Raw genomic sequence first — 113,039 nt, 5'->3', positions numbered from 1 at the left:
ATTGTATTAAGGTGAGAATTAATTTCAATTTTTTAATTTTATCTATTATACTTAATATAATGATTAATAAGATTTCAATTTAATGCGAAGGGGATGCTGGGGGGAAGATGTTAAGAAGTTTACGTTTAAAAATTGCGGTAGTGTTTTCAGTACTTATTTCTATGATGTTCGTAATATTGGGTACAGCTGTGTATCAATTACAGAAAGAAAAGGAAGTGCGTTCCTTAGACGAGTATTCTCAAAATGCGATGGATCTTGTGACAGAGCAACTTACGACATTTGTTCAAAGAACGGATGAAGATATGGGGTATTACGCGAACAGTGAGATGATTCGTAATATGCTTCAAGGTGGGGTTACTCCAGAAGAGGAAGCGTTTTTAACGAAAGAGTTTGCAGAGTATAAAAAGAATCATCCTGGTATTTTAGATTTATATATTGGTACGAAAGATAAAAAAACATTAAGTGCCAATCTTGCTGAAGGTGGGCAAGTGCCAGAAGGATATGATCCAACGACAAGACCATGGTATAAAGATTCAGAGGCTGATGTAAAAAAGGTCCATTGGGGACAACCTTCTTATGAAATTGCAACAGGAAAGTTAAGTGTAGGTGTTTCTAAAGCAATTACAGCTCAAGATGGATCTGTATTAGGCGTTGTTGCGATGGATGTATCGCTTGGGACGATTCAGAAGTTGCTTCACAATATTCAATACAATAATGACGGAGAAATGTTTATTATAAATGATAAAAATATGGCTCTTGTTTATCCAGAAAAGATAGGAAAAGATGTTTCTAAAGAGCCACTTATAAAGAGCTTGAATAAAGAGGTAACAAAATATGCGGGCAGTACAATAAAAGGTGAAGATGTAGTAGTTTATAGTCAATCATTTGATACGATGAAATGGACGATAGGAATCTTTTATCCGAAAGAAACGATCGATGGGTTATTAAATAGTACGAGGAATACAGTTATTATAATGGCATGTATTAGTTTATTAGTTGGAATCGTAGCTTCCTACTTGTTCTCAAGAAGATTAGCAAGACCACTGCAACTATTAAAGAATCACGTGCAAAAAGTAGCAGAAGGCGATTTAACGCTGCGAATGAAAGTGACAAGTAAAGATGAAGTTGGAGAGTTGACTAAGCACTTTAATGATATGGTTGAACAAATGAATGAAATGGTAAGTAAAATTAAAAACAGCGTATCAACGGTGCAACAATCAACGAATAGTTTACATTATTTAACGAACGAAACAGTAGCGGCTAGTAGAGAAGTTTCAGGAGCGATGGATGATGTGAGCGGAGGAGCTTCTACTCTTGCGAATAGTGTGGATGAAGTTTCAGCTCAGCTCGAGAATATGGCGGAGTCAGTGGAACAAATGAATAGCTCCGTTGGTGAAATAAAAGGAGTGGCTGGCAAAGCGGAAGAGGCATCTAAGCAAGGATTAAATACAATGAGGAATTTAATCCGTACGAGGGGACAATCATCTTCGATTGTTGTTCATACAGAAGAAGCATCGGATAAGTTAGAACAAAGAGTTGGATCGATTCAAAATGTTGTTGAGCTTATAAAAGGTATTTCGGATCAAACAAATTTACTTGCTTTAAATGCTTCGATTGAAGCTGCCCGTGCAGGTGAGCAAGGTAAGGGATTTGCGGTTGTTGCTGAAGAGGTTCGGAAATTAGCGGAACAATCAAAAGAGGCAACAGGAGAAATTACAACGATGATTGGTGATGTGCAAGTAGAAGTAAAAAGAGTTGTAGAAGTTGTAAGTAAATTGAAAGACATTGCAGATGTGCAAAATAAAGTGACGACAGAGGCAGAAATGGAGTTCCGCACAATTATGTCAGTTGTAAATACGATTAGTACTTCAGTTGAAAAAATTGTAGAAGAGGTACATAACATAGGTTACGAGCAAGGAGAGATTACAGCGGTAATGCACACAATTGCTGGTACGAGTCAAGAAAGTGCAGCTGTTTCCGAAGAGGTACATGCTGCAACGGAATCACAGGTGAATCATTTAGAAAAGGTAGCTCACACGATGGAAAGTTTGACAGAACATATGAGAGATTTAGAAAGATTAGTCGAGCAGTTTAAAGTGGAAGAGTAACATATTAGTAAAATGATGAGGATTTCGGTAAAATAGACAATGGATATATAAGAAACGATTATAGGAGGAAGACTACTATGGCAATTGTTGATGTATCGATTATTCCAGTAGGAACAGGTAATCCAAGTGTTAGTGAATATGTAGCAGAAGTACAAAAGGTGCTAGAGAAAAATGCGGATCGCGTGAAGTATCAATTAACACCGATGAATACAATTATTGAAGGAGATCTTCCTGTCATTCTAGAAGTAATTCAACAAATGCATGAAGTGCCTTATACGAAAGGTGCACAGCGTGTTGCAACAACAATTCGTATTGATGATCGTCGTGATAAAGTAAGCACAATGGAGAAGAAATTAAACTCTGTTCGATCAAAATTATAAGAAAAAGCAGCGATCTTCGCTGCTTTTTTCATATAGGAGGTAAATGAAATGAGTGAAAAGTTTAACGAGCAGTTTGACGGGTTACTAGAGAAATACACTGAGCTGTTACTTGGAGAGAGTAGTGAAGAGCGAAAAGAACAGGTGCAGAAGTGGGCACTTTATTCTTACATAGCGAAGACGATGCCAGCTTTAGTGAAGCATTGGAATGAGACATATCCAGATGCGAAAGAAGAGATGGTTCAGTTAATTACGGATATTAAAAGGCTGAATGAAGAGAAGCGAAATGAGCAGTGAGAAAACTTGAGGTGAATGTTACCTCAAGTTTTCTTTATTAATATCCTTATATAATTTACATGGAATATTAAGGGTTTTATAGGCATGTCGAATATTTTCGGTATGCCTATTTTTGCCCTAGTAAACCCGTTTTTTCTAAATGTCGAAAAATATTCCCTTCATATTTACATGCGAGAATATAGGTTTTTAAATGTTTTTATAGTATTTTATAAATTATCTAAATAATTATTTGTATCCAATAATTTTAAACAATGATATAATTTTGAAGAGGGGTAAAAAACAGATAAATTACAGTCATAGGGGTGAATTACATGGAACAATTAATGCGAAATTCGTTTCTTTTCTTATCTAAAAATAAAGCGCTAACAAAACTGGCTAAAAAGTACGGTTTACGCTTTGGTGCAGGTCGCTTCGTCGCAGGGGAGACGATTGAATTAGCGACAGCTGCCATTCAGGCATTAAATAAGCAAGGACTTTGTGTAACAATCGATTATTTAGGTGAATTCGTTGATAATGAAGCGGAAGCAAATGAAATGGCTAACCAATCGATTGAAGCGATCCGTGCAATTGGAAGAGAAGGTCTTGATTCGCAGCTTTCTTTAAAGATGACTTCTATGGGATTAGATATCTCTGATGAAATCGTAATGAACAATATGCGCCGTATTTTAGAAGCGGCAAAAGAAAATGGTGTGTTCGTTACAATTGATATGGAAGACTATACACGCTGCGGGAAAACAATTGATATCTTTAAACAATTAAAATCTGAATACGATAATATTGGTACTGTTATTCAAGCTTACCTATATCGTACAGAAAAAGATATTGAAGATTTAAATGCTTATAATCCTAATTTACGTCTTGTAAAAGGTGCTTATAAAGAACCTGAAGAAGTGGCATTCCCAGACAAGAAAGATGTAGATGACAATTATAAAAAAATTATTAAAATGCACTTATTAAATGGGAATTATACTGCAATTGCTTCACATGACGAAGCGATTATTGAATATACAAAAAAACTTGCCGAAGAACACAACATTCCAAGGGATCAATTTGAATTCCAAATGTTATATGGTATTCGTAATGAGCGTCAACTTGAGCTAGTAAAAGAAGGTTACAAAATGCGTGTTTACGTACCTTATGGAAACGACTGGTATGGCTACTTCATGCGTCGTCTAGCAGAGCGTCCAGCAAACGTTGCGTTCGTATTAAAAGGTATGGTTAAAAAATAACCAAGGAGTAAATACTCCTTGGTTATTTTAATTGCTGAAATGCGTAATGTGCCATTTTCTTCGTATCAGGATACAGTTGCTTGCGGGTAGAAGATAATACAACATTAATGACGCGTTTACCGTCTTTTTCATCCACTGTTACGACTGTATATTTGCCAAGTGCTGATAGACCGCTTTTACTTCCAATCGCATATGGATCGTCATATAGTTCTTCTCGTCCATAGTTTGCGATGTTTGGAGAGCGTTCTGAAGTATGTAGAGTTGTACGTGTTGAATTCATATATTCTAAAACAACTGGATACTTTAATGCTTCTTTCGTAATAATAGCAATGTCATATGGTGATACTTTATTCCCAATTGCATCAGCACCACTTGCGTTCTTGAAAGTTGCATGCTTTGTACCAAGTTCCTTTGCTCTAGCATTCATCATTTTCACAAATTCATTTTTTGATCCTGCGATATGTTCTGCAATTGATTCAGCTATTGGATCTGCACTAATGATAAGCATAAGTTTTAATGCCTCATCACGCTTTAATTTTTCTCCAGCACGAAGTTTAATTTTCTTGCTTTGACTTTCTGTTTTAATTGCATTTTCTGTAACCGTAATTTCTTCATCTTCTTTTACATTCTCTAGTAAAAGAAGGGTTGTCATCATTTTGGCTATACTAGCCGGATAAGAACGTTCGTCTTCGCGTTTCCCATATAAAATTTCACCTGTGTTTGCATCGATTGTAACCCCATATTGCCCAGTAATGTTAGGTTGATCAGCTCTTACAGCTTGTTGCCTTTGTGCATAAGAGAAGAAAATCATCCCTGTAAATAGTGTAGCAATCATTACAATCATAACTATTGTTCGTTTCATCATCGTTCCCTCTTTTGTTTTCCATATGTACAAATAAATTGGGCAGAAAAAGCAGCCATTAATCATTATGCCACGTTCTCTGCCCAAAAATATAGCGTTATTTTTCGCCCATATTATGCTTCTTATATTGTTGGTTATTACCTTGGCGTCCTTTTTCAACACCGTGATTATGTGGACCTGCGTTTCCAGTTACACTAGCTGCACTAATTCCAGCCTTTGAAGGGTTCTTCTTAAGTTTTGCCATATATATTCCTCCAGTTTCGTCAGATTATAAAAAGGAAAAGTGCATTTAAACAAAGAAAATACACATGTATAGCATAGCCAAATGAAAGAAAAATATTTATTTCAGAAAATTTTATCAATAAATATATTGCGAAAATTTAAACAGTATCATATATTTATTAGTAGAGGCTCACTCATTGATTGCGACTTATGTCGAAAAATTGAATGAGCATTCATTCAAGAATAGGGGGAGAATTGGATGTTCCAAATTAAAAAGGCTGCTGTTCTAGGTTCAGGCGTAATGGGTTCGGGAATTGCGGCACACTTAGCTAATATTGGTATTCCGACATTATTGCTTGATATTGTACCACCTGCGCTTACGAAAGAAGAGGAAGCGAAGGGACTTACATTAGAACATAAAAGTGTGAGAAATCGTTTTAGTAATACGGCTGTACAGAAACTATTGAAGCAAAAACCAGCTCCTCTGACAGTGAAAGGAAATCTAGCACTGATTGAAGCAGGTAACTTAGAAGATGATCTTGAGCTTCTTGCTGATGTAGATTGGATTATTGAAGTAGTAGTTGAAAACTTAGATATTAAAAAGAAATTATTTGAAAAAGTAGACGCTGTTCGTAAACCAGGTTCTATTGTAAGCTCGAATACGTCAGGTATTTCAGTTGAAAAAATGGCAGAAGGTCGTTCAGACGACTTCCAGAAACACTTCTTAGGCACACACTTTTTTAACCCACCACGATATTTAAAACTTCTAGAGGTAATACCGACGAAAGAAACAGATCCACAAGTATTAAGCTTCATGAAACTATTTGGCGAAGACGTTCTTGGAAAAGGCGTTGTTATCGCAAAAGACACACCAAACTTTATTGGAAACCGCATCGGTACGTACGGTTTATTAGTAACTCTTCAAGAGATGATAAAACGCGGCTACAGCATTGGGGAAGTTGATTCTGTAACAGGTCCATTAATTGGTCGTCCGAAGAGTGCAACATTCCGTACATTAGATGTTGTCGGTTTAGATACATTCGTACACGTTGCAAATAACGTATATGAAAACGTACAAGAAGAAGAGCGTGATGTATTTAAAGTACCAGCTTTCATGCATGACATGCTTGATAAAAAATGGCTTGGAAGCAAAACAGGTCAAGGCTTCTTCTTAAAACAAGGAAAAGAAATTTTAGAACTAAATCCTGAAACGATGGAATATGAAGCGCGTAAAAAATTAAAAGCTGCATCCGTAGAGTTAAGTAAACAAGAAAAAGGATTAGCGAATAAATTGAAAGCGCTTGTATACGCAAAAGACCGTGCAGGAGAGTTATTATGGAACATCATTACACCAACTCTTTTATACTCTGCAAAACTTCATAAAGAAATTGCTGACGATATCGTTGCAATTGACCAAGCGATGAAGTGGGGCTTCGGCTGGGAGCAAGGACCGTTTGAAGTTTGGGATGCAATCGGCGTTGAAAAATCTGTTCAAAAGATGGAAGAAAACGGCGTAGTCGTTCCTACTTGGGTGAAAGAAATGTTAGAGAAAGGTTTCACTACTTTCTATAAACATGATAACGGCGATAGCTACTATTACGATAATGGCGAATATAAGCTAATCGAGCGTAATAAAAAAGCAATTTCTCTTAAGCAATTAAAAGCGAAAAATGGTGTATTAAAGAAAAATAGCGGAGCGAGCTTAATTGATTTAGGCGACGGCATCCTTTGCTTAGAGTTCCATTCGAAGAGCAATGCAATCGGTATGGATATTACGCAAATGATTAACTACGCTGTTGATGAAGTAGAAAAGAATTATAAAGGTCTTGTTATCGGTAACCAATCGAAGAACTTCTGCGTTGGTGCGAACCTAGCAATGATCTTAATGGAAGCACAAGACGACAATTACTTTGAAATTGAGTTGGTTGTGAAAAACTTCCAAGATGCAATGACGAAAATTAAGTACTCTTCTAAGCCAGTTGTAGCAGCACCATACGGTATGACGCTTGGCGGAGGTACAGAAGTTTGCTTACCAGCAGCTAGCATTCAAGCTTCTAGTGAAACGTATATGGGCTTAGTAGAAGTTGGTGTTGGCTTAATCCCTGGCGGAGGCGGTAATAAAGAGCTATACATTAAACACTTAAATAAAATGCCAAACGGTGTAGAGTTTGATCTGCAAAAAGTTGCGAATAAAGTGTTCGAATCTGTAGCGATGGCGAAAGTTTCTACATCAGCACAAGAAGCTGTATCGAACAACTTCTTAGGCGATAAAGACGGTATTAGTGTGAATGGTGATCACTTACTATATGATGCGAAACAGAAAGCACTTGCTTTATATGAAGCGGGCTATAAAGCACCGATTCGTAAAAAGATACCAGTTGTTGGTGAAACAGGATATGCAACTCTTGTACTTGGTGCAGAAGCAATGCATTTATCAGGTTACATTTCTGAACATGATCTTCACATTGCGAAGAAACTTGCATATGTCATTGCGGGCGGAAAAGTGCCGTACGGAACAGAAGTTGATGAGCAGTATTTATTAGATGTAGAACGTGAAGCATTTATTAGCTTAGTAAGTGAGATGAAATCACAAGCAAGAATGCAGCACATGCTTGTAAAAGGAAAGCCATTACGTAACTAATAACGAGGGGAGATATCGTTCATGAGAGAAGCTGTCATTGTTGCGGGAGCAAGAACACCAATTGGAAAAGCAAAGAGGGGTTCATTAAAAACAGTTCGTCCTGACGATCTAGGGGCGTTAGTAGTAAAGGAAACGTTAAAGCGTGCAAATTATGAAGGACCAATCGATGATTTAATTTTCGGTTGTGCGATGCCAGAAGCAGAACAAGGTTTAAATATGGCTCGTAATATCGGCGGACTAGCAGGACTTTCTTACGATGTTCCAGCTATTACAATTAACCGTTACTGTTCTTCTGGTTTACAAAGTATCGCTTACGGAGCAGAGCGCATTATGCTTGGTCACTCTGAAGCTGTATTATCAGGCGGAGCGGAATCAATGAGTTTAGTTCCAATGATGGGACACGTTGTTCGTCCGAATAGTCGCCTTGTAGAAGCGGCTCCGGAATATTATATGGGTATGGGACATACAGCAGAGCAAGTTGCTGTGAAATATGGAATTTCTCGTGAAGAGCAAGATGCATTTGCAGTAAGAAGTCATCAACGTGCTGCCAAAGCATTAGCGGCAGGAAACTTTGCTGATGAAACAGTATCTGTAGATGTGACGTTACGCTCGGTTGGCTCAAACAATAAACTGCAAGAAGAAACAATCATTTTCGCACAAGATGAAGGTGTAAGAGCAGAGACGACGCTAGACATTTTAGGTAAATTACGTCCAGCATTTAACGTTCGCGGTTCTGTAACAGCTGGTAACTCTTCACAAATGAGTGACGGTGCAGCATCTGTACTATTAATGGATCGTGAAAAAGCAGTGAGCGATGGCATGAAGCCACTTGCGAAATTCCGTTCATTTGCAGTAGCTGGCGTACCACCAGAAGTAATGGGAATCGGCCCAATCGCTGCAATTCCAAAAGCGTTAAAACTAGCTGGCTTAGAGCTATCTGATATTGGCTTATTCGAACTAAATGAAGCATTCGCTTCTCAATCGATTCAAGTTATTCGTGAACTTGGTTTAGATGAAGAAAAAGTAAACGTAAACGGTGGTGCAATCGCACTTGGACATCCACTTGGCTGTACAGGAGCAAAACTAACACTATCTCTTATTCACGAAATGAAACGCCGCAACGAACAATTCGGTATCGTAACAATGTGTATTGGCGGCGGAATGGGAGCAGCGGGAGTGTTTGAATTACTATAAAAAAAGTGGAAGCGGCTTGTTCAGAATGTGAGGGGGATGGAGCTTCAGACGTAGAGGCGCTCTTTGCCTCGTAGGAAGAAGCGAAGCCACCGAACATTCTAGCCGCTGGAACTGGATTATAAAAAAAGTGCAAGCAGTTCGCTCAGAACGAGACGACGCTAAAGCAAAGAATGGAAGCAACAAAGGTTTATAAAAAATAAACGGGAGAGCCAGCTTCTTTCAAAAAGAGAGAAGCTGCTCATGAAAATATGAAGGAGGAAATTTTCATGGAAAAAACAGTAGGAAATGCGGTTAAAGGCGGTAGCTTTTTAGTTGATGAGATTACGATTGATCAAGTGTTTACGCCAGAAGATTTTTCATCTGAGCATAAAATGATTGCAAAAACGACAGAGGACTTTATCGTAAATGAAGTTCTTCCAGAGCTTGAATATTTAGAGCAACATGAATTTGATCGTTCAGTTCGTCTTTTAAAAGAAGCTGGGGAGCTTGGTTTATTAGGCGCTGACGTACCAGAAGAGTACGGCGGAATTGGTCTTGATAAAGTAAGCTCAGCGTTAATCGCAGAGAAATTCTCTCGCGCTGGCGGCTTTGCAATCACTCACGGTGCTCACGTAGGTATCGGATCTTTACCAATCGTATTATTCGGTAACGAAGAGCAAAAGAAAAAGTATTTACCATTACTTGCAACTGGTGAAAAATTAGCTGCATACGCATTAACTGAGCCAGGTTCAGGATCTGACGCATTAGGCGCAAAAACAACTGCACGTTTAAATGCAGAAGGTACACATTATGTATTAAACGGTGAAAAACAGTGGATTACAAACTCTGCATTCGCTGACGTATTCGTTGTATATGCAAAAATTGATGGAGAGCATTTCTCAGCATTTATCGTAGAGAAAGAATACGCTGGTGTATCTACAAGCCCTGAAGAGAAGAAAATGGGTATTAAATGTTCTTCAACTCGTACGTTAATTTTAGAAGATGCGTTAGTACCGAAAGAAAACCTACTTGGTGAAATCGGTAAAGGTCATATTATCGCATTCAACATTTTAAATATCGGTCGTTATAAATTAGGTGTTGGTACAGTTGGATCTGCAAAACGTGCAGTAGAAATTTCAGCACAATATGCAAACCAACGTCAACAGTTCAAGCAACCAATCGCTCGCTTCCCATTAATTCAAGAGAAACTTGCGAATATGGCAGCAAAAACATATGCAGCTGAAAGTTCTGTATATCGTACAGTAGGTTTATTCGAAAGCCGCATGAGCACATTATCTGAAGAAGAAGTAAAAGACGGTAAAGCGGTAGCAGCTTCTATCGCTGAATATGCAATCGAGTGCTCTTTAAACAAAGTATTCGGTTCTGAAGTATTAGACTATACAGTAGATGAAGGTGTTCAAATTCACGGTGGTTACGGATTCATGGCAGAATACGAGATTGAAAGAATGTACCGCGATTCTCGTATTAACCGTATTTTCGAAGGAACGAACGAAATTAACCGCCTAATCGTACCAGGTACGTTCTTACGTAAAGCGATGAAAGGTGAATTACCACTTCTTCAAAAAGCACAAAAATTACAAGAAGAGTTAATGATGATGATGCCAGAAGAAGTAGGCGATGAGCCATTAGCACTTCAAAAATATTTAGTAACTAACGCGAAGAAAATCGGCTTAATGGTAGCTGGATTAGCTGCTCAAAAATACGGTAAAGCATTAGATAAAGAGCAAGAAATTCTTGTGAATATCGCTGACATCGTAAGCAATCTATACGCAATGGAATCAGCTGTTCTTCGTACAGAAAAAGCAATCAAAACAACTGGTCTTGAAAAGAATAAACAAAAAGTGTTATACACTGAAGTATTCTGCCAAGAAGCATTTAACGAGATCGAAGCAGATGCGAAAGAAACACTTATCGCAGTTGAAAACGGCGACATGCTGCGCATGATGTTATCATCATTACGTAAATTAACTCGCCACACACCACTTAACGTAATTCCGAAGAAACGTGAAATCGCTGCGAAAATTTTAGAAGATGAGCGTTACACAGTTTAATATCTTTAAAGAACAGTAGTCGTTTATACGGCTACTGTTCTTTTTTTGAAAAAAAGAAATTTTTAGTGACATAAAACTAATAGCATTAGTATAATAAAACTAATGATATTAGTTTTTTGTGAAAAGGGAGATGGGACTATGAGGATGATACATGAAAAAACGTTATATCAATTGTCATTTTTGCCAAGAGCGTTTCCTGTAAATTGTTACTTTGTAGAGGAAGAAGATGGTTTAACTTTAATTGACGCGGCTTTGCCATATAGCGCAAAAGGTATTTTACAGGCGGCTGAGAAAATAGGAAAACCAATTACGAATATTGTATTAACACATGCGCATGATGATCACATCGGTGCATTAGACGCATTAAAGGAAGTACTTCCTCATGTTCCAGTCTACATTTCTAAGCGGGACGCAAAGCTGTTAGAAGGAGATAAGACGTTACAAAAGGATGAACCAAATACGCCAATAAAAGGCGGTGTACCTAAAAAGATAAAAACGGTACCTGATGTTTTATTGGAAGATGGCGACCGAGTTGGATCGCTTCTTGCGATTATGACACCGGGACATACGCCGGGCTCCATGTCGTTTCTTGATGTACGAAATAAAGCTCTTATTGTTGGGGATGCATTTCAAACAAGAGGAGGTATGGCTGTTTCGGGACAAATGAAATTTTGGTTTCCGTTTCCAGCGATGGCAACGTGGAGCAAAGAAATATCATTACAAAGTGCACAGAAGCTAAGCGAATATGAACCTTCCTTGCTTGCGGCAGGGCACGGAAAAATGATAAAGGATCCAGGGGCTGTCATAGAGCTTGCTATTCAGGAAGCGAAGCGGAATATAGAAAGTAAGAAAGAGGGTTAATTTATGTCACCTAGAATCGGACTTACATTACAGAAAATTGTAGAAACAGCTGCAGAAATTGCAGATACAAATGGAATACAAGAAGTAACGTTAGCTTCATTAGCGCAAAGATTAGGGATACGTTCGCCCTCACTATATAATCATGTAAAAGGGTTACAAGATGTACGGAAAAATCTTGGTATTTACGGAATACAACAGCTGCATAACAAACTGGAAGAAGCAGCCGAGGATAAACAGATGGATGAAGCAATTCATTCATTAGGAGAAGCATATGTAGCATTTGTCCGAAAACATCCTGGACTATATGAAGCAACTTTTTTACGAGATGAAGAAGTAAGAAAAGCAGGTGACGGAATTGTAAAGCTTTGTCTTCGAGTTTTACAACAGTATGGCTTAGAAGGAGAGAATGCACTTCATGCGACACGCGGATTCAGAAGTATTTGTCATGGATTTGCTTCGATTGAACAGCAAGGCGGATTTGGTTTGCCGTTAGATCTGGATATAAGTTTACATGTATTATTGGAAACGTTTATTAAAGGATTACGTGAATAAGAAACGAGGCAAACAAAAACCTTAGAAGTGATTCTAAGATTTTTTAGTGCATATAATTCGAAAAGAGCGGTAGGCTTTTTCTCATTACATGATATTATTTAGCAGGTTTGAAAAATGTGTATATAGCTACGGAAAGGCAAACGAAAATAAAAGCAATAGGATCTTGATATGGACTAGGCTCAGAGCCCTTCTGGATTTCTGTAAGGAAGTCATGTGTTTTCATGTTCATTGCTCCTTTAACTAATAAGTTTTATATGATGCGAGGGTTATGGTGGATATATAAGAAATTTTTGGAATTTCATCTAATAATTATTCTATAGTAATCTAATTCCAAAAACTATATAATACAAAGCTTTCATGATATGTAAAATTGCATATTATTCTTTTTGAAAAATTTGTTATATTATCTATATATTTGTATTAAAGGGTTTTTGTTAAGGTAATGAAAACAAATGGAGGAATAGTATGAGAAAAACAGTATTAGACGCGTATAATGCAGAAAGAGAAGTAGATAACATAACATATAAAAATCTAGTTGTAACGATTGCAAGCATTCTAGGGTTCTCACTCTTAGGGGGATTATTCCTTGCTTTAGCCCTTGGGATTTTTGGAGAAGAGGTATTACGTGCTAATTTAGAGGGATATTATTTACTTCTATTTGATGCAGCTGTTGTTACTATTGTTTTATTTGCGTATAAACCAGTGCTTCATTTTATTAAGAACATATGGGATGTATCTATTTTAAAAAATGGGAAAACCTACTTGTATTTATTAATAGGTTTTATCATCATTGCATTAACTCAGTATGTAATGTTAGAGTTGTTTAGCTTTGAAAGTGCAGAGCAGCAACGAGATCAATTAGGGAGCTTAGGACTTCAAAATAGTCTACAAAGTATTATATATGTGTTAAGTGTTGCTATAATTACACCAATTAAAGAAGAAATTTTATATAGAGGTATTTTGTATCGATTTTTTGAAAAGAAATATAGTTTTCTAGTTGGTATCATTATTTCTTCCTTTATCTTTGGGATTCTTCATGGTGGTTTTCCAGTTACGGCAATGATTATGGGGATTGTATTTGCTATGTTATATAAGAAAACACAATCTATTTTACCTAGCATCATTTTACATATTGTATGGAACCTACTTGTGAGTATAAGTATGATTGTTTCTTTATAAAATTGAATGAATATTTAGCATAAAAGATGAATGGCCTAGCTATTCATCTTTTATTTTGTTTATATGTGCGAAAAGTTGATGAATACAATCCAAAAAGAACCAAATACTAATGATGAATGAACAAAGAAAGGCGGGTATGTTATATGCAAAACTTAACAGAGCTTGAAGTAGAAAACTTACGTCATTTAATTGGTGGACACGCAACAATTATTAACAAGTTGGAGCAGTATGCACAGACGTGTACAGATCCACAACTGAAACAAATGCTACAAAAAGATGCGCAAGATGCACGAAATACGAAACAGCAATTAATGACTTTCCTAGGATAGGAGGAAGAGAAAGATGAATGAAAAAGATATGGTAAATGATTATTTAGCAGGATTGAATGCAAGTTTAACAAGCTATGCAAATTATATTGCTCAGTCTGATAATGAACAGTTACATCAAACGTTAATTCAAATTCGTAATCAAGACGAGGCGCGCCAACGTAATATGTATGAGTACGCAAAGCAAAAGAGTTATTACAAACCGGCAGCACCTGCTAATCCAATGATTGTACAGCAATTAAAAAGTCAATTAAGTGCGGAACAATAGTGAAAAGAAAACGAGCGAATTTATTCGCTCGTTTTCTTTTTGTATATGTCAATAAATACATAATAAATATTTTTCCAGTTGTAACAAATATGACGAAAATGGAATATAACAATTCACAAAAAGGACAAAAACTTTGTTCAATATTTCACAAAGTATCCATGGTTTCTATCGTGAGAACCTCTATAATTAGGAGTGTAAAGAGCAAAAGAAATAGATTATATGATCAATTAGGAGAGATTGCTATGAAAAGACATACAAGAAAAATTGCAATTATCGGTACTGGATTAGTTGGATCAAGTTGTGCGTATTCTATTGTGAATCAAGGTATTTGCGAAGAGCTATTATTAATTGATATAAATCATGAACGTGCAGTTGGGGAAGCAATGGATTTATCACATTGCATTAACTTTACAAATACAAGAACAAAAGTATATGCAGGAAACTATGAAGACTGCAAAGATATGGACATTGTCATTATTACAGCAGGACCAGCACCAAAACCAGGGCAAAGTCGCTTAGATACTTTAGGAGCGAGTGCGAAGATTATGGAAAGTGTTGTTGGTGGCGTAATGGAAAGTGGATTTGATGGTATTTTCTTACTTGCATCGAACCCAGTTGATATTATTACATATCAAGTTTGGAAATTATCTGGATTACCTAGAAATCGCGTAATCGGTACTGGTACATCACTAGATTCTTCTCGCTTAAGAACAATTTTATCTGAAATGCTACATGTAGACCCTCGTAGTATTCATGGGTATTCATTAGGAGAACATGGTGATTCTCAAATGGTTGCTTGGTCTCATGTAACTGTTGGTGGAAAGCCAATTCTGCAAATTTTAGAAGAACAAAAAGAACGATTTGGAGAAATAGATTTAGATGAAATTGTTGAGAAAACTGCAAAAGCTGGCTGGGAAATTTATAAACGTAAAGGAACTACTTATTACGGAATCGGAAACTCTCTAGCGTATATTGCGAGTTCAATCTTTAACGATGATCACCGTGTCATTGCTGTATCAGCCATTTTAGATGGTGAGTACGGTGAATACGATATTTGTACAGGAGTACCAGCTATTATTACTAGAGACGGTATAAGAGAAGTTGTAGAACTCAATTTAACAGAGGATGAAGAATCTCGATTCGCAAAATCAAACGATATTTTACGTGATTATATGAAAACAATTGGTTACTAACTTATAGAAGAAGGTGAAACAAATGAAGGAATATATAATGTCTCGTGTATTTAAAGCATCTGCTGGTATCGCACAAGGTATTTTCGTATCCCTCGGAATTGGTTTACTAATCGAAAATATAGGAAGAATTGTTGATATTCCGTTGCTTATTACAATTGGAGTTGTTGCAAAATCACTTATGGCACCAGCCATTGGTGCTGGAATTGCTTTTATGCTCGGTGCAAATGGTCTTGTAATCTTCTCGGCTATGGTGGCTGGAGCAATTGGTGCCGGATCCATTTCAATTACTGAAGCTGGTCTAATTATTAAAACAGGTGAGCCAATCGGTGCTTTATTAACAGCAACTTTAGCTGTATATATTGGTAAACGTTTAAGCGGAAAAACTGCTTTAGATATGATGCTCGTTCCATTTGCGGCCATATTAGGTTCTGGTTTAGTTGGTATTTGGTTATCTCATAATATTACTCCTGTTTTAAATGCAGTTGGAGCGTTCATTAAAGATAGCTCAGCTGGTAGCCCGTTTATCGCTTCTATCGTCATTGCAGTAGTTTGGGGACTATTACTTATCTCTCCAGCTTCATCAGCTGCGTTAGCGATCGCACTTAGCTTAGACGGTGTTGCAGGTGGTGCAGCTCTTGCCGGATGCGTCGCTCAGTTTATCGGATTCTCTGTCATCTCAGCAAAAGAAAACAATTTAGGTGGCATATTAGCTCAAGCTCTTTGTACTCCGAAAGTACAGTTGCCAAATATCACTAAAAATCCAATGATTCTCGTCCCAACTGTCGTCGCCAGTGCTATAGTTGGTCCGGTATCCGCATTAATTTTCCAACTGGAAGCAGGAAAAGAAATTGCAGGTCTTGGATTAAGTTCTCTTATCGCACCAATTAATTTAATTTCCAGCGAAGGATGGGAAGTTCTCCCGGCCATGGTAATTACTTATATCGTCATTCCAGTAGCTGTTTCTTATATACTTTACATTGCTCTTAAAAAAGCAGGTCGTATTCATTCTGGTGATATGACTGTACCGCAATCTTAAATTGAAAATCTCCTTAATAATAGATAAAAGCAGACTGAGAAGCCACAGTCTGCTTTTTTGTCATGTTACATTCTATGATTTTGTTTTACTGGAACTCTTATTGGTTCTTTGGCCAATAAGAGTTGAACGCCGAAGTAAAGTATGCTTGCAAGTGTCATTCCAGAAACGGCATCTACAAAGGCATGTTGCTTCGTAAATAGCGTTGATAAAATAATAAGTGTACCGAAGAAAGTAAGGATGTAATATTCAAAAGCATGTTGTTCTCTACGCTTAAAGGCAGCTAACATAATTACAAATGTAGTAAGAACGTGAATGCTAGGGAAACAGTTTACTGGCTGGTCGATACTATAAATATAGCGAACTAGTTCAGAAAATACATCTGTTCCAACGACAGTCGGACGCGGTACAGTTGTTTGCCAAAAATAATAAATAGAAAAACAAGCAAGTTTTCCAAAAATAACACTACTTAAAGTGACATAATATTGCTTTCGGTCAGCGAAGCAGTAATAAATAAGTGCGCCGTATAAGTATGGAAACCAAAGTAAATAAGGAATAATAAATGCTTTTACAAATGGAATCCAATCATCTACTACAGTTGTAACGTCTACTGCGTGAACAGTCGATTTATTTAATACGTCGTAAAGGGGACTTACGAGTACGAGTAGAAGTATATAACTTAACGGAAGAAAAGATGAAAGTTTAAATTTCTTCATGTTGATCTCCTATGTTTAGTAATGTAAGTAAATTCAATTGATTATAATATAGAAACGTGAATTGGGCTATCGATTTTACTTACATTTTCTTGAATTAACCTTACGTTTTTGTCACTTGACTAAAAAGAAGGGTGAGGGTGCTAAATGAAGCGTTTATCATATTTTTTAGTTTTTATATTGTTATGCCTAGTAGGTGCTGGGTGTGCAAAGAATAACGAAGGAGAAAAATTAGAATATAACGGAAGAGCACTCGTAATTGGAGTTGTTGGAGAAAAGCCGAAAGATACGTTTAGGAATGTAAAGTTTGAAAGTATAAAGTTAGAAGAAATGCAGGAGAAATCAGCAAAAGTTGATGGTTTTTTCGTTATGAAAGAATACTTTAAAGAGGCATCAAAGGAGCAGTATACGGACTTATTTTTATCGTTAAAGAAGCCGGTATTTTTTATTGGTTTGCAAGATAGACCGTATTTAATTTTTACTAACAAGGATTTAGATTATGATAATACCCCAAAGGATAAAACGATGACTTATACGCAAGGGTTTGTAAATATGGGGAACCCTGAAGGGCAATATTGGGGTATGGGATTATATAATGATACTGTTTCCGATCGAAATATTCATAATATGTATATAGTAGTATTTCAAACCATTTCGGATTACTTAAGTCGATGATGAAGGAGCCTGTAAAAAAGGCTTCTTATTTTTTAAAAATAAACGTTTGTTTAAGCTGTATGTTCGGTAGAAAGAAACTCATGTAGTTCAAAGGTTAAGAAAGAAAAATAAGAAATTAATCAAACGTTTGTTTAAGCTGTATGTTCGGTAGGAAGAAATCGATGCAGCTCAAAGGTTAACAAAGAAAAATGGAGAATTAATCAAACGTTTGTTTAAGCTGTATGTTCGGTAGAAAGAAACTCATGTAGTTCAAAGGCTAACAAAGAAAAATAAGAAATTAATCAAACGCTTGTTTAAGATATATGTTTGGTGCAGAATCTAAAAAAATTTATATATTTATTTTTTTCTTAACAAATGGCGGAAAAATAAGAAAAATTCGCAGGATTATTAAAAATTATCACGAAATAAGTAAAAGTTTAGCGAATAATGGTTTGAAATAATAAAACGTTTTCTATATGATAAAGGTAAAGGTTAGTAAAAAAGTAGGTGAATTTATGACAGTAACATTTTATTCATATCCAAAGTGTGGCACATGTCAAAAGGCAAAGAAATGGTTTGAGGCAAACGATGTAGCATATGAGATGATTCATATTGTTGAAAATCCACCATCAAAAGAAGATTTACGTAATTTACATGAAAAAAGTGAATTACCATTAAAAAAATTCTTTAATACAAGTGGAATGCGTTACCGTAAACTTGGTCTGAAAGATAAGTTGAAAGATGCAAGCGAAGACGAAATGTATGAGCTTTTAGCATCTGATGGCATGTTGATCAAACGTCCAATTGTAACAGATGGAACGAATGTAACACTTGGTTTTAACGAAGAGCAGTTTGAAAGTGTGTGGAAAAAGTACCAATAAGGTATTTTTACATAATTAATACATTCACTGGAGGTACAGTCATGAGCATTCCAAATAATTTACGTTACTCTGAAGAACACGAATGGGTAAAAACTGAAGGTAATGAAGTTGTTATCGGTATCACTCACTTTGCACAAGGTGAGCTAGGTGATATCGTATTCGTTGAACTTCCTGAAGTAGGTGCAACAATCGAAGCTGACGAGCCATTCGGAAGCGTAGAATCTGTTAAAACAGTTTCTGAGTTATACGCACCTGTAAGCGGTAAAGTTGTAGCAGTAAACGAAGAATTAAGTGACCAACCAGAACTTGTTAACGAATCTCCATACGAGGGTGCATGGATGGTTAAAGTTGAACTTTCTGATGCAAGCCAAGTTGAGAAGTTATTAACTGCAGAAAAATATGCAGAAATGACAAACCAAGACTAATTATAGTCGACTAAAGGACAGCCTTTGTGCTGTCCTTTTTTATTTTGTGTAAAATAATGAATGTAGAATCATATACTAATTATCGTGTAGGAGAACGTTTTTTGAAAAAACTTTTTCGTTTAATCTTTATGCAGGTCTAGCCGTTTTTGTTTTTCGTTGTCTAGCTCCAGCGACTAGATTGTTCGGTGGCTTCGCTTCTTCCTACAAGGCAAAAAGCGCCTCTACGTCAGAAGCTCCATCCCCCTCACAATCTAAATGAGCCGCTTGCGCTTTTCATTGTCTAGCTCCAACTCCTAGCCCTTCATGTCTAAGAACCTTCCGCACGAGAAGACAAAAAGCGTCTTCTGTACGGAAGAACCTTAGCCAACAGGGCTAAACAGTCGGTTTCGCTTTTCTTTTGCAAAAATAAACAGGAAACAACATGAAAATAACGAATATACTATATACTAAGTTCAAGGTTGTATAGTATATGGTGATCGGGTGATGACATATGATTTATGTGGAAAAAGTCATTATTGTAGAAGGTACATCAGATAGAAGAAAGATTGAATCTATTATTCGTGAACCAGTGGAAATTGTTTGTACAAATGGTACAATTGGTTTGTCGAAAATGGATGAGCTCGTTGATCAGTTTTTTGATAAGGAAGTGTATGTGCTAGTGGATGCTGATGATGCTGGAGAAAAGTTAAGGAAACAATTTCGAAAAGAATTTCCGCAAGCCGAGCATATCTATATTGATCGCTCGTACCGAGAAGTGGCAACTGCGCCATCTACACACTTAGCAAATGTATTATGGGGAGCCGACATTGACGTTTATACAGAATATTTACGGTAAGGAATGATAGAAGTGATCGATTGGACAGGAGCCGAAGCTACAGCCCTAATAGAGAATGAAGAAAAAACAGTGTTATATGTATATACTCCAATGTGTGGAACATGCCAATTAGCAAAAAAGATGTTAACAGTCGTTGAGATGACAATTGAAGGCCTCAAAATTGGGATGTTAGATTTAAATTATGCTCCGCATTTAGCGAAAGAGTATGGGATTGAAAGTGTACCTTGTTTACTTGTTTTTGAAAATGGGACACTGATGAAGAAGATATACGCATTTCATTCGGTTGAATATTTATATACGGAATTAAAGTAGGCGGCAAAATTTTTGCCGCCTCGACATATTTCTTGGGAAATATGTCGAGATGCAGGGTGGATACAGTATTTGTCGAGCGAAAATAACAGGATTGCTCTTTAGTGAGAGGGAATGGTATGTAATAGAAAGTGATATGAAGGATGTGATTTAGGGTGAGATTATATTCTTTGCTTCAATCATTTGTAAATTACGCTAATGGTCAATATCATTTAGAACCACTTTTAAGACAAGAAGAAAAAACTGTTAATTTCCGCTTTAGAGATGAAAGTTGTTCGTTACAAATTTCAAGAGATTATATAGAGCTGGTACATGAGGAAAGAGGAACGGAACAAATCATTTGCTTAGACGAAAAGGATATAGAACAATTGGTGAATGGAAATGTACGATTGCAAATGTTAATGAATGATGGACGTGTACAATATTCAGGAACGTACCGAACGATGTTATTAGTGGAATCGATGTTTCATATATGTAAACCGATGTCAGTAGGTGCTTAAAATTCTGAAGTTTCATTTTTTGCGAAAATTTCTGTTGACATGGTGAGCGTATATTGATACAATTCAAGTCATAAAATATAGACAATTTCATAAATTTCAAATCAGACGAAAATTGAATCTGATTTCTCTTATCAAGAGAGGTGGAGGGACTGTGCCCTGTGAAGCCCGGCAACCGTCAACTTATGTTGAAATGGTGCCAATTCCTGCAAAGCGAATGCTTTGAGAGATGAGAGAGAGGGATAATGTTGTTATATACGCATATAAACCTTTCTGCTTCTCTAAAGCAGAAAGGTTTTTTTATTGTTTGAATGTGGAGGACATTCAAATAATAAAAGTAATGATAACAGTGGACTACACGCATTAAAAATAAAAAATTGCGGAGTCGACCTAAACAAAAAAGGGGTGAACATCATGATTCTATTAGAGAATGTAAGGAAAATATATAAGGCGAAAAGCGGTGATGTCACTGCTGTAGATAACGCCAATTTAAAAATAGAAAAAGGCGAAATATTTGGTGTTATCGGATATAGCGGCGCTGGGAAAAGTTCTTTAATCAGATTGTTTAATCAGTTAGAGAAACCGACTTCTGGCCAAATTACAATTGCGAATCGTGTCATATCAGCAATTACAGGAAGTGAACTTCGTAAGGCAAGGCAAGAAATCGGAATGATTTTTCAGCACTTCAACTTACTTTGGTCACGAACTGTACGTGAAAATATAGAGTTTCCACTTGAAATTGCAGGTGTTGATAAAACGAAGAGAAGAAAACGTGTTGATGAATTAATTCATCTTGTTGGATTAGAAGGAAGAGGAGACGCGTACCCATCTCAGCTGAGCGGGGGACAAAAACAACGCGTTGGGATTGCAAGAGCATTAGCTAACAACCCACAAGTACTTTTATGTGATGAAGCAACGTCAGCTCTTGATCCAGAAACGACAGATCAAATTTTGGATTTACTATTAGACATTAATAAGCGCCTTGGTTTAACAATTGTACTCATTACACATGAGATGCACGTAATTCGAAAGATTTGTAATCGAGTGGCGGTAATGGAGAGAGGAAAGATTGTAGAAACGGGTCCAGTACTTGATGTATTCCGTAATCCGAAGCAAGATATTACGAAACGATTTGTACAGCAGTTAACAGATTCTGAAGATACAAATGAAACGATTGAAAGTTTAATTGAAAAATATCCAGATGGAAAAGTGATTCGTTTGCAGTTTATCGGTGAGGCTGTAGAAAGACCAGTGCTTCAACGATTGATGCAACGCAGTGATATAGAAGTTAGCATTTTGCAAGGAAATATCGCACAAACGAATAACGGTTCTTACGGTAGTTTAGTTGTTCATTTAAATGGTGAGGAAACAGCGATCCAGCAAGCAATAGAAGGAATTCATCAAGATCAAGTAGAGCTGGAGGTGATTGCACATGGATAAGTTACTTGCAAATGTTGATTGGGATCAAATGTTAGAAGCAACTGGTGAAACGTTATATATGACGGCAATCGCAGCTCTTGCGACATTTGTTTTAGGACTAATTTTAGGATTGTTACTTTTCATGACAGCGAAAGATAATTTATGGGAAAACAAATCAATTAATACGGTGATTGGAGCATTCGTAAATATATTCCGTTCTATACCGTTCATCATTTTAATTATTTTATTAATCCCATTCACAAAGATTCTTCTTGGAACAATTCTTGGAGCAAGTGCAGCGCTGCCAGCTTTAATTATTGGGGCGGCACCATTCTACGCGAGAATGGTTGAAATCGCACTTCGCGAAATTGATAAAGGTGTAATTGAAGCTTCAAAAGCAATGGGAGCAAAAACAAGCACAATTATTTTAAAAGTATTGATTCCAGAATCGTTACCAGCATTAGTATCTGGTATTACGGTTACAACAATTGCTTTAGTAGGCTATACAGCAATGGCGGGAGTTGTTGGTGCTGGTGGCCTTGGAACACTTGCTTACTTAGAAGGATTCCAAAGGGGAAATAACGATGTAACAATCGTTGCGACAATTTGTGTATTACTAGTTGTATTTTTAATTCAGTGGATTGGTGATAGTTTAACGACTCGAATAGATAAACGATAATAAAAACGGGAGGATGTTTCAAATGAAAAAATTATTACTTACGGCACTTATTTCAACTTCAATTTTTGGTTTAGCTGCTTGTGGCGGGAAAGATAAAGATGAAAAGAAACTCGTTGTTGGTGCTTCTAACGTACCGCACGCTGAAATTTTAGAAAAGGCAAAACCGTTACTTGAGAAAAAAGGAATCGAGTTAGAAATTAAAAAATTCCAAGACTACGTATTACCAAATAAATCGTTAGCGGATAAAGATTTAGATGCAAACTACTTCCAGCACATTCCGTATTTAGAAAAAGAAATTAAAGATAAAAAATATGATTTTGAAATAGCGGGGAAAATTCATTTAGAACCAATTGGTGTATACTCTCAAAAGTATAAGAGCCTAAAAGAACTTCCAGACGGGGCGACAATCATTATGAGTAATTCCGTTACTGACCATGGACGTGGTTTAGCAATTTTACAAAAAGAAGGCATTTTAAAAATTAAAGACGGAGTAGAGCCAGTTAATGCAACTCCAAAAGATATTGCAGATAATCCGAAAAACTTAAAATTTAAAACAGATATCGAGCCGGGTTTACTACCACAAGTGTATAACAATAAGGAAGGCGATGCTGTTTTAATTAACTCTAACTATGCAATTGATGCGAAATTAAACCCAGAAAAAGATGCAATTGCAATTGAAGGTGATGATTCACCGTACGCAAACATAGTAGCTGTTCGTAAAGGTGATAAAGATAAAAAAGAGATTAAAGAGCTTGTAGAAGTATTGCATTCTAAAGAAATCGAAGACTTTATTAATAAAGAATATAAAGGAGCGGTTGTTCCTGTAAAAGAATAATTGCTGAAAAGGCTGGTGTATGCCAGCCTTTTTTATAACTACATAACTATAGGGGAGAAGGGGACATCATATGAAAAAGATTCTATTGTCAGTTGTTACAGCGCTGTCTGTATTTACATTAGCTGCTTGCGGAGGAAAAGAAGAGAATAAGCTTGTTGTTGGAGCTTCTAACGTGCCGCATGCTGTTATTTTAGAGAAAGCACAGCCAATCTTAGAGAAAAAAGGCATTAAGTTAGAGATTAAAAAGTTCCAGGATTATGTACTGCCAAATAAAGCGTTAGCGGATAAAGAGATTGATGCGAACTACTTCCAGCATATTCCGTATTTAGATAAGGAGATCCAAGAAAAGGGATATAAAATTGTAAACGCAGGAAAAATTCATTTAGAGCCAATGGGTATTTATTCTAAGAAATATAAAAGCTTAAAAGACTTACCAGATGGCGGGACAGTGATTATGAGTAATAACGTAGCGGAGCGAGGCCGTATGTTAGCATTGTTACAAAAAGGCGGCGTGATTAGGCTTAAAGATGGTGTAGATGTGGTTAAGGCGACAGTAAAAGATGTAGTCGAAAATCCGAAAAACTTAAAATTTAAAACAGATGTTGAACCTGGACTTTCACCGAAGTTGTATGAAAATAATGAGGGAGATGCTTTATTCATTAATTCGAACTACGCAATTGATGCAAAATTAAATCCAACGAAGGATGCAATTGCGATTGAAGGAGCAGACTCTCCGTATGCAAACATCATTGCAGTTCGTAAAGGTGATGAGAAGAAAAAAGAAATTAAAGAGCTAGTAGAAGTGTTACATTCAAAAGAAATTCAAGATTTTATTAATAAAGAATATAAAGGTGCTGTACTTCCGGTAAGTGAATAAATATAAGGAAAGGACTGGGAAATTACCAGTCCTTTTTTCTTTATATAAATAAGAAGAAAGGTGTATCATAGAAAGGTGTAAAGGAAATACTTATATACATTTGTGAAAAAACGGTTACTTTTTTTCGTCGTTTGCGATATCATTTTATTTGATATAAAATTAGAATGAGAATAAAATGAGAATATGAACGTTTTAGGAATTTTTAAAATGTATATATAGGATTAATGGAGGTATTGAGATGGCTGGTTCTACATTAACGGTTAAAGACTTACACGTATCAATTGACGGCAAAGAAATTTTAAAGGGTGTAAACCTTGAAGTAAAAGGTGGAGAAATCCACGCAATTATGGGACCTAACGGAACAGGTAAATCAACTTTATCTTCTGCAATTATGGGTCACCCAAAGTATGAAGTAACAGAAGGTAGCATCATCATTGACGGTGAAGATGTATTAGAAATGGAAGTAGACGAGCGCGCACAAGCGGGTCTATTCCTAGCAATGCAATATCCAAGTGAAATTAGCGGAGTAACAAACGCTGACTTCTTACGTTCTGCAATTAACGCACGTCGTGAAGAAGGCGATGAAATTTCTCTTATGAAATTTATCCGTACATTAGATAAAAACATGGAATTCCTAGAAATGGATCCAGAAATGGCACAACGTTACTTAAACGAAGGTTTCTCTGGTGGAGAGAAAAAGCGTAACGAAATTCTTCAATTAATGATGATTGAGCCAAAAATCGCAATCTTAGATGAAATCGACTCAGGTCTTGATATCGATGCATTAAAAGTTGTATCTAAAGGTATTAACCAAATGCGCGGCGAAGAGTTCGGTTGCCTAATGATTACGCATTACCAACGCTTATTAAACTACATCACTCCAGACTTCGTTCACGTTATGATGAACGGTCGTATCGTTAAATCTGGTGGCCCTGAGCTTGCACAACGTCTAGAAGCTGAAGGTTACGACTGGATTAAAAAAGAATTAGGTATTGAAGACGAAACAACAGAGCAAGAAGCGTAAGAGAGGAGCATAAACATGACAATCGGTACATTACCTTTCGATCAAGAAACAATCCGTCAACGCGCAAGCGAAGTAAACGAAGCTGCTTGGTTGACTGAGTTCCGCTTACAAGCTCTTGCACAAGCAACAGAACTTCCAATGCCAACGCCTGATAAAACGAAAATTGAAAAATGGGACTTTATCGGAAAAGGCGACGCTGCTAAGCAAGAGCCTGTAAGTTCTTTAACAGAGCTTCCAGAAGCAGTGAAAAACTTAATCGATGAAAATAACAGCGTATTAGTGCAACGTACTGGTACAACTGCGTTCGTTTCTTTAGCAGACGAAGCAAAAGACAAAGGTGTTATTTTCACAGATATCGTAACAGCTGCAACAGAGCATGCTGAATTACTACAAAAGTATTTAATGAAAGACGGAGTGAAAGTAGACGAGCATCGTCTAACTGCACTTCATGCTGCATTAATCAACGGCGGTGCATTCGTATATGTTCCGAAAAACGTTGTTCTTGAAACTCCACTTCAAGCTGTATTCTTAGTAGACGGCGAAGAAGCTAACGTATATAACCACGTATTATTCGTAGCTGATGCGAACAGTACTGCAACTTATGTAGAAAACTATGTTGCAAATGAAAATGCTAAAGGTATTGCAAATATCGTAGCAGAAGTAATTGTGGAACAAGGCGCACAAGTGAAATTCGGTGCGGTTGATCTATTAGCAAAAGACGTAACAACTTACGTTAACCGCCGCGGTGTTGTTGGACGCGACGGCCGCATTGATTGGGCTCTAGGCCTTATGAATGATGGAAACACAATTTCAGAGAACGTTACGAACTTAATGGGCGACGGTTCATATGCTGATACGAAAACAGTAACAATTGGCCGTGGTAACCAAACACAAAACTTTACAACTAAAGTTGTTCACTTCGGTAAACACTCTGAAGGTTGGATTTTAAAACACGGTGTACAAAAAGATAGTGCAACATCTATCTTTAATGGAATTGGTAAGATTGAACACGGTGCATCTAAATCAAATGCACAACAATCTTCTCGCGTTCTTATGCTAGACGAAAAAGCTCGCGGTGATGCGAATCCAATTCTTTTAATTGATGAAGATGATGTTATGGCAGGTCACGCAGCTTCAGTAGGCCGCGTAGATCCGTACCAATTATACTACTTGATGAGCCGTGGTATTCCAAAACGCGAAGCAGAACGTTTAGTCATCCATGGATTCTTAGCACCTGTAGTAAATGAGCTTCCAATTGAAGGAGTAAAAGCACAGCTTGTTGAGGTAATTGAAAGGAAAGTTCGCTAATGAATATTCATGAAATACGCAAACAGTTTCCAATTCTTGATCAAAAAGTGAACGGCAAACAACTTGTTTATTTCGATAGTGCAGCAACTTCTCAAAAACCAATTCAAGTCATTGAAACGTTAGAACGTTACTATAAAGAATATAATTCTAACGTGCATCGCGGTGTTCATACGCTCGGTACGAAAGCTACCGACGCGTATGAAGGTGCACGTGAGAAAGTTCGCAAGTTTATTAACGCGAAATCAATGGAAGAGATTATTTTCACGCGCGGAACGACAACTGCATTAAATACAGTAGCGGCTAGCTATGGCCTTGAAAATGTAAAAGAAGGCGATGAAATCGTTATTTCTTACATGGAACACCATAGTAACATCATTCCGTGGCAACAAGTTGCGAAGAAAACTGGCGCAACTTTGAAATACCTTCCGCTTCAACCAGACGGTACAATTTCTTTAGAAGATGTTCGTCAAACTGTTACACCGAATACAAAAATCGTTTCTATTATGCAAGTATCAAACGTACTTGGAACGATTAACCCTGTAAAAGAAATCGGAGCAATCGCACACGAAAACGGAGCAATTATGGTCGTTGATGGTGCACAAAGTACACCTCACATGAAAGTGGATGTACAAGATTTAAACTGTGATTTCTACGCATTATCTGCTCATAAGATGTGCGGACCTACAGGTATCGGCGTATTATATGGTAAGAAAGAATTGCTAAACAATATGGAGCCAATTGAATTTGGTGGTGAAATGATTGATTTCGTAGATTTACAAGAATCTACTTGGAAAGAGCTTCCGTGGAAGTTTGAAGCGGGTACACCGATTATCGGTAATGCAATCGGACTTGGTGCGGCAATTGATTTCCTAGAAGAAATCGGTCTTGATAATATTGAAAAGCATGAGCATGAATTAGCGCAATACGCTTTAGAAAGACTATCAGAAGTAGATGGCGTTACAATTTATGGTCCAAAGCATCGCGCTGGTCTTGTTACATTTAATATTGAAGACGTACATCCTCACGATGTAGCGACTGTATTAGATGTAGAAGGCATTGCAGTTCGCGCAGGACATCACTGTGCACAACCGCTTATGAAGTGGCTAAAAGCTTCTTCAACAGCACGTGCGAGCTTCTATTTATATAATACAAAAGAAGAAATTGATACATTTGTTGAATCGCTAATCAAGACAAAGGAGTATTTCACAAATGTCATTTAATAATTTAGATACGTTATATCGTCAAGTTATTATGGATCATTACAAAAATCCTCGTAACCATGGCGTGTTAGAAGATAGTGTTACCGTTAACTTGAACAATCCAACTTGCGGCGATCGTATTCAACTTACGATGAAAGTAGAAGAAGGTATTGTGCAAGAGGCGAAGTTTGAAGGCGAAGGATGTTCAATCTCAATGTCTTCAGCTTCAATGATGACACAAGCAGTAAAAGGTAAGAAAATTGAAGAAGCACTTCAGCTTTCGAAAATTTTCTCTGACATGATGCTAGGAAAAGAGTACGATGACAGCATCGATTTAGGAGATATTGAAGCATTACAAGGCGTATGCAAGTTCCCTGCACGTATTAAATGTGCAACATTAGCGTGGAAAGCGTTAGAAAAGGGCTTAAACGAAGATAAGTAATGTTAAAGGTTCCTAAAAATGAGGTTATCTAAGGAGGGACACACCAACATGGCGAAGCAACTGCCAGATATCGGCGATTACAAATATGGTTTCAAAGACAAAGACGTTTCGATTTTCCGTGCTGGACGCGGTTTAACAAAAGAGATCGTTGAAGAGATTTCACGTATGAAAGAAGAACCACAGTGGATGTTAGACTTCCGTTTAAAATCACTGGATAAGTTCTATGAAATGCCAATGCCACAATGGGGCGGCGACTTAAACGACTTAGATTTCGATGAAATTACGTACTACGTAAAACCATCTGAGAAATCTGAGAAGTCTTGGGATGAAGTACCTGATGAAATTAAAGCAACATTTGATAAATTAGGTATTCCAGAAGCTGAGCAAAAATATTTAGCTGGTGTATCTGCACAGTACGAATCTGAAGTTGTATACCACAACATGAAAGAAGACCTAGAAGCTCTAGGAATCGTCTTCAAAGATACAGATAGCGCATTAAAAGAGAACGAAGATATTTTCCGTGAGCATTTCGGAAAAGTAATCCCACCAACAGACAACAAATTCTCTGCATTAAACTCTGCAGTTTGGTCTGGTGGATCATTCATCTACGTTCCAAAAGGTATTAAAGTTGATACACCACTTCAAGCGTATTTCCGTATTAACTCTGAAAATATGGGACAATTCGAGCGTACGCTTATCATCGTAGACGAAGGCGCACACGTACACTACGTAGAAGGTTGTACAGCACCTGTTTACACTACTAACTCACTTCACAGTGCGGTAGTAGAAATCATCATTAAAAAAGATGCGTATTGCCGTTATACAACAATCCAAAACTGGGCGAACAACGTATACAACCTAGTTACAAAACGTGCGGTTTGTGAAGAAAACGCAACGATGGAATGGATTGATGGTAACATCGGTTCTAAATTAACGATGAAATACCCAGCAGTTATCTTAAAAGGCGAAGGCGCTCGCGGTTTAACATTATCAATCGCGATTGCTGGTAAAGGCCAACACCAAGATGCTGGTGCGAAAATGATTCACTTAGCACCAAACACGTCTTCAACAATCGTTTCTAAATCGATTGCGAAGCATGGTGGTAAAGTAACTTACCGTGGTATCGTACACTTCGGACCAAAAGCGAAAAACTCTCGCTCTAACATCGAGTGTGACACGTTAATCATGGATAACCAATCTACATCTGATACAATTCCTTACAACGAAATCAAAAACGATTACGTTTCACTTGAGCACGAAGCGAAAGTATCGAAAGTATCAGAAGAACAATTATTCTACCTAATGAGCCGTGGTATTTCTGAGCAAGAAGCTACAGAAATGATCGTAATGGGCTTCATCGAGCCATTCACTCGCGAACTTCCAATGGAATACGCAGTTGAAATGAACCGTCTAATCAAGTTTGAGATGGAAGGTTCTATTGGTTAATAGATAAAGTAGAAGCGCCCTGCTGTGCAGGGCGCTTTTTTGTTTTGCGGATTTGTCTTGGCTTGTCTTGACTTGGGAGAGGATACCCGGGTGGGTGTTCAGTTAAATATATCAACGATTTTTCAAATATATCGATCATAAACGGGAATATATCAACGATTATTTCAATATATCAACGTTTCGACAAGGAATATCGATTTGTCGACAAGATAAGACAAAAGAAAATCCTCACATACCCTAAACATTTTATAAGAACAGAGAACGACTAGGTTTAAGACAAAGATACTGACAAATCCACTTGAACAACCACCCACTGAATTCTCTATTAAACTTTTTGACAAATCCACCCCTCCCTCCACTATCTGGAATTCTTTCCTGCATTAGCAAAAGTTTCTCATATGAAAAGGACAATCTTTTGCTTTTTCTCACAATGCGAGTACAATGTAAAATAGCAAGAAAAGACGAAAAGTATTTACAGGATTATTGTGTGCGCATAGCGTAAATGGCAGTAAGGAACTGAGAGGAGGTTTTTTCTCTGAATACAAATAAAGAAACAATCATCCACCTTTATCATACAAACGATATACATAGTCATTTTGAAAATTGGCCGCAAATTTCTCGGTTTGTTCTAGGGGAGAAAAAGCGAAGACAGGAAGCGGGAGAGACTGTTTTGACGGTTGATATCGGTGATCATGTGGATCGTTTTCATAGTATTTCGGAAGCGACAAATGGCCTTGGGAATACGAAGCTTTTAAATGAGGCGTTATATGATTATGTAACGATCGGAAATAATGAAGGCATTACGTTAGCGAAGGAGCATTTGAATCGTCTATATGATGATGCTGGATTTGAGGTGCTCGTTGCGAATTTATTTAAAAAAGAAGGGGTACGTCCAGCGTGGGCGAAGCCTTATAAATTACATACGACGACAGATGGGATTATCATTGCTTTTATCGGATTAACGGTAGCTTATCCAGAGTTTTATCATATGCTCGATTGGCATATTGAAGATCCGCTTATCCATTTAGAGTCTATTTTAGAAGAAGTGAAAGATGAGGCGCATATTACCGTTGTCCTATCTCACCTTGGAAAAAGTATGGATGAGTATATGGCAGAGCATTATGATATAGATGTTATTTTAGGTGCACATACGCATCATTTATTTGAGCGTGGTGTTCTACTGAACAATACTTTACTTTGCTGTTGTGAAAAGTGGGGACGTTACGTTGGCCACGTTCAGCTTACTGTGGATAAAGAGACGAAGAAGCTGTTGAAAAAGGACGGTAGAGCGATTAAGACGGAACGGTTAGGTGCTTATAGCGAGCCGTTATCCACAATTGAAATACTGCAGGAAGAAAGTAATCATATAATGGCAGAGCCTGTCGTTCATTTAAAAGAGTCATTACCGGTTGATTGGTTTCAGGAGACGCCGTTTTCTCATATGTTAGCAAGTGCGCTGAAAACATGGTGCGATGCAGAGATTGGCATGGTGAACGCCGGTGTACTTCTTGAAGGGCTAGAAGAGGGTGTTGTAACGCGCGGAGATATTCACAGAATTTGTCCACATCCAATTAATCCGTGTGCTTTGAAAGTTCCAGGAAAGATATTAAGAGAAGTTATTTTGAAAGCACGTAAACCGAACATGGAGAATCTTGAGGTGAAAGGATTCGGATTTCGGGGGAAAGTGATGGGGAAAATGATTTATGCTGGTGTAGAAGTCATTCCAGATACGATTCCTGGCAATAAAATTTTATTAGAAGATGTATTGATTAACGGCGAATCGCTGGAGTTAGACCGTATATATACGGTAGGAACAATCGATATGTTTACGTTTGGATACTTATACCCAGAGCTATCCACACTTTCTGGCAAACAATATTATATGCCAGAACTACTTAGAGATGTGTTAACGGATATGTTAATAACTCATACAACTTCCGTTAAACTATAGGCTAGTTAACTTGTAACACTCATTTTTCTCTTGTCATACAGATAAGAAAGAGAGGAGTGTGAACTATGGTTAATGTGGAGCCAATTATAATTGATAATTATACGTTTATTGCGGTTAGCGTGAAACTTCCAAAGACGAATTTGCTAGCTGTAATGAGCGATAAAGGATATATTATGTGTGGTGCATTAGATGTAGGTCTTTTAAATGAGAAATTAGGTGATCGAGGAATTATTGCTGGCCGTGCGGTTGGTGTAAGAACGATTGAACAACTTCTTGAAGCGCCACTAGAATCGGTAACGACTGGAGCTGAAGCGTTAGGAATTCCAGTAGGAACGATTGGAAAAGAAGCATTATTAAAAATGAGATAAGCATATATCGTCCCTCCTTCTTGCATAGAAATGATATAAGAAGGAGGTTTTTTTATGAGTATATTTCGCTCGAAAAACTCGCGGTTTCGAAGGGGACCTATTGCCTTTCGGTATATACTGCTTATGTCGTTTATTCTTTTTGTTATATTACTTACGCAAGGGTTGTGGATTGTGAATAATAGTATTCAGCCGACCTTAATTAAATATGGGGAAGTAGAGACACATAAAATGGCGACAGCAATTATGACGAAGGCGGTAAAGGATAGAATTAATGAAGGATTCGATGTCGATTCATTAATGAAAGTACAGAATGATAAAAACGGAAAAGTATCCACAATTAATTTAAATACGAAGCAAGTAAATGAAATCGTAACGTCAACGACCACGTACATAGAAAAATATTTGCAACAAGTAGAACAAGGAAAGTTGAAGGAGCTAGGTATTTCTGAAAAAAACGGGGCGACTATGGCAGTTCCTTTTGGACGTGTAACTGATAATGCACTTCTTGGTAATATAGGACCAGATATTCCGATTCAGTTCACGCCAATTGGGCATGTGAATACAGATATTAAACAAAAAATTGAGCCGCATGGAATTAATACTACAGCGATTCAAATTGTTATGGAAATGGAAGTAACATTGCAAGTAATTATTCCATTTCATACGAAAGAGATAACTGTGAAACAAAATGTTCCGATTGCGACGCGTATCGTTCAAGGGGAAGTGCCTACGTATTATGGAAGCGGAAGTGTTGCTGTACCTGATAAAAAGAAAACAGATAGTTAGTTGCATATAAAGTGAAACTCGGCTGAGCCGAGCTGTTACTGGATAAAAAATAACCGTAGCAATGCAGCTACGGTTATCTTTTTGTATTTGCTCGTTCTTTGCGTTCCCAAAGGCTTAAATGCATGTATGGATCGAAGGCCCATTCTGTATAGCCATTGTCTTTATATATGCCAAAATGTAAGTGGGGTGGGAATTTTCCGGCTGTACCAGGAGGTCCATAACCAGTGCTACCAACAAATCCAATTACTTTTCCTGGCTCAACAATTTGTCCAAGCTGTATTTCTTTTGAGAACCCGCCTAAATGAGCGTAATAATGGTAATTGTTATGAAGGTCACGAATACCAATGCGCCATCCACCAAGGCGGTTCCAGCCTTTTGTTTCAATAATGCCATAGCAAGTCGATCTTACTGGCACGCCATATCCGGCGAAAATATCGGTTCCTTCATGAATTCGTCTTCCGCCAAAACTTCTTCCAGCGCCGAAAGTACTACGGTAGCTATGGTCACTACGAATCGGAAGAGGAAAAGCATTTCCTTCTAAATTAATACGTCCATAATGTTTATAAATTTGGGCGTACTCGCTAATTAAATCAACTGTTTTTGCACGTCTATAATATTCCCAAAGCATAATTTTAATACGGTCTTCTGACGTTCCTTGTTTCCTTAAAATAGTCGCTGCGGTATGCAGAAGATCACGGTCGCTATTTGCATTTGCAAATCCATCTTTGTCACCATCTAAACCTATTCCGCCAAATAGAGAAATTGTATGGGGGAGAGTATCGTTACTATTAACAGGTCCAGCCCATATTTCTGGTTTGAAATAAAGGGAAATGATGGCATCTGGTTTTTTTGGAATATCTTTTCTTACGCTCCGTATATTTCTTTCATATTGATCCATTGCAGCTAAGTAATACCATGGAATGCCTGAAGACTGCTCGGTTTCTTTATATAGTGCTATGCGCTTTTCGTATATGCTTTGCTGATTATCTTCACCGTAAGCGATGTTTTGGTGGAGAAGAAAACAAATAGAAAGCAAAAGAGAAATTTTTCGAAGCATGAAATAGACTCCTTTCACAACATCACTCTTTTTAGTGTGGGATATACGGAGTATTTCATTATAGGGAACGATTGGAAAAAATCTTAGAATCTTCATTTGAGCAAATCGCTTTCATACGTTAGAATAGATATGTTACATTGAAAGAAGCGAACACGGTAAACTATTTCATATTGTGCGGAGTTGATAACCATGACAAAACAAACAGAATATAAGCGCAAGCCCGAATGGTTGAAAATTAAGTTAAACACGAATGAAAACTATACAGGCTTAAAGAAAATGATGCGTTCTAAAAATCTTCATACCGTTTGTGAAGAGGCAAAATGTCCGAATATTCATGAATGCTGGGCTGTAAGAAAAACAGCAACATTTATGATTTTAGGTGCGGTTTGTACACGTGCTTGTCGTTTTTGTGCGGTTAAAACAGGCTTACCAACTGAGCTTGATTTACAAGAACCAGAACGCGTAGCAGATTCAGTAGTACAAATGGGCTTAAAGCACGTTGTTATAACAGCGGTTGCACGTGATGATTTAAAGGACGGCGGAGCAGCTGTTTTTGCTGAAACAGTACGAGCAGTACGTCGTAAAAACCCATTCACGTCTATCGAAGTATTACCATCTGATATGGCTGGGGTAGAAGAAAACTTAAAAATGTTAATGGATGCAAAACCAGATATTTTAAACCATAACATTGAAACAGTACGTCGATTATCTAACCGAGTTCGCGCTAGAGCAAAGTATGACCGTTCATTAGAGTTTTTACGTCGAGCAAAAGAAATGCAGCCTGATATTCCAACTAAATCGAGCATTATGGTCGGCTTAGGTGAAACAAGAGAAGATTTAATTGAAGCAATGGATGACTTACGTGCAAACAATGTGGATATTTTAACTCTTGGACAATATCTACAACCATCTAAGAAGCATTTACCAGTTATTAAATATTATCCACCAGCAGAATTTGCAGAGCTTAAAGAAATTGCACTTAGCAAAGGATTTAGCCACTGTGAAGCTGGCCCACTTGTGCGTTCTTCTTACCATGCGGACGAGCAAGTACGTTCTGCAAAAGAAAAAACAGCAGAAGCTAAATAATGAAAAAAGAGAGCTAACGATCAGCTCTCTTTTTGTTTGTACTCTAAAACGGTATTTGTACATGTTAATAAAATCTTTTTTAATTCTTCTGTGGATAATTCAATTGTAAATTCAGGTACACCAGGTGTAATTAAAATTTTATCGTACGTATAAATAGCGTTATCCACAATAATTGTTACATCGTGTGAATATCCGAAAGGAGCCACACATCCCGGCGTACAACCAGTTTTGTCTCGCAGTTCATCAGGAGAACAGAGAGATAAGCGTTCTCCTGTTAGTTCTTTCATCTCTCCCCGGTTAAGCCTTGTGCCCTCTAACGTAAAAAATACGTAATAATCTCCAGACTTTGATTTTAAAAATAAGCTTTTACTTGGAGTGCCTTGTAAGCCAAGTCTCTCGCGTACGATCCGATCCGTCTCATAATCGAGTACTGGTTCGTGTTCGAATTTTTCATAAGAAACATTTGTTTTATGTAGTAAAGCAAGTACGTCTTCGTACATATGAAATGATACCCCTTTCTATTGTTAGAACAGTCTCTTCTCGTGGCGTCAACTGAATGTTTTGGAAAGGGATATTACTTGGACGATGCTTCCCATAAGCGTGTTATGATACATTGTTCGTCGATTGTAATTTCGTAAATATCAGGATTCGTTAAAGTTCTCCATTCATTAAAGCCAATCGTATGATCAAAATGCTTTAAAATGAGCGTAAGTAAATTGCCATGTGTAACAAGTAGTGTTGTCGTATGGTTTAATTGTAAAACGTCTTGAATAAGCGATATGGCACGGTCTGTTGCTTGTTTTGTTGACTCTCCGCCTGAAAAGGCAATATCTATATTCGTAAAAGTGGATTCTAGTTTTTGCATCCAATCATCCATTGGAACGTTGCTCAATATGCGTTCAGTTAATCGTTCATTTTCTTGGATAGATAAGTTAGCTTGGAGTGCATAGGGCCGAATGGAATCGATAGCTCGGACAAATGGGCTTGAAATAATATGATCGATTTGTAGAGTATTTTCTAAGAGGAATGTAGCAAGGGTATTTGCTTGGTCTTTTCCATCGGTCGTTAATTCAGCATCACATTCTTGCCCAGTTGCTGAACAATGTCGTATTAAAATAATTTTCTTCATAATTCATCCCCATCTTTCAAGTTGACGCTATATACTTCGACAAATGTGGAAAAAATTCCTTTTTATTGGAAACAGCATATGGATTTAAATATGTGGAAAAGTAATGTGGATAATAAAAAATTGAGGTGCAATGATGAAAAAAATGATATGTATCGTATTCATTATTTGTTTTCTTGCGCAATTGTCCACAACATATGCAGAATCCAACCGAAAACTAAATTATCCAAGCAATCAAAATAAGTCATTTGTGAGTGGGGATGTTTTTTATAAACAGTTAGATAAGAAAATTTATAAAGAGTACAAAAATGCAGCATATAGTGTTCGTAAAAAAATTTCATTTAAAGAAGTGGCTGATGAGGAATTTTCTTTCCTGCAAAAAACAGCTGTCGGTTGTCGAAGTAGAGTGGTGCTTCAAGATTTTTTTGTTCACCCTGATCGCCAAGTCTATTTTTTCGCTTCTTTTACTCAAAATGAAGTAGAAGCGTTTCATAAGTACATCGTTATAGATGCAGAAACAAAGAGGGAGCTGCAAGAGGGCAAAAGTTATCATCCATATAAAAAATAAACCACCAATTTTGGTGGTTTATTTTTTACTCCGGTACACTCATTAATTTCTCTTTCATTTTGCGAATAAGAACGACAGCGCCAATTGTACACAGAAGTGTAATTCCTTCGGCAACGAAGATGTTGATTGTTTTTGTTTGGTAAAGTGCCGCGAAAAAGTCTACAAATGCGTGGAATAGTATAGCGTATACTAGGAAGATGTATTTCTTCTGTTTTACTGCGTATAAAACAAGCATTGTAAAGGCGATTTGAAGCACGAGTGCCATAATTCTTTCTAAGCTACCAAGGAAGTATAAGTAGGCAGGTTGCTGAATTAACATGTCCTGTAAAATACTGAGCTCGGGTTTTTGTTCAATCAGTCGAGAGAAGCTACCATCGTTAATAGAATTAGCAAAAATTAATGCTTGTAATGCAGAAAAACCGCCAATTAAAATAGATTCAATTCCGCCGTGACCAATTCCATAAGCGAAGCCATCTTTATATTCTAGATATTTTTTTAGTAAGAAGAAGAAGGCAACGAAGCGTCCTAATTCTTCAAAAATACCAGCAGTCAATCCGCCATAAATTGCGAAGACAAACGGATTTTCTAAAAATGGAGCGATTGTTGGATTACCGCGCATAAATAGGTGGAATGGTGTTTCAAGAATTTGGGTGAATCCGATAAAGATAAGAACACCAACGCCGACTACTTTCCAATTAATATTATATTTTTTACGGAAATAAACGAGTACGATAATTGGGACCAGAATCGAGACAATGAGTTGAAAAATGATGCTGGCAATTACAGTATTTGAAACCATACTTTCACCGCTTTCTAATATATGTACATATCTATTATGCATGAAATAGGGGAGAGATGAAACTTTTAGAAAGAAAATGAATTTACTTATTGACTCTAACGTTGCGTCATACTTTATCGTATGTACTAAGGGGGAGATACAAATGACAATGAGAGTAAAAGAAGTAGCTGATTTAGTTGGAATTAGTGTGCGCACACTGCATCATTACGATGAAATTGGGTTGTTAACCCCAGATGAGACGACAGAGTCTGGATATCGTCTGTATTCCAATGAAAATTTAGAGACATTGCAGCAAATTTTGTTTTTTAAAGAGCTTGGCTTCCCTTTGAAGAAAATTAAAGAGATTATCATGAGTCCATCATTTGATCGCGAAGAGGCACTACAGCTTCATAAGAAGATGCTTCTTGAAAAGCGTGCCAGATTAGATAAGGTGATTGCGACGATTGATAAAACAATTCAGCATACAAAAGGAGAGATTGAAATGACGAATAAAGAGAAATTTGAAGGATTCGATTTCAGCCATAACCCATATGAAGAAGAAGCACGTGAAAAATGGGGAGATGCAGCTGTAGATAAAGCGAACGAATATGCAAAAGGTATGTCAAAAGAGAACCAAGAGGAGTTTAATGCTATTTATAGAAATTTAGCAACGCTTAGACACGATGCACCAGATTCTAAAGAGGCGCAGGCAGCTATCAAAGTATGGTACGATTACTTGCAAAACTTTAGTCACTATTCATTAGACGCTTTTAAGGGACTCGGTCAAATGTACGTCGCTGATGAGCGCTTTACGAAAAATATCGATAAGTTTGGCGAGGGGTTAGCGCAGTTTATGTGTGATGCGATGGAGATTTATGCGGATCGTAATAAAAAATAAAAAGTAAAACAGGTGGAGGTTCTCTCCACCTGTTTTACTTTTTAATCATATTATTTAAAGTCTGATCCCCCGTATTGTTCAAATGAGGATTTTTACTCATTTCACGTTTTAGCATATCGAGGCTTTGCGTATATTCTGTATCATTTAATGCGCCAGATTGAAGCCCTTGAATTTGAGAAATTAACTTTTGGTCTGTTGATACATATGCTTTATAATAGCGAGGGACGATGGACAAAGCGGTTTTATATACTTGATCTGCTACGAGTTTTGGATCCGTTGTGTTTGCACGGTATACAACAAATACTTCATCATCGGTAACGAGTGTAGCAGCGTTTGTAACGTCAGGAAGTTTGACTGTCATGCTTGTAATCATTTCAGCGACTTTCTCGCGATTAATGGCCCCTACTTGTTTGTTAGATACTTCATGCTTTTGTTTAGAAGAATAACCGACTCTTGTGAGTCTTGTATTTGTATTTTTCGTATGATACATGTCGTTTTTATTGGAAACAAGAACACGGCTTCCTTCTTCACGTTCCATTTCAGCTTTGTTCGCTGATTGGCAGCCTGCAAATAAGGAAAGAGTGAGAAGGGAAAGTAAAATTTGTTTTTTCACGATGTATCACCTCCTTCTCCATAGCATGTACTAATTTGCAATTTTTTGTATTTGAAATTGTTGGTTGTTATGCTTTGTGATACGATAAAAAGAAGAATGCTTAGAGAGGAAGTTAATGATGGAGCAAAAGCAAGAGCAAGAGATTCATGCTACGGTGAGCATTAATAATGTTCAGTACGAAGTAATTAAAAACTTTCGTGACGGTTTTAGTGAAGAAGCATTTAAAGAGCGCTATGCAGAAATTTTAAATAAATATGATTATATCGTTGGAGACTGGGGATATGAGCAACTTAGACTGCGAGGATTCTTTGATGATAGTAACCAACGTGCGACATATGATACGAAAATTAGTACGTTAACGGAGTATTTATACGAGTACTGTAACTTCGGTTGTGCACACTTCGTATTACGAAAAGTGAAGAAATAAAAAAATCCTCTTACAATTGTAAGAGGATTTTTTACATATTCTCGCTTATAAACAAATCGAGATATGATCGCCTTCAGAAAGTATTGCATTTGGTTTCATTTGTTGTCCATTTAATTGAATATCCCCATTTTTAATTTTATCCACAATGCGTGTACGGCTCCAGTCGGAAATATATGTGGATAAGGCTTTATCAATGCGGTGGGAACCGAAAACGATATCTAATACGATCGTGATTTCAGCTACGCCACTTTCTTTATGTTGCGTAATAGAAATAGTAGTACTTGTTTCTGTTTGATCTTGCTGAGTCATATCAATCGTTTCAACGTGATCAGTAAATGATTTATAAATACGCAGTTTTTGATTCCACGTATGATCTTTCGAACATTTATAAATGGCAAAGCGGTATATGTTTTTTCCATTGGCGTTATGCCTACGAATATTCGTATCAGTAAATAGGGTAGTACGTCCGCAATTTTTACAATATTTTTCGATTGTGTGTTGCTGATTTTCATATAAACTCCAAGAAAGTTGTACTTTCTGCATTTTCCTTCACCTCTTATAGTAGTGGCAAAGAAACGTAATACAGCTATTTGGATGTCTTGTAGTATGAAGACATGAGAAAAAGACAAAAATAAAAGGAGGTTCCCCAAAGAGGAACCTCCGTAAACATCATACTACAGATGCAATACGTTCCTTTGTAATGGGAATGGGCAGACTACTCCCTTGAAAAAGCGTGGTGCTTTTTTGAGAGTAATGCTATCCAATTGCTGGTCCATTACAAAGTAAATGTTGGCATACGTAGATAACGTCCTTTCTATCCAAATAGATTTATTCTTCATTATAACATATAATACTGAAAATTCGAAATAATGAAGGCGGAAAAACACCAGCTAAAATAGCTGGTGCATACGATAAATTATATAAGTTCAAATAAAAATGAGCGTAATTCTTCTGCAATTTCTTCAGTCATAGAAAATGCGTGCTCTAAGTAGCCTGGTTCGTTTAAATCGTCAGCACCGATAATTGCAAATTTATTACTTTGCATATCAAGTACAATTGTTTTACCGTAATGACGATCGGAGTATAAAAGCGCTAAATCGTGACGCTCATTTTCTCCCATAAAGCTAACGAAACGAGTTTTTGTAGCGACAGTGTCGTCGTACAGAAAGAAACGTTCTTCCATACACATGGCTCCTTTATTAAATATCTAAGTTTAAGTGTGGTTTATGATCTAAATGGTGATGTGTTTTAATGAATCGTACTGTTCTTGTTTTGTAACGCATTACGATAGAGTATGTTTCAGCTAAATCTCCGCCAAGGAATTTAACACCGTCTAATAACTCACCAGCAGATACACCAGTTGCTGAGAAGATTGCATCATCCCCAGATACTAAGTCATCTAACATAAGAAGTTGACGAGGGTCTTCTAATCCCATTTCACGACAACGAGCTTCTTCTTCTTCGTTCATTGGAACTAAGCGAGCTTGCATTTCACCTTCAAGGCACTTTAATGCTGCTGCAGAAATAACACCTTCTGGAGCTCCGCCAATACCTACGAATAAGTCGATACCCGTTCCAGGTAGTGCTGTTGCGATTGACGCACCAACATCACCGTCACCAAATAATTTTACGCGTGCACCTTTTGCACGAACACGGTCAATAATATCTTGATGACGTTCACGTTCTTGAACGATAACCGTTAGGTCACGAATCTTTTTATTGTTAGCTTCTGCTACAATTTCAATTGTTTTTTCAATTGGATCATCTAAGCTAATTTTACCAGCTGCTTTTGGACCAACCGCGATTTTTTCCATGTACATATCAGGAGCATGAAGAAGGTTCCCTTTGTCTGCGATTGCAATAACTGCCATTGCATTTGCAAGACCTTTTGCAACGATGTTTGTACCTTCTAATGGATCAACGGCGATGTCTACTTCCGGACCGTTACCTGTTCCTAGTTCTTCACCAATATACAACATCGGTGCTTCATCAAGTTCTCCCTCACCAATTACAACTGTACCTGCCATGTTTACTGAATCGAACATATCACGCATTGCTGTAGTTGCTGCATCATCTGCTTCATTTTTCTTTCCGCGGCCCATCCACTGTGCGGATGCTAAGGCTGCTGCTTCTGTTACACGGACAATTTCTAGTGCGAGTTCACGTTCCAAGATTCCATTCCTCCAATTTCAAAAATCATACAAATATAACTATAACAAATAACGGAGAAAAGGTGAATTCGAAAAATTGTCGATTTTTTCAGAAGAAAGCGTTACAATTAAAATGTAAATGCTTTAATTTCCAGGTAGGTGACATTCATGTATTTTGTAGACAGAAAGAAAATAGAACAAATGCTAGTATGTTTAGAACGAGCAACAAGTACATTTCAAGAGAAAAAGATATATGAAACCGAGTTTGAATTTTACGCATTAGAGCGCATAGCCCATCTTATTATTGATACTGTATTAGATGTAGGAAATGCGATGATCGATGGATTTATTATGCGCGATCCAGGAAGCTATGAAGATATTATTGATATTTTAATGGACGAGCGAGTGATAAGTGAAGAAGATGGCCAAGGGATGAAAGAAATTATCCTTCTTCGAAAAATGCTTACGCAAGATTATATTCAAATGAATCATGATGAATTATATAAGACGATTCAAAAACATATTGCAGTGGTGGAAAAGTACCCAGCAAATATTCGCAGTTATTTAGAAAAGGAATTAGGACCTGTATCTGCATTTGTACCAGAATAATTATGCTTATAAGATCCCCAGAGAATACCTTTTGGGGATCTTATATTGTATGTGAGAAAGAAAAGGGAGAAGGGTGAAGTATGGGGGAAGCACGTACTACGAAAGACGAGATTGTACAATTGTTGAAAGTAAAGGGAGAGCACACAGTAGCTGAACTAGCTGACGTTTTAGAGATTACAGAAATGGCAATCAGAAGACATTTAAGTAATCTTGAGAAAGACGGACTCATTTATTCTAAGATGGTAAGGCAACATGTCGGAAGACCAACTTATTTGTATGGATTAAGTGAAAAGGGAGAAGATACATTCCCGAAAGAGTATAAGCAATTTGCGATTGATATGCTAGAAGATTTAGCTCGAATGGGCGATGAAAAAATACTTCGTTACGTTTTAAAAGAGAGAACGAAGCGAATGGAAGAACAGTTGCAAAAGAGAGTAAGTAATCAAAAGAATTTAGCATATAAAGTGCAAGAGATAGCAGCTATGCAAGAGAAAAATGGTTATATGGTTCAAATAAAGAGAGATGGAGAGAACTCTTTCGTAATTGAAAAACAAAACTGTCCGTTAAAAGAAATTGCAGAGAGATTCCCGCAAGTATGTGAAGATGAAAAAGAGATGTATAAGCGTTTATTTACGAACGCAGATGTGAAAACGCTAGCAAACATGTGCGAGGGCGATTGTAGTTGTTCTTACCAAATAAAAGAGAAAAAATGAACGTTATGGGGCGCTTTAAGGTAAAGCGTTTTTTTCTTTGGAAAAAGCGGGTAATATAAGAGTGGTATGATAGGTGAGAACGTTAGCATAGAAGGAGAGACATAATGATGTATAAAGGTTACTTAATTGACTTAGACGGTACGATGTATCGCGGAGAAGAACAAATTGAAGAAGCGAGCGACTTCGTAAAAGCTTTAGGAGAGCGCGGCATTCCTTATTTATTCGTTACGAATAACTCAACGCGTAAACCAGAACAAGTGGCAGAAAAACTTGTTCGTTTCGATATTCCAGCGAAAGCAGAGCAAGTATTCACAACGAGTATGGCGACTGCGAACTTCATTTATGAACGTAAACAAGATGCAACTGTATATATGATTGGTGAAGAAGGCTTACACGATGCACTTGTGGAAAAAGGATTTGAACTTGTGGATGAAAATCCTGATTTCGTTGTTGTTGGTTTAGATCGTGACATCACATATGAAAAGTTAGCAAAAGCGTGTCTTGCTGTGCGTAACGGCGCAACGTTTATTTCCACAAATGGGGACATTGCCATCCCAACTGAGCGCGGGTTATTACCAGGTAACGGTTCATTAACATCGGTTGTAGCAGTATCGACAGGTGTGGATCCAATCTTTATCGGAAAACCAGAATCAATCATTATGGAACAAGCTTTAAAAGTTCTTGGTATAGGAAAAGATGAAGCATTAATGGTTGGGGATAACTATGATACAGACATTTTAGCAGGAGTAAATGCTGGTATGCATACGCTTCTTGTCCACACTGGAGTCACAACTGTGGAGAAGTTAACAGAATACGAAGTTCAACCGACGCAAGTTGTGCATAACTTGACGGAGTGGATTGAGAAGATGTAATGAAAAAAGCTGTTCCAAACTTTGGAACAGCTTTTTTTATTTCGTTGTGACTAGTGTCGATTTTTGTCGGTAATTCGATATATTTGAAAAATCGCCGATATAATCTGAGTTACGCCGATATATTAAAAAAAATCGCTGATATAATTTTATTAGAATGCACGATTCACAACGTCTTTTACTTCTTCAAGATATTGTTTACGCACATCATTATCCACAGAAGGGACACTTGTATAGAATGTATGCTCAAGTGTTTCAATACCTGTAAATTCAAAAATACCAACATCCGCTGTTTTCTTCATTGCATCAAACATGCCGCCTGCTGTGTATGCCTCTTTCGTATTACCCATTGTAGATAATAACAATCCTTTTTTACCGCTTAATAACTTTTCAATGCCGTTTTCACCGTAAGCATAAGCAAATCCATGGCTAAACACACGGTCAACGTATCCTTTTAAAATAGCAGGAAGTCCCGCCCACCAAACTGGATAAATAAATGTAATGCTATCAGCCCAAGAGATATGCTCTTGTTCTTCTTTAATATCTTCGGGTGTATTTCCTTGAGAAAATGAGATGAAATCGGAAGCGCCTAATACTGGATTGAAGTTTAATTCGTATAGATCGCGAACGCGTACTTCATGACCTTTTTCTTCTAATTCACGTTTTACCGTTTCTAAAATTGCATGGTTGAAGCTTTCTGTATTTGGGTGTGCATAAACGATTACATGTTTCATTGTTCTTCCTCCTATTTGTGGATATGTGAATAGCTATTTGTATATCTGTAACCATTATGGTTACTACCTTTATAGAAGTCAAGTAATACATATGTATGTATAAAAAGACGCTCGAAAATCGCCTTTTTATACCCCGCTCATACAAAGTACAAAGAAGACGAATAAAATGATAACAATACCAATGCCAAAGTTAAATACGAGAGTACTATCCATATATGTAGCCTCCTTGTTTGAAAGTAAAAAGCACTCTAGTTAAGAGTGCTTTTTTTATTTTGAATCTACTTTATAACTTTTAGAGAGTGATTCATGCGTGTAATGATTTACATTATTTTATGTATTTATACTTTGAAATGAGTAAGTCCTTGTTAGATATAGAAAAAAGACACTCGTTCGAGTGTCTTTTAAGATGACAAAATGTGCCAATTGCTTGAGGTTGATAAGACGCTAATTTCCGTGTTAACGCCTTTTCTTTAATCAAGAAGTGTAGCAACAGCGATTCAAATAAATTGTACCATCTGTTTAATCGCGGTGCGTATGCAATTGTGCATATTATGATCATGAGGTAGGTAATGAACTGTGAATAATTTGAAGTGATTTATTTACGATTTCTTCTGCGGCATATATGCCGATTGCGTCTGTTTTTAAAATATGGGGTTGTAAGTTATCATGCATTGCCCCTAACTCACCATGAAGTGGTGCGAAGGCATGGTTCGCCTTTTCAAGCATACATAAATCAAGTAAAGAATCCCCAGCTGTAATAATCGTATCTATTTGCAAAATTTCTTTTATATATTGCACGGCGTCCCATTTATTAATTGGTTTTGGTACAAAGTATAGCTTTCTACCTTGAAGTGAATGATTCCAGCCGTGTTTGTCTAACCAGGAAGTGAAGGATGATAATTCATCATAAGGAATGTTCTCCCGTTTAATAATGCAATAATGGAATAGATCATCAGCTGTTTTTTGTGATATAACCCAATCTTTATGAGCTATTTGTCCAAATTCCTTTAGTATGTCGTTTCTCTCTATACATTCAACCGATAGTCTTTCTTTTACTGTCCTGTTCCAAGTCCCATCTTGTTTCCCGTTATGAAGGATATTACCGCCGTTACTTGTAATGGCGTATTCGGGAATGATTTCGTTTTGGAATAAAGCAATACGCTGAAACTGCTCAATAGTTCTTGTTGTAACTGGGATGAAATGTGAGTGCAGTTGTAATTTTTTTAGTAGTGAAATGGTTTTATGTGATATGAAAGAAATTTCTTTTCCATCTAAAGTTTCAATGAGTTGAATTGATTCATCTTCTATAGGGGCACGAAACGATTTCCGGGAATAAATAAGCGTTTGATCAAGATCACTGGCGAAAATCATATTGTTTCCTTCCTAAGAGGCTTAATGAGCCCGCAACATGAATAAGCCATATTCTCATAGATTTCAATAGGGACATTCTTTTCTTTAGCGAGAAGTAAAATATGCTTTAAATCGGGATTGTTTTGCTGGCGTATTAAAATTTTCCACGGTATTCTCCGGAGTAATACGCGAGTTGTTTCACCGACTCCTGGCTTAATTAAGTTAATATCGTCAATTTTAAAGTGATTTTGGATAGACTGTATATCTTTTAATCCTTGCCAAGAGGGATCAGTGTAAGTTGAAGTAATATAACGTAATTGATTATCTATATGAGAATGAACAGAAGGGAATAAATCTGTTACCTCATCAACGAAGAAATTTGATAAATCTTCTTGTTCTAGCTCTTTATAATATTTAACACCATGAAAATCATTTGGACGGATATAGGTGTCATTTAGTACAGTGCGGCTAATTAGTCCAGAGACTGTTGCATTTAAGCAAGCGCTAGGAATAAGAAAATCTTCACGTGTACCGTAAATTGAAGTACAGTAACCGGGATCAGCAAGCACAGCCATACAATGAGAAATGTGTGTATTATTTCGTTCGTTAAATGTGTGTACTGCATATTCTAATTCTTTTTTTATTGCACCTTTCCCAGTCCATCCATCAATGAATTGAATTGTTTCTTTAGGGTGATGTTCTAAAATATAATGGAGTGCATTTTCATCAATACCGCGTCCGCGAACAATAGAAATACAATAGTGAGGTACATCAAGGTTGTATTGATAGCGTATGTAGCGTTTGATAAGAATGCCAATAGGTGTACCAGCACGAGCTAATGAAACGAGGACAAGGTTAGTTCCTTTAGTTTGTATAATCTGTTCGGCGACAACTCCAACAGCGATGGCTAGTTTGTGTTTGTATTGTTGCAGGGAAGAAAAGAATAAATCCATATACGCTTTAGATGGTTTATATTCCATTGGTAACATTTCGGAATAATGTGTGCCAGCTTGAATTGCTTGTTCTCTAGTTTCCGTGGAACTTTCTTTCATTAAATCACTAATATCTTTTAATAGAAAAATAGCATCATTTGGATTGTAACTACTAATATGAGAATTTACTTTTACCATAATTATCAACCTTCCTTTTCTATACTATTTGAAAATGAGACGATATGAATAAAGGGAATAACTGTTTGTAACTGCTGTAGAAGAGGAAACAGGGCTTTTTCTCCTAAATCACGCTCAATAAAAACAAATACTTCATCGTAATCATGAGGTGAAATATTATAAAAGTAATTTGTAATAGTAGAATCTTCAGGACTTGGATATGAGAAATGGTTATGAATGGCATAGTTCACATCATTTGAAACAGGATGGATAGGGCTTCTTGTTGTAGATTGATATAAAATATTTTCACCCATTTCAGCAGCAATTTTCATTGGGATATACATAAATTCACCCGTTCCGAGACAGAGTGTTCGTTTTCCAACTCTTTCTCTTTTTAAAGCTTTTCCTGCTTCTTGAGCGAAAGAATGAATGTGCTTTTGTTCATATGCTGAAATGCCAAATCGCCCAGTATATTTTATATAATTTGATGTATAGGGTGATTTTGGGCAGGTAAGGGCATGCTTTTTGAAATCAGGTTTTATTTCTTTAATTTGAATATCTGTTTTTGCAATATTTAATGGTTGGCCAGTTGTATGAATACTGCCTTCTAATAAAGAAATAACATGAATCTTAATTTGAAGTTCTTCTTCTAATTGTTTAAATTGTTTTCTATTAGTATGAGAACGCCAGTCTAATAAAGAAGCAATTATATATTCTCCTCTTGGGAATTTATTTTGAATAGATCTAATAATATTTAATGCTGTTTTTCCTGTTGTCATCTCATCATCTACGAGAACAATTGGATTGTTATTTTGAAAAAAGCTTTCATCTACATAACAACGGTGCGATGTTGCATGAGAATGTTCTTCCTCAAATGTAATGACAGATTCTAGGTGGGGTATCGATTCCCTAGTTGTATGCACATACTTTGCATTTTGAAAGCATTGAAACATAGAATGACCAAGTGCTGTCGCTGTTTCAGCGAATCCGATGAACAAAACTTCTTCTTGCAGAGGATATTGATAACGAAATACTTCCTCTGGGATTTCATCAATTTCTAATGAAATGAGATTTAAAATTTCTTTTTGAAATGGATGAGAAATATTATGTAGTATTTCCATATATCTTGCAGCGAGAGCAACTCCACTTGATAGGGAGACTGCAGGTTTAATAGGAAGATGCTTTCCAAGGATTGTACTCACAAATAAAAAACTACGTTTCTTATTTATTCTCGCAGCCATTTGAAAAAGCTTGTCTAGCGCTAAATTATATGGATTATCACGTACTTCTACATGGACTTGTATATTATTTAAAACGTTATACGTGTTGCTTTGCGTTTGTAATAAGGAGATCGGTGAATTGTTTGTTTTCATGTAGCACCCCGTAAATATTAGATTTTAAAATGGTTTTGCGAGCCCAGCCATAATGAGGTTTTACTTCATTCATTTTGTTAGAAAAACTGCTTTTTAGCACTCCATTATACGTATCTGCATTTTGTAAAATTGATCTCGCATCTAAATAATCTTCCATTGTGACAATGTGCATTGCCTGTACAACTTTAATATGAGATGGGTGAATAACTGTCTTTCCGATTAAGCCATTTGCATGGTCAAGTGATACCTCTTGAATAAGCCCTTCTTCATGATCATTAGAAAAATATTCCCATACACATCCTGAAATAATATATTCATTTGTTGCCCTTGAGAAAACGTTAATAATGTCTGAAATACAATCACGGACAACAGTAATATGATAGATAGGTGTGTATTTATTGCGCCGAATACTAAATATACTTGAAAAATCAGTAGCACCAATACGTACATTTAAGATGTAATCGTGATAAGAATCTAGTAAATCCTTTATTTGTAATAATGATTCTGCCCGTGTTTCCTTATACATAATTTCGGGTGATTCTAAAATCGGCATGCCATATAGCGATAATGAGTATAACTCGTTTATATATGCAAGCTGATCGATATAAGTCTTTCCGTTAATCGGTGTGAATTTTGGAAAGACAAAACCACATAAACAATGAACAGCACTACCTAATTCAGTAACAATTGTCTTCATTTGACTTGGCTGTCGAACTCTAATAAAAAGAAGTGGGATGTCTGCTTGATTTAGTATGTTGGCACTGACTAAGTTAGCGATTTGCTGTATTTGAACGACGATGTTTTGCTCTGCAAGTTTTACTTCCTCATCGCTGATAGCATCCTCTAGACAAAGAATAATTGAGATAGCATCCACATGTTTCCTTCTAATTATATCTTCCGCAATCGTTTCTTTCGTGCCAGAAGTATATAGTGTAGCGCCTAGTGCGTAAGCTAGTTGTTCTTTCCCTATATTTTTTGAAAAACTAAGAGGTTCTTTATAGAAAAAATTTTGCCGTTCTTCTAAGGAGAGGTAAGAAAAGTAATTCACATTGTCACCACCTTATTCGTAATGATTCTGTTTAATCGTAACATAATAAGAAAAATCTTCCATTAAAATGAAGCGATAAATAAAAAAAACATATTGAGAAAGATGAATTATAAGATGAATATCGAATATTGTTAATAGAAATATAATAGGGGGAAAGAGAAAGTGGATATACATAAGTTAACAGAGGAAGAAGCAAATGAGATAAATACGTGGATGTACGAGGAACCATATAGTTTATATAGTTTTTCAGGCGAGAAAGAAGTAATAGAAGAGCTATTAGATGGAACTTATTATGGCTGTTGTGATGATCAAGGAGAGTTCATCGGCTATTTTTGTTTTGGAGAAAATGCACAAGTACCGGGTGGCAGAGATGCTAATTTATATGGTGGAGAAGAAGCGATTGATATGGGACTTGGTATGAAGCCGGCGTTAACTGGGAAAGGAATGGGGAAAGAATTTTTCCAAGCTGGAATAGCGTTTGCCACGAAAGAGTTTAACGCAAACATGTTTCGATTAAGTGTAGCAACATTTAATACAAGAGCGATTACGTTATATAAAAATATCGGATTTAAGCAAGGGCTTATTTTTTTGAGCCGCGGAAGAGAATTTATGCTTATGGAATACGAAAGACCGTCAGCATGAAACTGACGGCCTAGAAAACATTATTATTCTGAGTGCTCAGCTCGGTGCGCTAAACGGCTTGATGCAGCGGCAGCGATTCCGCCAACGATATCATCAAGGAACGTGTGCACCTTTCCAGTTGATTTATCATTTAAGTATTCTAAAATACCAGGTTTTAATTTATCAATATATCCAAAGTTTGTGAAACCGATAGAGCCGTACACGTTCACGATAGAAAGTGCGATAACTTCATCAATTCCATATAAGCCTTCATCACGTTTTACAATATCTTGTAACGGTTCACTTAGCATTCCTTTTTCAGCAAGGACATCAAGTTCGATACCTGTAATCAGTGCGTTTTGTACTTCACGTTTTGATAGTACACGTTCTACATTGTAACGGCATTCTGACATCTCTAAATTTGGATGGTATTTTTTTTGAAGAAAATGAACAAGTTCAGCAATATCGTCAATTGTTACACCGCGTTCTTGTAATAGTTGTAATGCTCTTTCTTGTAGTTGATTTGATTCTTTCATGTTTATCACCTTTTTTTCTTTTTAGTATTTGTATACGTTTCGTTGCTTTATCATGTGCATAGGAATGAAAGGCGAGCACAAGCTCATATATATAAAGAAAAACCATAGGTGGCGACTGCGATGATTCAGCATATTTATGAGCATTATCACATGCATGTTAAAGAATTAATCCCCCTTGGCCCCTATAAAAGCTTTTGGATTCGCAACAAAATTTATGTACTTGTTCCAATTGGAGAAATGGAGGAAGAAGTACTTGTAGAGATGAAAAAGCTCAGTGATTATATGAACCAGCAAGGGGATATAACTGTAGCGACTTTCGTTCCGACTATACACGGCTACTATGTAAGTGAGATAGAAGAACAAAATTATTGCTTATTAAAAGGTATGCGCACGTTAGAACGACATGCTATGTCATTAGGAAATGAACTTTCTATATTCCATAAACGAGGTGCATTCTTTCCAGAAGAAATCGAGCAATTAAGCCGCATTGGTGAATGGAAAGCGTTATGGGAAAAGAGACTCGATCAGTTAGAAAAGTTTTGGCAATCGCAAGTGATGAACCACCCTACAGACGTATTCGATCAATTGTTTATTGAATCCTTCCCGTATTACTTAGGAGTTGCAGAAAATGCCATTCAATATGTTGTTGATACAGAAATGGATGATACGCCGCAACTAACGGATGCAGCGACAATTTGCCAAGAACGATTCACACCTTTATTATGGCATCAAACGAAGCGTCTCAAACTCCCTTTTGATTGGGTGTATGATCACCCAACTCGAGATATAGCAGAATGGATTCGCTATATGATGATTGAAAAAAAGAAAGACTGGGATCAAACAATCGTTCAATTTGTTACAGATTATGAACGAAATTACTCGCTGTCCTCATTTGGTTGGCGCTTATTATTTGCAAGGCTCCTGTTCCCGCTTCACTATTTTGAAACGGTCGAACGATATTACCAAACTGGAAACGAAGAACAAAAAAGCATATATAGAGATCGCTTAGAAGCCATTTTACACGATGTGAACCGCTCAGAGCAATTTATGAAGCATTTTTATGGCTCACTTCGTTTACCAGTAGATAAGCTCGGGATTAGAAAATTAGATTGGCTATCTTAAAAATATAAAAAAGAGACCGAGTGAGGTCTCTTTTTTATATACCACAATTTTATGTAATACATTATGCCCCTACCTGCTGATCTGTACATATATTTAAAACGAATTGATGCCTTTCGAGCTTTTCATTTACTTTACCTAATAATTCTTGCTGGATTTCTTTAAATAAAAATTGATAGCTTGTATTCCATGTTGGTATAACGGATGAAAGGCCTAATAAATACTCTTTTTTCTTTTCTAGGTCTTGAATTGTTACAAAAGTGTTCCCCATTTTTGGCATTTGTCGTCCCCCTATGTTTTTTTACTGTATATGTGTGAACGATTCACTATATAGTATTAATTATCGCATTTTTTGAGAAGGATTTCCAATTTTGTTTTATGATGTTAACGGATAAATGTGATTTGAATAAAAAAAGGAGACCAAATTTGGTCTCCTTTTAGAAGGCGATTCTGAGCGAGCCGCTTCCGCTTTTAGATTAAAATACTTGTTCTACTTCGATAACGCCTGGTACTTCTTCAAGTAACGCGCGCTCGATACCAGCTTTTAGTGTGATTGTAGAACTTGGGCAGCTTCCGCATGCACCCATAAGGCGTAGTTTTACGATACCTTCTTCAATGTCTACTAATTCAACGTCTCCGCCATCGCGAAGTAAGAATGGACGTAATTTATCTAATACTTCTAATACTTGTTCTTGCATATGTGGGTTTTCCATTTTTATCGACTCCTTTCATCAGTTTTATTATAATCAAGATAGAGGGGAAAATCTATTTTTTCTCTTCTTGTTTTATTGTCGAAATATTGTATCGTGTTTTTTCAGTATAGGGGTATGGAATAAGTTTGTAAAATGATGTGCTTATGTAATAAGACATCTGAATATACTGTTGGGACAAGAAGTGGGGGAGAAGAAATGGTTAATGTTCAAGTGTATGGGACGAAAGTAATTTGTGCGAGCTGCGTCGGAATGCCATCTTCAACAGAAACGTTTGAATGGTTACAAGCGGCAATTGGTCGTAAATATGAAGGACAAGAAAATAAATTTAATTTCGAGTATATTGATTTCCAAGAAGAACAAGAAGATGCAGATAAAAAAGCATTCGCAGAGCGCGTAGTGGAAGAAGATTTATTTTATCCGGTCGTTCTTGTAAATGGAGAAATTGTTGGAGAAGGAAATCCTCGTTTGAAGGATGTTTATGAAGAAATCGAGAAATATTTATAAAACAAGAAGTCTTTGCGAATTTGCAAAGGCTTTTTTTATTGGAGGGATAGATATGAAAAATGGAGTGAAGCATGCGTTACCAACGGAAGTACAACAGTTAATGGAGCGGTACACAGTAGAATTAAAAGAAATTTTTTTAGATGAAAAAATAGTAGGGGTATATATTTACGGCTCCATCGCACTTGGTGCATTTTATGCAGAAACGAGCGATGTTGATTTTGTTACAGTAATAAGTGATTCCGTGAATGAAGCTGAAAAACAGCAGCTTGTGGAACTACATAAGAAACTTAGTGATAATACGCTAGGTAAAAGAATGGACGGTATGTATATTCTGCTTGCTGACTTAGGGAAATACAATGATGAAATGAACGAGTACGTGTATTGTGCAGATGGTAAAGCTAATGTTGGTCATTGGGACATTAATGCGGTCACATGGTGGACGTTGAAAAATCAAGGCATTACAGTTACAGGAAAAGAAGCAGAAGATCTTCCGCTGCAAATACAATGGAATGATGTAGTAAATACGATGAAATACAACGTAGAACAGTACTGGAGTGAAAAGGTGAAGAAGCCATATTTATTTTTTATAGAAGAGTGGATAGAATCAGCTGTCGTTACGATGGGACGCATTTTATATACACTAGATTATAAAACAATCGTTTCAAAAGATAGAGGATTGCAATACTTGTCAGAACGTTCAGCGGAAGAATGGGAGCTTTTATTAAAAGAAGTAGCTAGAATACGGCAGAACCCAAAAGAAAAGCGAATGCTCTCAAGGTGGAGAAGAGCAGATATGACGAAGAGGTACTTACTGCATTTAATTGAGATGTGTAGAGAGAAATGGTAGGGAAGAAAATGGACAATACAGTGGGGTGTATTGTCTTTTTTTATGTTAAATTTGGTATATAATGGTTTAAAAAGTTTAATTATACTGGAGGGGATAGGATGAATATAGAATTAGCTACATATGAAGAAAAGAATGAACAAATGAGTATGCGCCAAGTAATTAGCATTCTATTAATTATTTTTGGGGTCATGCATGGAATTGGTTTTTTGAACCTTTTATATGATTCTTCCTTATACCCATGGTATGTAAATCATCTTATTCCACCTTTCACGTTTTGTATGATTATCGTAATGTATGCACCGGCAAGAAATTGCTGCTTACATTTAATAAAATCATTACAATTCAATAATTTTAAACACTATGTAACGATAGTAATGACAGCGATTGTAATGCTTATATATCTTGCAATATTAAATTTAGTTCTACCACATGGGCTTGGTGTGGATGAGTCTAGTATAGTAATAAAGCCTACTAAAAGTGAAATCATTTTATACGTAGTTGTGCTCACCATCTTTGCACCAATTTGGGAAGAACTTTTATTTCGAGGGATATTTTTCACGAAATTATCTCAGTGCTTTTCTACACTTACTAGTGCCGTTATAAGTGCTTTCATATTTACTTTTGGCCATCCCCTTACAGTAGGTAGTATTTTATATATTTTTGGTATGGGTATATGTTTAGCATACACATATAAGAAAACGAAGAATTTACTCGTTCCAATTGGGATTCATTTATTAAATAATTCGTTTTATTTATTAGTAAATTTTCAACTATAAAAAGACGCCTTTTTGAAAAGGGCGTCTTTCGTATTTTGTAGTAAGTAGAAAGGGCTTTATACGCATTGTGTAGAGGCAAGGTAATACAAAATATAAATAGTTTCATGTGAAACATTTTTATTATCCAATATACAAAATGATTAACTTAGTGTATTAAACGTATCATTCATAAGTATTCTAATATATTTAAAAGTAAAATGAAATAAGAAACGGATAATTGTCGGAATATATTCGATTTCCGTTCATTTTTATGAAATATGTTTACTTTTTGTTAGATTCCTTCATTTTGTCCATATACAATAAATGTATATAGAAATAAGAAAAGGATGATGTACGTGAAGGACACTGTTTTACAAGAAACGATTTCTCCACAAGAATTACATAAAGTTGTTCAAAAGAATACAGCTTATTATGATTTTAAGTGGGGTAAAGTAGAAAACCCTGCGCAAGGGAATACATGGAATTGGGTAGCCTTTTTCTTCCCAACCTTTTGGTTAGCTTATCGCAAAATGTATAAGTTATTTATTATATTTGCGTTATTGGCTATACCTAGTATAGTTATAACCCCTTTTATAGATATTCCAGAGGGGATTTATGTAACATTTAGTTTAGCTCTTCAATTAGGAATGATGATATTTACTGGATGGCAAGGAAACCGTTTATATTATAAGCAGGCTGTTCGTGTTTTTCGTAAGGGAGAAGATGCGTCTGATCATGAGAAGGCGTATTTCTTACAATCTAAGGGTGGCGCTAGTGTAGCTGGTATGATTGGTTTACAAGTTATAGTCGGGATTGTGTTTGGCGGAGCTATGCTCGGACTTTCTCTTTTACCAACTGAGCCGAATATTAAAAACGTTGTTCGTTCAACTGGTGAAGGGGTTACTTTAGAGATTATGACTGATAATCCAACCTGGAAGTTTGTGAAGAAAGAAAAAGATTATGATGTAGTAGAGTTTACTGGCTATGATTATACAGAGAAGAAAAACGTGAAAATTAAATTTGCTGTTTATTTCGATGAAGATTATTTCGAGTGGCAAGAGGTATATGAAAATAATAAGAAGTTAAGTGAAGAAGAAGTAGAAGAATATCAAATTTATATTGAAGAAAATAATTGGGGTTTCTAGAGGGAACTCGTTCATTTTGAAAAGAAGAATCTTGTGAAGGTTCTTCTTTTATTTATTAGGGGGAGAGAAATAATTTCAGCATTAATAGAAGCTCTAATAGGATCTATTAGTTTAAGTACGGGTTTACACACGAAAAAGATTGATGCTAACATACTTTACTTGCAGCAGTATGAATGGTTTCGAATCATATATGAAGACGAGAAGTATCGAAAGTTATTTATTACGAACTACAAAGTTCGCTCATATTTACAAAGTAAGTTAAGAGTTCGATTGCTCGTAAAAAATAAAAATGCACAACGAAGATTTTTAAAATTAGTAGAAGAACAAATAGAAAAAAGGCATACGAATTGAAATTTTGTAAAATACAATAAAAAATGAGAATTTGAGGTAGGCTTGTCAATAACGTGAGACTATGGCACTATAAAGAAATGCTATACAAATTTTATTTATCGAGATGTAAACATCAATTTTGATTTTTACGTATAAATAATGAACGGAGGAAATGAATTTATGGCTACTTTACCAAATTGTCCAAAATGTAATTCAGAATATACGTATGAGGATGGCGTTCTTTTCGTATGTCCAGAATGTGCTCATGAGTGGGGCCAAGACGCAGAAGCTGAAAATAATGATGGTGCAAAAGTTGTAAAAGATGCGAACGGAAACGTTCTTCAAGATGGCGATGCAGTTACTGTTATTAAAGACTTAAAAGTAAAAGGAACTTCTTCAGTTGTGAAGATTGGTACGAAAGTAAAAAGTATCCGTCTAGTTGATGGCGATCACGATATCGATTGCAAAATCGACGGTTTCGGAGCTATGAAGTTAAAATCACAGTTCGTTAAGAAGGCGTAAGTAAATAAAAGAGGAGGCGAATAGCCTCCTCTTTTTATTATGTCACTTTTTGTCGGTAAATCGATATTTCGTACAAAATCGTTGATATATTCTGAGTTATGATAGATATATTTGAAAAATCGTTGATATATTGCAAGTTATGATAGATATATTGAAAAAATCGTTAATATAATTTCATTCATCGTGAACTACGCACGATTCACCGTGCACCATAGTCAACCTCTTTCAATTGACATCGCTTATTAAAGAACGTTTTATATCCAAGCTGTAAAAAGATAATGACAGCAAAGGCAGTGCTTCCAGAAATACCGAGTATAATGGCGATTTGATATTGAATGGCTGTGAACGGCGATACACCGGATAATATTTGACCAGTCATCATGCCTGGTAAGCTTATAATCCCCATTCCGACCATAGAATTGATTGTCGGTAAAATAGCAGAATCAAAAGCGTCTCGAATGAGCGGAGCAGCTGCTTCTTTCGGTGTTGCTCCGAGCATAAGTGCACCTTCAATTTGACCTCTTTGCGACTTCATATTGTTTAAGAACGTATTTGCGCCGAGAGAAACACCAGTCATGGCATTCCCAACTAACATTCCTGTAATAGGGACGATATATTGCGGAGCATACCAAGGGTCATGACCGATAATAACGAAGATAAATAGTAGAAGTGGCCCAATTGATCCGGCGACCATGGAAAGGGCGGCTACTCGTTTTAATTCTTTAGACATCGGGATGTTAACTCGTTTATAAATATTAAAAATTGCAAAGGTAGTAATAGAAGTAATAAGAGCAATTGTATAAAATGGATTACTGTTTTCAAATACGTATGTAAGGACATATGCAACAAGTACGAGCTGAATGGTCATACGGAATGTTGCGAGCGCGATTTGTTTTTCGCGAGGTATTCCTTTTAATTTTACAAGTCCAATTAAAATAAGAATAAAAATATAGGCAGCTGCAAGTTGCCAAATTTGGAGTTCAATAACGCCCTTCAACAGAGAGCACTTCCTTTCTAGTTGCACCGTTTGCTTTACTAATCTCAATAATGTCGTCTGCAATTTCTTCTGGAAGTTGTTGTGAGTGTGTGATGAAGATAATTGTTTTTTTCTTTTTTCGTGCTAGTTCAGTAAATTGTTTCATAACGCGGCGTTCTGTATCACTGTCTAATGCTGAAGTTGGTTCATCTAATAAATAGACAGGCGGATCCATAAGTACGATACGTGCAAAGGCAAGTCTTTGTTTTTCACCGCCGGATAATGAGGAGGCGCTATCTTCTAATTGCTTGTCTAAGCTAACGGTTTGTAGTGCGCTCCGCAGGGCATCATCATTTGGAAATGGTTTTTCAGAAAGACGAAGTCCCATTAATAGATTTTCTTTAACGGTTCCATCAAAAAGAGGTGGAGTTTGCCCAAGCATAACTACGTCACGACGTAATTGAATAGGCGGATAATCAGAAATTAACTTTCCGTTATATTCAATTGTGCCGGATGTTGGAGATTGTAAATCGTTTAACATGCGAAGCAATGTGCTTTTTCCGCTTCCGCTTTCACCGATAATGCAAGTGATCTTTTCTTTTTGAATCTGTAAATAAGGAATGTGTAGTATATCTTTATATATAACGTCTTTTAATATAAACATAAATCGCTCCTTTCTGATTCTAGTTATATCGTATCAAAAAAGAGGGGGAAATGGTTATAACGAACAACGTTTTTTCTGCGTCTTGAGTTTTATTAATAAGTTAAGTAAACGATCTAATTCTTGGCTGAAAGAAATCACTTTATCATGAGTGAATCCGTATCGTTCAACGAGATAGATTAACTCTATCTTTTTCGCTTCTATTCGATTGTTTAGTTTCGATAAGTTCATAAGTGGAATGTAATGCCTCCTACAAAAGTATTTATAACATAAAAAATAAGACCGAATGAATTCGGTCTTCAAGGAAATAATAAAACAACTTACAAATAGCATACACTGTTTATCAATAGTTTTTAATATAAAAATGAAAAATAAATCATTATACATATTGAGAAAGATGTGTCTGATAATTTTTAAAAACTGATGCAAAGAAGCTGCCTACATAGTAGGCAGCCTGTAAAGTATTAACCTTTATGATATTTGTACATCCAAAGAAGGCCGGATTTTAATAATCTTGGCACACGTCCCATTAACGGTTGATTTGCGAGTAAACCGAATCCATGCTTCTTACCAAGAGATCCTAGAACACCTTTTAATTTAATAACAGGTAGTTCATCAGGGAGTGGTTCATTATTCCAACGTTTTAATAATATTTGGACAATTTGTTCTCCTTGACCTTCAGCAAGTTGGGCAGATGGTGCATGTGGAAGTGCTGCGCAATCTCCTACAACGTAAACGTGCTCGTTGTTTGGAATATTGTGATATTTCGTTAAGACAACCCGTCCGCTACCGTCTTGTTCAACTGGAAGGTTTCGAACAACTTCATTTGCTTGAATACCAGCTGTCCAGACAATTGCATCACATTCAAGTGGTTCATCGTGATTATACACAATATTTGGTTCCACTTTTGTAATGTTAGAGTTTCTTATAATATTAACTTTATGTTTTACGAACCATTCTTCTACGTATCTACTTAATTTCTCTGGATACGGGAATAAAATTCTATCTTTTCGATCAAATAAATAGATTTTTAAATCAGAACGGCTTTCGCGAAGTTCACTTGCAACTTCCACACCACTTAAGCCAGCACCAACGACAGCTACTGTTGCATTTGGTTCTAGACTATTTAATTGTTCATATGTTTTACGTGTTTGTTCAATTGATTGTAGACTATGTGTATATTCCTTCGCCCCAGGAACGTTATGATATTTATCTTCACAGCCAAGTCCGATAATTAAATCATCATATTGGATTGCTTCACCGCCATCGAGATGAACCGCTTTTTCTTCGAGGTCAATATTTGTTATTGTGCCGTATTGAATATTGAGGCGTGGGTGCTCAGGAAACGGTATACGAATATGCGTTTCTGAAATAGTACCCGCAACTAATGCATAATATTCAGTTTTGAAGCAATGATATGGTACTTTGTCGATTAATGTCACTTGTACATCATCTGGAAGTTGGTTGCTTGGAAGTAGCCTTTGTAGAATTCTCATTCCACCGTAGCCGCCACCTAGTATTACGAGGTGTTTCATGATGGATTACCCCTTTTCTGTTGAAATATCCCCTAATCATAAAATTTTATATTAATAAAATATTTTGACTTTACTCAATCAAATTATATCGAATTTGTGAACAAATAACAATGCATGAATGAATACTCTGTTGTACAATAAGAAGAAAAGTAAAGTAAACTGTTTTGCCTTTTTAGTTACTATTTCATTGCAAGTAGCATGTTATATAAAATAAAATCATCTACTTTGAAGTGAAATAGTGAAGTAACTAAATAGTTTAGGATGTATAACGAAAACAACAAGAGACAGCTTAGTTTTCTTCTTATAGATGAAGTCAGAAGGTAATTTGTTTTGTAGTACAGGGGGGAGAATTTTGATTAAACCATTAATTGAATTTTGTGTAGGTAACCTTGCAAGTGGTTCACAAGCAGCTCTAGAAAAATTAGAAAAAGATCCAAATTTAGATGTAATGGAGTATGGTTGTCTAGGGTATTGTGGTATTTGTTTTGAAGGACCGTTTGCACTTGTAAATGGTGAAGTTGTACAAGGTGCAACAGTAGAAGAGCTTGTTAATAATGTATATGAGTATTTGGATGAAAATCCAATGTTTTAAGGTGTTGCGAATGAGCAACGCCTTTTTCATTTTATTTTAGATAAAACGTTATTTTGGAGGGTAGTTTAATACTATAGATAAATAAAAAAAGGCCCTTTTTAGAAGGGCTTTTTTCTTACACAATGTGTGTAAGAGTGGCTCATCGCCAAACGTTGTCAAATATGAGAAACGGGGGACATTCATATTGTGTTCTAAAAGCATGCATTCTATACTTAAAATAACAAATTATTTTTGGAGTGAATACAAATGAGCCAATTTTCTTTTACAAAAATGCATGGTCTTGGCAATAGTTATATATATGTAAATATGTTTGAAGAGCAAATTCCTGAAGAAGATTTAGCTCTTGTGGCGGAAAAGGTTTCAAATATTAATACTGGTATTGGAGCAGACGGAATGATTTTAATTTGTCCGTCTGATGTAGCTCCGGTGAAAATGCGTATGTTTAATAATGATGGATCAGAAGGAAAGAGCTGTGGTAATGGTTTGCGCTGCGTAGCGAAATATGCGTATGAGCATAAACTAGTAGAGGAAACAGTTTTCACAATTGAAACGTTAGCTGGCATTGTAACGGCAGAAGTAACGGTAGAAGATGGAAAAGTTATATTAGCGAAAATTGATATGGGTGCACCACGCTTAACACGCGAAGAGATACCGATGCTCGGTGAAGGTGAAACACCATTTATTCGTGAAAACTTCTTATACAATAATCATCGTTATGCATTTACGGCTGTTTCAATGGGGAACCCGCACGCGGTTATTTTTGTTGAGGATGTAGAGAAGGCACCTCTTACAACACTTGGTCCAGTTCTTGAGACACATGAAATGTTCCCAGAGCGAGTGAATGTTGAATTTATCGAGATTTTAAACGATGAAGAAATGAATTTCCGCGTTTGGGAACGTGGTTCTGGTGTAACGCAAGCTTGCGGAACAGGGGCATGTGCTGCCGTTGTAGCTGCTATTTTGAATGGCAAGATGGAACGTGGTAAAGAAATTACAGTCCATTTAGCTGGCGGCGATTTAATGATTGCGTGGACAGAAGAAGGAAACGTGTTAATGAAAGGACCTGCGGAAGTAATTTGCCGCGGAGTGTATGAGTACAAGATAGAAGCGTAAAGATGTATAATAGAATGAGAACAGAAAGGATGGTGTATTTCATGATTGAAGTAACAGAACAAGCAGCTTTTCAAATTAAAGATATGTTAAAAGATGCTGAAGATGGAGAGAAGTACGTGCGCCTTGCTGTACATGGCGGCGGATGTACTGGCCTTTCTTACGGCTTAGGATTTGAAGTAGAACCAAAAGAAGACGACACAGTTCTTGAGTTTTTCGGTGTTGAATTTGTTATCGATACAGAAAGTGCTCCAATTGTTAAAGGAGTAAAAATTGATTATAAACAATCTATGCTTGGCGGCGGATTCACAATCGACAATCCAAACGCAATCGCATCATGCGGATGCGGATCATCTTTCCGTACAGCGACGAATGCTGGTAAGCCAGAAGAGTGCTAAGTTTTTAGCCGAAATAGAAAAAGACCTTTTTAGCGATGGAATAAAATCGTTAAGGAGGTCTTTTCTTTTGCCGTAAAAGCCCGATTACCAAGGCTAATCAATATTTCACTTTATTTTTGCATAGATGCAAGTATCAGTTAGTTGTTTGCCGTCAGCTGAAAAATCTTCATTACGTAATATCCCTTCAAGTTCAAAGCCTAGTTTTTCAGGGAGTGCACGACTTTTCGTGTTATTACATTCACATCGTATTTCAATCCTTCTAAATTTGAATAACTGAAATCCAAGGTTTGTTAACGCACTTACTGTTTCTGTCATATATCCACTGCCACTAAATTGCGTGTTAATCCAGTATCCAATTTCACATTTAGAAACCTTCCAATCAATTCGATGAAGGCTAGCTGTTCCAACAAAATCATTCGTCTCTTTATGATAGATAAGATAGCGAAAGCTTTCTCTTTTCAAAAAATCTATATGTGCATTTCTCAGAAGAATTTCCGTTTCTTCAACAGTAGGAATGGACTGAAATAAAGACAACCATTGCTTTAATTCATTAATGGAATCTTTAATAGCTTGTTGTACTATATCCCCTTCACCAGCTTGAAGTGGTGCTCGAAGAATGAGTCTGTCTGTTTCTATTTGTAACGGAACATCTAATAAAATAGGGTTCATATCATTTCTCCTCTCGAAACCTTTAAATTAGGACAGAATGAAACTTATATCATAAAAAAACTTTCACCCAAAAGAAATAATTCTGGAGGACGAGAGTTGCAATTTATAATAAATGAATTGAAAAATACTTTATCTCACTAATAGAAAATCACGTCACAGCATCACTATTAGTTATTATAGAACTGTGCGAAGTACAGGAATATAGTAAAGCTTATCTCCCATAAAGGAACCTCTCAAAAACGAGTAAACAATAAATATATATTCAATTCATCATTTAGAAATCCCTTTTCACATATTGAAAACTAAACTATCAGTTGGTACAGCAGCATTAGGTTGTTAAACTAATGCATATGTTAATTGAATAAGGAGTTATTATTTTTTAACCTGCTTTAAATTGAACGCATAATTCACGATTGATTATCTAAACGCAATCGCATCATGCAGATTTGGATCATTTTTCCGTACAGCGACGAATGCTGGTAAGCCAGAAGAGTGCTAAGTTTTTAGCCAAAATAGAAAAGACCTTTTTAGCGATAGAATAAAATCGTTAGAAAGGTCTTTTCTTTTGGCGTTAAAACAGAAAATGCATGTAAAGTTACTTTAGAATTTAATTTGAATGTTATTATATATAGAATATATGATAATTATTGTGAATTCGACTTTCATATTGTTCGTTTAAGACAAGATTATGCAACAGAAATGTAAATGAATAGCAGAAATATACTATTTATTAGTTATATTTAATGTTAATATTTGTAACGAAGATGATTGGTGAGGGCTGATTAAAGTTTCATTTTATATAAAAAAGGTGCATGAGGGAGAAGGCTATAGCAAATTGTATAGAACTGAATAGTTCCGTATTAATTTAAATACGTTGATTACTAAATATTAAAAAATACCGGGGGGATTAGAGTGAAGTCATTTAAGAAAGTACTTATAGTAGGGATGGCGTTGACTACAGTATCGATTTTGGGAGCTTGTTCTAGCGATACAGACGTATTAACAAAAGTAGGAGCAAAGCAACCAGCGAAGGCGGAAGGTGACGTACTAAAAGATCAGAAGAAAACACCTATGACTACGAGTAAACGTGAAAGTATTAAAAATGAGGACGCTTCATCATCACAGAAGCGTTATATTTCTCATGATGAATCTCAAAAAATTGAGGAAGGTATGACGTATACGGATATTCTTAATACGATTGACTACGGTGGTGAGAACATAAAATATTATAATAACAATGAAAAACGCGTATTTTATACTGAAAAAGATACGGATGGTACATATGAAATTATGGTTGAATTAAATACATATGGTTACGTTGTGAATATTGAACGTACTGCTATAAAGGATACAGATAAAGATAAAGGTAAGGAGAATCGGGTATCTACGAAACGTATTGAAGAGCCTGTAAAGGAATATGAAGAAAAAAACGATCGTGTACCGTGGTATAAAGATGTAAATAACAATTCGGCAGCAGTAAGTTACAATCACTATTTGAAAATCAAAAAAGGTATGCCTGCGAATCAAGTAAAAGCTGCAATTGGACAGCCACATGTGATTGAGAAATATAAATCTTATTCAGTATATGACTATACTGGTTATGGTGGAGAAGGATCATTACGTGTAATCTTTGAACCGAATGGAACTGTTACGGATGTAGTGGAAGACGGTTTACCACGATAATAAATTAGTTACGGGAAGAGTTGTAGTAAAGTTGTCTTTGATTTTATAAAGTTTTTGGAGCATCCCCGAATATAGGTGGAAAAATAATTCTATTAGCCATGTTGATTATAGTATTAGTATTTACCGAAGTTTCTTCCCAATTCAATAGCGTTATTGTGCATGTTGTTGTCGTATTATTCTTGTTGGTATATACCGCAGTATGGCAGCAATTGTAACTGGACGTAAAAGGAAGCGGAGGAGTAGCAGCTTCCTTTTAAAAGAAGGAGGAAAATATGATGGAGGATATTCTTGAATTCATAGGGAGATACGTAATTAAACCTATTATTAGTTTAGTGAGATATCTTGTAATAGAGATTATAATTGAGGGGATAATAGAAGGCGTAATAAACGGTATAAGGAAATTACGTGATAAGTGGCGAAATTGGCGTGAAAGACGTTATTGGCGGTAGTGTAGCTGATGAGAGTGCAAAACAAAAACGTTATACAGAAGTTATGAAGAAGTTTAATGAAATGATAGCAAACCACCCGCATTTAGAATCTGTACTCGTTCCAATTGGTGATGGAATGACAATTTCTAAAGTGAAGAAATAATTATTATCTTACAAAAGTGTAATGTTCATGTCATGTTTTTGAATTTCTTCTTTAAGCTCCGGGCTTTAAGATAAGAATATAAGAAAAAACATATGAGGTGAAGGAAATGAAAAGATACATTGCACTATTTAGTATTTTAGTTGTATTTGCAAGTTTGTTAGTTGGTTGTGATTTAAACCGTATGGGTAAAGATGAGTATTATGTTCAAATTACAGTAGATGGAAAAGAATTTGATAGTAAAGCTAGTGATGGGCAGAAATTTAAAGATTATGAATACAAGCTGACTGGCTTTGATAAAGACGGTAAAGAGAAAGAATTAGAATTCATAGCTCAAAAAAATCTTCGTAAAGAAGCATTCCTACGCGTATACCACTCAGATAAAAAAGGTGTAACAGCTTGGGAAGAAGTGAAGAAAGACGAGCTTCCAGCGAAAGTGAAAGAAAAATTAGGCGTGAAATAAGACAGATAGAAAAGGAATTGACGAACAGGGTCTTTTCTAAAGTTATAATATCAACGGTTTATAGTTAATCGGTAACGGTTTGGTAACAATTATAGCAAATCTTTTTCCATAAACGCAACTACTTCTGCTTGCTTCGAAGGATACAAATGGCTATAAGTATTTAAAGTTGTTGCTACATCAGAATGCCCTAATCGCTGGGCTACAACCAGCGGGCTAACACCTTTATTTATTAGATAAGAAGCATGAGAATGTCTAAACTCATGCATTACAATCTCTTTAACCATAGCAATCTTTAGATAGTTGTTGAATTTTTTATGTAATGAAGTTGTGGCGAGACTATCATAGAATTCACCAAAAACAACATAATCATTTTTAACTGGTGCTGTTAGTGCAGCATCTTTTTTTATACCTCTTAATAAATTCATTACAAAGTTAGGTAACATAATAATTCGATTAGAAGCTTTAGTTTTTGGTTCTGTAACTTGACGATTGTATTTAGTTTTGTGAATGTTGATGGTCTTTTCTTCGAAATTTATATCTTCCCAAGTTAAAGCTAGTAGTTCGCCTTTTCTTGCTCCACTATAATAAAGAGTTGAAAAGAATGCTTTATACATGGGCTCATCTACCACACTGATAAACTGTTTAAATTCTTCGAATTCCCAAAAGTTAATTCTTTTCTTTGATTCTTTTTGAAAATTCCCAGCAATTCTTGCTGGATTGGTTGTTAAACCATGAAATTTTATTCCAAAATTAAATATTGCTGAGAGTGTAGTGTGGAATTTTTTTAAATATTCCGCAGAGTATTCATTGATCATTTTGTTTTGATAGTCCATTACATGTCTAGGTGTGATACAGTCAATTTTCATTTTCCCGAATTCTTTCATTAAATGATTGTAGATGGCATTTTTTATGGTATTTATTGAAGATTGTTTCCTCCTCTGCGTATACCAATTAAAATAACTATCTGCAACGTGCTCAAAAGTTAGATTGGAGTTTGATTCTTTTTCAACTAACATTTTAGCTTCTGCTTCACGTGCTTCTTTTTTTGTTTTAAACCCACGACGTTTTACTTGCTTGGTTGTCCCATCAAACTGACGGACTCTTACTACGAAGAAATATGTACCTCGTTTGTCATCCTTATAGATCACCATAGGGGTTCCTCCTTTATATAAAGAGTGATAATTCAATTTATTGAATAGATTATAGCTTTTTTGTTACCAAAAGAAAAGATGTCCCAATGAGAACATCTTAATAATGGATTTAAGTTTGAAGAAATAACAATTGGTAAACGGCTAATTTTATGTTATGCCATTTGTTAATAAAAGGAGTCAGTCCAATAAAAAGAATCCGCTACAATCTGCAACGGATTCTAGTCTTAGAAGTTTGAAGCAACTAAGACGTTTTGTGATGGAAATTCGATTATAACATATGACGTTTAAAAACCAAATGGACCTTATAGGATTTGAACCTATGACCGGACGGTTATGAGCCGTCTGCTCTGACCAACTGAGCTAAAGGTCCTTGTATGGATAGTATATCAGCGTGTATAAAAAAAGAAAAGGCACAATCAATATGAAAGGGCCTTTTCTTTCAGCTTAATATTTCTTTAAATAAATAGAGGCGTACCTCTTTTATAGGGATGTAAACACACCCTATAAAACAGAATCATCTTTAAATCCAGATTGTTAGCACACACAATAAAAAAGAAGCGAGGTAAATATTTAGATAAACGCTATGTCACTAGTGCAATTGACATATTACGCTCTTAATAATAAGAGAATCTGCTTTATAGAATGTATCCACGTTTTTTATTGTACTACTTCTATTATGTACATGGTGTATTTTTTGTGATTATGCAAAATTGCATTATTGCAGTTTCTATAAAACACAAAAAAAGACATCCAAATAAGGATGTCTACGAAATTAAACCATCTTACTTTTAATAACAGAAGAGTAAGGGAACTCAATTATTATTAAACCATCATATTGATTAAAACAGAAAGGATACTTTTATATTATCATATAGTGCTATCCGTTAATATTGATAAAAAATAGAAGGGGGTTTTTGGGGAATAGACAGAAATCAATGATTGGATGGGTTTGAATTTTTCATAATGGCTGGTTTTTCACCCTTAAAATTAAAATATAATAGCAAAACAATGGGGGAATGGGAAACAATTGTCATTTTAGAGAAACAATTGTTGAAAAAATCAAAAAAGATAATTATTTTAAAAAGAATTGTGTTATATTGGGTGCGTATATCCAATTATGGAAGAGAATTTGCAGTTTCGAAAGTTTATGAAATTAACAAAATAATATTATTGAACATAAATAGAGACCCATAGAAGCGTGTTTGAGAGGGACTCTCACACCTCCTCTCGAACCGTTCCCTAACTAGCACTTAGGAAACACTTGCCTCGTATGAGTCCATCTTATTATATCACATTTATACAATGTTTCTTATTGAAAAAATTGTTAGGATGGAGAGTTTATGTTCGGAGAAGGGGGAAGTGAATTTGCAACATGTAATGGATCAGTTGTTGAAAAGAATAGAATTTTGCGGATATTCAAGAAGAAATTTTGCTGAGAAAATCAAAGTAAGTCGTGAAACATTCAGGAGAGGACTTATTTGTGAATATGAAATGGATGTAGCAGTATTTTTTCAATCCATTGAGATTTTATTTGAGCATCCAACTGAAAAAAGAAAAATCATAAGAGAATTTTTCAATATGTGTGAAAGTATCTCTAACATTGAAGTGGCTTTAATATATTGTCAGGTTCAAGGTGAATATAATCTGATGCAACATTTAATAACAAAGCATGAAAATAAAACGAATTTAGGAATTTTTTTTAGTATATATAAACTTTTTAATAAGAGGAATAGAAATGAGTTAAAAGGACAGGCACTGCACGATGAATTGAATAAGAGGCGTTTTTCTTCGAATCCACATTGCCAGGTGATGGTTAATATACTGTATATGCTAGCATTAGCTGATAAGCCGAATAATAACGCTATTATTGAATATGTAGACGCTGTAGAAGAAAATTTAAAAAAAATAAAAAAAGGTCAAATTAAAGATTATCTTAGTATGCTAGCAAATGAAAGAAAGGCATACATGTATCTTTGGAGAGTGCAACTTGATGAATGTAGGGAAACATGTTATAAAATAATTAACTCTTCCCTAGATATTCCAATTGTCAAAGCAACATCATTATGTTGCGTTGGTGAATCTTACCAGTTCGAGTCGCCGATTATGTCTGAAAAGTTCATAGAACAATCTATTAAAAAATTAGAAGAAGTTAATGTCCCTGTAAAAACTCAAAAGTATATAGCTTTTCAATCTACATTGGCGCATGTAAGGATAACTAACAATTTAAACATTGATAAGATTGATGTTACGGTAATTCATGAAAATGAACAGGCTAATTATGAATATAACTATGGTGATCGAGAGTTAGGAGTTTTAATGTTTGAACAGATGAAAAGAAAAGGATTTACTCCTTTTCAACGTCTTTCTTATTCAAAATGTATTGGTGATATGGAAGGAATTAAAGAAGCTTTACTCGAGTTTGAATTAGCAGGGTTAAGTTTTTATGGACAGTTATGTAAGGATATTTTAATGAACAAAGGGGAAGTGCTACAATGAAAAAGAATTTAATTGCACTTTTAATGTGCGTAGGGGTATTAGGATTCGGATTATTTGGAGAAGTTAATCAGATAGAAAAAACAAATCTAGTTCAGTATATGATGACTGATCCTGGTGGAAGTTAATATAGTTAATATAAAAAAGAAAGTCGCTACTTCGGTAGCGGCTTTCAGTGCGTTTAAGGAGTGACACAAATAAAATTACGCATCGTAAAACTGTGTCACTTGATTTTTGAGTAAAATGAAATAGGAGGAATTTTGATGTTAAACACTGTAGGGGTAGATATTAAAAAGTTGGAGTTAATTGAAAAAATCTTATTATTGGAGAAAGAAACAGAATGCGAAATGATCTTACAAGCGATTGGAGAATTAAAAAAAGAGATTGATGGCAAATGAGCTGTCAATCTCTTTTACTATAATTTAGATGCTTGTTCTAAGATATTCTTCATCATGTTTAAAATGGTTTCTTGTTTGGAGCTATCAAGCTTTTCGATTTTACCAGCCATTTCAAGCATTTCCTTTTTGATCTCAGAAGATTCATCCATTGTTAATTGTTTATGAACTGAGCGTCCCAATAAGTAATCAGCTGTAACACCAAAGGCTTCTGCCAGTTTATTTAACACTTCATTACTTGGAGCATTTCTTCCGTTTTCAATTTCCGAGATGGAAGACTTTTTCAAACCTACTTTATCTCCTAATGCTTGCTGTGTTAACTTTATCTCTTTTCTAAGTGTTTTAACCCTAGTCCCTAACATATTTATCCCTCCATTCTATAAAGAGCTCTCATACACATTGTAATATAAAAGTTCACTCTAAACAAACTTTTTTGTTTTATTTTAAAAAAACTTAAAATATAATGTACATTTTTAGTGAACTTATGCTATGATGATTTCATAAGTGAGGTGAGCAATAGTGGATTTTGACAACAAAAAACTTACTTGGATTCTTCTTGAACATGGAGTCAGTCAACGTCAGCTGTCAAAGGAATTAGGTAAAGCAAAAGCTACAGTGTCTGGATATGTCAATGGTACTATACAACCGCCTTTTTCTGTTATATGTAAGATAGCAGATGTATTAGGCGTAAGTGTGGACTATTTTAGAGAGGGTAGGAATGAGTGAACTTTTAGATTATTTTTTTAACATTTAAGTTCACTTAAAATGTACTTTCGGGAGGGCGAATAATGATTGAGGAAAGCCAGTTTTCGTTAATGATAGTTGCACTCGTAATTTGTATAGTCTCTTTAACATTTTATTTTTTGGACAAGCCAATTGAAAAGTTTATAAAGGATGATGATAGCGATGTATAAAAACCTATTTATTGTTCGAAGAGAACATCGTATGACGCAAGAGGATGCTGGGAAGTTAGTAAACATATGCCAGCAAACGTATTACCTAAAGGAAAAAGGAAAACGTGATTTTACTCTTACGGAAGCAAAATTACTCGCACGACATTTTAAAACAACGGTAGACGACCTATTTGCGAAGTAACTGGAGGGGAATTTAAATGAAAAACGGTAAAAAATTAACCAAGCGTGAAAAGATCCACCTTAAATCATACAAATTGAATCCTGAGAGCTGGTTAATCTTTAAGAAGGTAGATGGTGAATTATATTTAGTTCATCGTCATACGAATTCAATAAGAGTCATTCCAAGTGTGTAGGGTGGACAAGCATTATTAAAAATGAGGAGGGGTTTATATGGACCAATTAACACCAATAAACGAACAACTGACATTATCAAGTTTGGAAGTAGCAAAGATGGTAGGAAAGGAACATAAGGAATTATTGCGAGATATCAGAACATACATTAGCTATTTGGATGGTGAAGAGATGAGCGCAAAATTGCGCCCAACTAATTATTTCATTGAAAGTTCGTACAAAGATTCATTGAATCGAAAAAAGCTTTGCTATAACATCACGAAAAAAGGCTGCGAATTAATTGCTCATAAAATGACAGGTAAGAAAGGGACATTGTTTTCCGCTTCTTACATAGAACGATTTCATCAAATGGAACAACATATAAAAAAGCAAAATGAAATCCCTACTGACCCATTCAAACAAATCGAACTAATTGCAGCAGGAGCAACTAATTTAAACAATCGAGTTAGCAAGTTAGAACATGTTATTGAAGAGCAATTAACTATAGATTTTGGACAACAACGAGTAATAGAGAAGGCAAAAGGTAGACGTATCTATTTTCTATGGGAGCACGGCCATATTGATAAAGAGGTTCATGGCACTACACGTAAGTTGTTTGGTTTGTTAGGTAAAAATTTAAAAGATGCATTTGATGTGAATAGCTATCGAGATATTTTAAAGAAAGATTTTGATGAGGCGTTAAAGTTTATTGAGGGCTGGAGACCAATGATCTAATTATCTAAAAGGAGGACCATTACGTGGAGATGATAACAAACAAAGAAGTGTTTCGAAGTATTGAAAAGAAAGCAAAACAACTTAGTTTAGTTCCTGATCAACTACAGGTCGAGCAATTACAAAATGTATTTCTTTTTAAAGAATATAAGGGAGAGTACATCTGCGTCTATTCGTGTGATAATCAAATTCATTTTGTTTCTGAAACATTTGGAAAAGGAAAGATGATCAATCAAGTTCAGTTTTTTAAAGTTTTTGGGGAAGAGTGGAATGAATATCCCTATAAAATGATTGTTTTTAATGCAATTGCTTGGTACAAGCGATGGTTAAAGTCGAATTTTAAAGATATGGACGAATTGTATGGCCGAAAGAGAAGTTTACAAAAACAGCATGAATGGTTAATGGAGATTATGGAAATACAACGTGCCAGTGAAAAATTACTGTTCATTAATGAAGTTAACAATGTGTTAAACAGAGTGAAGGAGCAAATTTTAAGTATAGGAAAGCAGGTTATAGATATTATTCAGTTTTGGGATTTTAGTATCGATGAGGTGTGTGCTCTTCTTGGAGGGAATGCAATAGAAGGGCAACGGCTATATAAAGAATATCAAGAAGATAAAAAGCATCAAGAAACATTTAAAACATTTATGGAATACGCCTTGCATAGAGGATTGGAATATAGACATCGAAAAGGACGAATGAAAGATATATATGATTGTCCATCTTATGAAATGCCTTTCTATTGGGCGGTAAATAAAGTGATATTGGATTTTATAGACAATTCACCAAAAGCGAAAGAAAAGATAAATAATTTCCTTAAAAATGATTTGGGATTAACTATGTATAGAACAGTTGAAGATTTAGAAGGCAATATTTTAGGAGTTATAGAGGATGGTGAAAGTAATTAAAAAAGTAACTTGCGCCAACAAGTTACTAAATAAAAATACTTATAAAAATATACTTATTAGAAATATAACATACATGTCCAGTTTATGAAAAGAGGGGCATGATTATGCTCCTTAAATATAAGAGGTGTTTATTTGAGCAAGTTAATCATAAACGAAGAACCGTTACTAGTTCTTCCATCATTAGCAAAGAGTATTGGATTAAATGAAGCCGTCTTTTTACAACAAATACATTACTGGTTAAATCGTTCTAACCATTTTTATGATGAAAGACGTTGGATATATAACAGTGCTGTTGAATGGTCTAAACAATTTCCGTTTTGGAGTGAAAAGACAATTAGACGTATTTTGAAAAATTTAGAAGAAACCAAGATTTTATTGACTGGTAATTACAACAAGATGAAATTCGATAAAACTAAATGGTACACCATTGATTATGATAAATTACGTTCGCTCGAAACGGTAAACGATGTGGACAATTTGACTAGAAGAAGTGGTAAAAGTGACCATGTGCTACCGGACAATTTGACCAGACCAATACCAGAGAATACACAGAGACTATCTACAGAGATTACAGAATATATAGTCGAGATAGTAAACTATCTCAACACTACATGTAATAAAAGTTATCGTACCTCAACTAAGAAAACTCAAACATTAATAAAAGCAAGACTAGCTGAAGGCTATAAAGTTGAACAGTTCAAGAAAGTAATTGACATAAAGAAATCTCATTGGTTTGGAGATGCAAAATGGGATGAATATTTAAGACCAGAAACACTATTTGGAACAAAGTTTGAAAGCTACTTAAATAGCAAACCAAAAACAAAGCAACATTCGGAAATGTCTGCTGAGGAACGGTTGGAACATTTCCAACAAGCAGCAGAGGAACAAGATGATTTGCCATTCTAGGGGTGTGCTAAATGGGGAGAGAAGAGCTTTTTCAAAGAGTGTTCAGTAGCGATCGAGAAGTGAGAAACTCAGTCAGTGTAGAGGAATTAATGAAGGCTATGTCACTTGAAGAGGGTGCATGGTGTAAAACTTGTAAAATATTTGTTCCAATGATGCAGTTGCCTATCTATTTATTAAAACATTTAAAAGGCGCAAAAGTACCGGGTGTTAATTCCACGGGGAAAGTGCAACCAGTATGCCCGAAATGCTTTAGGAAACCCTCTGCGGAACAAGATGAGATTAGATATCAGGATGTTGTAGAGGCAGCACAAAAGAGAATGCAGCAAGGGGAACAAAATCGATATTTAATGCCAACGCCAGAAAGATATATCGCTGCTACACTTGAGAACTTTGAAATGAGAGCGGGCGTCGAGAAGGCAGTTAAAGGTGCAAGGTACTTTATTGAAAATATCTCAAAAAAGCAAGAAAAAGGGCTGTTTTTACAAGGTGGATTCGGATCTGGAAAAACAAGACTGTGTTATTCGATTAAACACACTTTAGAGAGTATGGGTCCTAAAGTGATTGTATATAACGTGACACAACTGTTAGATAGGATACGCTCTACATTTAGCAGTGATAAGGAAAGTAAAGCGGAAATTATGGCATTACTCATGAAGTGCGATGTATTAGTACTAGATGATTTAGGAGCAGAAAAGCCTTCAGAGTTTGCAGCAGAGTTTTTATATACGATTGTTGATTATCGATACAGTACGTGGAGACGAATGATTATTACAAGTAACTGTAGTGATGAGGAACTACAGGAACGTCTGGGCCATTTACAAGGTGGACGTATTTTAGATCGGTTAAGAGAAGGGTGTTATAAAATTCCAATTACGGCAGGGAGTGCGAGGTAATGGCAAATAATAAGAGTGGAGAAATACTTGATGGTATTAAAGAGTTGCTGTGGAAATTAATAGTTAAAGCGAAAACTGATGAAAGAGTACGGGATTTTTTGGATGATTTTAAAAAAGTGTTAGAAGATAATAAACATTCAGCTAAAGAAGAACTTTCGGTAGCCTTTGCAAGGTTACAAGAAAAACACTTTCCTAACTTTGAAGAAGGAGAATCTAAAAATGACTGAAGAAAGAGACCAAGTAAAGGCTGAAGTTAACGTTCGAGAAATGTTAGACACTGAATTTATGAAGAAGTATGGAAGGCTTGTGCATCATTGTGTTTGGAAACGATATGCGAAAAAAATGAAGAGTATAGAACATGATACGGGTTTAGATATAGAGGATTTAACTCAATTTGGGATGATAGGTCTTATTAAAGCAAGGGATAATTTTGATCTTGAGTATGGTTGTAAATTTTCAACGTATGCTGTTCCTAAAATTATAGGTGAGATTGGACGAGCGATTCGAGATCATCAAAAGGTGAAAATACAACGGAGTGTATACAGTATAAAGGGGAAAATTCTGAGACAAGAGTTAGAAGGTGAAGAGCCAGAGGAAATAGCAAACATCCTAAATGAAGATGTATCTGTAGTAATCAACGCATTACATTATCAACCAGGTGTACAGTCCTTGAATAAAGTTGTACACCAATCTAACGGAAATGAAGAATTAACCTTGGAAAGCATGTTAGAGGATAAAAAAGCAGAAAATGTTGAGGATGTATCGATTAATAGAATGGTAATACGGGCATTTAAATCTCAATTATCACATAAAGAACACATCGTATTAGATATGAGTCTACAGAATAGGACACAACAAAACATTGCAGATGAAATAGGGTGTAGTCAAGTTCAAATTAGTCGGATTTTAACAAAAATCAACCAAAATGCTGCTCAGTTCGGTAAGGATGGAGGTCTACAGGATTGAGCGAAACAAAGGGGGTATGTATGGACAATTTGCCTTCTTTTAATGTAATACAATTTGAATTTTATAAGAAATGGGGAGCGGAAAATGAAAAAGAAAATAATTGCAGGTTTAATGTCTATTATGGCAATAACGGGTTTAGCAGGTTGTAGTACAGAAGCAGATACAGTTTCACAAAATTTATCTAAATCAGCTGATTCATTTGAGGTTCAACGAAGAGTAGTGTTCTTCAATGGTATAACTGATAAATACCTTTTAAGTATTGAGGGATTATGCGCTTTAGACGCTGGTGATGGGAAGAAGATAACTGTAACTTGCAAGACTGGTGATGGTAAATATAAGAAACATTACCTTGGATTAAGTGATAATGTAAGTTACTTCATAGAACAAACAGATGCTAAGTACGAAGATGCATACCATTACAAAGTACTGTTTAGACCGGAAGAAATTATTCCAGATATTAAGTTGCAGACAAGCAATAAATAAACTACTTTTATGAGTTTATATGATGAAGTTTTTAAGAGTAAAATTAAACCAAAGTGTTATTTGAATAGAAAGGGAGAACGAAATGAAAACATTCAATGTTACCTTTACTCAAATGAAAATGTATGAAGCGGTTGTTGAAGCGGAAACAATGGAAAAAGCAGTTGAAAAAGTTCGTAATTGCCATGTACAAGAGGAAGATTTAATTGAGAAGGATATAACGATTAATGACTTGCGTGAGGTGCTATTCAAAGAACAACAGTTCGAATGAATAGGATGCTAAAATCACGTAAAAAAGGGCTTGTTTTTAATTGAGAATACAATAAGTCTAGGAAGTGCTAAAACCGCTCGTTCAGGCTATAAATAGCGTTTAATAAGATTCGATTAAAACAATAGAGTGAAGGAAGTGTTGATGTGGGTAACTTAAAGAAAAAGAAGATAAAAAAAGCCGTTGACCGACGTGCAAGAGCAATGGATAAGGAGAGAGTTACAAATGCATGGAGAAATATTTTTGTACGGGCAGGGATTGTAAAATGAACAAAATATTTGATGAATTGATAAATGAATTAAATCAATCAATAAGTGAAAATAAAAAACTGGCTGATACTGCTCATGAAAAGGGTGATATGGGGTTAGCTGGATATCATCGAGGGGTATGTGATTCAAATCGGGACTTTGCACTTAAATTAGTAAAGTTAATACCTAGGCAGGATCAAATAGTACATTAGGATATTTTTGCCCTGTATAGAAAGGTAGGTGAATCATCATTTGTACGAATGGTTGAAAGATTATCAAAGACTAGAGGAAGAAATTGAATATCTGGAATTTAATCTTGAAAAGACACAGTTAGAATTGAAACGTTGGATAAGTGGTGATTTACGAGGAGTTCGTTTGACTGCCGATTCAAATGGTGCAAAGGTAGAAGAGCATATTCAAAGAATAAGAAAAGAAATTAAGTTAAAAAAAGAGCAAAGGGTCCGATTGATTAATTTAGTAAGTAAGTTTAAAGGGATAGATAATCAAATACTTAAAAAGAAATACATCGATGGAATGACATTAGAAGAGGTTGCAGAAAATATTAACTACAGCACCAGTCATGTTAAAAAGAAACATGCTGAGTTAATTCGATTGATTAAGTTTGCAGATCAAGAAGGTATCATTTAGGTTCACTCCTAAAATGAATCGTACCTATTGAAATAATGAATTATAGTAATAGCATAAGTTTTTAACGAAAGAGCAGCTGGTGCACGGTTGCTCTTTTGAGTTGGATTTAAGGTTCTAATTAAGTAGAAATAAAGGAAAATATCTAATTATGTCGAATTTAAATATTCGAGGTGATAATAAAATGACTAACGGTATTTATGATGAGCTTTTAAAGTGGAAGGAAGAATTAGAAACAGAGATTAAAGTGATGGATAAAAACGAACAAGAACATGAGCTTCGAGTTCAAGTTTTAATGAAAAAAATAGAAATATTAGAGACAGTAAAAACTAAAGTTGATTCGGATAGGCAATATATGTATGAAAGCGATAAAATTAAGCCTTTAAGAGATCAATTAGATTCAACTAAAAGGGACCTTGAAGGCAAAAAATTCGGTAATGTAAGCAGAAAAGAAGAGCTGAATGAAATTATTAATGCTTTAGAAGTGCAGATTGATTTACATGAGAGCATCCAATAAGGGTGCTTTTTATTATGCAAAAATTACATAGGTGGTGAAGAGATGACTCTAACGTTCCATAATGGAGATTTGAATAAGTTGGCAAGAGATACTTCACATGACAGTATCATCTTGAGAGTTGGTGAACAAGAAATGGTATCTCTGAAAAGCAATGGAGATATCTTTGTTAAAGGTAAGCTTGTTGAAAACGATAAAGAAGTTGTAGATGGCATGAGAGAGTTATTGATGTTATCTAGGTAAAGATTAGCGCAAACGTGTTGCATTTAAAAAGGAGGGTGTTAAGTAAATGAGTCCAGATGAGATATATGTAAAGCAAATGGATGCGTGGATTAAAGAACAAGAGGCTAGAAGAGAACGGATTGTAGTAACAATTAAAACTAGCTCTGAGATTGTGGAACAAAACAAGATACAGTTGCAATGGTTAGATAAAGGCTTGGGTCTTGCTAAAGAAGAGTTCGAGACTTGGAAGAAAGAAAAGCAATGACTATAACAGTAGCAATGATTTTAGGTCTTTGGTCAGGTTGGTTGGTAGGAGCGTTAAAGAAAAGATAAGGAGAGTGAATGTAAATGATTACTGAAATTAGAAAAACAATATCTGGTACAGAGTATTGGGATAATGAAAAGAAGAAGAGTCTATTTGTTCCTTCAGGTGAAGAACCAGGATTTGAAGTAACTGTTAATCCTGAGAGTATGATTGCTGATAAAGGATTTTCAACAGGAGGGTATTTGACTAAAGATACGTTGGCAATTAGTGAAGCAGGTACAGAACTTATCTTGAGTAATAAGACAATAAAAGAGTTACGTGAGTATGCTGATGAGCTAGGCATTGAGATTCCAGCTGATGTTAAAAAGAAAGAAGATATCATTGACTTACTATCATGAAATACTGTGACTTCAATGGCTGCCATAACAAGATAAGCAAAGGACGTTACTGTGAAGAGCATAAGCGTAACAAGCCAAGAAAGAAGAAAGATAAGAAGAACATCTACCATCATGATAACAAACCATTTTATCGTACTGATGCATGGAAGTATGTCAGGTCAAAGGTATATGAAAGAGAGAAGGGATGTTGTCAACGATGTGGACAGTTTGTCTTTGGTAGGCGTGCTCATGTTCATCACGTAATACCAATCAAAGAAGACCCAACTCTTAAATTAGAAGAAAATAACTTAAGGTTACTTTGTCCAGTTTGTCATACAATCGAAGAAAATGAAGATAAACCGAAAAAAGTTTTTCCGAGTTATTTCGGAAGCCCCCCTATCAAAAATTAAAATTTGTCCTCTGGGGAGGATAGGTAGCGTAGGGGGCATATCAATAGTTGCACCATTTTAAAAAAATGAAGGGGGTGTGAAAATGGCTCGAATGTCAAAGAAGAAAAAGTTGGAAATGCTAGATGTTGCAAGGGATGAAGAACGAAATAGAATCATAAAATTATTGATTGAAGATGACAATTTCACACCTTCCTTAGAACCATTAATTGATAATTATTTAGATGCTTTTATCATTTATAAAACAATGTTTGAAGAATGGAAAGCCGATGGTTTTGCTCCTACAAAAACACATAAAAACAAGGCTGGTGCAGTAAATGAAATGAAACATCCCCTCGCTCAACAAGTTGAAACTTGGAATGATAAGAAGAATAAAATGTTAGAAGCTCTAGGAATGACGAATAAGGGAAAAAGTGTACAAAAAACATCAAAAAACAATGGGAATATTCAATCAAATGAGCCGAAAGACGAATTAGCTGCTCATCGTGAGAAATGGCGGAAAACTAAATGATTATTACACCAGGCGTTAACTATGCTGATATGTATGCGAGTAACGTCATGCGTAATAAAAAGAAATACCCGAAGTCGATCATTCTTGCTGTAGAACGTTACAAGAAGTGGAAAAAGCGTAAAGATGTTTGGTTTGATGTGAATCGTGCAAATGAAATGTTGGATTTTGTTCAATCATTTGTTCGACATGTGAAAGGGCCACTTGCAGGTCAATTAATGGAATTAGAGTTGTGGGAAATGTTCATTTTTTCGAACATGTATGGTTGGTATCGTAAAAATGAAAAAGGAAAGATTGTTCGTGTTGTTCGGGAAGCTTATGTGCAAGTACCAAAGAAGAATGGAAAAACAATTATTGCAGCTGGTGCATTATTGTATTCGATGTATGGTGAAGGTGAACTTGGAGCAGATTGTTATTGTGCCGCTTCAGATTATGAACAAGCACAAAATGCAGCTGAACCAATAGCGCAAGCAATTGAAAACTCTGAGCCGTTGGCAAGACATACACAAATATACAAGGGGGTAAACGGAACAGTCAGCGGTGCAATGTATCGTTATAGTATTGATAATATTGCATATCAAAATAAATTTAAGGTATTAACTAAAAATACAAAGGGTCTTGAGGGAAAGAACCCTTATTTTGTATTGAATGATGAACTTCATGCACAAGAGAATATGGATATGTATGATAACTTAAAATCAGCACAGATTTCACGTGAGCAACCAATCATGTTGAATATTTCAACGGCTGGTAAAGGTTCATCTAGTGTTGGTATGCGTGTGTATAAACTAGCGAAAGATGCTCTCGAAGAAGATGACGATGATACTTTATTTGTTGCAATTTGGGAACCGAATAAAGGCTACGATTGGACAGATAGAAAAGTTTGGGAGATGGTTAACCCGAATATTGGTATCTCTGTTACTATGGAGACCCTTGAGACTGAATTTAAAAAAGCACAGAAATCGGCACATTCAAAAGCTGAGTTCCTTTCTAAGCACTTAAATGTTTTCGTAAATGGAGCAGATAATTATTTTGAAAAAGATCAAGTACAACATGTGCTTGTGGAAGATTTGGGTGATCTTACAGGTGAGACTTGTTATTTAGGATTAGATTTATCTAAAACAACGGATTTAACATGTGTAAGTTTGAATTTCCCCACCCATGATGAGGAAGGGAAATCAATCATAAAAGTTAAGCAAATGTACTTTATTCCCACTGATAACATTGAGTTTAGGGAAAAAGAGGATAATGTGCCATATACAGATATGGTAGAGCGTGGCTTTGTTACTTTTTGTGATGGAAAGATGATTGATCAGGATCAAGTTATGGAATATATCGTTGAATGTATGGATTTATACGATGTGCAACAAATAAATTATGATCCAGCGATGTCTCAAAAGTTAATAGAGAAACTTGAAAATCTTGGTTTAGAATGTATTGCGGTAAATCAGTATCCAAATGTTATGAATGCAATGCTTGATGATTCAGAAATACTAATTTATGAAAAGCGTTTATTTACAGACAATCCTTTATTTGTTTATTGCGCTCTTAATGTTGTAGTAGTAACAAATATTAATGGAATGAAGGCGCCAAGTAAGCGACAATCCAAAAAGAAAATCGATGGATTTGTGGCTTTTTTAGTTGCTCACAAAGAAACCATGATGATTATGGATGATGTGAGTGAAGAGGGGATGGATGAATTAATTGGTGAGATTTATAGATAGAAAGGCGGTGAGAAATTGGGTTTACGAGATCGTTTTTCAAATTATTTGTATCGAAAGTTAGAGAAGCGTGGTTTGTTTGATGAAATTTTAGGTAATAGCATTCGTTATGGTGGTAGGTATGTAAGCAGTGACAATATTTTAGAATCTAGCGATGTTTATGAGTTGCTACAAGATATAAGTAATCAAATGATGTTAGCTGAGATAGTTGTGGAAGATAAAGAAGGCAAAGAAATTAAAGATGATTTTGCTCTTAAAGTATTAAGGAATCCAAATAGCTATCTTACACAATCGGAATTCATTAAGTTAATGACCAATACCTATTTACTCCAAGGTGAAACCTTCCCAGTCTTGGATGGTGATCAATTACATTTAGCATCAAATGTTTATACGGAATTAGATAATAGGTTGATAGAGCATTTTAAAGTTGGTGGAGAAGAAATTTCATCCTTTATGATTCGTCATGTGAAAAATATTGGTGCTGATCACTTAAAAGGAAAAGGTATTCTTGATTTAGGAAAGGATACTCTTGAAGGGGTTATGTCAGCTGAGAAAACTTTAACGGATAAATATAAAAAAGGTGGTTTGTTAGCCTTTATGTTGAAGATGGATGCGCATATTAATCCTAAGAATGGTGCGCAGTCTATGTTAATCAAAGCAATTTTAGATCAATTGGAATCAATTGATGAATCAAGGTCCGTTAAAATGATTCCTCTTGGTAAAGGGTATTCAATAGAAACACTTAAGAGCCCATTAGATGATGAAAAGACCCTGGCCTATCTAAATGTATATAAAAAGGATTTAGGTAAGTTTTTAGGTATAAATGTGGATACATACACAGCTTTAATTAAGGAAGACCTTGAGAAAGCTATGATGTATTTGCATAACAAGGCAGTTAGACCGATAATGAAAAATTTTGAAGACCATTTGAGTCTTCTTTTTTTCGGAAAAAACTTGGGAAAACGTATTAAATTCAAGATTAATATCCTTGATTTCGTTACGTATAGCATGAAAACAAATATTGCATATAACATTGTTCGAACGGGTATTACATCACCAGATAATGTGGCAGATATGCTTGGATTTCCTATGCAAAATACACCTGAGTCACAAGCTATCTATATTTCAAATGACTTATCAAAAATTGGTGAAAAACAAGCTACAGATGATTCACTGAAGGGAGGTGATGGAAATGGCAAAGACAAAGGAAACACGGACATTTGACATCACCAAATTAAGTACCAGAGATGCTACGGAAGAACACCCTTCAAAGATAACGGGTTATGCAGCTGTATTTAATTCAAAGACAACTATTGGTGGCTGGTTCGATGAAGTTATTGAACCTGGTGCATTTGCGCGTTCTCTTTCTGAGAATGGTGATATTAGAGCGTTATTCAATCATAACTGGGATAATGTCCTGGGAAGAACAAAAAGTGGTACATTGCGACTAGAAGAAGATGAAAAAGGTCTGAAATTCGAAATTGAATTACCTAATACATCTGTTGGGCGAGATCTAGCGGAAAGTATGTCCAGGGGTGATATTAACCAATGCTCATTTGGATTTTGGATAACAGAAGAGAATTGGGATTATAATGTTGAACCAGCATTAAGGACCATTAAAGAAGTAGAACTTTATGAAATATCGGTTGTTTCAATACCAGCTTATGACGATACGGAAGTATCTTTAGTTCGCAGTAAAGAAATCGGAAAAGAAATAGAGCAACGAATGAAGATGATTAAACAAATAAATCAAATCCTGGAGGGAAAGTAAATGAACAAACAATTATTATTAGCATTACAAAAACGAAGCAATGAAAGATTAGTGGAATTACGTACAAAGGTTGAGAATCCTGAATTACGTGCTGAAGATTTACCAGCAATTCAAGAAGAAATTGATGAAATTAACAAACAATTACAAGAAGTTGCGGATGCTCTAGCAAATCTTGAAGATGATGGTGAAGGTGAAGACGGAAACGAAGATGATGAAGAAGGTGCTGGGGAATCTGGTACTGAAGGTTCTGGTGAAGGTGGAGAAGGTCGTACTGGAAATCCTGAGGGCGGCGAAAACAGAACTGGTTTAACAGCAGAACAACGTCAATCAGCAATGACAGCTATTGCAACAGGTCTTTCTACTCGAGGTCATAAAACTACTAAAAAGAAAGAAAAAGAAATTCGTTCAGCGTTTGCTAATTTTGTAGTTGGTCGAATTAGTGAAGCTGAAGCTCGTTCACTTGGTATTGAAGCTGGGAATGGATCAGTAACTATTCCAGAAGTCATTGCTTCTGAAATTATTACGTATGCTCAAGAAGAGAACTTACTACGTAAATATGGTTCAGTTCATAAAACAGCAGGTGATATGAAATATCCTGTTCTTGTTAAGAAAGCAGATGCAAATGTACGTAAGAAGGAACGTAAAGATAGTGATGAAATCGTAGCAACAGATATTGAATTTGATGAAGTGTTACTTGATCCAGCTGAGTTTGATGCACTTGCTACTGTTACTAAAAAATTATTGAAAATGACAGGTGCTCCAATTGAACAAATCGTTGTGGACGAGCTGAAAAAGGCTTATGTACGTAAAGAAATTAATTTCATGTTTAACGGCGATGATGTCGGAAATGAAAATCCTGGTGCGTTAGCGAAGAAAGCAGTAGCATTTACACCTTCTGTACCGGTAGATTTAAAGGCAACTGATGCAGGTCAAAAAATGTATGATGCATTAATTGAATTTAAAAATACACCAGTTACAGAAGTAATGAAAAAAGGAAGATTTATTATTAACCGTGCAGCATTAACGGCAATTGAGGAAATGAAAACTGCTGATGGATTTCCGTTATTACGTCCAATGACACAAGCAGAGGGCGGTATTGGTAATACGCTTGTTGGGTATCCTGTGGAATTTACTGATGCAGCTGATGTAAAAGGAAAACCAGATGTACCAGTTTTATATTTTGGTGATTTTTCAGCATTCCATATTCAAGATGTTATTGGAGCTATGGAATTACAAAAATTAATTGAAAAATTCGCTGGTACAAACAAAGTTGGATTCCAAATCTATAACTTATTAGATGGTCAATTAATTTATTCCCCATTTGAACCAGCTGTTTATCGTTTTGAAGTAAAAGCGGTAACTGGAGCTTAATATGGATGATTTAATTGAGAAATTAAAATCTCATATTCATTGGGAAGAGGGTATGGATGAAACCATGCTCTCTTTTTATATTGAACAAGCAAAGACTTATGTAAAGAACGCGACAGGCAAACAGACCGAGTATTTAATTATTATGGTCGCTGGTCTTATCTATGATTACAGAGTCTCTGAAAAAGAATTAGAACAGGCACTTGATGCTTTAACACCGTTCTTTGTCCAGGAGGTTTATGCTGATGAAGAGAAAGACGAATAAACTCAAATGGATGGGTGAGCTACTTAAATTAGGAGAAACAATTGATCCTGAAACAGACCGTGTTGTGATGGGATATCCGTTAGAACGTAAAATTCGTTATAACAATATTGGGGTTACAGCCACTGATAAATTCACAACAAAAGATACGAATGAAATTGTAAAGAAAATTGAAGTTCGTATCGACCGTGACATTGAAAACAATCAAAAGGATTACCGTGTAAAAGTCGGTGGCCATATTTATAATATTGAGCGCATTTATGTAAGAGAAGAAGACCGATTGATGGAGGTGTCACTATCTTATGCAAATTAGTTTTCAAGAATTAAGGGACATCATGAAAAAATCAGGCATTCCAGTATATCGTGATGAGGCTCCTACAACAGCAAAATATCCTTACATTGTGTATGAATTTGTGAATGAACAGCATAAACGGGCTTCAAATAAGGTTCTAAAAGATATGCCACTTTATCAAATTGCAGTTATCACAAATGGAACTGAAAAAGATTATGAGCCGTTAAAGGTTGTTTTTAACGAAGTAGGCGTGTCTTATTCTCAATTTGATGGAATGGGTTATGACGAGAACGATGACACCATAACGCAGTTTATAACGTATGTGAGGTGTATCCAGTAATGGCTTCAAATAACAATGGTTTTGCTGAAGCTTTAGAAGATATCAATACGCTATTACGTGTGAATAAAAAGGTCGAACTGGATGTATTAGACGAAGCAGCGAAGTATTTTGCTAGTAAATTAAAACCCAAAATCAAAGCCTCCAATAAAAACAAGCGAACGCATTTAAGAGATAGCCTAAAGGTTGTTGTGAAAGATGATCGTGTATCTGTGGAGTTTAAAGATGAAGCTTGGTATTGGTATTTAGTTGAACATGGCCATAAAAAAGCAAATGGTAAGGGCCGTGTGAAAGGGAAACATTTTGTTAAGAATACCTTTGATGCAGAAGGTGACAAAATTGCTGATATTATGGCACAAAAAATAATAGATAGAATGTGAGGATGATATACATGACAGTTGAAAATAAAGAAATTCAATATTCGGTAGGGATCGAAGATTTATATCTGTGCTTGATGAAGGGAAATGAAACTTCTAGTGCACTACCAACTTATGAGGATATCGTTTATAGACAAACGAATATTTCAGATTTAACGATTTCCACTACTTCTACTAATTTTACAAAGTGGGCATCTAACAAAAAAATTATTAACATTGTCAAAAATACAGCGTTTGGATTAGCTTTTAACCTTGCTGGTTTAAATCGTGAAGTAAAAGATAAAATCTTTGCTAAAACACGTAAAAAAGGCGTGTCTTTTGAAACAGCGAAGGCGAAGGCGTATCCCAAGTTCGCAGTAGGTGTTGTATTCCCTTTAAATGATGGAACAAAAATATTACGTTGGTACCCAAAATGTACAGTTGCTCCAGTAGAGGAATCTTGGAAAACACAAGGTGATGAAATGACTGTAGATGACATTGCTTACACAATTACAGCAGATCCATTGTTATTTAATGATGTAACACAAGCTGAATTAGATACTGGTGATCCTGAGGCAAAAGGAATTAAAGCTGAAGATTTCCTAAAACAAGTAATTTGTGATGAATCTCAACTAGCGCAGCTAGGTGGAACGACTCAAACAGGTAAATAAGGAGGGTAATTATGGCACGTTTAAGTGATTTAGTGAATGTAAATATAACTAGAAACAGCATTAAGATACAGGGTGTTTCAATCCCTGTTATTTTCACTTTTGAATCTTTCCCTTATGTGGAAGAAGCATTTGGAACACCTTATCATGAATTTGAAAAAGAAATGAATGCTATGTTAGCTAAAGGTCAATTTAGCCTCGGAGAAAATGAAGCGAAATTGATGCGTGCATTAATTTATGCGATGGTACGTAGTGGTGGTACGGAATGTACATTAGATGAAATTAAAGGTGCCATTCCTATGAATGATTTACCTGACATCTTCATCGTTGTATACGAAATTTTCAGTGGCCAAACTTTCCAGAATTCTGATATGGAGAAGCTGAAGCAAGAAAAAAAGTAAAAAACATACTGACTAAAAACGAGGAATCTCAGTCCGAATTGGACTGGGATTTTTATTTTTATGTCGGTAATACGTTGCTTGGTTTAAGTATGGATGATTTCTGGAAAATCACACCTGCACATTTTCTAAAACAATTCATTATGCATCTCAGATACAACAATCCGGATGCATTACATGAGCAGAAACCAAAACAAATCTACACGCTAGATCAAACACCATTCCTATAAGAAATGAGGTGAGAAAATGCCAGGGAATAGTAAAGAAAGAAACGTCGTCCTTAATTTTAAAATGGATGGCCAGGTTCAATATGCAAATACATTGAAACAAATCAATATGGTTATGAATAATGCAGCGAAAGAATATAAAAATCATATTGCAGCAATGGGTCAAGATGCGACAATGACTGATAAACTTCTTGCTGAAAAGAAGAAGCTTGAAATTCAAATGGAAGCAGCCAAGAAACGTACAGCTATGTTACGTGCTGAATATCAAGCTATGTCCAAGGACACAAGTACAACCGCCGAACAACTCAATAAAATGTACGGGAAGTTGCTTGATGCAGAACGTGCTGAAACTTCTCTTGATAATGCAATGAAAAGAGTGAATGAAGGTCTTTCCGAGCAAGCAATTGAAGCCAGGGAAGCACGCGGAACTTTACTGGATTTACAAGAGAATTCTAAAAAGCTTGAAGCGGAACAAAAGAAATTAACTAGCTCTTTCAAACTTCAAAATGCTGAATTAGGAGCAAACGCTAGTGAAGCGGATAAGTTGGAATTAGCACAGAAACAACTACGCCAGCAAATGGAAATGACTGATAGGGTCGTCCACAACTTAGAACAACAATTAAGTGCAGCAAAGCGTGTGTATGGTGAGAATTCTACCGAAGTGCAGCAACTTGAGGCTAAATTAAACCAAGCAAAAACGACATTAAAGCAATTTGAAAACTCATTACAGAGTGTTGGGCGAAGTGGTTCACAAGCTGCGGATGGTATGGCGGAAATCAATAAGAAACTTGATATGAACAATTTAATGGAAGCCGCTGAAGTTCTACAAGGAATATCCGAAAAATTGATTGAAATGGGAAAGTCAATTGTAAATACAGCAATAGAGTTTGATGGATCACAGAGGAAAATTCAAGCTTCATTAGGGTTGACTGGAAAAGGTGCCGAAAATCTTCAAAAGATTGCTGTTGATACTTGGAAAAAAGGTTTTGGTGAAAATCTTGAAGAGGTAGATAATGCGCTTATAAAGGTCTATCAAAATATGCGCGATGTTCCACATGAAGAATTACAAGGTGCATCGGAAAACGTTTTAACATTAGCTAAAGTTTACGATGTTGATTTAAACGAAGCGACTCGTGGTGCAGGGCAGTTGATGAGTCAATTTGGTTTATCTACACAAGAAACATTTGATTTACTTGCTGCTGGTGCTCAAGAAGGTCTAAATTATTCAGATGAGTTATTTGATAACCTCTCTGAATATGCGCCTTTATTCAAACAAGGTGGCTTTAGTGCTCAAGAAATGTTTACGATTTTAGCAAATGGAACAAAAAGCGGTTCGTATAACTTAGACTATATCAATGACCTGGTGAAGGAATTTGGTATCCGTGTACAAGATGGTTCGAAAGGTGTATCAGAAGGATTTGGTGATTTATCTGAAGAGACACAAAAAGTATGGAAATCATTCAATGAAGGTAAGGGAACCGCAGCCGATGTATTCAATGCTGTGTTAGGCGATCTTCAAAAGATGGATGACAAAGTAAAGGCAAACCAGATTGGTGTTGCTTTATTTGGCGTAAAATGGGAAGACATGGGTGCTGAAGCTGTACTTAGTTTAAATAATGTACATGGTGGTCTTGGTGATGTAACTGGACGTATGAATGAAATGAAGAAACTTCAAGAAGAATCATTGGGGCAACAGTTCCAAAAGGCATTAAGAGAAACACAAGCCGCATTTGAACCACTTGGGAAAAAACTTGCTGAATTAGCTAAAGATGTTTTACCGCCGGTAGTAGAGGGGATAAAGACTTTAGTTGATGGATTTACTAAATTACCAGAGCCGATCCAAAATTTCACTTTTATTTTTGTAGGATTAACGGCTGTAGTAGGTCTTTTAGCTCCTATTATTGCAGCTGTAGTTGTATCATGTATAGCACTAGGGACAACGATTGGGACAGTTATGCTTGTTATTGCCGGTATAGCTGCTGTAATTACAGGGGTTATAGCAGTAATTCAAAATTGGGGGGCAATAACCGATTGGCTTTCTGAAAAATGGTCCCAATTTAAAGATTGGTTTGGTGAATTGTGGGCAGGTATAGTTCAGGCATGTAGTGATGGTTGGTCTGCCACAGTTGATTACTTTTCTGGAGCCTGGTCAGATTTTTTAAATATGGTAAATGAGTTCTTTGAACCTATAGGTCAATTTTTCATTGATCTATGGACAGGTATTTCTGATACAGCATCGGAAATTTGGACAGGAATTACTGATTATTTTTCAGAATCGTGGTCTTCATTCATTGAATTAGCAAATAGTATATTGTCTCCTTTAGGTGAATTTTTCAGTGGATTGTGGACGGGTATTGTTGAAACGGCAACTTCTATTTGGGATCAATTAAAGACAGCTTGGCAAGAAACTTGGAATACCATTGTTACGGTTTTAGATCCAATTATTTCTTTGATTTCTACAGTTCTTGAGGCTGGATGGTTATTAATACAAGCTGGAGCACAAATTGCTTGGGCAGCCATATCTCAATATATTATTCAACCAATTCAAGAAGCGTATGATTGGGTAAGTAAACAAATTGGTGAATTGGTTGCTTGGTTAGGTACACAATGGGAAATTGCAAAAGCTGTGGCGCAAGTTGCGTGGGGATTATTTAAGCAATATATCGTTCAGCCAGTCCAAGAAGCTTGGAGTACAACAAAAGAAAAATTCAGTGATTTGATTTCTTGGTTAAGTTCACAGTGGGAAACAGCGAAATCTTATACACTTTCAGCGTGGAATCTAATAAAACAATATGTCATTCAGCCTGTTCAAGAATTGTGGAATGCAACGAAAGAGAAATTGAATGATTTAGCGAATTGGATACTAGGTAATTGGGCTAAAATTCAATCTTACACACTTACGGCATGGAATTTAGTTTATAAATATATCATTGATCCTGTTATTTCAGCTTATAATTCTGCAAAAGAGAAATTCAATGATATGTACAACACGGCACGGGAAAAATTTGATTCAGTAAAAAATGCAGCTCAAGAAAAGTTTGATGCAGCAAAGAGGTTTATCATTGACCCGATAAAAGATGCGGTGGATAAAGTGAAGGGATTCATTGATAAAATCAAAGGATTTTTCAGTGATTTGAAATTAAAGATTCCGAAACCGGAAATGCCTAAAATGCCGCATTTTAGTTTAGAAACTAGCACGAAAAACATTTTAGGGAAAGACATTACGTATCCATCTGGCATTGGTGTACAATGGCGTGCAAAAGGCGGTATTTTTACTAGACCTACAATTTTCGGTATGAGTAATGGTCAGTTACAAGGGGCAGGAGAAGCTGGAAATGAAGCGGTTTTACCGTTGAATAAAAAAACATTAGGCGCGATTGGTGAAGGGATTGCAGCAACGATGTCTACTGAACCAACTGTAATTAATATTTATAATCCTTCAGTAAGGGAGGATCGTGATATCGACCACATGATCGGAAAAATAGATGATGCACTGGCTCAAAAAGGACGTAATTCAAAAATAGGAATAGGGAGGACGACTTAATTGTTGGATATAGGAATCGATAATGAATTAGCAAGCAGTTACGGATTAGGTTTAGTAGGTCGTCCAGTGATTCCAACCGCAAAACAAAAGGTAGAACATATAGAAATACCAGGACGACATGGTTCACTTACAAAGAAAGGGGCATATGAAAATGTCCCTTTTAAGGTGAAATTTAATATGTTGGAAAGGGAAAATATTAAACCTTTCATAAGACGTGCAAAACCTTGGTTATTACAAGGGAAAACACTTTTTTTCACAGATGACGATGTACATCGGAAGATTAAGCATGTTGAAATGGGAGACATCACAACTGAAATTGAGGAGCATGGTGAATTTGAGGTGGATTTCACACTAGATCCCTTTGAATATACAGAGGATGTAAATCTAAAGCTCACCAAACCTGGTGTAATTTATAATCCAGGTACAATTGAATCTGATCCTAAGTTTTGGATTGTGGGAAACGGTACTTTCCGTATAACAATCAATAACGTCTCTTTTCAAATAAAAGATGTGAATGGTTCTGTTGTCATAGATTCAGAAGTACTTGAAGCATATACCGATACCATATCAATGAATAATAAAATGGTTGGGCAGTTCCCTATATTGGGCGTGGGAGAAAATAAAATAGAGTGGTCAGGATCAATTCAATTTATGGAAATTCGACCTAGGTGGAGATATAAATGATTACTTTATATAAACCAAATGAGACTGATTATACACACAATGGTATAGGGGCTTTAGATAAAAATATTTATAACGCAACTGTTGAGGAAGAACTCAATGGTTTATTTTTATTTTCATTTAGTTACCCATTGTTTGCACCACATGGTTTGGAAATAGAGGGAATGAGCATCATTAAAGTTCCAACTCCTGATGGTGAACAACTGTTTCGAGTGGCAGCGCCTAAAGTCAGTATGGGTGAGATTACAGCGCAATGTTATCACATTTTTTATGACTTAACAGAAAATCTAATTGAAGACATTTTCGCTGAAACAACAAATGGTAATGGAGCTATGAATCGTATGTCAGCGGGATGCCAATACAAGCATCCTTTTCAGTTTTATTCAGATGTACCAAAGATAGCAAGTGCACGTATTGTCCGTAAAAATCCTGTGGAAGCATTATTGGATTCTAGTCAAGACAATTCATTTGTTAATCGTTGGGGTGGCGAATTAAAACGCGATAATTTTGACGTGAAGATGCTACTAAATCGCGGTATGGATCGTGGAGTAGTAATTCGCCATAAGAAAGATTTATTAGGGTATGAAGGTAATGTGGATTGGAAAAGTCCCATAACTAGAATCATGCCACAAGGTTTTGATGGGTTATTTCTTCCTGAAAAGTATGTGGATAGCCCACTTATAAATAAGTATCCCCATCCTAAAATTAAAGTGGTTGAATTTAAACATATTAAAGCAGCTATTGGTGAAAATGCTGACGATGAAGATGCAGTTCCATTAGAAGAAGCATATAGGTTATTACGCCAGGCAGCTAAGGATATGTTTGCTATTCAAAAGGTTGATCAGCCTAAAGCAAATTATAACGTTATGTTTCAGGAGTTATCACAAACGGAAGAGTATAAGGATTATAAGCATTTACAGAGTGTTTATATGGCAGATACGGTTACGGTTGAGCATCAAGAAGATGGTATTGATATAAAGGCGAAGGTAATTGCTTATAAATATGATCCAATAAAAAAAGAGTATCTGGATATAACCATTGGTAACTTCAAAGAATCCTTTACGGACGTTTCCGGTAGGGTTGATCTGGTACAAGAAGAGTTATCCAATATGCCAGGCTCTATTTTGGATGCAGCAAAAGCAAATGCTACAAGTCTTATTAATTCAGGATTCGGAGGACATGTCCGTAATTATCCAGATCGTATTTTAATTATGGATACGAAAGATGAAAAGAGTGCGAAAAAGGTTTGGCAATGGAACTTGAATGGATTGGGGTATTCTTCCACAGGTGTGAATGGACCATATGGAACTGCTATTACAAGTGACGGAAGAATTGTTGCTGATTTTATTACTGCAGGTACGTTAAGTGGGAACGTTGTTCGAGGGGGAGAAATAACAGGTTCAACATTACGAACTTCAGATAGTGTCAACTATGTAAATATTTCAAAGCAATTTATACGTTTGTATGAGTCATCTAGAACAAGGGTGTTTGTAGGGTATTACAAAAATAGTAGAAATGAAATACAACCAACTCTTATTTTAGGCGGAGATTCAGATTCCACAGGGGCAAATGGTGCTATTATGGTGTACCAATTCTCAGATACGAGCGTTAAGTCTGGTGGAATCGGAATTACAAAAGGACTCGATGGCAATGGATACTTGAATGCAGCTTCTTTATACTTTTCACAAACAGGGAATGCGATGCTCGACGCTGATAAAATGATTGTCCTAGATGCCCAAAGTGAGATGAGATTTAAGGTTAAAGATCAATTCCGCTTTTATCGTAATGACAATTGGATTGCAAGTATCGGGGTTGCATCTGGAGGGGATACAGATATCATGCTCCCAAATGCGATAATACGAAATTCAAATTGGGACAATGGGTATATCCAAGTGAAAACCGCTCTTGGATCATATTATCAAGGAATAATCGCTTCAGACTTCAAAGTTTCTTCAAAAGAAACCTATAAAACCAATATCCGTCCTATTGCATTCAGCGCACTTGAAAAGGTAATGGAATGGGAAATTAAACAGTACAATTTGAAAACCGATATTCCAAAGCTTTATGAGATGCGTATGAATCGTAAAGAAGGAGAGCCGACAATTACTACAGAGGCAATTCCTACACATTATGGTTTAAGCAGAGGAAAATGGTGTAGGTTTATATGGAATGCTTTCGCAACTAACAAAAGGTTTCCAAGAATATGTGACAAAAACGGATGCTAGAATCGAAGAATTAGAGCCGATAAAGCCTAGAGGAAATATAAAACATAGGAACAAAGTAAAACGTCAAAGAAGACCGCCTAGACACGTGAAAAGGAATAGTTAGAGAGAGGTGTAGTCATGCGAAATGAGGAAATTATTATAGATTTAGCAGATCCTGTGTTTACCAAAACAATTCGTTCGAGGCAAAATGATAAAAACGGATTGAAGATTATTGTAAATGTAAGAGAAAAGGGGCAACTTGTTGATTTAACAGGGTATGCAGTGAAGTACGAAGCGATTAATCAAGTTGGACTGTTCGTTCGGGATGATGCCCAAATAGTTGATGCAAAGAATGGTGTATTTTCATATACTTTGTCCTCGCAAGCTGTTTCCACATCGGATGATTGGACAGCTTATTTTGTGATGGAAAAAAGTACAGAACGAATGAGTACACCAGACATTCGTATTACATTAAGGCGAGATGTGAAAGAAGGAAATATTAAAATTGAAAATTATATTTCTGATTTTGATAATCTCAAGAAACAGATAGATGCTTTGCAACAAGCAGTTGATAAAATGGACGTCGTAAAGCGTTCAGGCGGGATGATGACAGGTTATCTAACAATGAGACCGACAATCGGTTCCAATATCGGAGTTGGATTCAATAGTGAGGATAAGGTATTAGATATCGGTCTTGTAGGAGTCTCGGATGGTCAATTATATTTAAAAGACTGGAAAAATAATAAAGTATTGTTCGAAAAATCACCTACTGGGATATTCAATGTTTTTGCTGATAATCTTCTAAAAAAAGCTGGCGACATTATAAATGGATTACTTGAATTTAAGAGTGATAATGCAATTGTATTAGGAAGTCGTTCTTATAAGACAGTTATTCATAAAGGGGCGCAAGGAGAGCTGATTTTTGCACCTTCCACCAAAGAACAAGGTGATTCTTGGGATTGGTCCAAAAGAGTAGAATTTCGAACAGATGGCACAATCAGACAAGCGTATGATACAGGATGGATTAACATTCCTACAACTGGGGTAGAGAATGTTACTGATAGAATTTTGAAGTGTAAAAGAAGTGGAGAACACGTTAATGTAATTGGTTCTATTCGAAATGCGCAAAACGCAACAGTATTTGCTACACTTCCAGTTGGATGTAGACCTGTTCAAGACATTGCGGTTCCAGCTATTATGATAACTGGAGGAGTGAATACAAACTTTTGTGAAGTTACAGTAAAAAAAGATGGTGGGATTTTCGTGAATGGTGTTCAAAGTGGAAGTACTTTTCATATTGCAATGAACTTTTTAATTTAGCTTATACACGTTAAGCATGTATAAGCAGGCCGAATAAAGGAGTGGAAAAATGGAGCGTATTGATGTATTACTAAAAGCGTTTATAGCTACGTTTGGCGGTTTTTGTGGGTATTTTTGGGGAGGATGGGATGCAACATTGAAAATCTTAGTGACGATGGCAGTTATTGATTATTTAACTGGCATGATTGCAGCAGGATATAACGGAGAATTAAAAAGTAAAGTGGGTTTCAAAGGCATCGCCAAAAAGGTGGTGCTTTTTCTTTTGGTTGGTGCAGCCGCTCAATTAGATGCATTGTTAGGAAGCAATAGCGCTATTCGCGAAGCAACAATTTTCTTCTTTATGGGTAATGAATTGCTTTCACTTTTAGAAAATGCTGGACGAATGGGTATCCCACTCCCGCAACCATTAACAAATGCAGTTGAAATTTTAGGTGGTAAACAAAAACAAGAAGAGAAAAAAGGAGATGTTCAATAATGGAAATCAGAAAAAAATTAGTTGACCCAAGTAAATATGGTACAAAGTGCCCTTATACAATGAATCCAGAATTTATCACAGTTCACAATACGTATAATGATGCGCCAGCTGAGAATGAAATTGCTTATATGATACGAAATAATAATGAGGTGTCATTCCACGTTGCAGTAGATGATAAAGAAGCTATACAAGGCTTACCTTTAGAACGGAATGCATGGGCTTGTGGAGATGGGAATGGTTCAGGCAACAGAAAGTCGATTAGTGTGGAAATCTGCTATTCTTTAAGCGGCGGAGATAGATATTATAAAGCAGAAAATAATGCAACTATTGTTGTAGCTGGGCTCATGAAACAATACAACATTCCAATCAGTAAAGTTCGCACACACCAATCGTGGAGTGGAAAATACTGCCCGCATCGTATGTTAGCGGAAGGGCGCTGGAATTCTTTTATAGAAAGGGTGCAAAACGCATATAACGGTGGTGGGAATGCAGGTTCTACAAAACCATCTAACAATGGTGTAGGTATTGTTACGATTACAGCGGATGTCTTACGCGTTCGTACAGGACCAGGAACAAATTATGGCATTATAAAGAATGTGTACCGAGGGGAACGCTATCAATCTTGGGGCATTCAAAATGGCTGGTACAACGTTGGTGGGAATCAATGGGTTTCTGGGGAGTATGTGAGGTTTGAGGGTTAGGATGACACCATTTTTGAGATCGTTCATACTCTGAGACTACGAATAAGACCTATGTGTATGTGAAATGAACGGAAAAAGAGCATTCCTCTGGCGAGTGAGGAACGCTCTTTTTTAACATTATAAAGATATATCTCTCATTTGGTTTGTCGATAGTAATCATATGTAACGAAAGGAATAAATATGAACAATAAAAATCAGAGTACTCTTGTGGAGTGCTCTGATTATATAGGATGCTATATAAAAAGGGAACGTGTTAATTGCATTGTATGTAGCAACATGCTGAAATATGAGAAAAAGCAATCCAGGGTGGTGAGGCCCGAATGCTTTTTCTGTATATAGAAAGGCATCATGCCAGGAGCAATTTAATATATGCTTCTAAAGTACGTGATGTTCCATCAAAATAAAAAGGCACCTTCCCCAGCTGAAGGTGCCTCATGTGGTGATTCTCTAGATGTATAAATAATATATCCAATATTAGTGAAGAATAGAACTTATTATTGACCGATAAATGTATATGTTAAATATATTTTTATAAATCAGATATTCTTCTAACTTGTTTTTCTTTCTTCTTAAAACTCTTCTTATACTGTTTGAAATCTTGTTTATCGACTCTGAATTTCTCCCCAGTAGCAACGTTTTTAACTAAATATGTTTTAGAAAAAAATTCTCTGATGCCGAAGAAAAGGGCATAGAGTATAAGAGACCATCCTAATGTAGGGATAAATAAAATAAATCCGATAACAATTAACCAAATGTCTAGTGTAGGGTTTATGCGCTTTAAAATCAATCGTTTTCCAGTAGCAGCTTGAGCCTGCTCTAATTGTTGCATACGTTGTAGTGATGCGACGGTATCATAACTCATGTGTTCAACCTCCTGTTTTAAGTTGCATTAAATTAATACATATTCATAGTATTTTATTTTGATGTAACTACACTATTTTTGTACATTTTGTCTACTTGTTCTTTGTTATAGCCATATGTAAGTGTTAATTTATCATCTACAAATAAGCAGGTGCCCACACTGAAACCTCGGCATCCGGCCATGAATTTCGGGAGTTTGGGAATAAATCCGACTGCTTCAATATCCATCAAAATAAAACGTACTGGAATCGCTCTTTTATTTTGCTGTGCACCTTTTAACATATGACTCATAAATGAAAAAATTCGTTTTCCTATATCCGGGAAGAAATCTTCTTGTTGTTGATCATTTTCTGTATACGTGAAATAAACAATTATTTTACGCTTTAATAGTTGCAGTAAATCTTGTTTAGAATTTGAATGTAGTTCTTTATAAGGAAGCAATAAGATTTCATAACCCTGATCATATTTTTGAGAAGATGTTTTTTGATACATAATGCTTTTGTAATCTAGTACAAATATTGATTCCTCTTCACATCCTATGATAAATTGTTCTACTTCATTTAATCCATTTTTAGGATCGTAATAATTTTCAATAATTCGATTTAATGTTTTGAATGGTGGTTGTTTTGACATTGTAATTACTCCTGAGTATATTTTTTCTCTTGTTGTTTTTCAGTGGCTAATTCTTCAGGTGTTTTCCTTCTCACCTTAACTTTTAATCCGTATTCTTTTTCGTAAAGTTCTTCAAAAACTTCTTCTATTTTTTGTTCACCGTATACTTCTTTTACAATTCTCAAGTTGGTTTTTGGTTTAGGCATATATCAGCTCTCCTCTTCAATCCAAATTTCTTCCACAGTCAGATTCAATGCTTTTGCAATACGAAGCGCAACTCTTAACGTAGGTTCACTTTTCCCTCTTGCTATCATGCTTAATGTTTGGTCTGTAATACCCACCAGTTTCGCAAGATCAGACTGTTTTAGCATTCGTTCGGCCAAGATTATCTTTAATTTACACTTCATAAAATCCCTCCTTTTTCAATGTTCTATTTCAATTTTTAAAAACCTCTAATATTTTTATTTGTGGACAAACAAGTTTTAAAGTTCTACATCATATACCTATATTACTTCCACTCAGAAGCCCACGAAGACTTCTACTTGGAATTCCAAATGGCATCGTAGATATTAAGAGAGGAGAGGGTTGCATGCGTTCTCAGTATAGTTATCTCAATGTAACGCCGTATTTATATTCATCAAAAGAATTACGTCACATGTATAACGAATCAAGATCCAGAAAAGAGACTGAATCTATTCTTACTCACATGAGGAACCATGAAGTATTTGATAATAAAGAATACAAAGGGTATTTCAGCTTATCACAAGTTATTGAAGAAGATTTATATGGAGAAGAGGAAGATATATTGAATTGGCAAGATTTAATGGAGCGGTATCAAATTGTAGCTACCAAATCAGGGATTAAATTTCGTGAGAAAGAGGAACTGGTTGAGGAGGAATGGCTATGACACTTGCAGGAGAAGCAGTCATTATTTGGACGGCAACAGGTTTGTCTGTAATTGCGATGAGTGTAGCTGAAAAAATGGGGAAGAGTGTTCCACATTGGCTTCCACATATAACCTTGTATACGACGCTTACGGGCTCGTTCTTATATCTTCTACGTTATGTTCTCGTTATGTTTCTATGAAGGAATATGATGTGGAAGAGAGGGACAGTAGAATTCATAAGCGAAAATGCTTGTTCTGTCTTCTTCCAACAAAGTGCAATGATATCCTTATAGGATATCTAAAGGAGAAATGTTTATGCTGGAATTACTATTGGTCCCGACGACAGCTTTAACTATTGCATTTGTAAGTGATCGGTTTAAAAGTAAAATAGATGATAAAAAGAAGATACAAGTATTTTTTGAAGTGTCAGGAATTGCAATTAAAAAAGATGATAGGATCCATTATCCAAAATTCAAGAAGCGAACTCATGATGATCGAAGTACAACATACGTGTATGAGTTGCCTGTTGGTATGCCAAGTAAAGTTATTCAAAAGGTTGAAGATGTTGTAAGTGAAGGATTAAATAAACCTGTTCGAATTCAGTATGACAATTATAAATTGAACATTCGTGTATTCGATCAAGAAATACCAAAGAAGTGGGAATGGTCAACAAATTTAATTCAAGTTGGAAAATGGCTTGTACCAATAGGGCAAAGTTTAGAAGAGTTAATTTATCATGATTTTGATAAAACGCCACACATGACTTTAGGTGGTTTAACACGTATGGGAAAGACTGTGTTCCTAAAGAATGTGATGACATCTCTTATTACTGCACAAGCAGAATATACACACTTGTTTATTATTGATTTAAAGGGAGGATTAGAGTTCGGACCATACCAAAAAATAAAGCAGGTGGATTCAATTGCAGAAAAGCCAATGGAAGCTTTTCAGGTATTAAGCACGATTCTAAAAAAGATGGAAGAAAAAATGCTTTTTATGAAAGAACACCATTATACCAATGTGGTAGAAACAAATATAAGAGAACGCTACTTTATTATCGTGGATGAAGGGGCCGAACTTTGTCCTAATAAAAGTATGAATCGGGAACAACAAAAGTTGTTAGGAGCTTGTCAACAGATGCTTTCTCATATAGCGCGAATTGGCGGAGCATTAGGGTTTCGATTGATATTTTGTACACAATACCCTACTGGTGATACTTTACCCCGTCAAGTGAAACAAAACAGTGATGCAAAATTAGGATTTCGGTTACCAACTCAAACAGCTTCTCAAGTTGTCATTGATGAAACTGGTCTTGAATCAATTGAAAGTATACCAGGGCGTGCACTTTTTAAAACGGATCGATTAACAGAAATTCAAGTCCCTTATATCTCAAATGAACAGATGTGGGACGTATTAAAACAATACGAGGTGAAAAAGGATGCATATGCAGACACATATCAAAATGAATCGTCAGATGATGATTTTGACCTCGATTAGAAAGCTAAAATTTGCGACAAGAAGACACTTAATGGCAATTCACGATATGGGAGGAATTCGAAATGCAAATCGAATTTTAAAAGATTTAAGTCCATATGTGAATAGTACCGTTTATAAAAAAGAGCATGTATATTACCTCAATAAACAAGGACGTGCGCTATTCGATGATGTAGAAAAGATTGTGCCCACCATTCGATTAGCACACAGCCTCATGAGAAACGAAGCGTGGCTGAATCTATTTTGTCCTGAGGATTGGCAGATAGAAGCCCCTATACGTTATAAAGTAGATGACAAGAAGCGAACCATTATTCCGGATGTAAAGTACCGTGATAGTGACGGGATTCTCAATGCAGTCGAAATAGATCGTACACAAATGATGAATGTGAACAGTGAAAAAATGAATAAGTATGGTGAATTCACGGTGTATTATAAAAACAAATATAACGGGAAAGTCCCTATCCTTCATTTCTTTACACTCACACCATTTAGGCAAAAGACGCTAGAACAATTTGCTGTGCAGCAAGGTGTATATGCAAAGGTATATGTGATACCTGAAGTGTAAAAGAGAGCATCACATACCAAATTCAGGTTCAAAATAATATTTGTTCATCAAATTGTTTACGATACCGTTGAAATACGCAAACTTACCCTTTTTCATTTTGACTCCATCTTTTACCTTCATCGCAAATTCTTTCATAGCTTGTACACCAATTTGTAGTTCTTGTTCTTTGTCAAACGCCGTTTGGCCTGTTGTATGATTTATTACACAATTGCATTGTTTTACGACCTTCCAAAATTCTTGAATTGTTTTAGCTTTTGAATAAAATGCTGAAGTTAGGGAAACGAAACGTTTCGGAACCCAATGGGCTACAAATTCAGCACATTTAATGTTTTCTTTAGGTACAGCATTATTGTCATTACCATTACGTTTATTTATATCTTTACTCTTTTGTTTTAAGATTTTAGTATTTGTTTTAACGGTAGGACACTTCTTAGTCGTTTCAGTAGGGTGCTTGTGGGACACTTCATTTACAATTGGTTGGATAATAATTGCATTAGAAGTTTGGCGCATATCTTTTTTTCGCTTCATAGCTATTTGCTTAATTATTCTTAAAGTCACAAGTCTCGTCATTAAACGTTGTACAGTTTTATATGATACGCTCATTATCTCAGATATTCTATTTTTACATAGGAAACTAACACCTACGTATTTGCAGCTATGACGCTTTAAAATTTCAAGTAATGCAATTAATTTAGATTGTACATCTGCACGTTTAATAGACGTTTTAATTACATCTCTGTATACTCTAATCGTTTGATTTAATTCCTGTACATTTGAAAATGTTGATAAATTATGATAGGACTCTGGTTGAGCTAATATATCAATACACTTTTTCATAACGGCTTGTCTCCTTTTTGGAAACAAAAAAGCAACGTCACCGATTTATTGGTAAACGTTGCTTAATACCCCTTGTATGAGGTAAAATAACTCATGAGAGTATAGCAAGTGTTTACCTGGTCAGCTCAGGTGGACGGTATATACGGTGGTCCAACACCATATATACACGCTGTGCTCTTTTGTTTTTATGGTCACATTTTGGTAACGAATGAATAAAATTTAAAATTTATTCATGATTTTTAACGTTACACAAACCGTTGATATATAAGGGTTTATTACTATTTTTAAAACGAACGTAAATAACCTTTATTGACGAACAGGGTCAATTCCTTTTTTTGCTTTCAAATTCTTCTTCTGAAATGACTTTAAATCCGTGTCTTTTAAATAAAGCAGTAGTTACCCCGTAACCAGTTTGCTTATTGCCATTAAATTCACCAGTGTAAATCGTAGAACTGCCACAAGATGGACTACGTTCCTTTAAAATAATATATTCTGGATGTAAATTTTTAATTTGTTCTAATGCTTTATAAGCACCATTTACGAAAGCTTCTGTGACATCTTCACCATCTTTTGTCATCACTTTCGCTTTTCCGTCCAAAACGTCGTCGCCATTCCCGCCAATAATTTCAGCAGAAGGACGAGGTGTTGGCAGTCCTCCTAATACTTCAGGACAAATGAGGACTGTATCTTCTTTTTGTAGTAGCTTCTCTATTTTTGAAACGAGATTGTCATTTCCGTCATATCGACAAGCTATACCACCTAAACAAGCGCTAATTACGATCATATTTTCATCTCCATTAAAAAAATATTAAATTCCACGCCAAATTCTCTTCCTGCCTCTTACTTATAAATGAGGTGATATAAATGGGAAGCTTATATAATTTAATGAAACCATACAGTGAATTTCGAAGTAAAGAAGAGTTTAATGCATATCAAAAACAAGTTTTGAAGTGCTATCGATTTCAATTGAATAAAACGGATGCTACCATTATTCATTTTTTAGGAAAGTATGCGGTGAATGAGAAACAAAAAACAGTAGGAGTCGCCTGTCCGTTAATGGAGACGATTGCGAAGAATGTTGGAAAGAGTATTCGTACAGTACGCCGTTCAATTGCAAAGTTAGAGGAACTAGGAATTATAAAGCGTGTTGCAACAAAAGAAAGACATAAGCGCGGCGGGTATAGTGCGAACTTATATATTTTTCTTATATCTGCAATTGACCGCATGGATGACCGTATGAAAATGTCCGCATGTGAAAGTGAGGATTATACAGCTGGCTGTAGCGGAAAGGAGCAAAAAAGCGAGAGGGAAACAACTCTTTCTAAAAACATTCCACAAATAAAAGAGAAAAGAAAAATAACGTACGAGCTTGATGAGACGTATTGCCGTCATGATATACCGAAGCCTTTTATATACGCACTGGTACCGATGACGAGTAATCCGAAGAAAATTAATATATTTTGGAGTAAGGTCGAGCTTGCGTATAAAAAGAGCGGGTTACTAGAGCAAGGTGTTTTACTAGAGCAGATATTAGCTGATGAAGAAGTGTATGGAAATTTCATTTGGCGAGTGAAGAGTGTTGTGAGAGCTTATAAATATGGGGAAATCCGTAAAAATGTGAAGGCACTTTTATATAGTACAGTGCGAGATTTATTTTTAGAGGTTGGATTAGAATGGGGAGCAGCTGTGAGAAGAAGTAAGGGGATAGCGTTATTTGATCCATTTAAAAAGGAGCCATGCGTATAATACATGACTCCAAGTAGCTAGTCGAACTTTCTTACAACTGGAACACGAATCGCTACAAATAGTACGAAGACGATAACAGCAATTGCACCGCTTTTCATAACGGTTACGATTGGAATTCCTATTGCAAGTGCGATTGATGTGAATGCATAAGAGAGCGGGATAAAGCCCATGGATGATAGCATAAGTAAGCTCATTACGCGTCCCATCATTTCCTCTTTTACTGTCGATTGAATCATCGCCATAAGCGGAACGATAGCCATTGCAATTGTAATACCATAAAACATGCCGGCTAATAATGCTTGCCAAAGTACGGTGCTAAAGTTGATGGATAAGAAGAATACACCAGACAGTAGCATCATGATAATGCAAAATAGTCCGCGTCTACGATTAATATTTTTTAAACCGACAATGACAGCGCCTATTGCCATTCCGCCGCCTACAGATGCTTCTAAGTAACTGAAATGGAGCGAGTCACCGTGCAGAACATTTTTAACGAAAAGCGGGAAACCGACTTGCATCGGACCAATTAAAAATAAATTTAAAAAGGCGCTACAAAGAAGGAAAGTTGAAAGGAATGGCGATTCCTTTACATATAAGATTCCTTCTTTAATGGAAGTGAACATACCTTTATCTGTATCTTTTAGTTCTGGCATCGTAAATTGTATTTTTTGAACGAGTATGGCTGCGACAATCAGTAATAAAATTGTAATAGAAAATATTGTCTCGTAGTTTGTAAATTTGATCAGAATTCCGCCAAGTACAGGTCCTAAAATGACCGATGCTTGGTTCGTCATTTGTGTAAGTGAATTCGCTTGTGTTAACCGGCTTTTTTCTACCAATTCAGGTAAGATAGATCCATCTGCTGACCAGAAGAAAGCATCAGCAAGTCCAAAGAATAAAGCGAATAAAGCAAATGTATATAGTGTTACATCACCAACGATAAACCATGTGAGAATGGTTGCGACAAGAATCGCTCGAATAATATTGGAGTAAAACATAATGTTTTTTTTCGGGAATTTATCAGCTACAGCGCCGCCGATAATCATAAAAATAAGCCTTGGAACACTAAGAGCTACGAAAACAACACCGAGTGAAGCTTCAAGGTTTAATGTTTTTGCTATGTACCACGTTTGTGAAAAAGTAAAAAAGGCTAAAGCAAAGCTTGAAAAAAGAGTAGCTGCCCAAAGAAAAAGGAAATTCGTATTTTTTAATAACGGTTTTCCGCTTCCTTCTAAAGCAGTTTTATTTTGTTGTAGTTCCTCCATATTGCTTCCTTTCTATGTGACAAATTTAAACTAAAAAACCAGTAAACGCCCGATTGGTGAGGGCTAATACTCAATGGGAGATGCCCTCCGCTGAGTATAGTTTCACTTTATACAGTTTCTAATATTTCTATACTGCACTTTCTCATTGTAGACAATAATAATGGATTTGCCCAGTAGCTATTTAACGACAAAAAAAGATGCCGAATGGGCATCTTTTTTTAGGCTAACGCAATATAAATATCCAATTGTGCATGATTTGGGTCTAATGCTCTTTCGGCGTAAAGTTCAAAGTCTGTTGTGAAGGCACGTTTATTTTCTTTCGACCATTTCCAAATATATTCCCAAGCTTCGCAAACGACTTCAGCAACTGGTCCCTTTCTCGTTGTAAATACCGCATACGTAGCGGCAGGTATTGTTAAAGTTGTCATATTTTCAGGAACATCTTCTAATGAAGAAACGGGCATACCGATTGTAAATGTATATGTACCAGTTTCATCTGATTCGTAGTTGGAGTAGAAAGCGAATGTTTCTTTCGTTTGTTGATTTGGGATGTGATGCATCATTTGTTCTTGAAAGTATTTGTTCCAAAGCCCGGGGATTTTTCCTTCAGGAGATGCCTCTATTTCATTAGTTGTCGTAACCGAAACGCCGATTGCTTGGAAAGCTTCTTTTTTTACGATAATGGGTTCGTTTATCATTACAAATTCCTCCTTTAAAATAAGAACATACGTTCTTTAATAATATAACATATTTTTACATGTAACGGTTATTATTTTTTGAAAATTTTAATCATAAACAACAAACTGAAATAACTAAAAAATGGTAAAAATTCTATTGTATGTATGAATAGGTTAGGGAGTATGTTAAGATTTTTATGTATCCTTTAACTGTTATATAAGCCTATGCAGTAGAACGTTTTTACTATATTAAAAATGGTAAAGGTTTGTATAAGTGTCCGGTATATATGCTATTTTTGATAAATTAAAATAGTAATATTCTATGAGATTTATATTGTTGACATTGGGATTTCAACGATACATTTTCGTAGGACGGATTGTTGCGAGTGGATATATATTGCTATGTATACGGCTACGAAATTAAGTAGACGGATAGCAAGTATATAGAAAGGAGAAAGGTAGAAAATATGAAGCAAGTATTGAAGTGTTTTAATGTCGTAACGATGATCACACTTCTCCTATCCATCATATTGCCTTCACCCAGTGCTTTTGCTACAGAGATAAATAAAAAAAGCTGGGATGAGTTACAAGGAAATGATGTGAAAATTAAGGCAGAGCAAGTAAATGCTGAAATATATAAGGGAGAAGTAGCGGAGAGGGAGCACGTATTTCAATATACGATTGAAAATACGGGAGCTACACCAATTCAAGAATTGGTGCTTAAACAAAATAATGAAAATGAAATTACGTTCCCTTCGCAATCTGTGAAAGTAAACGGAGAGAAGTTACCTGAAAATAAGGTAGCGGATTTCTATGTAGAGGAAAAAGATAAGGGAGGAAAGGTTCTTTCTTCTAATCTTAAAATTAAAGATTTAAAATCACATGAAAAAATGACTGTGTTAATAAAAGCTCGTCGTGCACAACATTTTAATAAAGAGTATAAGCAAAAAATTAGTGTGCAAAAGGATCAACTACAAATAGGAAACATGTCTGTAGATGTTGAAGGGATTCCTTCTGAAGACAAGGTTGAAGCTAATACCGATGATGAGGCTGACAGTAGTAAGAAAGAAATCGGATCACCAGCTGATGCTAAATCAAAAGAAGTGGATGGAAAATTAAAAGTATCTGCAGGAGATAAAAATAAACCTACAGCGAACACGGAACTAGTGAAGCAGCCAGTAGATAAAGATGAGAAGAAACTAGAAAAAGAAGCGGAAAATCAGAGCGATGCAAAAGTACAAGCTGCATCAGAGAATGCTTCGAAGGTTCAAATGCAAACAGGGGATAAGCAAGGATTTGGAGATCCACTGTATTCTACAATTACTGCTGGTAATTTAGTACAGACTGGTAATGTAACACTTGGTTTGACGACTGATCATTATGGCAGACAAAGTATGGGTTATAAAACGAATAAAATGACTGTGGACGTTGATAACGATGATAGTACTTTTAATTCGTCAACAGGTGCATTTCCTAACATTCCTGCCGGAAGTAAAGTGAAAAAGGCTTACTTATTCTGGACAGCAGCAATGGGGTTACCAGGAAATATTGCTGATAGAAAGGTTACCGAGGATCAAGTAAGGCAACCAGTCAAAATGAAAATGGGAAATAAAGAATATGCAGATGTAACTGCTGATAGCATACGAAAAGCGGATTACCTACCTTATATTTCTAATTACTCAGGTAGTGGCGCAGGATATGTTGCGTATGCAGATGTAACAAATGTAATTGCACAGCAAGGGATTTCACAAACGTTGACAGTTGCAAATGTGCCACAAATTAAAGATGTAACAGGTGGCGGCTATTACTGGGGTAACTGGAATCTTATATTAGTTTATGAAAACTATAAAGAAACAGTAAAAGACATGAAGATTTGGGAAGGGCTAGTCTCTCAAAAAAGTACAGCCTGGACAGATATTAGTGTTAATAAAATAAACACACCAAAAGAAGGTGCTTTTAAGGCGAAATTTAGTTATTTTTCATCGCAAGGTGACCCAGCTGAGAAAGATGGATATGCATATGATTATGGAGAATATGATTTTGGTGCTGGATATATAAAGATAAAAAATATTAACGGTAAAGACAATGATGCGAATGATTCGTCTATGACAGAAGTACAAGTAGACGGTACTAACGAGTTTGTTACAAAAAAATATCCAGGATATAACCCGGATTGGACAAATTCATTCAGTACTGACATTCATACGTATCATCTTGAAGGACCTACTCAAGTAAAAAATGATTTAAAAGAAGCAAAAATGCGTTTTAGAGCAAATGGTGGCGGTGGTGATATTTACGTATTAAATAACGCTACATTCGTTACAGAACATAATGCTCCAAACTTACAAGTTGATAAAAAGGCATTAGATAGTGCCGGTAAAGAAGTTAAGGAAATTAAAGCTGGTGAAGAGTTTACGTATCAAATTGAAGTGAAGAATGATACGAAAAATAACCAAGCACCTGTATCTAATGTAAAAGGTTTTGATAAATTAGATGATCGTTTAGAGTATGTTCCGGGATCTATACAATATATTTCTGGAAGTAATAAAGGAAATAAAACAGATAATGCAAGCGATGATGAAGCGGAGTTTGTAAATAATCAAATTGATTTCCGTGTTGGTGAAGGTGCTAATGCTAAAGACGGCGGTGTTTTAAAGCCTGGTGAAAGTGCCATTATTACATTCAAAGTAAAAGTGAAAGCTTCTGTACAATCAGATACAACAATAAAAAATATCGTTGCTGTAAAGGGAAAAGATAGTACCGAGGTAAATTATGAAACTACAGATGATGCAAATGTTACGGTTACGCTTCCGAAAGAAGTTCCGGGAGAAATAGAAGCAAGAAAAATAGCTTCTAATAAAACACCGAAGCTAGGTGACGAGGTAGAGTATCGTATTACATTTAAAAATAAGACAAAAGATGGACGTCTAGATGTATTGACAATTGAAGACGAATTACCAAGTAATCTTGAATACGTGAAAGATAGCTTGAAAGCAGAAGGTGCAAAACCAGAGCCAGTAGAGCTGAAGTTTAAAAATGGAAAAGTAATGGCAAAGTATCCAGAAATTATGGATATGGAAGAAAGAAGTATCGTCTTTAAAACAAAAGTAAAAGAAACTGCAAAAATTGGTGAAGAAATTGTTAATAAAGCAACCGTTAGTGATAAAACAAATCCACCAAAGGATTTAGAGGAGAAGATTACACCACAGCATAAGGCCGGTAAAATTGCTGCAAAGAAAAAAGCAACAAATAAAAAGCCGAAGCTAGGAGAAGAAGTTGAATATCAAATTAGCTTCAAAAATACGGTGGAAAACGGAAAACTAGATGCAGTTACAATAGAAGATGAAATTCCAGCTAACTTAGAATTTGTTCAAGGTAGTGAGAGAGCTGAAGGTGCTGAACCAAATCCAGTAGAGTTAAAAGTAGAAAATGGTAAGGTAATCGCAAAATATCCAGAGATTACGGATACAAAAGAGCGAAGCATTTCCTTTAAAGTGAAAGTAAAAGAAGAGGCAAAAGCCGGAGAAACGATTGTTAATAAAGCGGTTGTGAGTGAGCCAAATGGACAGTCTGAGCATCCAGAAGAAAAGATTACGCCGGATTATAAATACGGTAAAGTGGATGTTGAAAAAAGCGTAACGAATCAAACACCAAAACTAGGAGAAGAAGTGGAATACCGAATTACATTTTATAATACGGTAGAAAACGGAAAACTAGAAAAGGTGCTAGTAGAAGATACACTACCTAAAGGTGTTGAATACGTGAAAGATAGTTTGAAAGCTGAAGGTATAAAACCAGAGCCAGTAGAACTAAAAGTGGAAGACGGCAAAGTAATGGCAAAGTATCCAGAAATTACGGATACAGAAAAAAGAAGTATTGTATTTAAAGTGAAAGTAAAAGATTCGGCAAAAGTAGGGGAGGCAATTGTAAATAAAGCAATTGCAAAAGATCCGAAAAATGAGCCTGCTGAATCGAAGGTTGTTATTACACCACAAAGTAAAAAAGGTGAAATTGCTGCTACAAAGGTAGTTAATAATAAGAAACCGAAGCTAGGCGAGGAAATCGAGTACCGCATTAGTTTTCATAATACGGTTGAGAACGGAAAACTAGAAGAGGTGCGAGTGGAAGATACAATTCCAAAAGGTCTTGAATATGTAGAAAATAGTATCAAGGCCGAAGGAGAAGCACCTGGACCAGTAGAATTAGCTGTTGAAAATGGAATAGTCAAAGCTAAGTATATCGATATTATGGATATGAAAGAAAGAAGTATCGTCTTTAAAGTAAAGGTGAAGGAAGAAGCAAAAGTAGATAAAGAGATTGTCAATAAAGCAATTGTTGATGATACGAAAAATCCACCGATTGAGCCGGAAGAAAGAATTACTCCGCAATATAAGGATGGAATAATTGATTCGAAGAAGACAGTAGATAATCCATCACCAAAACTAGGAGAAGAAGTAGAATACCGAATTAGCTTTAAAAATACGGTAGAAAACGGAAAACTAGAAAAGGTAACGATAGAGGATATAATTCCTAACGGTTTAGAGTATGTAAAAGGCAGTGAAAAGGCTGAAGGTGAAAAACCAGCTCCATTAAAGTTAAGTGTGAAAGATGGAAAAGTCATTGCTGAATACGAAAATATTACAGATATGAAAGAAAGAAGTATTGTCTTTAAGGTAAAGGTGAAGGAAGAAGCGGAAGTAGGTAAGGAAATCATTAATAAGGCAATTGTTGATGATATGAAACATCCGAAAGAACCAGAAGCAAAAATCACACCATTACACAAAGATGGAAAAATTAAAGCGAAGAAAATCGTAAATAATGAAACACCGAAGTTAGGAGAAGAAGTAGAATACCGAATTAGTATGAAAAATACGGTTAAGTACGGAAAGCTAACAGACGTGATAATAGAGGATACTCTACCAGAAGGTTTAGAGTATGTAGAAAATAGTTTGAAAGCAGAAGGTGCCGGAACAGATTCAGTAGAGCTGAAATTTGAAAATGGTAAGGTAATGGCAAAATATCCAGAAATTATGGATACAGAAGAAAGAAGTATCGTTTTTAAAGTGAAAGTAAAAGAAGGAGTAACAGTCGGTAAAAAAATCATTAATAAAGCAACTATTGATGATTCGCAAAATAAGCCAGTTAATCCGACTGCGGAAATTATTCCTCAGTATAAAGATGGAAAACTTGAAGCGAAAAAGATGGTAAATAATGAAACGCCGAAGTTAGGAGAAGAAGTGGAATACCGAATCAGCTTTAAAAATACGGTAGAACATGGAAAGCTAACAGAGGTAAAGATAGAAGATGATTTACCAAATGGATTAGAGTATGTGAAAGATAGTGTAAAAGCAGTAGGTGCTAAGCCAGCTCCAGTGGAATTGAAATTTGAAAACGGTAAGGTAATGGCGAAGTATCCTGAGATTACAGATACAAAAGAGAGAAGTATTACCTTTAAAGTGAAAGTAAAAGGTAAAGTGAGCGATTGGATTGTTAATGAAGCGATTGTGAGCGATACGAAACATCCGCCAGAAACACCGACAGCAGAAATTATTCCGCAACATAAAGACGGAAAAGTGAAAGCGAAGAAGACGGTAAATAATGAAACGCCGAAGTTAGGAGAAGAAGTAGAATACCGAATTAGTTTTAAAAACACGGTAGAAGACGGAAAACTAGCAGAGGTGAAAATAGAAGATACTTTACCCGAAGGTTTAGAGTACGTAGAAAACAGTGTGAAAGCAGAAGGTTCTAAGCCGGATCCAGTAGAATTGAAAGTGGAAAATGGTAAGGTAATGGCGAAGTATCCAGAGATTACGGATACAGAAGAAAGAAGTATCACTTTTAAAGTGAAAGTAAAAGATGAAGTGAAAGTCGGTAAAAAAATCGTCAATAAAGCAATTATTGATGATACGAAAAATGAGCCAGAAACACCGACGGCAGAAATTACTCCACAGCATAAAGACGGAAAAGTGGAAGCGAAGAAGACGGTAAATAATGAAACGCCGAAGTTAGGAGAAGAAGTGGAATACCGAATTAGCTTTAAAAATACGGTAGAAAACGGAAAGCTAGCAGAGTTAAAAATAGAAGACGATTTACCAAATGGATTAGAGTATGTGAAAGATAGTTTACGAGCAGAAGGTTCTAAGCCAGATCCGGTAGAACTGAAAGTGAAAGATGGAAAAGTAATCGCAAAATATCCAGAAATTACGGATACAGAAGAAAGAAGTATCGTCTTTAAAGCGAAAGTAAAAGAAGAATTTAAGGTTGGTGAAGGCATTGTCAATAAAGTAGTTGTTGATGATACAAAAGATCCAACAACTTCAGAAGTAACAATTACGCCAGAATATAAAGACGGTAAGCTTAAAGCAGAGAAATTTGTAAACAATAAAAAACCGAAATTAGGAGAAGAAGTAGAATACCGAATTAGTTTTAAAAACACGGTAGAAAACGGAAAACTAGTAGAGGTTAAAGTAGAAGATGAAATTCCAGCTGGATTAGAGTTTGTAGAGAACAGTTTACAAGCAGAAGGATTTAAGCCTAGTCCGGTAGAATTAAAATTTGAAAACGGCAAGGTAATGGCAAAGTATCTAGAAATTGCGGATACAAAAGAAAGAAGTATTATTTTTAAAGTGAAAGTAAAAGAAGAGGCAGAAATAGGCAAGGAGATTGTTAATAAAGCAATCGTAGTAGATACAAAAAATGAGCCAGAAGAGCCTCGTGTGGAAATTACTCCGCAATATAAAGATGGTAAAATTGCTGCGCAGAAAGTAGCCAATAATCATAAACCGAAACTAGGAGAAGAAGTAGAGTACCGAATTAGTTTTAATAATACGGTAGAAAACGGAAAACTAGCAGAAGTGAAAATTGAGGATCAACTACCAAATGGATTAGAGTATGTGAAGGATAGTTTAAAAGCAGAAGGTAATGAACCAAATCCAGTAGAGCTAAAAGAAGAAGCTGGAAAAATCACAGCGAAGTATGAAAATATTACTGATACAGCTGAGCGTAGCATTATCTTTAAGGTAAAAGTAACAGAAGCAGTAAAAGTCGGGAAGAAAATCGTGAATACGGCAATTGTGGATGATGATAATCCGAAGAATCCTCCGCAAAAACCAGAAGCGATTATTACACCGGAGTATAAGAATGGAAAAATAAAAGCTGAGAAAACAGTAAATAACCCAGCTCCAAAATTAGGAGAAGAAGTAGAGTATCGAATTACGTTCCGTAACGTAGTTGAGCACGGAAAAGTAGCGAAGGTGAAAATTAAGGATGAATTACCAAACAGTTTAGAGTTTGTAGAAGGTAGCGAAAGAGCTGAGGGGGATAGTCCAAAACCGTTGCATGTGAAAGTGAAAAACGGCACAGTACTCGCAGAATATCCAGAAATTACGGATACGAAAGAAAGAAGCATCGTCTTTAAAGTAAAAGTGAAAGAAAAAGCTAAAATTGGCGAAGCGATTGTGAATACGGCGGTTGTGGAAGATACTATAAATCCACCAGAGAAACCAAATGTCGCTATACAGCCTCAACATAAAGATGGTGCATTACAAGCAGAAAAAACAGTAAGCAATCATGAACCGAAGTTAGGAGAAGAAGTAGAATATCGAATTAGCTTTGAAAATACGGTAGAGAACGGAAAACTAACTGAGGTAAAGGTAGAAGATGAAATTCCAGCCGGTTTAGAATACGTACAGGATAGTATAAAGTCTGATGGGCCGGAACCAAATCCAGTAGAACTTAAAGTTGAGAATGGAAAAGTAACAGCAAAGTATCCAGAAATTACGGATACGAAAAAAAGAAGTATCATCTTTAAAGCGAAAGTACAAGAAACGGTACAAGTAGGAAAAGAAATTATAAACAAGGCGGTTGTGGATGATAATAATCCGACAAATCCACCAGTTGAGTCACTTGTACCAATTACACCGCAATATAAAGATGGGAAACTAGAGGCAAGGAAAGAAGTAAGTAATCATGAACCAAAGCTAGGGGAAGAAATCGAATATCGAATTACTTTTAACGGCATAGTAGATGGCGGGAAGTTAGTTGATGTAAAGATTGAAGATGAAATTCCGTCTGGTTTAGAGTATGTGAAAGATAGTCTGAAGGCTGTAGGTGATAAGCCTGTACCAACAGAACTTAAAGTTGAGAATGGAAAAGTAACAGTGAAGTATCCAGAAATTACGGATACGAAAGAAAGAAGTATCATCTTTAAAGTAAAGGTAAAAGAATCAGTAAAAGTTGGAGAGGAAATAACAAATAAAGCGATTATTCACGTAGATGATCCAAATCATCCAGTTATGGAACCGACAGCGACAATAAAGCCAGAATATAAAGATGGTAAGGTAAAAGCAACGAAGACAGTAAGTAATAAAGAACCGAAGCTAGGAGAAGAAATCGAATACCGAATTAGCTTTGAAAATACGGTAGAAAACGGAAAAATAGCAGAGGTAAAGATAGAAGATGAAATTCCAGCCGGTTTAGAGTACGTGCAAGATAGTATTCGATTTGAAGGGGCTGAACCAAATCCAGTAGAGTTAAAAATGGAGTTTGGAAAAGTAATAGCGAAGTATTTAGAAATTACAGATACAAAAGAACGTAGTATTATTTTTAAAGCGAAGGTAAAAGCAGCACCAAGTAAAGGGATAACAAATAGAGCGATAGTGGACGATAGAATAAATCCACCACTTGAGCCTACAGTTACAATTTTACCGAAAACAAAAGAAGATTTTAAGATACCGGAAGATCCGAAAGAACCGAAAGAACCAGAAGTGAAACCGGAGGATCCGAAAGAACCGAAAGAACCAGAAGTGAAACCGGAGGATCCGAAAGAACCGAA

The 113,039-nt window shown here is 35.9% G+C and carries 134 protein-coding genes, 1 tRNA gene, 2 pseudogenes and 1 riboswitch; of the genes and pseudogenes, 102 read left to right on the top strand and 35 right to left on the bottom strand.

The window, feature by feature from the left end; all coding sequences use genetic code 11:
• The first annotated feature begins 107 nt into the window (after positions 1-107).
• The 4 genes from ATL10_RS17800 to ATL10_RS17785 all read left to right on the top strand — a co-directional run bounded on the left by ATL10_RS17800 (position 108) and on the right by ATL10_RS17785 (position 4,011).
• Positions 108-2,108 carry a methyl-accepting chemotaxis protein gene (locus tag ATL10_RS17800; RefSeq protein ID WP_000946363.1) on the top strand — a complete coding sequence of 667 codons (2,001 nt, stop codon included), beginning with the start codon at positions 108-110 and terminating at the stop codon, positions 2,106-2,108.
• Between the two features lie 77 nt (positions 2,109-2,185).
• On the top strand, positions 2,186-2,488 hold the full coding sequence (locus tag ATL10_RS17795; protein WP_001018860.1) for an MTH1187 family thiamine-binding protein: 303 nt from the start codon (positions 2,186-2,188) through the stop codon (positions 2,486-2,488).
• A gap of 48 nt (positions 2,489-2,536) precedes the next feature.
• Positions 2,537-2,782, top strand: a complete 246-nt coding sequence (locus ATL10_RS17790) for a YusU family protein (RefSeq protein WP_001290600.1) — start codon at positions 2,537-2,539, stop codon at positions 2,780-2,782.
• Positions 2,783-3,093: 311 nt separating this feature from the next.
• On the top strand, positions 3,094-4,011 hold the full coding sequence (locus tag ATL10_RS17785) for a proline dehydrogenase family protein (RefSeq protein WP_000436780.1): 918 nt from the start codon (positions 3,094-3,096) through the stop codon (positions 4,009-4,011).
• A 22-nt stretch (positions 4,012-4,033) separates the two neighbouring features.
• On the opposite strand, the gene ATL10_RS17780 is transcribed toward ATL10_RS17785, so the two are convergent.
• Positions 4,034-4,873, bottom strand: coding sequence for a D-alanyl-D-alanine carboxypeptidase family protein (locus ATL10_RS17780; protein ID WP_000831466.1), 840 nt, complete (start codon positions 4,871-4,873; stop codon positions 4,034-4,036).
• Between the two features lie 97 nt (positions 4,874-4,970).
• Complete coding sequence (locus tag ATL10_RS17775; protein WP_001096344.1) at positions 4,971-5,117, bottom strand: YuzL family protein; 147 nt, start codon at positions 5,115-5,117, stop codon at positions 4,971-4,973.
• Between the two features lie 237 nt (positions 5,118-5,354).
• On the opposite strand from ATL10_RS17775, the gene ATL10_RS17770 reads away from it, so the two are divergent.
• The 10 genes from ATL10_RS17770 to ATL10_RS17720 all read left to right on the top strand — a co-directional run bounded on the left by ATL10_RS17770 (position 5,355) and on the right by ATL10_RS17720 (position 16,396).
• A complete protein-coding gene (locus ATL10_RS17770) occupies positions 5,355-7,736 on the top strand; it encodes a 3-hydroxyacyl-CoA dehydrogenase/enoyl-CoA hydratase family protein (RefSeq protein ID WP_000486359.1) in 2,382 nt (793 codons plus the stop codon).
• Between the two features lie 21 nt (positions 7,737-7,757).
• Entirely contained in the window at positions 7,758-8,930 is a 1,173-nt protein-coding gene (locus tag ATL10_RS17765; protein ID WP_001206331.1) for an acetyl-CoA C-acetyltransferase, read from the top strand.
• 266 nt (positions 8,931-9,196) lie between these two features.
• Positions 9,197-10,981 carry an acyl-CoA dehydrogenase family protein gene (locus ATL10_RS17755; RefSeq protein WP_000416293.1) on the top strand — a complete coding sequence of 595 codons (1,785 nt, stop codon included), beginning with the start codon at positions 9,197-9,199 and terminating at the stop codon, positions 10,979-10,981.
• A gap of 138 nt (positions 10,982-11,119) precedes the next feature.
• Positions 11,120-11,842 (top strand): MBL fold metallo-hydrolase, encoded by a 723-nt coding sequence (locus ATL10_RS17750; RefSeq protein WP_110497267.1) that lies wholly within the window; start codon positions 11,120-11,122, stop codon positions 11,840-11,842.
• Positions 11,843-11,845: 3 nt separating this feature from the next.
• Positions 11,846-12,394: a TetR/AcrR family transcriptional regulator gene (locus ATL10_RS17745; RefSeq protein ID WP_110497265.1), complete on the top strand. Its 549-nt coding sequence runs from the start codon at positions 11,846-11,848 to the stop codon at positions 12,392-12,394.
• 465 nt (positions 12,395-12,859) lie between these two features.
• A complete protein-coding gene (locus tag ATL10_RS17740; RefSeq protein WP_001232991.1) occupies positions 12,860-13,573 on the top strand; it encodes a CPBP family intramembrane glutamic endopeptidase in 714 nt (237 codons plus the stop codon).
• A 143-nt stretch (positions 13,574-13,716) separates the two neighbouring features.
• Positions 13,717-13,902 (top strand): hypothetical protein, encoded by a 186-nt coding sequence (locus ATL10_RS17735; protein ID WP_001180555.1) that lies wholly within the window; start codon positions 13,717-13,719, stop codon positions 13,900-13,902.
• Between the two features lie 13 nt (positions 13,903-13,915).
• Positions 13,916-14,167 (top strand): spore coat protein, encoded by a 252-nt coding sequence (locus tag ATL10_RS17730; RefSeq protein ID WP_001002982.1) that lies wholly within the window; start codon positions 13,916-13,918, stop codon positions 14,165-14,167.
• 242 nt (positions 14,168-14,409) lie between these two features.
• On the top strand, positions 14,410-15,360 hold the full coding sequence (locus ATL10_RS17725) for an L-lactate dehydrogenase (protein ID WP_046393068.1): 951 nt from the start codon (positions 14,410-14,412) through the stop codon (positions 15,358-15,360).
• A gap of 22 nt (positions 15,361-15,382) precedes the next feature.
• A complete protein-coding gene (locus ATL10_RS17720) occupies positions 15,383-16,396 on the top strand; it encodes a PTS sugar transporter subunit IIC (RefSeq protein ID WP_000666168.1) in 1,014 nt (337 codons plus the stop codon).
• 65 nt (positions 16,397-16,461) lie between these two features.
• Here the strand turns inward: ATL10_RS17720 and ATL10_RS17715 are convergent, their stop codons facing one another.
• Positions 16,462-17,109, bottom strand: coding sequence for a phosphatase PAP2 family protein (locus tag ATL10_RS17715; RefSeq protein WP_000713772.1), 648 nt, complete (start codon positions 17,107-17,109; stop codon positions 16,462-16,464).
• Positions 17,110-17,253: 144 nt separating this feature from the next.
• Between ATL10_RS17715 and ATL10_RS17710 the strand changes: the two genes are divergently transcribed.
• The 18 genes from ATL10_RS17710 (at position 17,254) to yunB (ending at position 33,041) form a co-directional block, all read left to right on the top strand.
• Complete coding sequence (locus tag ATL10_RS17710) at positions 17,254-17,781, top strand: hypothetical protein (protein ID WP_000826910.1); 528 nt, start codon at positions 17,254-17,256, stop codon at positions 17,779-17,781.
• A gap of 494 nt (positions 17,782-18,275) precedes the next feature.
• Positions 18,276-18,641: an arsenate reductase family protein gene (locus ATL10_RS17705; RefSeq protein ID WP_110497261.1), complete on the top strand. Its 366-nt coding sequence runs from the start codon at positions 18,276-18,278 to the stop codon at positions 18,639-18,641.
• A gap of 41 nt (positions 18,642-18,682) precedes the next feature.
• The gene (gcvH, locus tag ATL10_RS17700; RefSeq protein WP_000026896.1) at positions 18,683-19,066 is read left to right on the top strand and encodes a glycine cleavage system protein GcvH; all 384 of its coding nucleotides are present in this window, start codon (positions 18,683-18,685) and stop codon (positions 19,064-19,066) included.
• Positions 19,067-19,556: 490 nt separating this feature from the next.
• Complete coding sequence (locus ATL10_RS17695; RefSeq protein WP_000640870.1) at positions 19,557-19,901, top strand: toprim domain-containing protein; 345 nt, start codon at positions 19,557-19,559, stop codon at positions 19,899-19,901.
• A 3-nt stretch (positions 19,902-19,904) separates the two neighbouring features.
• The gene (locus ATL10_RS17690) at positions 19,905-20,213 is read left to right on the top strand and encodes a thioredoxin family protein (protein ID WP_002025020.1); all 309 of its coding nucleotides are present in this window, start codon (positions 19,905-19,907) and stop codon (positions 20,211-20,213) included.
• 152 nt (positions 20,214-20,365) lie between these two features.
• The gene (locus ATL10_RS17685; protein ID WP_001242140.1) at positions 20,366-20,710 is read left to right on the top strand and encodes a hypothetical protein; all 345 of its coding nucleotides are present in this window, start codon (positions 20,366-20,368) and stop codon (positions 20,708-20,710) included.
• Between the two features lie 125 nt (positions 20,711-20,835).
• Positions 20,836-20,943: riboswitch (SAM riboswitch) on the top strand.
• Positions 20,944-21,121: 178 nt separating this feature from the next.
• On the top strand, positions 21,122-22,147 hold the full coding sequence (locus ATL10_RS17680) for a methionine ABC transporter ATP-binding protein (RefSeq protein WP_000601791.1): 1,026 nt from the start codon (positions 21,122-21,124) through the stop codon (positions 22,145-22,147).
• On the top strand, positions 22,140-22,805 hold the full coding sequence (locus tag ATL10_RS17675) for a methionine ABC transporter permease (RefSeq protein WP_142669973.1): 666 nt from the start codon (positions 22,140-22,142) through the stop codon (positions 22,803-22,805). Before ATL10_RS17680 ends, ATL10_RS17675 begins: the two co-directional genes overlap by 8 nt.
• A 22-nt stretch (positions 22,806-22,827) precedes the next feature.
• Positions 22,828-23,640 (top strand): methionine ABC transporter substrate-binding lipoprotein MetQ, encoded by an 813-nt coding sequence (metQ, locus tag ATL10_RS17670; protein WP_000735080.1) that lies wholly within the window; start codon positions 22,828-22,830, stop codon positions 23,638-23,640.
• Positions 23,641-23,710: 70 nt separating this feature from the next.
• A complete protein-coding gene (gene metQ / locus ATL10_RS17665; RefSeq protein ID WP_110497257.1) occupies positions 23,711-24,517 on the top strand; it encodes a methionine ABC transporter substrate-binding lipoprotein MetQ in 807 nt (268 codons plus the stop codon).
• Positions 24,518-24,755: 238 nt separating this feature from the next.
• Positions 24,756-25,541, top strand: a complete 786-nt coding sequence (gene sufC / locus ATL10_RS17660) for a Fe-S cluster assembly ATPase SufC (protein WP_000929163.1) — start codon at positions 24,756-24,758, stop codon at positions 25,539-25,541.
• A gap of 15 nt (positions 25,542-25,556) precedes the next feature.
• On the top strand, positions 25,557-26,849 hold the full coding sequence (gene sufD / locus ATL10_RS17655) for a Fe-S cluster assembly protein SufD (RefSeq protein WP_000152173.1): 1,293 nt from the start codon (positions 25,557-25,559) through the stop codon (positions 26,847-26,849).
• A complete protein-coding gene (gene sufS / locus ATL10_RS17650; protein WP_001020767.1) occupies positions 26,849-28,069 on the top strand; it encodes a cysteine desulfurase SufS in 1,221 nt (406 codons plus the stop codon). Before sufD ends, sufS begins: the two co-directional genes overlap by 1 nt.
• A complete protein-coding gene (gene sufU, locus ATL10_RS17645; protein ID WP_000009523.1) occupies positions 28,059-28,490 on the top strand; it encodes a Fe-S cluster assembly sulfur transfer protein SufU in 432 nt (143 codons plus the stop codon). The genes sufS and sufU overlap by 11 nt, the downstream gene beginning before the upstream one ends.
• Before the next feature lie 48 nt (positions 28,491-28,538).
• Complete coding sequence (gene sufB / locus ATL10_RS17640; protein WP_001118824.1) at positions 28,539-29,936, top strand: Fe-S cluster assembly protein SufB; 1,398 nt, start codon at positions 28,539-28,541, stop codon at positions 29,934-29,936.
• Between the two features lie 535 nt (positions 29,937-30,471).
• Complete coding sequence (locus ATL10_RS17630; RefSeq protein ID WP_318588182.1) at positions 30,472-31,887, top strand: bifunctional metallophosphatase/5'-nucleotidase; 1,416 nt, start codon at positions 30,472-30,474, stop codon at positions 31,885-31,887.
• A 65-nt stretch (positions 31,888-31,952) separates the two neighbouring features.
• A complete protein-coding gene (locus ATL10_RS17625) occupies positions 31,953-32,255 on the top strand; it encodes a YunC family protein (protein WP_000248467.1) in 303 nt (100 codons plus the stop codon).
• Between the two features lie 54 nt (positions 32,256-32,309).
• Positions 32,310-33,041, top strand: coding sequence for a sporulation protein YunB (gene yunB, locus ATL10_RS17620; RefSeq protein WP_089171937.1), 732 nt, complete (start codon positions 32,310-32,312; stop codon positions 33,039-33,041).
• 73 nt (positions 33,042-33,114) lie between these two features.
• Here yunB and ATL10_RS17615 read toward each other — a convergent pair whose 3' ends face one another.
• Positions 33,115-34,098 carry a M23 family metallopeptidase gene (locus ATL10_RS17615; protein ID WP_110497255.1) on the bottom strand — a complete coding sequence of 328 codons (984 nt, stop codon included), beginning with the start codon at positions 34,096-34,098 and terminating at the stop codon, positions 33,115-33,117.
• Positions 34,099-34,287: 189 nt separating this feature from the next.
• Here ATL10_RS17615 and lipA point away from each other — a divergent pair, with 189 nt between their 5' ends.
• Positions 34,288-35,184: a lipoyl synthase gene (gene lipA / locus ATL10_RS17610; protein ID WP_000166367.1), complete on the top strand. Its 897-nt coding sequence runs from the start codon at positions 34,288-34,290 to the stop codon at positions 35,182-35,184.
• Between the two features lie 20 nt (positions 35,185-35,204).
• Here the strand turns inward: lipA and ATL10_RS17605 are convergent, their stop codons facing one another.
• Positions 35,205-35,684: a YbaK/EbsC family protein gene (locus ATL10_RS17605; protein ID WP_000272748.1), complete on the bottom strand. Its 480-nt coding sequence runs from the start codon at positions 35,682-35,684 to the stop codon at positions 35,205-35,207.
• A 74-nt stretch (positions 35,685-35,758) separates the two neighbouring features.
• Positions 35,759-36,313: a histidine phosphatase family protein gene (locus ATL10_RS17600; RefSeq protein ID WP_090978057.1), complete on the bottom strand. Its 555-nt coding sequence runs from the start codon at positions 36,311-36,313 to the stop codon at positions 35,759-35,761.
• Positions 36,314-36,446: 133 nt separating this feature from the next.
• Between ATL10_RS17600 and ATL10_RS17595 the strand changes: the two genes are divergently transcribed.
• Complete coding sequence (locus ATL10_RS17595; protein WP_000738182.1) at positions 36,447-36,878, top strand: hypothetical protein; 432 nt, start codon at positions 36,447-36,449, stop codon at positions 36,876-36,878.
• Positions 36,879-36,903: 25 nt separating this feature from the next.
• Here the strand turns inward: ATL10_RS17595 and ATL10_RS17590 are convergent, their stop codons facing one another.
• Entirely contained in the window at positions 36,904-37,719 is an 816-nt protein-coding gene (locus ATL10_RS17590) for a YhfC family intramembrane metalloprotease (protein ID WP_002094186.1), read from the bottom strand.
• A 100-nt stretch (positions 37,720-37,819) separates the two neighbouring features.
• On the opposite strand from ATL10_RS17590, the gene ATL10_RS17585 reads away from it, so the two are divergent.
• The gene (locus ATL10_RS17585; RefSeq protein WP_000178777.1) at positions 37,820-38,554 is read left to right on the top strand and encodes a MerR family transcriptional regulator; all 735 of its coding nucleotides are present in this window, start codon (positions 37,820-37,822) and stop codon (positions 38,552-38,554) included.
• Positions 38,555-38,588: 34 nt separating this feature from the next.
• Here the strand turns inward: ATL10_RS17585 and ATL10_RS17580 are convergent, their stop codons facing one another.
• Entirely contained in the window at positions 38,589-39,167 is a 579-nt protein-coding gene (locus ATL10_RS17580) for a YhcN/YlaJ family sporulation lipoprotein (RefSeq protein ID WP_098329385.1), read from the bottom strand.
• Between the two features lie 115 nt (positions 39,168-39,282).
• Between ATL10_RS17580 and ATL10_RS17575 the strand changes: the two genes are divergently transcribed.
• The gene (locus ATL10_RS17575; RefSeq protein WP_000970508.1) at positions 39,283-39,594 is read left to right on the top strand and encodes a YutD family protein; all 312 of its coding nucleotides are present in this window, start codon (positions 39,283-39,285) and stop codon (positions 39,592-39,594) included.
• A 45-nt stretch (positions 39,595-39,639) separates the two neighbouring features.
• On the opposite strand, the gene ATL10_RS17570 is transcribed toward ATL10_RS17575, so the two are convergent.
• The 3 genes from ATL10_RS17570 to glpX all read right to left on the bottom strand — a co-directional run bounded on the left by ATL10_RS17570 (position 39,640) and on the right by glpX (position 41,765).
• Positions 39,640-40,137 (bottom strand): hypothetical protein, encoded by a 498-nt coding sequence (locus ATL10_RS17570; RefSeq protein ID WP_001174588.1) that lies wholly within the window; start codon positions 40,135-40,137, stop codon positions 39,640-39,642.
• Between the two features lie 373 nt (positions 40,138-40,510).
• A complete protein-coding gene (locus tag ATL10_RS17560) occupies positions 40,511-40,777 on the bottom strand; it encodes a DUF3055 domain-containing protein (protein WP_000392611.1) in 267 nt (88 codons plus the stop codon).
• 16 nt (positions 40,778-40,793) lie between these two features.
• Entirely contained in the window at positions 40,794-41,765 is a 972-nt protein-coding gene (glpX, locus tag ATL10_RS17555; RefSeq protein ID WP_000439090.1) for a class II fructose-bisphosphatase, read from the bottom strand.
• 147 nt (positions 41,766-41,912) lie between these two features.
• Between glpX and ATL10_RS17550 the strand changes: the two genes are divergently transcribed.
• The 3 genes from ATL10_RS17550 (at position 41,913) to ATL10_RS17540 (ending at position 43,938) form a co-directional block, all read left to right on the top strand.
• Positions 41,913-42,353, top strand: coding sequence for a DUF86 domain-containing protein (locus ATL10_RS17550; RefSeq protein ID WP_000274010.1), 441 nt, complete (start codon positions 41,913-41,915; stop codon positions 42,351-42,353).
• 80 nt (positions 42,354-42,433) lie between these two features.
• Positions 42,434-43,066 carry a helix-turn-helix transcriptional regulator gene (locus ATL10_RS17545; RefSeq protein ID WP_000503347.1) on the top strand — a complete coding sequence of 211 codons (633 nt, stop codon included), beginning with the start codon at positions 42,434-42,436 and terminating at the stop codon, positions 43,064-43,066.
• A 107-nt stretch (positions 43,067-43,173) separates the two neighbouring features.
• Entirely contained in the window at positions 43,174-43,938 is a 765-nt protein-coding gene (locus tag ATL10_RS17540; protein ID WP_000276470.1) for a TIGR01457 family HAD-type hydrolase, read from the top strand.
• A 149-nt stretch (positions 43,939-44,087) separates the two neighbouring features.
• On the opposite strand, the gene ATL10_RS17535 is transcribed toward ATL10_RS17540, so the two are convergent.
• The 5 genes from ATL10_RS17535 to ATL10_RS17510 all read right to left on the bottom strand — a co-directional run bounded on the left by ATL10_RS17535 (position 44,088) and on the right by ATL10_RS17510 (position 49,549).
• Positions 44,088-44,669, bottom strand: a complete 582-nt coding sequence (locus ATL10_RS17535; RefSeq protein ID WP_000683411.1) for an NAD(P)H-dependent oxidoreductase — start codon at positions 44,667-44,669, stop codon at positions 44,088-44,090.
• Positions 44,670-45,224: 555 nt separating this feature from the next.
• Positions 45,225-46,040 (bottom strand): HAD family hydrolase, encoded by an 816-nt coding sequence (locus tag ATL10_RS17525; RefSeq protein ID WP_000575379.1) that lies wholly within the window; start codon positions 46,038-46,040, stop codon positions 45,225-45,227.
• A complete protein-coding gene (locus ATL10_RS17520; RefSeq protein WP_090978050.1) occupies positions 46,037-47,149 on the bottom strand; it encodes a cysteine protease StiP family protein in 1,113 nt (370 codons plus the stop codon). Before ATL10_RS17520 ends, ATL10_RS17525 begins: the two co-directional genes overlap by 4 nt.
• A gap of 5 nt (positions 47,150-47,154) precedes the next feature.
• On the bottom strand, positions 47,155-48,501 hold the full coding sequence (locus ATL10_RS17515) for a phosphoribosyltransferase family protein (RefSeq protein ID WP_110497253.1): 1,347 nt from the start codon (positions 48,499-48,501) through the stop codon (positions 47,155-47,157).
• Positions 48,446-49,549, bottom strand: coding sequence for an HpcH/HpaI aldolase/citrate lyase family protein (locus tag ATL10_RS17510; protein ID WP_110497251.1), 1,104 nt, complete (start codon positions 49,547-49,549; stop codon positions 48,446-48,448). Before ATL10_RS17510 ends, ATL10_RS17515 begins: the two co-directional genes overlap by 56 nt.
• Before the next feature lie 162 nt (positions 49,550-49,711).
• Here ATL10_RS17510 and ATL10_RS17505 point away from each other — a divergent pair, with 162 nt between their 5' ends.
• Positions 49,712-50,191, top strand: coding sequence for a GNAT family N-acetyltransferase (locus ATL10_RS17505; RefSeq protein WP_090978046.1), 480 nt, complete (start codon positions 49,712-49,714; stop codon positions 50,189-50,191).
• A 23-nt stretch (positions 50,192-50,214) separates the two neighbouring features.
• Here the strand turns inward: ATL10_RS17505 and ATL10_RS17500 are convergent, their stop codons facing one another.
• On the bottom strand, positions 50,215-50,706 hold the full coding sequence (locus ATL10_RS17500; RefSeq protein WP_000665103.1) for a phosphatidylglycerophosphatase A family protein: 492 nt from the start codon (positions 50,704-50,706) through the stop codon (positions 50,215-50,217).
• A gap of 120 nt (positions 50,707-50,826) precedes the next feature.
• On the opposite strand from ATL10_RS17500, the gene yutH reads away from it, so the two are divergent.
• Positions 50,827-51,828 (top strand): spore coat putative kinase YutH, encoded by a 1,002-nt coding sequence (gene yutH, locus ATL10_RS17495; RefSeq protein WP_000614216.1) that lies wholly within the window; start codon positions 50,827-50,829, stop codon positions 51,826-51,828.
• 61 nt (positions 51,829-51,889) lie between these two features.
• Here the strand turns inward: yutH and ATL10_RS17490 are convergent, their stop codons facing one another.
• Both ATL10_RS17490 and ATL10_RS17485 read right to left on the bottom strand, forming a co-directional pair.
• Complete coding sequence (locus ATL10_RS17490; protein ID WP_097924591.1) at positions 51,890-52,105, bottom strand: carbonic anhydrase; 216 nt, start codon at positions 52,103-52,105, stop codon at positions 51,890-51,892.
• A gap of 196 nt (positions 52,106-52,301) precedes the next feature.
• On the bottom strand, positions 52,302-52,538 hold the full coding sequence (locus tag ATL10_RS17485; protein ID WP_000431159.1) for a NifU family protein: 237 nt from the start codon (positions 52,536-52,538) through the stop codon (positions 52,302-52,304).
• 195 nt (positions 52,539-52,733) lie between these two features.
• Here ATL10_RS17485 and ATL10_RS17480 point away from each other — a divergent pair, with 195 nt between their 5' ends.
• From ATL10_RS17480 to phnA, 6 genes are all read left to right on the top strand, one after another.
• On the top strand, positions 52,734-53,042 hold the full coding sequence (locus tag ATL10_RS17480; protein WP_000248588.1) for a YuzD family protein: 309 nt from the start codon (positions 52,734-52,736) through the stop codon (positions 53,040-53,042).
• A gap of 52 nt (positions 53,043-53,094) precedes the next feature.
• Complete coding sequence (locus ATL10_RS17475) at positions 53,095-53,889, top strand: nucleotidyltransferase domain-containing protein (protein WP_141549212.1); 795 nt, start codon at positions 53,095-53,097, stop codon at positions 53,887-53,889.
• 98 nt (positions 53,890-53,987) lie between these two features.
• The gene (locus tag ATL10_RS17470) at positions 53,988-54,665 is read left to right on the top strand and encodes a CPBP family intramembrane glutamic endopeptidase (protein ID WP_098235657.1); all 678 of its coding nucleotides are present in this window, start codon (positions 53,988-53,990) and stop codon (positions 54,663-54,665) included.
• Between the two features lie 326 nt (positions 54,666-54,991).
• Positions 54,992-55,789 (top strand): DUF2628 domain-containing protein, encoded by a 798-nt coding sequence (locus tag ATL10_RS17465; protein WP_072940842.1) that lies wholly within the window; start codon positions 54,992-54,994, stop codon positions 55,787-55,789.
• Between the two features lie 69 nt (positions 55,790-55,858).
• Positions 55,859-56,140: a hypothetical protein gene (locus tag ATL10_RS17460; protein ID WP_033657549.1), complete on the top strand. Its 282-nt coding sequence runs from the start codon at positions 55,859-55,861 to the stop codon at positions 56,138-56,140.
• 159 nt (positions 56,141-56,299) lie between these two features.
• Positions 56,300-56,641 (top strand): alkylphosphonate utilization operon protein PhnA, encoded by a 342-nt coding sequence (phnA, locus tag ATL10_RS17455; protein WP_000212735.1) that lies wholly within the window; start codon positions 56,300-56,302, stop codon positions 56,639-56,641.
• A 199-nt stretch (positions 56,642-56,840) separates the two neighbouring features.
• Here phnA and ATL10_RS17445 read toward each other — a convergent pair whose 3' ends face one another.
• From ATL10_RS17445 to ATL10_RS17430, 4 genes are all read right to left on the bottom strand, one after another.
• Positions 56,841-57,638, bottom strand: a complete 798-nt coding sequence (locus tag ATL10_RS17445) for an ABC transporter permease (protein ID WP_110497249.1) — start codon at positions 57,636-57,638, stop codon at positions 56,841-56,843.
• The gene (locus ATL10_RS17440) at positions 57,622-58,281 is read right to left on the bottom strand and encodes an ABC transporter ATP-binding protein (RefSeq protein ID WP_000470263.1); all 660 of its coding nucleotides are present in this window, start codon (positions 58,279-58,281) and stop codon (positions 57,622-57,624) included. The genes ATL10_RS17445 and ATL10_RS17440 overlap by 17 nt, the downstream gene beginning before the upstream one ends.
• 54 nt (positions 58,282-58,335) lie before the next feature.
• Positions 58,336-58,509: an aspartyl-phosphate phosphatase Spo0E family protein gene (locus tag ATL10_RS30955; RefSeq protein ID WP_141549211.1), complete on the bottom strand. Its 174-nt coding sequence runs from the start codon at positions 58,507-58,509 to the stop codon at positions 58,336-58,338.
• A 233-nt stretch (positions 58,510-58,742) separates the two neighbouring features.
• A complete protein-coding gene (locus ATL10_RS17430) occupies positions 58,743-59,813 on the bottom strand; it encodes an NAD(P)/FAD-dependent oxidoreductase (RefSeq protein WP_000682065.1) in 1,071 nt (356 codons plus the stop codon).
• A gap of 352 nt (positions 59,814-60,165) precedes the next feature.
• Here ATL10_RS17430 and ATL10_RS17425 point away from each other — a divergent pair, with 352 nt between their 5' ends.
• The 3 genes from ATL10_RS17425 to ATL10_RS17415 all read left to right on the top strand — a co-directional run bounded on the left by ATL10_RS17425 (position 60,166) and on the right by ATL10_RS17415 (position 61,913).
• A complete protein-coding gene (locus tag ATL10_RS17425) occupies positions 60,166-60,405 on the top strand; it encodes a YuzB family protein (RefSeq protein WP_000595026.1) in 240 nt (79 codons plus the stop codon).
• A 246-nt stretch (positions 60,406-60,651) separates the two neighbouring features.
• Positions 60,652-61,518, top strand: a complete 867-nt coding sequence (dapF, locus tag ATL10_RS17420) for a diaminopimelate epimerase (protein ID WP_000077394.1) — start codon at positions 60,652-60,654, stop codon at positions 61,516-61,518.
• A 41-nt stretch (positions 61,519-61,559) separates the two neighbouring features.
• On the top strand, positions 61,560-61,913 hold the full coding sequence (locus ATL10_RS17415) for a HesB/IscA family protein (protein WP_000573830.1): 354 nt from the start codon (positions 61,560-61,562) through the stop codon (positions 61,911-61,913).
• A gap of 105 nt (positions 61,914-62,018) precedes the next feature.
• On the opposite strand, the gene ATL10_RS17410 is transcribed toward ATL10_RS17415, so the two are convergent.
• A complete protein-coding gene (locus tag ATL10_RS17410) occupies positions 62,019-62,582 on the bottom strand; it encodes a GNAT family N-acetyltransferase (protein WP_001068190.1) in 564 nt (187 codons plus the stop codon).
• A 406-nt stretch (positions 62,583-62,988) separates the two neighbouring features.
• Between ATL10_RS17410 and ATL10_RS17405 the strand changes: the two are divergent.
• From ATL10_RS17405 to ATL10_RS17385, 4 genes and pseudogenes are all read left to right on the top strand, one after another.
• A pseudogene (locus ATL10_RS17405) lies at positions 62,989-63,081 on the top strand (iron-sulfur cluster assembly accessory protein); the annotation flags it as partial.
• A gap of 413 nt (positions 63,082-63,494) precedes the next feature.
• Entirely contained in the window at positions 63,495-64,265 is a 771-nt protein-coding gene (locus ATL10_RS17400; protein ID WP_016513190.1) for a hypothetical protein, read from the top strand.
• Positions 64,266-64,670: 405 nt separating this feature from the next.
• The gene (locus tag ATL10_RS17390) at positions 64,671-64,856 is read left to right on the top strand and encodes an O-methyltransferase (protein ID WP_002094183.1); all 186 of its coding nucleotides are present in this window, start codon (positions 64,671-64,673) and stop codon (positions 64,854-64,856) included.
• Positions 64,857-64,962: 106 nt separating this feature from the next.
• Positions 64,963-65,316, top strand: a complete 354-nt coding sequence (locus ATL10_RS17385) for a YxeA family protein (RefSeq protein ID WP_000833143.1) — start codon at positions 64,963-64,965, stop codon at positions 65,314-65,316.
• 89 nt (positions 65,317-65,405) lie between these two features.
• Here the strand turns inward: ATL10_RS17385 and ATL10_RS17380 are convergent, their stop codons facing one another.
• Positions 65,406-66,467 carry a tyrosine-type recombinase/integrase gene (locus tag ATL10_RS17380; RefSeq protein WP_000237488.1) on the bottom strand — a complete coding sequence of 354 codons (1,062 nt, stop codon included), beginning with the start codon at positions 66,465-66,467 and terminating at the stop codon, positions 65,406-65,408.
• Positions 66,468-66,763: 296 nt separating this feature from the next.
• Positions 66,764-66,837: transfer RNA gene (locus tag ATL10_RS17375), tRNA-Ile, on the bottom strand.
• A gap of 593 nt (positions 66,838-67,430) precedes the next feature.
• Between ATL10_RS17375 and ATL10_RS17370 the strand changes: the two genes are divergently transcribed.
• The 4 genes from ATL10_RS17370 to ATL10_RS31915 all read left to right on the top strand — a co-directional run bounded on the left by ATL10_RS17370 (position 67,431) and on the right by ATL10_RS31915 (position 69,358).
• Positions 67,431-67,661 carry a hypothetical protein gene (locus tag ATL10_RS17370; protein ID WP_110497282.1) on the top strand — a complete coding sequence of 77 codons (231 nt, stop codon included), beginning with the start codon at positions 67,431-67,433 and terminating at the stop codon, positions 67,659-67,661.
• Positions 67,662-67,844: 183 nt separating this feature from the next.
• Positions 67,845-68,963: an AimR family lysis-lysogeny pheromone receptor gene (locus tag ATL10_RS17365; protein WP_258375779.1), complete on the top strand. Its 1,119-nt coding sequence runs from the start codon at positions 67,845-67,847 to the stop codon at positions 68,961-68,963.
• Positions 68,960-69,088 (top strand): hypothetical protein, encoded by a 129-nt coding sequence (locus ATL10_RS31920; protein ID WP_256423579.1) that lies wholly within the window; start codon positions 68,960-68,962, stop codon positions 69,086-69,088. Before ATL10_RS17365 ends, ATL10_RS31920 begins: the two co-directional genes overlap by 4 nt.
• Before the next feature lie 135 nt (positions 69,089-69,223).
• A complete protein-coding gene (locus tag ATL10_RS31915; RefSeq protein ID WP_256423580.1) occupies positions 69,224-69,358 on the top strand; it encodes a hypothetical protein in 135 nt (44 codons plus the stop codon).
• Between the two features lie 17 nt (positions 69,359-69,375).
• Here ATL10_RS31915 and ATL10_RS17360 read toward each other — a convergent pair whose 3' ends face one another.
• Entirely contained in the window at positions 69,376-69,717 is a 342-nt protein-coding gene (locus ATL10_RS17360; protein WP_110497247.1) for a helix-turn-helix domain-containing protein, read from the bottom strand.
• Between the two features lie 157 nt (positions 69,718-69,874).
• Between ATL10_RS17360 and ATL10_RS32365 the strand changes: the two genes are divergently transcribed.
• The 38 genes and pseudogenes from ATL10_RS32365 (at position 69,875) to ATL10_RS17180 (ending at position 95,263) form a co-directional block, all read left to right on the top strand.
• Complete coding sequence (locus tag ATL10_RS32365; RefSeq protein ID WP_021727906.1) at positions 69,875-70,081, top strand: helix-turn-helix domain-containing protein; 207 nt, start codon at positions 69,875-69,877, stop codon at positions 70,079-70,081.
• 62 nt (positions 70,082-70,143) lie between these two features.
• A complete protein-coding gene (locus ATL10_RS31910) occupies positions 70,144-70,269 on the top strand; it encodes a hypothetical protein (RefSeq protein ID WP_256423582.1) in 126 nt (41 codons plus the stop codon).
• Complete coding sequence (locus ATL10_RS17350; RefSeq protein WP_021727908.1) at positions 70,262-70,450, top strand: helix-turn-helix transcriptional regulator; 189 nt, start codon at positions 70,262-70,264, stop codon at positions 70,448-70,450. Before ATL10_RS31910 ends, ATL10_RS17350 begins: the two co-directional genes overlap by 8 nt.
• A 16-nt stretch (positions 70,451-70,466) precedes the next feature.
• A complete protein-coding gene (locus ATL10_RS31310) occupies positions 70,467-70,622 on the top strand; it encodes a DUF6906 family protein (RefSeq protein WP_181419330.1) in 156 nt (51 codons plus the stop codon).
• 37 nt (positions 70,623-70,659) lie between these two features.
• A complete protein-coding gene (locus ATL10_RS17345) occupies positions 70,660-71,334 on the top strand; it encodes a Rha family transcriptional regulator (protein ID WP_110497245.1) in 675 nt (224 codons plus the stop codon).
• A 29-nt stretch (positions 71,335-71,363) separates the two neighbouring features.
• On the top strand, positions 71,364-72,239 hold the full coding sequence (locus tag ATL10_RS17340) for a hypothetical protein (protein WP_258375780.1): 876 nt from the start codon (positions 71,364-71,366) through the stop codon (positions 72,237-72,239).
• A gap of 132 nt (positions 72,240-72,371) precedes the next feature.
• Positions 72,372-73,145 (top strand): conserved phage C-terminal domain-containing protein, encoded by a 774-nt coding sequence (locus ATL10_RS17335; protein WP_110497241.1) that lies wholly within the window; start codon positions 72,372-72,374, stop codon positions 73,143-73,145.
• Between the two features lie 11 nt (positions 73,146-73,156).
• Positions 73,157-74,038 (top strand): ATP-binding protein, encoded by an 882-nt coding sequence (locus ATL10_RS17330; RefSeq protein WP_110497239.1) that lies wholly within the window; start codon positions 73,157-73,159, stop codon positions 74,036-74,038.
• On the top strand, positions 74,038-74,265 hold the full coding sequence (locus ATL10_RS17325) for a hypothetical protein (RefSeq protein WP_079245645.1): 228 nt from the start codon (positions 74,038-74,040) through the stop codon (positions 74,263-74,265). Before ATL10_RS17330 ends, ATL10_RS17325 begins: the two co-directional genes overlap by 1 nt.
• Positions 74,258-75,004, top strand: coding sequence for a sigma-70 family RNA polymerase sigma factor (locus ATL10_RS17320; RefSeq protein WP_110497237.1), 747 nt, complete (start codon positions 74,258-74,260; stop codon positions 75,002-75,004). Before ATL10_RS17325 ends, ATL10_RS17320 begins: the two co-directional genes overlap by 8 nt.
• Positions 75,005-75,088: 84 nt before the next feature.
• Positions 75,089-75,487: a beta-sandwich lipoprotein gene (locus ATL10_RS17315; RefSeq protein WP_000726817.1), complete on the top strand. Its 399-nt coding sequence runs from the start codon at positions 75,089-75,091 to the stop codon at positions 75,485-75,487.
• Positions 75,488-75,569: 82 nt separating this feature from the next.
• A complete protein-coding gene (locus tag ATL10_RS17310) occupies positions 75,570-75,755 on the top strand; it encodes a hypothetical protein (RefSeq protein ID WP_110497235.1) in 186 nt (61 codons plus the stop codon).
• Between the two features lie 143 nt (positions 75,756-75,898).
• The gene (locus tag ATL10_RS17305; RefSeq protein WP_110497233.1) at positions 75,899-76,021 is read left to right on the top strand and encodes a DUF3983 domain-containing protein; all 123 of its coding nucleotides are present in this window, start codon (positions 75,899-75,901) and stop codon (positions 76,019-76,021) included.
• Positions 75,982-76,212 (top strand): glyoxalase, encoded by a 231-nt coding sequence (locus ATL10_RS17300; RefSeq protein ID WP_220037384.1) that lies wholly within the window; start codon positions 75,982-75,984, stop codon positions 76,210-76,212. The genes ATL10_RS17305 and ATL10_RS17300 overlap by 40 nt, the downstream gene beginning before the upstream one ends.
• Before the next feature lie 40 nt (positions 76,213-76,252).
• Positions 76,253-76,648 (top strand): hypothetical protein, encoded by a 396-nt coding sequence (locus ATL10_RS17295; RefSeq protein WP_162841978.1) that lies wholly within the window; start codon positions 76,253-76,255, stop codon positions 76,646-76,648.
• A 181-nt stretch (positions 76,649-76,829) separates the two neighbouring features.
• Positions 76,830-77,162: a hypothetical protein gene (locus tag ATL10_RS17290; RefSeq protein ID WP_110497229.1), complete on the top strand. Its 333-nt coding sequence runs from the start codon at positions 76,830-76,832 to the stop codon at positions 77,160-77,162.
• 42 nt (positions 77,163-77,204) lie between these two features.
• A complete protein-coding gene (locus ATL10_RS17285) occupies positions 77,205-77,402 on the top strand; it encodes a hypothetical protein (RefSeq protein WP_110497227.1) in 198 nt (65 codons plus the stop codon).
• Between the two features lie 46 nt (positions 77,403-77,448).
• On the top strand, positions 77,449-77,646 hold the full coding sequence (locus tag ATL10_RS17280) for a hypothetical protein (RefSeq protein ID WP_110497225.1): 198 nt from the start codon (positions 77,449-77,451) through the stop codon (positions 77,644-77,646).
• An 83-nt stretch (positions 77,647-77,729) separates the two neighbouring features.
• A complete protein-coding gene (locus ATL10_RS17275) occupies positions 77,730-78,044 on the top strand; it encodes a Rho termination factor N-terminal domain-containing protein (RefSeq protein ID WP_110497223.1) in 315 nt (104 codons plus the stop codon).
• Positions 78,041-78,433 (top strand): HNH endonuclease, encoded by a 393-nt coding sequence (locus ATL10_RS17270; protein ID WP_038413837.1) that lies wholly within the window; start codon positions 78,041-78,043, stop codon positions 78,431-78,433. The genes ATL10_RS17275 and ATL10_RS17270 overlap by 4 nt, the downstream gene beginning before the upstream one ends.
• 82 nt (positions 78,434-78,515) lie before the next feature.
• Positions 78,516-78,941, top strand: a complete 426-nt coding sequence (locus ATL10_RS17265; RefSeq protein ID WP_142669972.1) for a P27 family phage terminase small subunit — start codon at positions 78,516-78,518, stop codon at positions 78,939-78,941.
• A complete protein-coding gene (locus tag ATL10_RS17260) occupies positions 78,938-80,662 on the top strand; it encodes a terminase large subunit (RefSeq protein ID WP_000587520.1) in 1,725 nt (574 codons plus the stop codon). The genes ATL10_RS17265 and ATL10_RS17260 overlap by 4 nt, the downstream gene beginning before the upstream one ends.
• Before the next feature lie 15 nt (positions 80,663-80,677).
• Positions 80,678-81,883: a phage portal protein gene (locus tag ATL10_RS17255; RefSeq protein ID WP_110497219.1), complete on the top strand. Its 1,206-nt coding sequence runs from the start codon at positions 80,678-80,680 to the stop codon at positions 81,881-81,883.
• Positions 81,852-82,430 (top strand): HK97 family phage prohead protease, encoded by a 579-nt coding sequence (locus tag ATL10_RS17250; RefSeq protein ID WP_021728208.1) that lies wholly within the window; start codon positions 81,852-81,854, stop codon positions 82,428-82,430. The genes ATL10_RS17255 and ATL10_RS17250 overlap by 32 nt, the downstream gene beginning before the upstream one ends.
• Positions 82,431-83,801, top strand: coding sequence for a phage major capsid protein (locus ATL10_RS17245; protein WP_110497217.1), 1,371 nt, complete (start codon positions 82,431-82,433; stop codon positions 83,799-83,801). It begins immediately after the preceding gene.
• A gap of 1 nt (position 83,802) precedes the next feature.
• Complete coding sequence (locus tag ATL10_RS17240) at positions 83,803-84,063, top strand: head-tail connector protein (RefSeq protein ID WP_000342230.1); 261 nt, start codon at positions 83,803-83,805, stop codon at positions 84,061-84,063.
• A complete protein-coding gene (locus tag ATL10_RS17235; protein WP_142669971.1) occupies positions 84,044-84,373 on the top strand; it encodes a hypothetical protein in 330 nt (109 codons plus the stop codon). The genes ATL10_RS17240 and ATL10_RS17235 overlap by 20 nt, the downstream gene beginning before the upstream one ends.
• On the top strand, positions 84,363-84,692 hold the full coding sequence (locus ATL10_RS17230) for a hypothetical protein (RefSeq protein ID WP_110497213.1): 330 nt from the start codon (positions 84,363-84,365) through the stop codon (positions 84,690-84,692). Before ATL10_RS17235 ends, ATL10_RS17230 begins: the two co-directional genes overlap by 11 nt.
• Positions 84,692-85,069 (top strand): HK97-gp10 family putative phage morphogenesis protein, encoded by a 378-nt coding sequence (locus ATL10_RS17225; protein ID WP_110497211.1) that lies wholly within the window; start codon positions 84,692-84,694, stop codon positions 85,067-85,069. The genes ATL10_RS17230 and ATL10_RS17225 overlap by 1 nt, the downstream gene beginning before the upstream one ends.
• An 11-nt stretch (positions 85,070-85,080) precedes the next feature.
• Positions 85,081-85,716 carry a major tail protein gene (locus ATL10_RS17220; protein WP_000215488.1) on the top strand — a complete coding sequence of 212 codons (636 nt, stop codon included), beginning with the start codon at positions 85,081-85,083 and terminating at the stop codon, positions 85,714-85,716.
• A gap of 11 nt (positions 85,717-85,727) precedes the next feature.
• Positions 85,728-86,114, top strand: a complete 387-nt coding sequence (locus ATL10_RS17215; RefSeq protein ID WP_110497210.1) for a hypothetical protein — start codon at positions 85,728-85,730, stop codon at positions 86,112-86,114.
• 38 nt (positions 86,115-86,152) lie between these two features.
• Positions 86,153-86,341 (top strand): hypothetical protein, encoded by a 189-nt coding sequence (locus ATL10_RS17210; protein WP_006927278.1) that lies wholly within the window; start codon positions 86,153-86,155, stop codon positions 86,339-86,341.
• A gap of 16 nt (positions 86,342-86,357) precedes the next feature.
• Positions 86,358-89,882, top strand: coding sequence for a phage tail tape measure protein (locus ATL10_RS17205; protein WP_110497208.1), 3,525 nt, complete (start codon positions 86,358-86,360; stop codon positions 89,880-89,882).
• A complete protein-coding gene (locus tag ATL10_RS17200) occupies positions 89,883-90,566 on the top strand; it encodes a phage tail domain-containing protein (RefSeq protein ID WP_110497205.1) in 684 nt (227 codons plus the stop codon).
• A pseudogene (locus tag ATL10_RS17195) lies at positions 90,563-92,891 on the top strand (phage tail spike protein). Before ATL10_RS17200 ends, ATL10_RS17195 begins: the two are co-directional and overlap by 4 nt.
• Before the next feature lie 14 nt (positions 92,892-92,905).
• The gene (locus ATL10_RS17190; RefSeq protein ID WP_110497203.1) at positions 92,906-94,087 is read left to right on the top strand and encodes a BppU family phage baseplate upper protein; all 1,182 of its coding nucleotides are present in this window, start codon (positions 92,906-92,908) and stop codon (positions 94,085-94,087) included.
• A gap of 49 nt (positions 94,088-94,136) precedes the next feature.
• Positions 94,137-94,562 carry a phage holin family protein gene (locus ATL10_RS17185; RefSeq protein WP_000439565.1) on the top strand — a complete coding sequence of 142 codons (426 nt, stop codon included), beginning with the start codon at positions 94,137-94,139 and terminating at the stop codon, positions 94,560-94,562.
• Positions 94,562-95,263: an N-acetylmuramoyl-L-alanine amidase gene (locus ATL10_RS17180; protein WP_110497201.1), complete on the top strand. Its 702-nt coding sequence runs from the start codon at positions 94,562-94,564 to the stop codon at positions 95,261-95,263. The genes ATL10_RS17185 and ATL10_RS17180 overlap by 1 nt, the downstream gene beginning before the upstream one ends.
• A gap of 529 nt (positions 95,264-95,792) precedes the next feature.
• On the opposite strand, the gene ATL10_RS17175 is transcribed toward ATL10_RS17180, so the two are convergent.
• Genes ATL10_RS17175 through ATL10_RS17160 form a run of 4 tightly spaced genes read right to left on the bottom strand, consistent with a single transcriptional unit; the run spans position 95,793 to position 97,143 of the window.
• The gene (locus tag ATL10_RS17175; RefSeq protein WP_021728237.1) at positions 95,793-96,125 is read right to left on the bottom strand and encodes a hypothetical protein; all 333 of its coding nucleotides are present in this window, start codon (positions 96,123-96,125) and stop codon (positions 95,793-95,795) included.
• 53 nt (positions 96,126-96,178) lie between these two features.
• A complete protein-coding gene (locus tag ATL10_RS17170) occupies positions 96,179-96,757 on the bottom strand; it encodes a type IV secretory system conjugative DNA transfer family protein (protein WP_110497199.1) in 579 nt (192 codons plus the stop codon).
• A 5-nt stretch (positions 96,758-96,762) separates the two neighbouring features.
• Positions 96,763-96,942 carry a hypothetical protein gene (locus tag ATL10_RS17165; RefSeq protein WP_110497197.1) on the bottom strand — a complete coding sequence of 60 codons (180 nt, stop codon included), beginning with the start codon at positions 96,940-96,942 and terminating at the stop codon, positions 96,763-96,765.
• 3 nt (positions 96,943-96,945) lie between these two features.
• A complete protein-coding gene (locus ATL10_RS17160) occupies positions 96,946-97,143 on the bottom strand; it encodes a helix-turn-helix transcriptional regulator (RefSeq protein ID WP_110497195.1) in 198 nt (65 codons plus the stop codon).
• A gap of 182 nt (positions 97,144-97,325) precedes the next feature.
• Between ATL10_RS17160 and ATL10_RS17155 the strand changes: the two genes are divergently transcribed.
• The 4 genes from ATL10_RS17155 (at position 97,326) to ATL10_RS17140 (ending at position 99,681) form a co-directional block, all read left to right on the top strand.
• Positions 97,326-97,643, top strand: a complete 318-nt coding sequence (locus ATL10_RS17155) for a hypothetical protein (protein WP_110497193.1) — start codon at positions 97,326-97,328, stop codon at positions 97,641-97,643.
• On the top strand, positions 97,640-97,822 hold the full coding sequence (locus ATL10_RS17150) for a hypothetical protein (RefSeq protein ID WP_110497191.1): 183 nt from the start codon (positions 97,640-97,642) through the stop codon (positions 97,820-97,822). The genes ATL10_RS17155 and ATL10_RS17150 overlap by 4 nt, the downstream gene beginning before the upstream one ends.
• A gap of 115 nt (positions 97,823-97,937) precedes the next feature.
• Entirely contained in the window at positions 97,938-99,119 is a 1,182-nt protein-coding gene (locus tag ATL10_RS17145) for an FtsK/SpoIIIE domain-containing protein (RefSeq protein WP_110497189.1), read from the top strand.
• Positions 99,061-99,681 carry a replication-relaxation family protein gene (locus ATL10_RS17140; RefSeq protein ID WP_110497187.1) on the top strand — a complete coding sequence of 207 codons (621 nt, stop codon included), beginning with the start codon at positions 99,061-99,063 and terminating at the stop codon, positions 99,679-99,681. The genes ATL10_RS17145 and ATL10_RS17140 overlap by 59 nt, the downstream gene beginning before the upstream one ends.
• Positions 99,682-99,690: 9 nt before the next feature.
• Here the strand turns inward: ATL10_RS17140 and ATL10_RS17135 are convergent, their stop codons facing one another.
• Together ATL10_RS17135 and ATL10_RS17130 are read right to left on the bottom strand one after the other, a co-directional pair.
• Positions 99,691-100,518, bottom strand: coding sequence for a helix-turn-helix domain-containing protein (locus ATL10_RS17135; protein ID WP_110497184.1), 828 nt, complete (start codon positions 100,516-100,518; stop codon positions 99,691-99,693).
• 322 nt (positions 100,519-100,840) lie between these two features.
• A complete protein-coding gene (locus tag ATL10_RS17130) occupies positions 100,841-101,302 on the bottom strand; it encodes a 2-thiouracil desulfurase family protein (RefSeq protein WP_000635511.1) in 462 nt (153 codons plus the stop codon).
• An 80-nt stretch (positions 101,303-101,382) separates the two neighbouring features.
• On the opposite strand from ATL10_RS17130, the gene ATL10_RS17125 reads away from it, so the two are divergent.
• On the top strand, positions 101,383-102,264 hold the full coding sequence (locus ATL10_RS17125) for a helix-turn-helix domain-containing protein (protein WP_000535237.1): 882 nt from the start codon (positions 101,383-101,385) through the stop codon (positions 102,262-102,264).
• A gap of 17 nt (positions 102,265-102,281) precedes the next feature.
• Here the strand turns inward: ATL10_RS17125 and ATL10_RS17120 are convergent, their stop codons facing one another.
• Positions 102,282-103,529, bottom strand: coding sequence for an MFS transporter (locus tag ATL10_RS17120; protein ID WP_110497183.1), 1,248 nt, complete (start codon positions 103,527-103,529; stop codon positions 102,282-102,284).
• 218 nt (positions 103,530-103,747) lie between these two features.
• Complete coding sequence (locus ATL10_RS17115) at positions 103,748-104,227, bottom strand: GyrI-like domain-containing protein (RefSeq protein WP_000606667.1); 480 nt, start codon at positions 104,225-104,227, stop codon at positions 103,748-103,750.
• A gap of 446 nt (positions 104,228-104,673) precedes the next feature.
• Between ATL10_RS17115 and ATL10_RS17110 the strand changes: the two genes are divergently transcribed.
• A partial coding sequence (locus tag ATL10_RS17110; protein WP_110497181.1) for an isopeptide-forming domain-containing fimbrial protein occupies positions 104,674-113,039 on the top strand: 8,366 nt, incomplete at its 3' end.

The sequence above is a fragment of the Bacillus sp. 196mf genome (assembly GCF_003217275.1).
GTDB classification, from domain to species: Bacteria; Bacillota; Bacilli; order Bacillales; family Bacillaceae_G; genus Bacillus_A; species Bacillus_A thuringiensis_S.
This window is presented reverse-complemented; position numbering and strand designations above follow the sequence as displayed.

What these genes read in the sequence shown, in the direction of transcription:
- ATL10_RS17350 (WP_021727908.1), top strand. Translation starts at nt 70,262, where the DNA reads ATGTATAAAAACCTATTTATTGTTCGAAGAGAACATCGTATGACGCAA.
- ATL10_RS17540 (WP_000276470.1), top strand. Translation starts at nt 43,174, where the DNA reads ATGTATAAAGGTTACTTAATTGACTTAGACGGTACGATGTATCGCGGA.
- ATL10_RS17675 (WP_142669973.1), top strand. Translation starts at nt 22,140, where the DNA reads ATGGATAAGTTACTTGCAAATGTTGATTGGGATCAAATGTTAGAAGCA.
- ATL10_RS17770 (WP_000486359.1), top strand. Translation starts at nt 5,355, where the DNA reads ATGTTCCAAATTAAAAAGGCTGCTGTTCTAGGTTCAGGCGTAATGGGT.
- sufC (WP_000929163.1), top strand. Translation starts at nt 24,756, where the DNA reads ATGGCTGGTTCTACATTAACGGTTAAAGACTTACACGTATCAATTGAC.
- ATL10_RS17605 (WP_000272748.1), bottom strand. Translation starts at nt 35,684, where the DNA reads ATGTACGAAGACGTACTTGCTTTACTACATAAAACAAATGTTTCTTAT.
- ATL10_RS17240 (WP_000342230.1), top strand. Translation starts at nt 83,803, where the DNA reads ATGGATGATTTAATTGAGAAATTAAAATCTCATATTCATTGGGAAGAG.
- ATL10_RS17515 (WP_110497253.1), bottom strand. Translation starts at nt 48,501, where the DNA reads ATGAAAACAAACAATTCACCGATCTCCTTATTACAAACGCAAAGCAAC.
- ATL10_RS17785 (WP_000436780.1), top strand. Translation starts at nt 3,094, where the DNA reads ATGGAACAATTAATGCGAAATTCGTTTCTTTTCTTATCTAAAAATAAA.
- ATL10_RS17250 (WP_021728208.1), top strand. Translation starts at nt 81,852, where the DNA reads ATGGCAAAGACAAAGGAAACACGGACATTTGACATCACCAAATTAAGT.
- ATL10_RS17220 (WP_000215488.1), top strand. Translation starts at nt 85,081, where the DNA reads ATGACAGTTGAAAATAAAGAAATTCAATATTCGGTAGGGATCGAAGAT.
- ATL10_RS17380 (WP_000237488.1), bottom strand. Translation starts at nt 66,467, where the DNA reads ATGGTGATCTATAAGGATGACAAACGAGGTACATATTTCTTCGTAGTA.
- ATL10_RS17150 (WP_110497191.1), top strand. Translation starts at nt 97,640, where the DNA reads ATGACACTTGCAGGAGAAGCAGTCATTATTTGGACGGCAACAGGTTTG.
- ATL10_RS17750 (WP_110497267.1), top strand. Translation starts at nt 11,120, where the DNA reads ATGAGGATGATACATGAAAAAACGTTATATCAATTGTCATTTTTGCCA.
- ATL10_RS17115 (WP_000606667.1), bottom strand. Translation starts at nt 104,227, where the DNA reads ATGATAAACGAACCCATTATCGTAAAAAAAGAAGCTTTCCAAGCAATC.
- metQ (WP_110497257.1), top strand. Translation starts at nt 23,711, where the DNA reads ATGAAAAAGATTCTATTGTCAGTTGTTACAGCGCTGTCTGTATTTACA.
- ATL10_RS17475 (WP_141549212.1), top strand. Translation starts at nt 53,095, where the DNA reads ATGAAAAATGGAGTGAAGCATGCGTTACCAACGGAAGTACAACAGTTA.
- ATL10_RS31920 (WP_256423579.1), top strand. Translation starts at nt 68,960, where the DNA reads ATGAAAAAGAATTTAATTGCACTTTTAATGTGCGTAGGGGTATTAGGA.
- ATL10_RS17165 (WP_110497197.1), bottom strand. Translation starts at nt 96,942, where the DNA reads ATGCCTAAACCAAAAACCAACTTGAGAATTGTAAAAGAAGTATACGGT.
- ATL10_RS17595 (WP_000738182.1), top strand. Translation starts at nt 36,447, where the DNA reads ATGAAAAAAATGATATGTATCGTATTCATTATTTGTTTTCTTGCGCAA.
- dapF (WP_000077394.1), top strand. Translation starts at nt 60,652, where the DNA reads ATGAGCCAATTTTCTTTTACAAAAATGCATGGTCTTGGCAATAGTTAT.
- ATL10_RS17480 (WP_000248588.1), top strand. Translation starts at nt 52,734, where the DNA reads ATGGTTAATGTTCAAGTGTATGGGACGAAAGTAATTTGTGCGAGCTGC.
- ATL10_RS17690 (WP_002025020.1), top strand. Translation starts at nt 19,905, where the DNA reads ATGATAGAAGTGATCGATTGGACAGGAGCCGAAGCTACAGCCCTAATA.
- ATL10_RS30955 (WP_141549211.1), bottom strand. Translation starts at nt 58,509, where the DNA reads ATGAACTTATCGAAACTAAACAATCGAATAGAAGCGAAAAAGATAGAG.
- ATL10_RS17470 (WP_098235657.1), top strand. Translation starts at nt 53,988, where the DNA reads ATGAATATAGAATTAGCTACATATGAAGAAAAGAATGAACAAATGAGT.
- yutH (WP_000614216.1), top strand. Translation starts at nt 50,827, where the DNA reads ATGATTCAGCATATTTATGAGCATTATCACATGCATGTTAAAGAATTA.
- ATL10_RS17215 (WP_110497210.1), top strand. Translation starts at nt 85,728, where the DNA reads ATGGCACGTTTAAGTGATTTAGTGAATGTAAATATAACTAGAAACAGC.
- ATL10_RS17790 (WP_001290600.1), top strand. Translation starts at nt 2,537, where the DNA reads ATGAGTGAAAAGTTTAACGAGCAGTTTGACGGGTTACTAGAGAAATAC.
- ATL10_RS17285 (WP_110497227.1), top strand. Translation starts at nt 77,205, where the DNA reads ATGACTCTAACGTTCCATAATGGAGATTTGAATAAGTTGGCAAGAGAT.
- ATL10_RS17325 (WP_079245645.1), top strand. Translation starts at nt 74,038, where the DNA reads ATGGCAAATAATAAGAGTGGAGAAATACTTGATGGTATTAAAGAGTTG.
- ATL10_RS17270 (WP_038413837.1), top strand. Translation starts at nt 78,041, where the DNA reads ATGAAATACTGTGACTTCAATGGCTGCCATAACAAGATAAGCAAAGGA.
- ATL10_RS17365 (WP_258375779.1), top strand. Translation starts at nt 67,845, where the DNA reads ATGGATCAGTTGTTGAAAAGAATAGAATTTTGCGGATATTCAAGAAGA.
- sufD (WP_000152173.1), top strand. Translation starts at nt 25,557, where the DNA reads ATGACAATCGGTACATTACCTTTCGATCAAGAAACAATCCGTCAACGC.
- ATL10_RS17800 (WP_000946363.1), top strand. Translation starts at nt 108, where the DNA reads ATGTTAAGAAGTTTACGTTTAAAAATTGCGGTAGTGTTTTCAGTACTT.
- ATL10_RS17245 (WP_110497217.1), top strand. Translation starts at nt 82,431, where the DNA reads ATGAACAAACAATTATTATTAGCATTACAAAAACGAAGCAATGAAAGA.
- ATL10_RS17430 (WP_000682065.1), bottom strand. Translation starts at nt 59,813, where the DNA reads ATGAAACACCTCGTAATACTAGGTGGCGGCTACGGTGGAATGAGAATT.
- ATL10_RS17205 (WP_110497208.1), top strand. Translation starts at nt 86,358, where the DNA reads ATGCCAGGGAATAGTAAAGAAAGAAACGTCGTCCTTAATTTTAAAATG.
- ATL10_RS17590 (WP_002094186.1), bottom strand. Translation starts at nt 37,719, where the DNA reads ATGCATAATAGATATGTACATATATTAGAAAGCGGTGAAAGTATGGTT.
- ATL10_RS17615 (WP_110497255.1), bottom strand. Translation starts at nt 34,098, where the DNA reads ATGCTTCGAAAAATTTCTCTTTTGCTTTCTATTTGTTTTCTTCTCCAC.
- ATL10_RS17710 (WP_000826910.1), top strand. Translation starts at nt 17,254, where the DNA reads ATGAAGCGTTTATCATATTTTTTAGTTTTTATATTGTTATGCCTAGTA.
- ATL10_RS17140 (WP_110497187.1), top strand. Translation starts at nt 99,061, where the DNA reads ATGCATATGCAGACACATATCAAAATGAATCGTCAGATGATGATTTTG.
- ATL10_RS17340 (WP_258375780.1), top strand. Translation starts at nt 71,364, where the DNA reads ATGATAACAAACAAAGAAGTGTTTCGAAGTATTGAAAAGAAAGCAAAA.
- ATL10_RS17125 (WP_000535237.1), top strand. Translation starts at nt 101,383, where the DNA reads ATGGGAAGCTTATATAATTTAATGAAACCATACAGTGAATTTCGAAGT.
- ATL10_RS17360 (WP_110497247.1), bottom strand. Translation starts at nt 69,717, where the DNA reads ATGTTAGGGACTAGGGTTAAAACACTTAGAAAAGAGATAAAGTTAACA.
- ATL10_RS17175 (WP_021728237.1), bottom strand. Translation starts at nt 96,125, where the DNA reads ATGAGTTATGATACCGTCGCATCACTACAACGTATGCAACAATTAGAG.
- ATL10_RS17740 (WP_001232991.1), top strand. Translation starts at nt 12,860, where the DNA reads ATGAGAAAAACAGTATTAGACGCGTATAATGCAGAAAGAGAAGTAGAT.
- ATL10_RS17440 (WP_000470263.1), bottom strand. Translation starts at nt 58,281, where the DNA reads ATGTTTATATTAAAAGACGTTATATATAAAGATATACTACACATTCCT.
- ATL10_RS17330 (WP_110497239.1), top strand. Translation starts at nt 73,157, where the DNA reads ATGGGGAGAGAAGAGCTTTTTCAAAGAGTGTTCAGTAGCGATCGAGAA.
- ATL10_RS17275 (WP_110497223.1), top strand. Translation starts at nt 77,730, where the DNA reads ATGATTACTGAAATTAGAAAAACAATATCTGGTACAGAGTATTGGGAT.
- ATL10_RS17235 (WP_142669971.1), top strand. Translation starts at nt 84,044, where the DNA reads ATGAAGAGAAAGACGAATAAACTCAAATGGATGGGTGAGCTACTTAAA.
- ATL10_RS17695 (WP_000640870.1), top strand. Translation starts at nt 19,557, where the DNA reads ATGATTTATGTGGAAAAAGTCATTATTGTAGAAGGTACATCAGATAGA.
- ATL10_RS17225 (WP_110497211.1), top strand. Translation starts at nt 84,692, where the DNA reads ATGGCTTCAAATAACAATGGTTTTGCTGAAGCTTTAGAAGATATCAAT.
- ATL10_RS17410 (WP_001068190.1), bottom strand. Translation starts at nt 62,582, where the DNA reads ATGAACCCTATTTTATTAGATGTTCCGTTACAAATAGAAACAGACAGA.
- ATL10_RS17560 (WP_000392611.1), bottom strand. Translation starts at nt 40,777, where the DNA reads ATGGAAGAACGTTTCTTTCTGTACGACGACACTGTCGCTACAAAAACT.
- ATL10_RS17735 (WP_001180555.1), top strand. Translation starts at nt 13,717, where the DNA reads ATGCAAAACTTAACAGAGCTTGAAGTAGAAAACTTACGTCATTTAATT.
- sufS (WP_001020767.1), top strand. Translation starts at nt 26,849, where the DNA reads ATGAATATTCATGAAATACGCAAACAGTTTCCAATTCTTGATCAAAAA.
- ATL10_RS17730 (WP_001002982.1), top strand. Translation starts at nt 13,916, where the DNA reads ATGAATGAAAAAGATATGGTAAATGATTATTTAGCAGGATTGAATGCA.
- ATL10_RS17490 (WP_097924591.1), bottom strand. Translation starts at nt 52,105, where the DNA reads ATGCCAAAAATGGGGAACACTTTTGTAACAATTCAAGACCTAGAAAAG.
- ATL10_RS17720 (WP_000666168.1), top strand. Translation starts at nt 15,383, where the DNA reads ATGAAGGAATATATAATGTCTCGTGTATTTAAAGCATCTGCTGGTATC.
- ATL10_RS17315 (WP_000726817.1), top strand. Translation starts at nt 75,089, where the DNA reads ATGAAAAAGAAAATAATTGCAGGTTTAATGTCTATTATGGCAATAACG.
- ATL10_RS17765 (WP_001206331.1), top strand. Translation starts at nt 7,758, where the DNA reads ATGAGAGAAGCTGTCATTGTTGCGGGAGCAAGAACACCAATTGGAAAA.
- ATL10_RS17280 (WP_110497225.1), top strand. Translation starts at nt 77,449, where the DNA reads ATGAGTCCAGATGAGATATATGTAAAGCAAATGGATGCGTGGATTAAA.
- ATL10_RS17500 (WP_000665103.1), bottom strand. Translation starts at nt 50,706, where the DNA reads ATGAAAGAATCAAATCAACTACAAGAAAGAGCATTACAACTATTACAA.
- ATL10_RS31915 (WP_256423580.1), top strand. Translation starts at nt 69,224, where the DNA reads ATGTTAAACACTGTAGGGGTAGATATTAAAAAGTTGGAGTTAATTGAA.
- ATL10_RS17520 (WP_090978050.1), bottom strand. Translation starts at nt 47,149, where the DNA reads ATGGTAAAAGTAAATTCTCATATTAGTAGTTACAATCCAAATGATGCT.
- sufB (WP_001118824.1), top strand. Translation starts at nt 28,539, where the DNA reads ATGGCGAAGCAACTGCCAGATATCGGCGATTACAAATATGGTTTCAAA.
- sufU (WP_000009523.1), top strand. Translation starts at nt 28,059, where the DNA reads ATGTCATTTAATAATTTAGATACGTTATATCGTCAAGTTATTATGGAT.
- ATL10_RS17545 (WP_000503347.1), top strand. Translation starts at nt 42,434, where the DNA reads ATGGGGGAAGCACGTACTACGAAAGACGAGATTGTACAATTGTTGAAA.
- phnA (WP_000212735.1), top strand. Translation starts at nt 56,300, where the DNA reads ATGGCTACTTTACCAAATTGTCCAAAATGTAATTCAGAATATACGTAT.
- ATL10_RS17170 (WP_110497199.1), bottom strand. Translation starts at nt 96,757, where the DNA reads ATGTCAAAACAACCACCATTCAAAACATTAAATCGAATTATTGAAAAT.
- lipA (WP_000166367.1), top strand. Translation starts at nt 34,288, where the DNA reads ATGACAAAACAAACAGAATATAAGCGCAAGCCCGAATGGTTGAAAATT.
- ATL10_RS31910 (WP_256423582.1), top strand. Translation starts at nt 70,144, where the DNA reads ATGATTGAGGAAAGCCAGTTTTCGTTAATGATAGTTGCACTCGTAATT.
- ATL10_RS17345 (WP_110497245.1), top strand. Translation starts at nt 70,660, where the DNA reads ATGGACCAATTAACACCAATAAACGAACAACTGACATTATCAAGTTTG.
- ATL10_RS17570 (WP_001174588.1), bottom strand. Translation starts at nt 40,137, where the DNA reads ATGCAGAAAGTACAACTTTCTTGGAGTTTATATGAAAATCAGCAACAC.
- ATL10_RS17680 (WP_000601791.1), top strand. Translation starts at nt 21,122, where the DNA reads ATGATTCTATTAGAGAATGTAAGGAAAATATATAAGGCGAAAAGCGGT.
- ATL10_RS17485 (WP_000431159.1), bottom strand. Translation starts at nt 52,538, where the DNA reads ATGGAAAACCCACATATGCAAGAACAAGTATTAGAAGTATTAGATAAA.
- ATL10_RS17745 (WP_110497265.1), top strand. Translation starts at nt 11,846, where the DNA reads ATGTCACCTAGAATCGGACTTACATTACAGAAAATTGTAGAAACAGCT.
- ATL10_RS17120 (WP_110497183.1), bottom strand. Translation starts at nt 103,529, where the DNA reads ATGGAGGAACTACAACAAAATAAAACTGCTTTAGAAGGAAGCGGAAAA.
- ATL10_RS17290 (WP_110497229.1), top strand. Translation starts at nt 76,830, where the DNA reads ATGACTAACGGTATTTATGATGAGCTTTTAAAGTGGAAGGAAGAATTA.
- ATL10_RS17370 (WP_110497282.1), top strand. Translation starts at nt 67,431, where the DNA reads ATGGCTGGTTTTTCACCCTTAAAATTAAAATATAATAGCAAAACAATG.
- gcvH (WP_000026896.1), top strand. Translation starts at nt 18,683, where the DNA reads ATGAGCATTCCAAATAATTTACGTTACTCTGAAGAACACGAATGGGTA.
- ATL10_RS17135 (WP_110497184.1), bottom strand. Translation starts at nt 100,518, where the DNA reads ATGAAAAAGTGTATTGATATATTAGCTCAACCAGAGTCCTATCATAAT.
- ATL10_RS17185 (WP_000439565.1), top strand. Translation starts at nt 94,137, where the DNA reads ATGGAGCGTATTGATGTATTACTAAAAGCGTTTATAGCTACGTTTGGC.
- ATL10_RS17155 (WP_110497193.1), top strand. Translation starts at nt 97,326, where the DNA reads ATGCGTTCTCAGTATAGTTATCTCAATGTAACGCCGTATTTATATTCA.
- ATL10_RS17585 (WP_000178777.1), top strand. Translation starts at nt 37,820, where the DNA reads ATGACAATGAGAGTAAAAGAAGTAGCTGATTTAGTTGGAATTAGTGTG.
- yunB (WP_089171937.1), top strand. Translation starts at nt 32,310, where the DNA reads ATGAGTATATTTCGCTCGAAAAACTCGCGGTTTCGAAGGGGACCTATT.
- ATL10_RS17465 (WP_072940842.1), top strand. Translation starts at nt 54,992, where the DNA reads ATGATGTACGTGAAGGACACTGTTTTACAAGAAACGATTTCTCCACAA.
- ATL10_RS17780 (WP_000831466.1), bottom strand. Translation starts at nt 4,873, where the DNA reads ATGAAACGAACAATAGTTATGATTGTAATGATTGCTACACTATTTACA.
- ATL10_RS17535 (WP_000683411.1), bottom strand. Translation starts at nt 44,669, where the DNA reads ATGAAACATGTAATCGTTTATGCACACCCAAATACAGAAAGCTTCAAC.
- ATL10_RS17310 (WP_110497235.1), top strand. Translation starts at nt 75,570, where the DNA reads ATGAAAACATTCAATGTTACCTTTACTCAAATGAAAATGTATGAAGCG.
- ATL10_RS17775 (WP_001096344.1), bottom strand. Translation starts at nt 5,117, where the DNA reads ATGGCAAAACTTAAGAAGAACCCTTCAAAGGCTGGAATTAGTGCAGCT.
- ATL10_RS17300 (WP_220037384.1), top strand. Translation starts at nt 75,982, where the DNA reads ATGGAGAAATATTTTTGTACGGGCAGGGATTGTAAAATGAACAAAATA.
- ATL10_RS17230 (WP_110497213.1), top strand. Translation starts at nt 84,363, where the DNA reads ATGCAAATTAGTTTTCAAGAATTAAGGGACATCATGAAAAAATCAGGC.
- ATL10_RS17725 (WP_046393068.1), top strand. Translation starts at nt 14,410, where the DNA reads ATGAAAAGACATACAAGAAAAATTGCAATTATCGGTACTGGATTAGTT.
- ATL10_RS17130 (WP_000635511.1), bottom strand. Translation starts at nt 101,302, where the DNA reads ATGATCGTAATTAGCGCTTGTTTAGGTGGTATAGCTTGTCGATATGAC.
- ATL10_RS17260 (WP_000587520.1), top strand. Translation starts at nt 78,938, where the DNA reads ATGATTATTACACCAGGCGTTAACTATGCTGATATGTATGCGAGTAAC.
- ATL10_RS17145 (WP_110497189.1), top strand. Translation starts at nt 97,938, where the DNA reads ATGCTGGAATTACTATTGGTCCCGACGACAGCTTTAACTATTGCATTT.
- ATL10_RS17320 (WP_110497237.1), top strand. Translation starts at nt 74,258, where the DNA reads ATGACTGAAGAAAGAGACCAAGTAAAGGCTGAAGTTAACGTTCGAGAA.
- ATL10_RS17795 (WP_001018860.1), top strand. Translation starts at nt 2,186, where the DNA reads ATGGCAATTGTTGATGTATCGATTATTCCAGTAGGAACAGGTAATCCA.
- ATL10_RS17755 (WP_000416293.1), top strand. Translation starts at nt 9,197, where the DNA reads ATGGAAAAAACAGTAGGAAATGCGGTTAAAGGCGGTAGCTTTTTAGTT.
- ATL10_RS17180 (WP_110497201.1), top strand. Translation starts at nt 94,562, where the DNA reads ATGGAAATCAGAAAAAAATTAGTTGACCCAAGTAAATATGGTACAAAG.
- ATL10_RS17705 (WP_110497261.1), top strand. Translation starts at nt 18,276, where the DNA reads ATGACAGTAACATTTTATTCATATCCAAAGTGTGGCACATGTCAAAAG.
- ATL10_RS17190 (WP_110497203.1), top strand. Translation starts at nt 92,906, where the DNA reads ATGCGAAATGAGGAAATTATTATAGATTTAGCAGATCCTGTGTTTACC.
- ATL10_RS17525 (WP_000575379.1), bottom strand. Translation starts at nt 46,040, where the DNA reads ATGATTTTCGCCAGTGATCTTGATCAAACGCTTATTTATTCCCGGAAA.
- ATL10_RS17625 (WP_000248467.1), top strand. Translation starts at nt 31,953, where the DNA reads ATGGTTAATGTGGAGCCAATTATAATTGATAATTATACGTTTATTGCG.
- metQ (WP_000735080.1), top strand. Translation starts at nt 22,828, where the DNA reads ATGAAAAAATTATTACTTACGGCACTTATTTCAACTTCAATTTTTGGT.
- ATL10_RS17415 (WP_000573830.1), top strand. Translation starts at nt 61,560, where the DNA reads ATGATTGAAGTAACAGAACAAGCAGCTTTTCAAATTAAAGATATGTTA.
- ATL10_RS17600 (WP_090978057.1), bottom strand. Translation starts at nt 36,313, where the DNA reads ATGAAGAAAATTATTTTAATACGACATTGTTCAGCAACTGGGCAAGAA.
- ATL10_RS17385 (WP_000833143.1), top strand. Translation starts at nt 64,963, where the DNA reads ATGAAAAGATACATTGCACTATTTAGTATTTTAGTTGTATTTGCAAGT.
- ATL10_RS17265 (WP_142669972.1), top strand. Translation starts at nt 78,516, where the DNA reads ATGGCTCGAATGTCAAAGAAGAAAAAGTTGGAAATGCTAGATGTTGCA.
- ATL10_RS31310 (WP_181419330.1), top strand. Translation starts at nt 70,467, where the DNA reads ATGAAAAACGGTAAAAAATTAACCAAGCGTGAAAAGATCCACCTTAAA.
- ATL10_RS17575 (WP_000970508.1), top strand. Translation starts at nt 39,283, where the DNA reads ATGATGGAGCAAAAGCAAGAGCAAGAGATTCATGCTACGGTGAGCATT.
- ATL10_RS17160 (WP_110497195.1), bottom strand. Translation starts at nt 97,143, where the DNA reads ATGAAGTGTAAATTAAAGATAATCTTGGCCGAACGAATGCTAAAACAG.
- ATL10_RS17550 (WP_000274010.1), top strand. Translation starts at nt 41,913, where the DNA reads ATGTATTTTGTAGACAGAAAGAAAATAGAACAAATGCTAGTATGTTTA.
- ATL10_RS17715 (WP_000713772.1), bottom strand. Translation starts at nt 17,109, where the DNA reads ATGAAGAAATTTAAACTTTCATCTTTTCTTCCGTTAAGTTATATACTT.